The organism is Tenacibaculum sp. AWR4_210, from assembly GCF_056160945.1.
Genome location: NZ_JBSWYF010000003.1, coordinates 115,344 through 230,686 on the forward strand (window position 1 = coordinate 115,344; position 115,343 = coordinate 230,686).

Sequence of the window (115,343 nt, forward strand, 5' to 3'; positions counted from 1 at the left end):
ATCAAAACTTTTCAGGTTGCTATTGGCGATTACCATTCCCATCACTACTACCGATAACAGTCCAGATTCATGTGCAAACAAATCTGACAATACAAACACGAAGAGTACTAGTGATAATGATACCACATTCAGTAAGTAATGTGGTACTAGTTTTTTATTGATGATAAAAATCAAGGCATGAGCAAAGGTAAATCCGAAGGTAGATCCAAAGAGTAAAATTTTACCAAACTCCATCAAAGCTGTTTTGGTAAAACCACTACCTCCACCTACACTGATAAACTCAAACACCAATACTGCGGCTAATGCCCCAATAGGGTCAATGAGTATTCCCTCCCATTTAAGTACGGCAGCGACGTCTTTCTTCAAAGGTATATTTCTCAGAATTGGAGAAATTACTGTAGGTCCTGTTACGATGATCAGCGCAGAGAACAGCATGGATATTTCCCATCCTAAATCAAAGGCATAATGCGCAACTATGGCAGCAATAGCAAAGGTAACTCCTGCTCCTAACGTAATTAATTTTGAGATAGCTGGCCCTACATTGGCTATTTCACTTTTTCTCAGTGTCAATCCACCTTCAAAAAGTATGATACTTATGGCCAGTGACACAAAATAAAACAGTCCCTCTCCCGGAAACAATCCATTCTTTCCATTCCATATGGGTTCTATCCATTTACTCCCATCATTACTAAAAAATTCTGCGGCTATCGGACCAACCAATAAACCGATTAAAATTAAAGGTAAAATAGCGGGAATTTTAAACTTCCACGCCACCCATTGGGCAAGTATCCCTAAAATAATGATTCCTGCAAGTTCAATCATAAAGTTTTTATTACGCTTGTTTAAGTATATTTTTTAAAACTACAATAAAATTTTATATTCGAACTCTAAATTTTTAATATTTTGATTCACAAGATTATTGTTGGAATTGCTTTTTCCCCTAACCTAAAAGCTAACTTTTTTGAAGCCATACGATTAGCCAACACCTTTAATGCTGAACTCATCGGAGTACATGTTGGCGTCAAAACAACAGCGAAAGAAAAAGAGTTAGAAACCCTGTTGAAAAGCGCTCCTCTAATGAAAGCGAAATTCACAGCCATTTGGCAAGATGGTGATCCGGCAAACGTAATCATAGAAACCGCAACTGAACTGCGTGCTGACCTGTTGATAATCGGTGCTTTGCAACGCGAAAACCTATACAAATATTACGTAGGGTCTATAGCTCGTAAAATCACCCGAAAATCTCCTTGCTCCGTATTGCTATTTATAAAACCTTCAGTTGAACGCGTTCCTTGCAATCACATGGTTGTCAATGGACTCGAAAACCACGATACTCAGAAGACTTTACAAACCGCTTTTTACGTCTCTAGACACCTCGGATGTAAACGCGTTACCATCGTTGATGAAATAGACCAAAAAACCCTTAAGGTGAATGTCTGTGACGATAAAACACTTCAAGAAGCCACAGTGGCTAAAGAAAATATGACTCACCAAGAAAACGAACGAATTCAGCGGGAACTCGCAGGAGTAAATATCGGTGATACCATCGTAAAAACACAAAGTATATTCGGAAAGCGGGGATACAGTATTGGGCATTACGCCAAAGTTAAACGGGCAGACTTGCTAGTCATGAATGCCCCCAAAAAAACGAGTTTACTCGATCGTATTTTTCCTCATGACCTCGAATACATCTTATCGGATTTACCTACTGATGTATTAATCGTAAAATAATATTGACTATGAAAAACACACAAAACGCAAAGGCGTTTATGGCTGCTTTGCCACAAAATATATTCGCTGGATTTGTAGTTTCATTAATTGCACTTCCCTTAGGTTTCGGATTAGCTATTGCCTCTGGAGCTCCACCTATGTCAGGTGTTATTGCCGCGATAGTAGGAGGAACACTCGCTGCAATTTTAGGCGGATCCAACGTCACCATTACCGGACCAGGTAATGGATTGGTCGTAGTGGTACTCTCCGCCATCACAGTGCTAGGAGCCGGTGATATGTACACCGGGTACCTCTATACGCTGGCTGCTATAGTCATCTCCGGAATCATCATGATTATCTTAGGTTTTCTCCGCTTGGGCTCTCTGGGAGACTTTTTCCCGTCATCAGCCATTCAGGGAATGCTCGCCGCCATTGGTATTGGAATCTTTGCTAAACAAATTCACGTAATGTTCGGGAATTTAAACGAAAAAGGGAGTATTGTGCAATTACTTGTAAGGGTACCGGAAACGATTGTTAACTTTTTCCAAACCAATGATACGAGTTTTTTCTATGCCGGAATGGTCGGAGTTGTCAGCTTACTCATCATGGTATTTTACAGTAAAATTCGAAATAAATATTTCCAATTGATTCCTGCTCCTATGTGGATTGTAGTATTGAGTGTAGGCATGTATTACTATTACGAATACCTAGCATCAAGCCCCTACCCGATTCATTCGGATATACTGATAAAGCTTCCCGATAATGTCTTTTCGAGCTTTGCCTTTCCAAATTTTGACAAATGGCATGAATTTGAGTTTATCAATGCCGTTGTGGCCATTACCTTAATAGCGAGTATTGAAAGTTTACTAAGTATCAAAGCAGTGGACAAACTCGACCCTCTCAAGCGACGTTCTAACGTAAACAAAGATATTAGGGCACTCGGCTTCGCAACAGTTGTCAGTGGCCTTTTAGGAGGTTTAAATGTCGTTACTGTAATTGCCAGGAGTTCTGTAAATGTTAACAACAAAGGAAGCAACAGGTCTGCTAACTTTTTCCACGCTACCTTTCTAGTGCTCTTTATTCTTTTGTTCGCTTCTGAATTACGCAAAATACCATTGCCTGCCCTAGCGGCAATTCTCGTTTATACAGGCTATAAATTAGCTGCTCCAAGTAATCTAAAAAAAGTATTCAATATCGGAAAAGAGCAATTGGTAATCTTTTTAATAACCTTAATCACGACCATTACAACCAATTTGATTACAGGAATTCTCGTTGGGATTTTTTCGACATTTCTCATTCATATCATTATCAACAAAAATCTGAGTTTATTCTTAAGAAATGTTTTAAAACCCAATGTTTTGATGTTTACTGAAGATGGTAAATACTACGTATCTGTAAAAAACTTTTCGAGTTTCTTAAATTATACTAAGCTCAAATCAAAACTGAATCAAATTCCTGAATCCAAAGAAGCTATTGTCGACTTTTCACTTTGCGACTTCGTCGATCATTCGGTAATGGAAAATATGAATAATTACGCGGAGACTTTTAAAAGAAAAGGTGGACACTTCGAGGTAATCGGACTCGACGGCTATAAAACAGGAAGCTCACATCCGTTTGCACTCCGAAAAAACTCACTTGACAACGAGGTTACGACCAAAAAATCAAGTGCCCTTACCAAACGTCAAAAATCATTGCACACCATCAGTGAGGAATTGGGTTGGACTTACAAAACGCACCCACAAGAGGTCACAGAAATACCGTCATTTGGTTATTTCAAAACACGTCAAATAAATCAGGTTTCCAATATATTATCAAACGACAAATGCACCCTTTTTGACGTACAATTTTCAGAAGGAGAACTCTTTGCTCAACAAATTGTCAAAGCTACGATGTTATACATTAGTTTGGATAATATTCCAGAGTTTACATTAGACAGAGAAGGAATTTTCGAATACATTTATCACTTTGCAGGGTTTAATGATATCGAAATCACTGCCCATCCTGACTTTAGCAAACGTTTTTATCTTTCGGGTAAAGACGAAAATGCCATCAAAGCATTTTTTACGGACGAGCTTATCTTATTCTTTGAAAGTAACAATTACTACCATATTGAAGGTAGTGAAAAAGGCTTGCTCATTATCGGGAAAGAACGCTTGGCAGGTGTTCGAGAAATTAAAGGCTTAGCAGATTTTGGAATTCGATTAAAACACTGCTTACAAAGCACCGCTGTTAGTACAGTTCAATAAATTTTATTTCTTTATTACCTTGTTCATCAACAGTGGTTAGTGTATGTATGCCTAAGGCGGGCTTTACCAAAAATTCATGGACATCCGTAGTAGACCCCAAATACCTATCATCCAAATACCAGTGCACTTTGGTATTTGGGTTTCTGTGGGTAAGTTTCAGGACAATTCCATTCACTTTCCCCTCAATACCTTTCGTCAAACTCAATTTCGTCCATTTCTTTGCCGGGAAAACAAAATCCATCATTTTCTCTTGCCCCTTTACACAATCACTTCTCATTGGAGGTAAAGCACGATAAAAAATATCCTTTTGCTTGTAATAATGCTCCATGATTGGTGGCAATACAAACCACAAGGCCTGCTTGCGCTTATCGACACTTTCACAGGATGCATTTACACGGAATTTCTCCTCCATATCCACAGTGATCTCTTTGTGATACGGACAGGGAGCTCCCATTTCTCCTTTTTGCGGTACCAGTTTCTCAACTTTTGGACACAAGGGTAAGGCCAAATACCCGCTGCGCTCACATAACTCTATAGCTACCAGATCTTCATGAGGTTCAAGAAACCAATCACTTTTGGGCAATAGCTCAAACACATTAAACAACAAAGGCCCTGCACTGCTTACCCCTGTTAAATCAGGGCGTCCTTCTCCATCCGAATTTCCAATCCAAACTCCTACTACGTAGTCTTTGGTTACTCCGATAGCCCAAGCATCTTTATTTCCGAAACTCGTTCCCGTTTTCCAGGCAATTTTTTGCGCTGAATCGTAATACTTCCAAGCCTGACTGCTCGTAGGCCTGTTCACCTCTGTCAGTGTTTCAAGCGTTAAAAAGGCCGCACCTGCACCAATGTGCTGTGGTGCTGTTTGTGTATTCCCAAAATGTACCTGCTCCTTCTCCAGCAAAACAGGCTCTGCAAACTCATTTGAGTAATACTGGTGATCCAGAGCTTCAAAATGCGAGACCATGCCTGAATATCCTGCATAGGTTTTACACAAATCCCACAAACTCGCTTCCGCCCCACCGAGAATCAAGGAAAGTCCGTAATACTCGGCCGACTTATCCAGGTGTTGTAAGCGATAGCTTTTGAGTTCATCTCGAAATTTTTCCAAGCCATAGCGTTGTAACATACGAACCGCAGGTATGTTTAGCGATCGCGTAAGGGCTTCATTCGCTGGTACAGCTCCATCGAATTTTAGACTGAAGTTCTTTGGAGAATACCCAGCAATTTCAACGGGTATGTCTGCTAACAATTGTGTTGGCAGTAACTCTCCGGCATGGAGCATGTGTCCGTATAGTATCGGTTTTAGTGTACTTCCAGTACTTCTCCTAGCGATGATATTATCAACATCTTTGTGGTGTATTTTTGTCGTTGGAGAATTCCCTACATAGCTCAATACTTTTCTGTCTTTTACACGCAGTACTAATACAGCTGCATTGTGCACTTCGTTCTGTTTCATTTGACGATAGTGCAAACGAACCTGCTCTTGTACTTTTCGTTGCAAAACAGCATCCAATGATGTTTGCAATTGCTGACCAGGATGCTTAGTTGCCAATCGCTGAACCACGTGGGTAGCGTAACTCGGCAGTGGATATGGCTTTTGAGGTAACTCCTCTTCCTTGGCAAGTTCACAAGTAATACTATCGATAATCTTTTTTGCCAATAATTTATCTAAAAGAGCATTTCTTTTTGCCTTTAAACGGCTTTGATTTTTTCCAGGATAAATCAGTGAAGGAGCATTGGGCAATACCGCTAAAGTAGCACTTTCTGCCCACGACAACTGATGTGGAGCTAATCCGTAATACCTCCAAGCAGCCATTTCTAATCCCACTACATTGCCTCCGAAGGGAGCGTGTGAGGCGTATAATTTGAGAATTTCTTCCTTGCTATAGCCGAGTTCTACACGTGTTGCCCAAATGAGCTCAATACACTTTTCTAGATAAGAACGCTTTTTGTTTTTACGTGCTAACCTCACCACTTGCTGGGTTAAGGTACTCCCTCCTCTAACAATTCTATTCGCTTTGCGATTTTGTTGAAAGGCCCTAACAATAGATACCGGGTTAAACCCCATATGCTTGTAAAAATAAGCGTCTTCAAACTGTAGAATACAGGCTTTAAACTTATTAGGCACCGAATCTAACTCCGGAAATCGCCACTGTCCATCTTTCGCAATTACCGCTCCCATCAGTTCATTGTTACGAGCTTTTACCACTGTGGCATTAGGAGCAACAAACAAGGTATCAGGAATACAATTTGCGTACCATCCTAGTAGGAGTACTAGCAGTAGTATTCGCCATAGATACTTCTTAAAACGAGCAAGAATCCAGGGAAATCCCAGTTTTTCCCTGCGCATTTTTTGTACCGTACTCATCGCCACTACCAAAAATACAAACAGTGTAATATCTCGTAGCACTACCGCAGTACTTTCAATGGTATAATCGAGCTCTCCCGTAACGATGTAATAAATATTCACCCCCAAAAAGACCATCGTAGCTCCTAAAATAAGATAGCCACCTATATTTCGTAATACCCCCAAATGCTTCGGAGCGTACTTTCGTATAAGTATATATCCAACCACGATAGCTAAAAGTGCCAATATCCAATAGGCACCAGAAGCTCCAGCGTATACTAATTGTAATATTCCCGACAAAAAACAAACGAAAACAATGGGAATACCGATGTTTTTCCAAGTAGTGATAAAAAAATCTCTTCTATTCATAAACGTTTTAATTTCTTAGCTAATTTTCCTCAAATATACGCCAAATAGCAAAAAAAAACCACCAATCTGTCACCTGATTGATGGTTAAAACACGACGTAAATCGTCGGCTATTTTGTATAGGGGTTTGCGTTTTTTTGCCAAGTCAATGTAGTGTGATCACGTACCGTGCTGGGATTGTTGGGAACGGCTTTATAGTAGGGATTTCCTTTATCGTAGCCCATGGAGGTCAATACCACACGCCCGTCTGTCATAAGATCAATTTTCGAATAGCCGAAAAACGTAGCCTCTCCCGGACTACCACTATTTCCAGCGATCACCTGGTAGGTACCTTCCCCCTCTGGTTGCATGCGCTGGTAATCGTGTAAATGTGCCGAAAGCATGGCTATAACACGGTTGTTACGCAGGGCCGGCCACAATACAGGTCCTTCCGGAATTCCTGCATGTCCAGTTTGTGGTTGACCACTCACATAATAAGGCTTATGCCCCAACACAAAAACGTGCTCGATGGCTGGATTTTCACGGTAAGCTTTTACCTTGTCAACAATCCATTGTGTCGGTATTTGGCCTTCCAGACCATAGGGATTTTCTTTGGTAGGTGCATTATAAGTATCTGTATTCATCAACACAAACCCTATATTTTTTCTTGTAAATGCAAAGGTCATCTGATTGTTAATACTATCATTTCCTGTCACTACCTCTCTGTCCGTAGGCATATATTTTGCCATGTGCTTCATCCAAATTTCTGTAGCTCCTTTTAAAGGCCATTCATCGTGATTGGGTACGTTATAATCATGCCAATACAACATTTCGTGATTTCCAGGAACGGCGACCATTTCAATCCCTGCTTTTGATATGGGACTAAAACTCGTATCGTTGTACAAGGCATTCCAAGCAGTTAACTGCTGCTCTAAATTTTCAGTGGTCGATTCTGCCAAAACCATATCTCCTAGAAAGAAGAACAAATCTGGTTTGCGTTCTAGCGCTGCAATCTCTGTCCAAATGCGCTTCATTGCCGACAAGTTTGCGGTGGACGCATTGGTTGCTGTACTGTCGCCTACTTGTTTTCTGTCAACTCTGTTACAACCAAGAAACACAAAACTAAAGGCTATACTGTCTTTAGCAACTTGTTTTTCCGAAGGAAGAACTTCAGATGTTTTGGTTTTTTTCGCGCCTTGACAGCTGACCGCCATCCACGCTAATAGGACTAAAATAAGATAGTTTAAAAACTTCATAGTATTTCGTTTGGGTTAGTTACCCAAATATACACCTTCTCACCTATAGCCCCCTAAAGATCAGACAAAAAAAAGAGGTGACTTCCGCACCTCTTTTTTTACTTTATATACTGTATTTACTTTATCACTTTGACCCACTGACCTTGAGTTCTAGCGAAATAATTATTATCGTACATGGCCTCTGCCTGCGCTCCCGGTAAATAAAACTCACCTAAATAAGACGCATTGAGCAGCACCGTAAACGTTTTTGTCTCGTAGGCTTTTAAATTGAAGTACTGACTAATACTCGCATCTCTGATGTCGGTGTAATCCGCAGCAGCATTTCCTGCATCCCCCCCATAATCTGTATATCGGGTATTAATAATTTCCCATCCAGAAGGAATGTACTGAGTGAGTGCAACGTCATTTAAAGTCCTATTTGCACTGTTTCTGATAGTAACTACTGCCACGAAGTTCGTTCCTTGAGTCAACTCTTGTGGATTCAGTGTTGCTCCCGATTTCGACTTATAGTTAACCTGAACATCAATGTTTCGCTGCACCGCAATTTCTTTTCCTACTGGTAAAATCCCTTTGTTGATTAGGCGAACATAAACAGTTCCTTCTGAATTATTTTTCAAGGTCACTACGTTTTTCTTACTCAATTTCGTAACGTCTTGTGCATAAAAAGATTTAGAAGTACTTACATCCTCAGAAACTGATCCTAAACTGTACTTTACATCAATACCTTTAGCTCCTTTGTTTTTAAGTGCGTACTGACTCATTGCCAGCAAACAATAAGCAGTTGTTTGTGTACTCATCCATTGCTCGCTTGACAGGGCTGTTGCTAACTCTTTAGCGAGTGCAATACTCTTAGCTTCATCATTCATCAATGAATAGGTTTCTAAAGCCATTGCTTTACTTCTGTCTTCCGAACCGTAATTGTAATACCTCGTACGCTTGTAGGCTACTGCTCCGAGAGTGCCCATTACGGTTCTCGCAATTGCCTTTTTACCAATTAAGGCATAGGCCGCTGCCAAACGCATTTTGGCTTGATTAGAAATCCCGTTCGTTTCTCTGAGTCGATTCATAGAAGCGAGATCGGGACTGTTAGCCACACATAAGGTATACAAACGATAGGCTTGATTCATATCATCGCCATTATCGGAATTAAAGCGCCAATTTCTGGCTTGCTGCTTTTGATACGAAATCCACTTTCCTTTAAAACCTATCGGGAGCACGTAGCCTTTTTTTGCAGCTTCAAGCATAAAATGACCGGCATATGAGGTTCCCCATTGATTTGCGTATGAACCGCCTTGCCAATACGAAAGCCCTCCACTTGCCAATTGGAAGTTCGACAGGCGATTGATGGTTGCTTTTATATTCTGATCGATAGTTTCCAATTTTTCCTCTGAAAGATCAAAAATATCTTTTAAAAATAGTTGTGGAAACGCACTAGAGGTCGTTTGTTCTACGCAGCCATGAGGATACTGGATTAAGTATTCCATACGGCTTCCGAAATTTATTGCCGGAATACTCGACAACTCAACCGTAGCTACATTGGTACCTGCCGTTCCAAAGGTTTCAAAACTCAAACTAGTTTTTTCTTTACCCTTCAACACCAAGGCTTCAACTTTACTCGTAACTGGATTTGGATTTAACACGTCAATTTCAACTTCGAAGCTCGCTTTTTCGCTGCCCGATCGCGCTTCAACCGTCACTTTTCCAACTCCTTTAAAATCGTCTATTTTCAACGTAAAATAGGCCATTTTTTCATCCGGTTGTGCGAAATTCAGACGTTGTTCATCTGCTCCAATAACGGTATAGGCATCATCAGGCAGCACGCGTACCTTCACATTTTTTACAGAAGGCTTCATCGCAAACACTGTCACGGGTAAACTCACTGTTTCTGCAGGTGTAATTTTCCTTGGTAAGGATGCCAATACCATTAACGGTTTGCGTACAAATGCTGTTTTCTCGGCACTTCCGTAGGCTTCGTTTTTTGCATCGCTCGCAACTACCATGGCTCTTACCGAACCTAAGTATTTAGGAATCGAAATCTTATGCGTTTTTGTTTTTCCTTTTTCCAAAGTAAACGGACCTATAAATTTAACCATAGGCTTAAATCGATTGGCCTTCTTATTTTTACTTCCTGCTTCGGCTTCATCACCCCCAATACTTAAAATTTGATGTGCTCGCCCACCGTAGGCTCCAATAACATCATCAAACAAATCCCAAGTTCTTACACCCAACGATTGACGTGCATAAAAACTGTACCAAGGATTTGGAGTTCTAAATCTCGTTAAATCAAGCAAACCTTCGTCGACTACAGCCAAGGTATAGGTCATCGGTTTCCCTGCTGCTTCGCTAACACTAATCGTAGTCGTTTCTTCAGGGCGGAATTCATCAGCCATTTCAATTACTGGACTCAACTCAGTTTCAGGGTCAGTAATCTTCAAAGGAATAATTCCGTACATGCGTATCGGCAAATCATTTACTGTCTTGCTGTGTTTTTGCAAGAGCGATATATTCACGTATACATTTGGTGTATAACTCGCCAATACTGGGAAGGTGAAACTGGTCTGTTTAGCAGTTGTATTTACCCAAAAATGATCGAGAACTTCCTCTCCATTTTCAATCGTTACAAAGGCTCTTCCTCCCTCTGTTGATGGAAACTTAACCGTGGCTTCTTCACCTACCTTATAAGCATCTTTATCCGCAGTAAAAACCAACATGGTTGCATTTGACTTATCTTTTGCTCCCTTTTGCTTTCCGCTGTACCAAGGCCAATCAAAATAAACTACCTTTGACGTTATATGACCACTCTTTTTATCGCGTACTTTAATGAGGTAACGCCCCCAGTCATTTTCTCGAATTTTTAAAACAAAGCTTCCTTTTCCAGTACCATTCGTAGTTGTTGGCAATGTTTTATAAGCAGACTGATAGCTACTTCCATCATAACTCGACAAACCTGTATTTGATTGATTCCACCACCATCTCCACGAAAGCTTGTAAACCTTTACCTCTAAATTTGAGGCGGTCGCTTTTCCATTTTCATTTACCGTAGCTACGTTAAAACGGTACTCCTTATCTGTAAACAGATAATTCTTACTCTCTTTTTCTTCTGCAGATTGCAATCCTACATACGAAGTATAAGGCGAAACGTTTTTAGTATACACGTCCGTACTAAAATCACCTCCATTTTCGTATACTTTGGTAATAAAGATGGCCTTAAGCATCCCGGGAGCCTTTGAGGCAACACGAGGTTTTAAACTGAATTTTGCTTTCCCTTCATTGTTTAAACTACCTTTAAAAACTGAAAACTCTTCAGTTCCGAAACTCCTAGTTACATCGTCAAACTGGTAAGCACCCAAGCCTTTAAAACTCGTTTTTGCCGGTCTGAATTTCCCAGTAATATCCATTTTCATGTTTCTCGCAATCGCCCCGTGTAACCACTTAACTTCCGCAGTTCCTTCCACGCGTTGATTTGCTTTTATCAAGTTACCGGGCAGCGCCATTTTTATTTTTAAACGATTGGGTTTTATGGTTTCTACCTTAACCGTTTTACTAAATTTAGCGCCTCCTACAGCTACGTGCAATCTCCAATTTCCTGTTAACGCTTCTGATGCTGTAGTTGCCTTGTACACATACACGTCAGTATCATTGGTATACTGTACCGTGCGATCTACAATTTTACCTTGAGGATTTTCAAGTTCAAAACTTATCGGGTGATTGTTTGGTAATGGGTTCGCTTCATCATTGAGCACAAAGGTTAAATACATCGTATCTCCTGGTCTCCAAACTCCGCGTTCTCCGTAAACAAACCCTTTCAATCCTTTTTGCGATTTCACACCTGCCACATCAAACTTACTCAATGACAAGGTGTTTCCATCGGTTAGTTTTACGTATGATGTACTTTCTCCTTTTTTAGCTACAGCAAAAAAACTTCCTTCCAATTTGTCAAAGCTCACCACCCCGTCTTTGTTAGAAATTCCGGTTTCTATAGGCTGTTGTTGTAAATTGTACAAGGAAACTTCTGCCCCTTGCACTGGGCTCGCCTCTAATAAATCGGTCACAGCAATCAAGGTCTTATCATTTGTTCCTCGCTTCACTATAACTCCCAAGTTAGATGCCAAAATATTTTTTCTTACTTCCTTATCGTAATAATACGAGGGAGTACACGGGTTTTCTCTATCTCTCCAACGGTAATCGCTATACGATTTTCCATAATATCGGGTACTGTTGTACGCTCGCGTATCCACCTCTTTCTCTCCATAAATAATGGTCGTTTCTTCGTTCTCCTCACAACCGTACTTTGCGTAGGCTTGCTCAAAAGAAAGCTCTACGCGATACATAGCTCCACTTTCTACGTCAATCAGTTCTGCTAAGTCAACAGAAAAGGCATTTTCTTTAGAAATTTCTACTCCTTGATCTTCAAGGTTCATCGTGTACTTTACTTCAGGACGACCTACATAGCGGATATTCCCTTGATTACTCAGCTCATTCTGTTGTAAAAACTGAAGTATATTATCTTCGTAAATCTTATAAACAGTAACGTCAACGGCCTTCAAACTCGCCGCTTTAAAATTGATTTTTAAATTATCCGAATCAGGTAAAATACTCCCGCTGTTAATAAAGGAAACAGTTGGTTTTAGCTCTTCAAAATAGAGGTGTTGTTCATAATCCTCTCGAAGTGTATAGCCACTCGTATTTTTAATTCCCTTAAATATTTTTAAAGTTGCAGAGCGGTTAAATGAACGTTTCGGGTATACCGTAATAATGTTCTCCTTCACCTTATAGGTATAGGCATTCTTTGCCGTTTCTGTAAACTGAATAAGCCCTTTGATGTTTTGTGATTTTTGAATGGGGTCAGAAAAACTAATTTCTATCTGTTGTTTATCACCACCAATAACTTCAGTTTGTAGTATTTTAAAATTGTTTTTTCCAGTAATTACCACTTCTTTGTTCCCTCCAGAATTAGAACCCAAAGCTTTACCATCCCATTTCAATTTTACGTAGCTATCATCTTCTCCTCGTTTCAAGCTATCAATTTTAAAATATACCTTGTCTGCGTACGCATCGGTTTTTTCAAAGTTTACTGGATGCTCTTTTGACAAATAATTTGCCTTTAACACTTCCTGTAATTTAGCCGTCTCCATAACATCACTTCCGATCAACACCCCCTCGATATAATACCAATCTTTAGAGTACACCTTTAACGACTGGGTAGTTACGGTAAATCGAAGTTCTTTGATTTTCAACTTTAAGCGTAACTCCTCCGCATTCGAAGGAACCTCCGCATAGAGTTTATTCAAAATGAGTTTTACCGTATATTCTTTTCCATTCTGTAATTTTTCAGTGGGAACAAAACTCAGCGTTCTGTTACTATCATCGTACAACAAATTTCCCTTTACCTTCGGTTTTATGGTCATCGCCTCAGGAGCAATACTCGCTACATCTGGCTTTTTTGCCAAAATAAAGGAAATGTTATCGGTTGAGGACAGCAATTTTTCTGGTAGCGCACTGATGTACTCACCAAACTTGTTGAGATCCTTAGTTTCATCAGCTGATTTTTTACAACTGTGCAATGCCACTACTGCAATGAAAAGCAGGGCAATTTGATAGATTTTTTTCATTTTTGCGTTATTCTTTTTCTTAAAGTGATTGAAGAACACCAAAGTTAGCCATTTTCGGACTGGATTGTATTAAAAAAGACTTATATTTTTTACTTTTACAGCCTAAAATAGAATTATGCTTGGATTAAAATTTGAAACAGAGACTTCTTGGGTAGCTGTAGCCAAAAATGGATTGCAACAATTGCTTACTGATCATGCTTTTGCTGAACAAAAAGCAGCATCAAATGCCGTATCGATTATCATTAACTATTCAGAAGAAACTGAATTGGTAAAAGACATGAGTGATATTGCCATTGAGGAAATGGAGCACTTTAGAATGGTTCACAACATTATGGTGGAGCGCGATATGGTTTTAGGAAAAGCAACCAAAAATGACTACGCTTTAAAGTTACAAAAGTTTTTCCCTCACACTGGCGACCGCACAGAGGCTTTGGTTCACCGACTCTTGGTAGCTGCCTTAATCGAAGCGAGAAGTTGTGAACGTTTTAAGGTCTTTGCCGACAATATGAACGATGAACAGCTATCAAAATTTTATTACGATTTGATGATTTCAGAAGCGAACCACTATACTTTGTTTTTAGGCTATGCCCGTAAATACATGGATCGTGAAATCGTTGATCAAAAATGGAGTGATTTGTTGGCTTTTGAAGCTGCGATGATGCGCGACAGAGGAACTACCGCCAAAGTTCACGGATAAAAAATACGCAATACTCAAATAATTTTTATGTTTAGTAAAGAAGAATCTGCACGACTGCGCAAGGAATTCTGGACCAGTTTTGGTAAGTCGTTTCCGCGTAAGTGGTTGTTGTATCACACAAAAATCAAAGGTTTTGCGTTCAAATTTCAAGCGGATCGTAAAAGAGCCTCTGTTTGTTTAGATTTAGAACACCCAGAAACCATTGCCAATGAGCTGTTGTACGACCAAATGATTTCATTAAAGAAGATATTGGAATCTGAATATTTACCAGAAGTCATTTTTGACGATAATTTTGAATTGGACAACCGAAAAATCATCCATCGTATTTACGTACCTTACCCCAATAAATTTAGTATTCACAATAAGAATACTTGGCGTGAATGCTATGAGTTTTACGTGGAGACCATGACGCAGTTCGAACTCTTTTTTTACGAGTATGAAGATTTTATAAAACAAGCAATTTAAATACTTTTACATATGAAAAATTCCCCTTTAATTCTCCTTATTACATTAGTACTCAGTTTTTGTACTGCCTGCTCTGATGACGACACCAGTCAAGGATCATCAGCGCACAGCGCTTACGAAACTGAAATTATCAAGCTCATCAACGAGCATCGCAAGGGCAAAGGCCTTGCTGCATTACAAGAATTAGAAGCAATTAAATCGCAAACCGATGCCCATACCGATTATATGATCGGTGCCGGAAAAATATCGCATGACCTCTTTGATCAGCGAAAAGCCTATTTGGTAAAAAATGCAAAAATCAAGAGCATTGCTGAAAACGTTGCTCAGGGCTATTCAACAGCCCAAGGCGTTGTCAATGGTTGGCTAGGAAGTTCGGGACATCGAAAAAATATCGAAGGTAATTACAGTCATTCTATGATAACGGCTAAAAAAGACAAAAACGGTCGTTGGTATTACACACATATCTTCGTAAAACTTTAAATCAAACACAAAAAAAGCGCCCTAGAGCGCTTTTTTTATTCAAATAATTATATGTAATACTCCTAAACAAATGTCATGCTTAACGGATATGATGGTTTTTCATTTTTATTTGCTTTGATGGCATTTACTACCGCGTAGATGTAGGTGATTGCCATAACGGCAAAAATCCCTAACAAGCCAAGTCCAAACAATAAGATGAGCGGGATACAAATTAAGGTGTAAATAAACATCGAAATTCTGAAGTTAATTATTGCTCTACCGTGCTCATCCAAATCTTCTATTTCGTCTTTCTTTACCGCCCAAATTATCAGAGGAACGATAAAACCACCTACCCCCGTTACAAGATCCAATAATTGGCTTAAATGGGTTAAAGTAACTAATTGACTATTTCTTTTCATATGTTTTTGATGAATTGGTTATACTATATAGACGCAGGAGTTGCGAAAATGTTACACTTTGCAAATTCAAAATCGGGATTACTACGTATATTTGCAGCATGATACAAAACGACACCATAATAGCCTTAGCCACTCCGGCAGGCGTTGGAGCCATTGCTGTAATCCGATTATCAGGAGCAGCTGCTATACGTACAGTGAACCAATTTTTTGCTCCTGTAAAAAAAGGGAAAGATTTACTGACACAAAAAACGCACACGTTACATTTAGGACATATAGTACAGGGCACCAAAGTATTGGATCAGGTTTTGGTATCTATCTTTAAAAATCCACATTCGTATACAGGAGAAAATGTGGTGGAGATTTCTTGTCACGGATCGAGTTTTATCCAACAAGAAATTATCCAATTATTTTTACAGAATGGCTGTAGAATGGCAGACAATGGTGAGTTTACCATGCGAGCCTTTTTGAACGGTAAAATGGACTTGAGCCAAGCAGAGGCCGTTGCCGATGTGATTGCCTCAAACTCTGCAGCTTCGCATCAAGTAGCCATTCAACAAATGCGTGGTGGAATTACGAATGAACTCAAAGAACTTCGCGGACAGCTTTTAGACTTCGCCGCATTGATTGAATTAGAGCTCGATTTTTCGGGTGAAGATGTCGAGTTTGCCGATCGAACCAAATTCAAAGAACTCGTTGCAACTATTTCGAGTGTTTTAAAACGACTTATCGACTCTTTTGCTTTTGGTAATGCCATGAAGAATGGAATTCCTGTTGCCATCATCGGTGAGCCCAACGTAGGTAAATCTACCTTGCTGAATGCCTTGCTCAACGAGGAAAAAGCGATCGTTTCTGATATCGCCGGAACAACGCGTGACGCTATTGAAGATGAAGTTATCATTGACGGTGTTGCCTTTCGCTTTATCGATACCGCCGGAATCCGTGAAACAGAAGACGTCGTAGAGAATATCGGAATTCAAAAGGCCTATGAAAAAGCAGAAGCTGCCCAGCTAATTATCTTCTTAATCAACGCTGAGAAATACCTCAACAACGCTGCCGAGTTCCACAGTGAAATACGCAGTGTAAAAGAGCGCTTCCCGAATAAACGCTTATTAGTGCTCGTCAATAAAATAGACAGGGTACATACAGAAGTACTCAATGCGCTTACCACAGATCGAGAAGAATTTATTTTGCTTTCTGCCAAGGAAAAAATTGGTATTGACGCTTTACAAGCAGCATTGACCTCATTGGTAAATACCGGTGCCTTGAGTAACAACGAAACCATCGTAACCAATTCACGTCATTTTGAAGCTTTGACCTTAGCTCTTGAAAGTATTGAATCGGTAAAAAATGGAATTGAACTGGATATATCTTCTGATTTGTTTGCTATCGACATCCGCGAGTGTTTACGTCACCTAGGTAATATTACCGGTGAATACGATGTGGATAAAGACATACTCGGACATATTTTCGGTAATTTCTGTATTGGGAAGTAGATTTAGTTAACCAATAAAAATGAATAATCTGATTATCTAGAACACTAACAGAGACACTTATGGAGTACATTGGCGTCCTTGATTGGTATTATTAATCCCAGTAATTCCATATTTATCAATAGCTTCTTGGAGTGTTTCTGCAGAGCAGCTAGCTTCCATAGTGTTGGATACAGAACAGTTTAAAACGTATTTACTATACAGATACTTCCAAATACATAAATTCCATTCTCATTGGAATGTAAATGATATCAAGTTTACCATGCTTGATTAGCGAACCCTACAGATAAAATCTTCAGTAAATACGGATATACTTTATGAGCTTTATTACGTCTGGAGTTATGCTTCCTAGGTATGACTACTCTTAGTCTCATTACTTTATAATACAATCGCTCGATTCGTTTGAGATTCACTGTTTTTCCTTTGTCCAAAGTGAGCCATGTGTACATTCTTTTGGTCCCTTTAAAACAATGATTCATATAATGAGAATCAATCATCTGCATGAGTTTCAGACTCAATGCACTTCCTATTTTTGATTTGTAATAAACTCCTGATCGGAGAAATTTTAAATGCTTACATTGCTTTTCAACACTTAAGCTGGAATGATCTTTGCTTATCATTAATCTATGCTTATGCAGTGGTTTTATGGCAAGGCTTTAGCGCTTTTTTTCTATGATTTCTTTAGCCATTTGATGATCCAATGCCAAAGTAGTATACATTTGTTTTAATCTACAACTTTCTTCCTCTAGTTCTTTTAATCGTTTAAGTTCACTAGAATTCATTCCTGAGTATTTATTGCGCCATTTATAAAATGTCGCCGAGCTAACTCCATGGTCACGGGAGATCTCTGCTACGATTTTGCCATTATCAAATTCTTTTAAAATACTGGCGATTTGCTGTGGGGTAAATTTGCTTTTTCTCATAAGTTCTGTTTAAAAATAATACTATTTTTTCTACTTTTAAACAGTGTATTTTTTTTGGGAAGCTTACAGAATCTATTCTGAGTAAAAAAAGGTTCTTTCCAGAAGATTATTTAAAATCTGATAGCGGTATACATAAAATGAGATATTCACCAAATAAAAGAATAAATTTAAGTACTATTGACGAAATGACTAGAACTATGGCTATGACACCAGTAATAGAAAAACAGATAACATCCATAATTAATAATAAAGAGTAAAAACAGAATCAACTTACTAAATTTTGAACATGGTTGAAAGTAGAAAAAATTATAGAGATTCAAGATTAGAATTTGAAAGGCACTTAAATATTTTAGGTGAAATAATCCGAGATGGAAAAATACATATAGCGGAGGGAATCACAAAAGTAAGGTATTCACCAAATAAAAGAATAAATATGAATACTATAAATGAAATGGCTAGAAGTATGGCGATGACGGTTTCAAACCGAAAAGATTTTGAAGAAGATGAATAATGCAAATTTAGGAGGCATGCCTCCACCAAAAACAAGAAAAGAAATGGAACATAATCTAGCTTTGATCTTTGAAGATACATTAGAAAAACTAAAAAGCAGTGATGAAAGTTTACATGAAAATGTAATGATATTTACAGTTCCTCATTTAAAGAAAGTTAAAAACTCACCTAATTCGAGGTTAAATTTATTAACTATCAATAAATCTATAAGACTACAGGCAAAGATGTTAGACTGGATGAATTATGATTTTTAAGCATTTAAATACATTAAAATAAAAAAAATGACAATTCAATACATTTGGGTAAAAAAATATCAAACTTTAGAAGAAGCAGGTTTCTGTTTTAGTAATGAATTTATATTTCATTATGAAGATGATATACTAACAATTGAAGATTCTCCATATTATATTGAAAACTTTTTTTCTGAAAAAGAGAAGAATATCAATTCTATTACTGGAATAATAGGAGATAATGGTGCTGGGAAAACTACTATAATTAAATACATATTAAGAAATTTTGTAAAAGGTTTTAGCTCTCACGAGATGCCTGAATGTATTATGATTTATAAAGATAAAGGACAATTGTATTTATATCATCACGAATTGATAAATGTTAGATATTCATACCCAAGTATCAAAATTGTAAAAACAATAGATGAATTAAAGCATGGAGTTCATTTTATTTTTCATTCCAACCATTTTGACCCTCTTTCAAATGCAGGAGATTTAACAAAAAAGGAACTCTCTGGTCAAACAAATTTGTCTACTTTCCATTTGTTAAAAAGCGATTATACTCAACATACTGGAAAAGATCCAAATAGAGGAACTAGTTATGATCAAATTATGGTTTCCCATTCTAAAATGGAATTAAATAGGTTTGTTTCACTAATACGTAAATATTCTAGAAAAGAGATACTAACTGAATTCCCAAGTTATTTAGTAATAGAAGTCAACTTACAAGATGTAGAAGCTAAAAGAAAACAATATAGTGATTTGAACATGTTATTTGATAAGCTATATCCTACTAAAAATAAAAAGGATGCTTTTTCTTTAAATTTATTTAAAGCTTGTATTTTTAATTACATTAATAATTACAGTAACCTAAGTACTCAGTTTACCACAGAGATAGTTAGCATTTTACATAAAAAACTTGAACAAATTGATCGTGACAAAAAAGAATTAAAATTATCTGATATTCTAGAACTAATATCTATTCTTAAAAGGACTCAATTTCATGGTTTAGAAGATGAGTTTATTAAAATTTTAGATCTATATGAACTTTTAGTTGATTTAATTACTCTTAAGAATATTAGCCCTGATGGAATATCTTTTTTTATAAATATCAATTCAATAAAAAGGGAGGCAATTAATAAGCTTATAGATATTTATTCTGAATTAAAAGCTATTACTAAATACATAGACCTAAGGTTTAGTCATGATAAATGGACTCCAAGTTCTTTTAGTTCGGGAGAATATACTATGATGTCTATTTTCTCTCGTTTATTATGGTCAAAAAGAAAACCTAATCCATTACCTTCTAAAAAAAATATTATTTTACTATTAGACGAAGCAGAAATTGGTTTACATCCACGATGGCAATTACAATTTTTAAAAGTATTATCAGAGTTTATTTCAATAGAATTTAAAGGGTTTAACATTCAATTGATACTTACTTCTCATTCTCCTTTTATCGTTTCCGATTTACCTCCAAATTGCACCATTTTTATGAAGAAAGAAAATGAAAAAACAATAATATTCAATGGTTTAAAAAATCATAATGAAACATTTGGAGCCAATATACATAAGCTTTTTCAAAATTCATTTTTTGTAGATGACGGCCTAATCGGTCAATTTGCTTTAGCAAAGATTAATGCCTTGATTTTAGAACTAAATAAATTAACAGATAAATCTAATCTTACTGCTGAGCAAATCGAGAATTATGAAAGAAGAATTAAAATAATAGGTGAGCCTTTTATTAAAAATAAACTATTTGAACTATTATCAGAAAAATGTGTTGATTTTAGAGTTAAACTAATATCAGAAAAAGAATTAGAATTAGAACAACGAAAAAGAGAATTGGACGAACTGAAAAAAAATAATAAAAATAATTAAGTATGTTGAGAATTGAAATTTCAGGTAACTTAGATTATTTATTAGAAAAGCATTATAATGGTGTTGAAAAGTATTGCAAAGATCGTATTTCTTTTTTACTGGATTGTTTAAGTGCAAGTGGAGCTAATAATAATGATATTGAGGTTTTGAAAAAGAATAAATTAGCAGCTAAAACTAAATCATCTTTAGTTAATCTTTTACTTACTCAAGAAATAACAAAATATAGTGAATATAACTTATTAATTAATCCAGCAAACTACAAAAACACTATTAGTAATAATTCAAATAACTTAATTATTTTTTTTCAATACTTATTGAATAATAAAAATTTAAAAAGAATTATTATAGGTAAACCAGATATACTACATACCGAAGAGTATAATGCTTTAAATATTATTGGAATTAATAATATTAATGATGATATTAAAAAAATTATTTCTAAAATATTTTATTTTGATGATTTTCATAATTTTGAAGAATATAATTCTTACACTTTAATTGAAAATTTAAAACTTAATACTTGCGTCTATTGTAATAGACAATACACTTCATATATTAAAAATATTACCAAACCGTCAATAGATCATTTTTATGACAAAGGACAACACCCTCTACTAGGGCTTTCTTTCTATAATTTAATTCCATCTTGTGACCTATGTAACTCAAGATTTAAACACAAGAAGCCTTTCAGTGTACAATCTAATATTCATCCTCATAAAGAAGGTTTTGATGAAGATGCCAAATTTGATTATAAATTCGAACAATTAAACCCTAACATTAGTGATCCTTCTAATTTTAAAATATTATTACGAAATTCTGCTTCAACACCAAAATGGGATAGAATAGATAAAAATATAAAAGTATTTAAACTTGAAGAAATTTATCAAGTCCATAGAGATGTTGTAGGTGAAATTTATTTAAAAACTGATGAAAATAGTCAATACTATTTAGGGGATGTTATTAGTAGGCATCAAGAATTAAAAAGCAATTTTGGGGAAATTTATCGTTTTTACTTTGGGAATTACTATGAAAAAAATGATCATCATAAAAGACCTTTAGCAAAATTAACAAGAGATATTTTTGATAGACAAAGTTTTCTTAATAAATTAAAACTTAAAAAATAGTTGTAAATTCATTCACTAAACAATAGCTAAAAGAAAAGTAAAGTGTACAGCTTTAGTACACCAAAATTGCTACAAGCCCAATATTATATAGGAATTTCACATATTGTATTGGGAAGTAGATTTAGTTAACCAATAAAAATGAATAATCTAATTGTAAGCTTCCCCAAGTTAGAACTGCTTAATTGTAGAATTTTTTCAAAATTACAATTGTTTTTAATTCTTTAGGAACTAGTTGCTAAAAAATTGATTTCTGCATATTTTATTGAAGGAAAATTCCTCATACTATCATGAGGTCTGTAATGGTTGTAATCATCCATCCAAGTCTGAGTTATTCCTCTAACTTGATCAATACTTTTAAAAATATATTTATCTAAAACGCCTCTTCGACACGCCCCATTAAATCTCTCGATATAAGCATTTTGCATGGATTTTCCTGGTTAAATGTATTGGAAGACTATATCATGCATTTCACTCCATTGATTGGTTAAACTAGCAATGAATTCTGGACCATTGTCCATTCTAATCTTTTCAGGAATGCTTCTCCTTTTAATTAAATGATTTAACACCCAAACAACACGGTTACTTGTCAATGAATAGTCTATCTCAATATGCAATGCTTCTCGATTATAATCATCTATCACCGTAAAGGCTCGAAAACGTTTCTTATTGTCTAATACATCTGTAACAAAATCAACACTCCAAATATGTTTGAGTTCTAATGGTGTCTCTAAAGGCTGCTTGCCCCTTGTGGGTAGCCGTTTCTTTGTCTTTTGTCTTAGCGATAGTCCAAGTATTTTGTATACTCGGTAAACACGTTTATGGTTTCAGGGTTTTCCTTCGAGACGCAATGGATTGTATATCATCCAAAATCCTTCCTCGGAATGATGCTCAACCTTTTCTTTAACGCATTTTCAATCTAATTATCGTCTTTTGGTAATGACTTATAATAATAAACGCTCTTACTCATATTCAGTACATGACGCGCCCTGCTGATACCATAATGAACAAGCTCTTTACTAATGGCTCGTTTATGGCAGGGCTTTAGCGCTTTTTTCTATGATTTCTTTAGCCATTTGATGATCCAATACCAAAGTAGCATACATATGTTTTAATCTACAACTTTCTACCTCTAGTTCTTTTAAACGTTTAAGTTCACTAGAATTAATTCCTTAATATTTATTGTGCCATTTATAAAATGTCGCCGAGCTAACTCCATGGTCATGAGAGATCACTGCTACGGTTTTACCATTATCAAATTCTTTTAAAACACTGAGGATTTGCTGTGGGGTAAATTTGCTTTTTCTCATAAGTTCTGTTTAAAAAAAACACTATTTTTCTACTTTTAAACAGTGCGTTTTTTTGGGAAGCTTGCATTTAGAAAAAACTCTAACAAACAAGTAACATAATACCTCTATTAACAGATTTTCACCCCAACCAACTGTTGGTTATCATCCTGAAAGGGGTTGATTTTTTACAGTTACTAAGCTCCATACTTAGATTGCCAACTACAGGGGTTGCTCTAGTAGTTCATTGATAGCGGCCAAAACCCCTTGCTTCCACTCTTGTTCTAGTCTGCCGAATCATCGCAACTACTTACTTTTCAGCTAGCGTAGCTTTTCATTGCTCACAAAAACCTCTAAACCAATAATTTATTCAAAGAAAAATCAATAGTGTTAATTCTTCCAAAAAGGAGTAGTAATTGCCGGAAATATTGGAAATTTGACGGCGTTATTTCTGGGAACATACCTTAACAACGCCCCTAAAGGTTATGATACACCGGAAGTAATATTTATACCCTAATAGCACAATCACAAAACCAGATATAAAAATGAAAAGATTACTGGCTGTAGTATTCGTATTTAGTATTCCCCTATTTTGCTTAGCTCAAGATCAAAAAAATGTACTTTTCTTAGGAAATAGCTATACCTATACACACAATGTTCCAAACACGACAAAATTATTAGCACAATCCAATGGAGATGTCCTAAAATTCGACAGTCATACCCCCGGAGGGTACCGGCTAAATCAGCATGCCACCAATACCGCATCATTACAAAAAATACGAAACACCAATTGGGACCACATAGTTTTACAAGACCAAAGCTTAACACCAGCCTATAATTTTAATGGTTTTTACAGAGGTGTCAAAGGGCTTATTGAAGAAATAAACAACGGTTCTTGCACAAACAAAACCATTTTATTTATGACTTGGGGGAGAAAAAACAACGCTACGTATCCCTACAAAGAAATGCAAAAACGCACTACGGATAATTACAATAAAGTTGCTGATGCCTTTGAGACTGAAATTTCACCAGTAGGTGTTGCCTGGAAAAAAGTGCGCGACGATAAGGATCCTGTGAATTTGTACAGTGGCGATGGTAGCCATCAAAGTTTTGCAGGTACCTATTTAGCGGCATGTGTGTTTTATGCAACTATTTTCGACAAATCACCAGTCGGATTAGCCTATCGTGGTTCATTATCAGCAGCCGATGCTTTGTACTTGCAAAAAAAAGCTTTTGAAGCATATAACGAATACGTTGCCTTGAACCGCATTCACACTTCAAGCAATGAGGATGTCATTACCGATGTATATACCGGTAAAATCAACCATACCGAGGCAGAGCTTTCTAAGTTAGTTACCAATTGCTGCTTAAAGACTAATTTCAATCTTAATTTTTCAGGAAAAAAACCTAGTACTCAAGCTACTACGGAAATTAAGTATCGTATATATCAGAATGCTGGATTAGTAACTGAAGAATCAAAACGCTTAACCATAGATATCAATCCAACTATTTGCAATAAGGTGTCAAAAAACTTCCCGTTAAACATAAATCTTACCGCTGTTAATATCGGGACGTTTTATTTAGACCTTTATTTAAATGATATCTGGATAGCGTCATACACTTTACAAAAGTCATCTACCTTAAACGTTCATGAAGTTGCAGACACTAACGTTAAGATAACCCCCAACCCAACAACAGATTTTTTGTATTTCAATAATTTAAACAAAGTAATTCAAGTTTCAGTAATAGACATTAAGGGTAGCACAGTGCTCGACGCGAGTATCAATAATAACAAACTAGATGTAAGAAGCTTAACAAACGGAATCTATATTTTAAAAATTAAGAATAGTACCTTTAATTATAAGTTTATCAAAACTAAAATTGAACATTAATGACAGATTTAAAGGGTGGTTTTATCTTATTGTTTACGCTAAGACACATGATCATCCCTTTAAGTTTAGGACAGTAAGAATACTGAATTAAGATCATCAAATAATTCTCGCTACTCGTTATTTTTTAGGAACCAGCACCCTATTTATTGGTAGTGAATTTTAAACTCGATGATGTTATTTGCGATCCTTGCAAAGGAAAATAGCCTTTGCATTGCTTGTACCTAACTACTCCCCTTACGCATGTACGCCATACCTCATATCGTTGCTATATAGGCTTCGAGGGCTTCTTTAGCACTGAGTTGAAGCTTCTTTTTTAGACGAAAACGTGTCGATTTTATGGCTGCTATGCTCGTTTTTCTGATGAGGGCAATCTCTTTTCTCGAAAATCCATTTCGTATGTACAAACACACTTCCAAATCTGTTTTGGTAAGGTTTGGATGCTTTTTTTGCAATCTTCTTACAAAAGAACTTTGCGCATTTTTTAGCTTGCTCTTTACTGAGCTTATATCTTCTGGACTATGAATCCCTGCTTTTATCTTAGCAATGGCTATTTCCAAACTGGGCTCAACCTCTTTACGGGGCACATTCGAACTCAAAGCTGTATTTAACTCCTGGACTAGCCCGTTTTCTCTGTTTTCTCTGTTTTCTTTTTGTCGAATTAGCCAAGGATTCTTTGTCCTAGCTCGAAAATGAATCACCACACTAAAACCGATAAACACCAGCAGCAACCCCACAAATAAGTAACCGCCTCTAACCTGCGATTTTAATTGTTGATTTTCTTTTTTTCTTGCGTGCTGTTTTCGCTCTGAAACACCTAAAAGACTGTCTTGTAGTCGTTGTTTTTCATACTCATGATAAGCTTCTAGTTCTTGAATTTTTTCCGTTTGTTGTAGTAATTGAATTTCGGTGCTTACCTCATTGTACCTGGCCAAATCACTCATAGCTAACTCGTATTGCTCATTAACTTTAAAAATCTCACTTCGTATCAGATATCCCTGACAAAGTTGCTTTTTTTCTCCTTCGCGAATGGCTCCTTCAATACCTTCATTGGCATACTGCAAAGCCTCATCCAAATATTTCATTGAAAGAGATAGTTTAGCTAAACTGATTTGTGTGGCAATAACAGCTCTTCTTTTTTTTATCTGTTGTGCATAACTCAAATACTGTTGATACATCAATCGAGCTGTATCGAGTTTCTTTTCTATCACAAAAAGCGCTGCTCTATGAGCTTCCACCTGCCGTTTTCCTTCCTCATAGCCCACTCGATTAAAATAATGAGTGGCACTGTCCAAAGCAAAAATGGCAGCATCACGTTGCTTAAGATCTTTATAAACCATTGACAGTAAGGTGAAATTATTCCCTAAACGCTTATATGCTTTGCGAGTTCGATTACTAGCAATAGCTTTTTTAAAAAGTTGAATAGCGGTAGTAGCTTCTTTCTGAAGCCTGTAGATATACCCCATATTGTGATATACCGAAGCAAGTCTCCATGTATCGCCCATACTGAGATAAATTTTTTCGGCTTGGTAATAGTTATTGAGGGCCTTTGCATAGTCGAGTTTCCTACGGTAGTAAATTCCCCTGTGATTGTAGGTCTTAGCTCGTTGTATTCGACTGTCGTAGCTCGCTGTTTTAAGCAGCTTAACAATCTCATCACAGTAGTAAGGTACTTTATTGTAATCCCGACGCTTTTGATATCCACAGAGCGCTAACAAGGCCTCTACCCTTAAGGAATCAGAACTCGCTGTTTTGTACTTCGCTACTAAAAGCTCTAATTCCGTTTGATTTTTTACTTGTGCCAAAGCAATTACACTCACAAAAAACACGATCCCAAATAAATTCCAATTTCGCATAGCTACCTTACTTAAAAAACAACAAGGCCAGCAGCGCAAATACTGACCTTATTAAGTTAAACTCATAACAATTCTCTTTTTCACTGAATTACCACCCTGGTTCCTCAGGACTTTGTGCTTGTGCTTTTTTAGGATTCAAAAGCACATAAGTGCCAAGGGCGGTCAAAGCGGTATATTTCCCGTAATTCCCCAACTTTTTCAATGCTTCTTTTCTACTAATTTCCTCGGCTTTATGTTGATTTCTATCTTTCATTTTAATTAATGCTTTAGTACTATTTTTTGTGTTTTCACCCCATTCTCCGTGCTGATCTTCACTATGTAAACACCAACTGCGATTCCTTTAATCACGATACTTTTGTCTGTATTCAAGAGTGCAGTGCTCTCGATAATTTCAGCACCAGTAATGCTGTACATACTCAGGTGTATTGGTCTGGTTGCTGATCCTTGTACCCTAAGAATTCCATCGGTATAACTGATAGTATAGTCGTCCAATGCCTCTTCTTGCAGCTCTTCCTTTTTTGTATGAAGGTAAAATCGACCTACGCCTTTTGCTCCCTCTGTAAGTACTAGCGAATAGTCTTCTTTTTTCAAATTAACATACTTCCCTAGCAAACGATCTTCTAAATACACTTCCCTGCTAATCGTTTCTGTACCCTTTGCCAATGAAATGCTTACTTGCGCTCCTTGCTCCGCCACTACCCCTAAGGATATTTCATCATCTGCAGAGGTCATGGGTAGGTATTGGTGGGTAAAGTTATTTTCTGAAGAACCGTCTACCAATCGCGAATACAAATCCAAACCATTCGCATCAAAATTCCCTACATCATATCCGACATCCAATCCGTTGGTACTCGCTTGATGGTATGCTATTACTGTGCTTACCACCCTACTTTTTGAAGTAATGTTTAGTTCTAATTTCTCAACAGAGTTCATCTGTTGTCTTTGAAATGCTCCTCCTGTAGCTGGCTGCATAACTCTTTGTGCTTGATTAAAACTAACTGAACTCGCGCTGGTAGCAGTCTTTACAAAAAAGCCTTGCCCTGGAGCCAATGCTCGCTCACCACTGGCCAAGGAGCTTACTACGTATTTGTGCTGAGCATTGTCCCAAACATAAATACCGGCATACATCGGATCAAGATTGGCCAAATTGGTAGTTATAAAATTGGTACCTGAATTTTCATTAACAGGTAAAAATGCCGTAAACGGGTTTCCAATAGCATTCCAGGCTCCACCTGTAACAGCTCGGTTGACATCCGCAGTTTCCACAGTTCCTGTAAAGCTAACACCTCCATCGGTTCCCCTAGAAATTGCATAGCTTCTCCCTTTTTCAAACTGAATGCTATTCGTAGTTAAATCGTCAACGGTATAATACACCCATTTTGTTCCTGCTGCCCGGCTATCATCGTAATATGCAACGGCATACTGATGTGGACTTACTGTTGTGTTTTTACGAATATCATTACTTGCATTCTCAACAAACTCTTTGATACTTTGCCCATGAACAGGCGCTGTAATAATACTCCATTTATCAGCCATTAAGCCTCCTCGTTCATAGGTCACCATTCCGGTAGCACTTCCGGTTACCAGTAACGTTGGGCTTGCATTCACCGAGCTTATCATGGTTAAGGTTCCCTCATTCGTAAAGGTACCAGCAACCTCTAAGGTACCGTTATTGGTAAGTTGTAAAGCTGAACCACTATGAATTTTCAAATCGCGACTCTTAGCAAGTACTCCCGTACCAATTATGGGTGTCGTAGCTACATTTGGTAGCTCCACATTATCCGTCGCCGTTGGGATACTTGAAGTACTCCAGTTAGCCGTATTGGTCCACGAAGTGTCTGAGGTACCTGACCACAGATGACTGCCTTTGATTGTAGCTCCTGATGAGTCAAAAGAATCACCAAAAATTTGCGTTCCCGGCGAATTGGTACAGTCCGGAAATCCAAAAGTGGCAGGACCACAAGCAGTAAAAAATTGATCTAGAAAAGCGGTTCCCGTTTCAAAGGCAACAGTAGGATCTTGAGTTTTGTCTTGGTATTTAATTTTAATACTACATAGGTGTTTGGCTGTAGTCGTTACATTATTAGCGGTTATAGTTCCACTGCTAACTCCTTGCTGAAAGGAGGTGGATACTCTTCCACTAGTATTGTCGTTGACAATAAAATCTTTATACGCAGGAAATCCATATACTTCTGCCAAAATACTCCCTGTTGGCTGTAAAAAAGAAAAACTTCCATTGGTGTGAATATTAGCACCAAAAGCTGCGGTGTTATAAGTAAAATAAATTTGTCCAGAACCTAATTTGAAAGCAGTATCGGAGGTAATATAAATATCTGCCTCGTAAAAATCATTGGTTCCATCGTTTGTATTTCTGGCATTAACTATGGTAAAACTTATCTGCTGTGCCTTAGAAAATGTACTAATTAACAGCAGCAATACGATGAGTAGTTTTTTGTTCATGATGTAGTAATAAATTTGAGGTTGCTTAAAAACCTGCCTTCCTGAAATCCCCAATAGCGCAGAGAAAGCTATTAATTTCCCTTCAGGAGGCAGGCAAGCCCGAATTCTTATTAAATTTTTTGAATGTTTACAATTTGCATGGTCGAACCATTAAAGGATTTCTCTATTTTAACTCGAGATAACCAGAATAGCGTTCCTCGATAAACAATGGGTAGAAATGAAAACTTATTTATTTCTCTTCTCACTCTAAATTTCCTTTTGGGGTTAAATAATTTCATTTGTTGTTTGTTTGTTTTGATTAAAATTGTTCTCCAGCCCCCATGTTGTTATGGAGTACTTTTGTGATATCTATATTTTGAATTTGTCCGTTTAAATCAAGATCTTCTGAGGTATAGCCAGCACTGCCTAATTTTTGCACCAAGCGATTCATATCCGTGTTTTGAATTTGTCCGTTGTTGTCAGTATCTCCGGCGATCAAGGCATATTTCTTTTGTCCGCCAGAACTTGTGTATACATATCGAACAGCGGCTTCACCGCCTTTTAAGTTTGAACTATCAGACAAATCAACTGCCGTTGTAATTGCCGATAAACTCATCGGATTACTGGTTATTACCCCCAAGTGATTGCGGTGAAACACCGCTAGGTAATAGTCTCCGCTTGGAACTGCGAAAAACAAGTTGCTGGTATTGCTTTCCACATCTACAAGGCTACCAGAGCGTGTTATGAGAAAAGATTTCGCAGCTGTAATTTTCGTTTGGTCTGATGCGTCTCGTAATTGAATCTCAACCCAATCAACAACTGCCGTTTCGCCTGTTACCGCTAGCCTACTCGCCGTAGTGTTTATTGCATCAGAAAACGGAGTGCGTTCCGGTACCAATCCCTGCGCCCGCAGATCATCTCTCATTAAATGCTCTTCTCCTACGCTAGGATTTTTCATTGCTCCCTCTAAAAAAAGGCTAACCGTACATTGAATGCCACATGCTGTTTTTACGGAATCAAAACTGGTATACTTCCCTGAATCGGCATAGAACGAAAAGAAACTTGGCCGGGTACCGTAGGTCGCATAATTTACCAATCCACAAACTTCCGATGTGTTGGGTAAATACAAAGACCAATAATTGCCATTTACAGTTCTCAGCGCTGATAAATTCACCGAAACCAACTGTTCTTCTGCCAGATAATGATCTATATTAACATCATTTCCTCCATTGAGGCTCACTAAATTTTGCAGGCCATCGAGATTTTTTAATGCATTTCCTGAGATATTAAGACGTCCAATATCGGTGAGAGACTCAAACCCCGTTACAGAAACAAGGCTGTTGTTATCTAAAATCAACAAGTTAGCGATACTCGTAAGCTTTGGAAATCCCGTCATGCTTACCAGCCCCGTATTTCTCAAACTTAGCTTTTCCAAGCCATTGAGGTTGTGTATTCCTTGTAAGGATCTAAAACCACTACAATTCTCTACAGCGATCTCTTTCAAAGTTGTAAACGCATCCAATCCAGCTAAATCAGGGAGGTTTGCACTGCTTTTAATTTCGATAGTTTCCGTAGAATTTTGAGCTAAACCACTTAAGGAAGTCAGACCATCACAGCCTTCAATAGCTATTTTACCAATTGAACTAACATTGGATACCCCTGTCAAATTGGTTATATTCGGAACATTTTTGATGCCGAGATAAACTATCGAATTCAACTGTGAAACTCCCGACAAAGTTGTCAGTGAATTACAGGTATCTAGATTCAATGAAGACAAGGATTTGATGTTTTCTGCACCTGTAAAATCGGTGAGCGCACAATTTGTGATGGAAAAGGAAGTCGTAATCCGTTCTAAATTAGAAATCCCTGTGAGTTTTACTAAAGAGGTACAATCTATCAACTCAAACGTGGCCAATTCTTGTAAAGATTCCATTCCCTGTAAGTCAAGTACCTTCAACCCTTGCAGCTTTAGACGATCGAGCGAACTAACCTCCGGGAAATTGTTTAAATTCTTCAACCCAGTCATCCCTGAAAGCAACAATTCATTTAGAGAGCTAAGGTTGGAAAGTCCGGCCAACGATTCAATGTTTTCATTGTTTTGAATAGTAATACGCTCCGCACGTATCATTTTTGTAAAATCCAAGAGATCGATTAAGGCACTTTCCGTAATGGTGATATTTTTCCCAGACGTGAGGTTGTGTAATCCGTATAAGCTACTTAGCTTGTTGTTTCCTATAGTGATATTAAAATTGGCTTCCTCCCAATGGCTAAAGGCACTGATATCTTCTAACTTACTATTAGCGTTAATGCTAAGACCATTAAGCGCACTTAAGTTTGCCAAACCATCAAGAGCCAGCAGGGCGTCGTTTCCCGATATCGATAGTCCATTTCCAATAGAACTCAATCCACTCAACCCTTGCAAGCTAGTTAAACTGTCATTGTTATTAATGGACACGGAACTCCCAACACTTTCAATTCCTTTAAGTCCGTTGAGTCCCGCTAGGCTGGTATTGGATATCGACAAAATGCCCGTAACTTTTTTAACTTTATTATCAAGCACTGACACATCTGTAATTCCTGCTCCGGAAATAATGAGATTCCCTGTTATTTCCGTGCAATTAGGATAATTGGCAACAAAAGAAGCTACTGCTGCTTGTGAGTTTAAATACACAGTACCGCTAGGGCATTGCGCAGCTAACCGCAACCCCAAAAAACACAAACTCATTGCGAGTATCGCTTTCTGAAAAACGAAAGGCAGGTATTTTTCTGTATTCATGATCATTTGTATTGACTATTTAAACTGCTCTCCTTTACCCATATTTACCTGTAATACGGTATTGACATCTGAGTTTTGAACTTGACCGTTCATATCCACATCGGCATCCGAATACCCAGCAACTCCAATTGATTGCTTCACTGTCGTCGCATCCGTGTTTTGAATTTGTCCATTTCCATCACAATCACCTGCAATCATGGCATAAATTCCATTACCCATCGATACTAAGGCCGCAGCTCCCTCGTATACTGCTGACGGTGAATTCCCTAAATTAACCGATGTTGCTACTGGTGTTAAAGCCACCGTATTTTGGCTGCGTATCGCCAGGTGATTTCTATGATTAACAGCGATGTAATAATCTCCTGAAGCTATTTTAAATCCTACAGCAGAAACACCGTCTGTGCTCACGATGTCACCATCGGCCTGTAAAAGAGCAGATTGCCCAGTTACTACAGTATCAGAGTCACTTTTATCTCGAAGTGTTATCCAAACCCAATCGACTATAGCATCCTTACCAGTGACAGCCAAAACTCCAGCATCACACTGCTGTTTATCTGAATACGGGCTCGTTGTAGGAAGCATATTATTTTTCCTCAATCCATCATCCATCAGAACGGTTCCTGTGGTAACCAATGGCCCTTGTAAAAAAACCACCGCAGCGAGCTTAAGTCGAAGTTGAATACTTTCTTGCTGAAAACCTTGATGTAATTGCTGTGTTGCTCCTACTTTTGACTGTACTACCAATTCTCCTAAGGTAAAGTCAAGACTACCATTAACAGTACTTAAATCAGTACCTCCAGCCCCAATTACCGTGCGCTCCAAAGATTGAGAAACCGCTAAGACACTACATAAAATGAAACTTATGATTAAAACTTTTCTCATAATTACACCTTTAAATTATCGCCTTCCAATTATATGTAACACGGCCCCTGCATCTGTTTTTGAAGTACCACCACTACTCGCTACTCTAAACTCTACTTTTCCTGAACCTAACAACGTAATCGTTGGTATTCTGATATTTGAGGTTGATGCTGCAATACAGGTAATATTTACCGCTGGCGGTGAAGAGAAATGTCCTGAGTAACTTACTGTATAAGTATTTCCACTCAAGGAAGAAGTGATGCCCGATGAATTTGTTACGTTGGAGTTAATGGTTCCTGAAGGATTGATGATTACAGAAATTATTTCAACAGCTTTTTTTGCTCCTGCGGCCATTAAGTCATCCCCATCTTGATCGATGGTTATTTCTCCATCAGTTTGGATATCATCATCCACCTCCAAGGCCCCTTTTACTTGTAACAAATCATTATCAAACTCACCATATAGAAGGTCTCTAATATAGAGTTTGTTTGAAAATGCAGCACCTGAAGTACCTGCACCCGCTCCGATTATTACATTAGAACTACCATTGAGGTTATACCCAGCAAAATACCCTATAACAACATTGTTTCCTCCAGATTGAGCTGCTTCAGCAGCCTGAGATCCTATAATTACATTTTTATCACTGAGGTTTGACAAGTTTCCTGTATTCGAATAATCTCCAAAAATCACATTCCCAGAAGTAGGATTGAGAATTCCGCCTACATCGATATTCCCTCCTACTGCCAGTCTATCTGTTACATTGACAAGATCTTTAGAAACATCTAATTGAGAGGCTCCATCGGTTACGAAGTGAATTTCGTCTGAACTCCCAAAATTACCGTCATTTCCTAGAGTGATCAACGTTGAGCTACTTCCTCTCTCATCAGTTGCCTCAATAGCTTTAGTATACATCCATGGACTCGTCACAAATCCTAAATCCTTTTGAGAAGAGGCATTTTGTGAAGTACTTTGCGTACCTACCGTGGTATTCCCAATAACAGCGATGTCTACGACGTCCAAACTCGCCTGAGGTGTTGTTTCTCCAATTCCGACATTCCCACTGGTTATTACACTTCCTGTACTGTCGAATTTAATTCCTTTCCCGTTGGTTCCATCAGCATTAATCCAGTTGGTACCGAGGTTTACATTACTTCCAAGCACTAATTTCTCAGAAGTAGTAACGCGTCCTTCTGCATTGATAAACAGTCCTTCATCATCACCGTCGTTCGAAACCCAATACCCTGCTGTTTGCATGTTTTTTGTCGCTGTATGACTCCCCAGGTCATCTCCGTTTTCGACGTACTTTGCTTGCAGTGCATAGGGTACACTCCACAATTGCGAAGTTCCCATATTGGTATAGCTAGTTCCTCCTGACATATCCACCCCTACTTCTAAAAAATATGTATCCGCTGCCCAGTCAATTGATGAAAAATCGGCTGATGAAGTTCCTTGTCCAACTACCAATGCAAAAACTCCATAAGCATTTGTTGTGGGAGTATGGGTTTCCGTATAGGTAACCGCACCTGTAGCCGTAGTTTTACGCAATTTAAATTGTACTCCAATAACCGTATTGGAAACTACTTCACCAGAAGCATCTCGCAATACAGATTGGTAATTGAAACCTTTAGGCGTCTGGGCAAAAACCCCAACTGAAAGGCAGATAAAAAAGAGTAACGTACTTAATTTTTTCATGTTGTTCTGATTAAAATTATCGTAGGAGCATGCCTCTTTAGCGGCTGCTAACGATGTAATATTGCTATGTTTTGTGTTTGTTTTAGTCTATACTATTAATGAGCTGTTCCCCTTTACCAAGGTTAGGATGCATCAAGCTATTGATATCTGAGTTTTGTACCTGCCCATTCATATCAAAATCTGCTTTACTATACCCGGAGACCCCAAGTTGCTGAATGACAGCGGTACTATCGAGGTTTTGAATCTGACCATTTTCATCATAATCGCCTGCAATCATGGCAAATACTCCTGATTCCATGGCAACTACCGCATTGGTTCCTCCGAGAAGCAGGGAACTTTCCGACGTTAAATCGACTGTAGTTGTGTTGGCTGACAATGGCAAGGCAGCCGCGGTCATAATACTCAAGTGATTTCGGTGTTTGACAACTACGTAATAGTTTCCTTCTGGGATATTAAAATGGAGAGGTGTTATTCCGTCATCCGTAATTGCGACGACATTCCCATTTCGTTGCAATACTGCAGAAGTTCCGGCCACTGTAGTACTCGGAACAGTTGCATTCCGCAACTCTATCCAAATCCAGTCGACCATGGCATTCGCACCAGCATTCCCTAATTTTACTGCATCTGATATCGAAGCTCCATCGCCATAAGGGGAAACTGTTCCATAACTTCCGCCATTACTTCTTAAATCATCGCGCATCAATGCTTCTTCTCCACTGTAAGGGTTTGTCAATGCACCTTGCAACCAAACCCTCAAGCTTAACTGCACTCCATTACAAGACGTTTCATTAAAAACCGAAGGACTGTCAATGGTAGTCCAGTTAGTTGCACTATAGGCATAATCATCTACCAAAACACAGCGTAACTTTGGACAATCTTCGGCTTCAAAATCCGAAATCATAGAGTTTGTACCATTTTTGATTGCGATACGCTCTAGTACGGCGCACTCATTAAAATACACCTCTTCTAACTCGGTGAGTTCATTCAAGCTAATCGTCATAAGCTTGTCTGCATATTCCGCTTCAATATAGGTCAGATTGACATTGTTGCTAAGATCGATCGTTTCTATCAGCGTCGAAGAAAATGTAAAGCTCTTTAGTGCCTTATTGGCCGAAACATCAAGTGAAGTAATGTCATTAGCATCGATTTCTAAAATTTCTAGTAACTCGTTTTTCGTAACATCTAAAACGCTGAGATCACTGCCTCTAACTTCTAGTTCCACTAAACCTAGATTCGTTGAAACATCCAGTGTTTTTAAAGCATTCCCATTAAGTTCAAGGGTCTTCAATTTAGTCAATCCATTTACAGAAATACTCGTAAGTTGATTGTTTGAAAGGTCTACTTCTGTCAGGTTTACATTTTTCGTAAAATCTACGCTGCTAAGATCAGCCCCTGAAACTACCAATCGTTCCAAGGCCGTGAAATCTTCAATTCCTGTAAGATTTTTCACGGGATTTGATGCACTCAACGGTATGTACAAATACTCAATTTCAGTAATCAATTGAGTAGGAACTTGTCCATCATTGGCAATGTCATCATACCCTAAAGCGGTTAACCTATTCTCAAAAGTGGCATCAGGAATACTCGTATACTCACAATAGCTACTGCTAAAACTCGTCGTCGAATCTCGATTCGTCCAGCGAGTAGCGCTTGTGGCAGCATCATCCACTCTAATACAAGATAAGGCACTATTATTTTTCGTATTAAACTCATGAATGGCATTGTTATTTCCATTCTGGAGGTTTAACGAAGAGAGTTCATTATTCGTCAAATACAAAATTTGCAGGCTCGTAGCCTCTGTCAAATTGAGGTGTTTTAAGTTATTATAACTGGCAGAAATTTTCAACAAATTTGTCGTCCCTGCTAAGTCCAAACTTTCAAGTTTATTTTCATAAACAGAAAGGTTTGTCAAACTTCCTGCACTTTTTGAAAAATCGAGACTCGCTAAACTATTTTTATAGGCAAATAGATACTTCAACCTTGTTGAATTGATCGCCTCAATTTGAGTGAGACCACAGTTGGAGGCATACAGCTCTTCCAGTACAATATTGGCACTCAAATTCAATGCATTCAACGGATTATTACTCAATACCAATACCTTTAACGCCGTATTGTATGAAACATCGATACTTGAAAGACTATTGCCACTCAACCTCAAATCGTATAAGTTCGTATTTTTACTCAAATCAATACTGGTAAGACCATTATTTCCGAGATGTGCGGTTTCTAATAAGGTATTTTTTGAAATATCGACTCCTGCAATCCCTGCGTTATACGAACACCTCAAGTCTTTCAATAGCAAATTATTACTTAAATCAATTGTTGTCAAAGTCATGGCATCTACTCTTAAAAACTCTAATTTGGTCAAGGTAGTAAGCGCAATTTCCCCCGCTTTGTTATTACCAACATCCAAAGAAACAAGACTCACAAAATCTTGAATTCCTGTAAAATCAGTAATTGACTTGCCATTGATACTCAAGCTTTCTATACTATCGATTAAAGTTGTTGGTACTTGACCATCCTCCTCAATATCATCGTATCCTAATTTGGCCAATTGGGCCTCAAATTTACTATCGGGAATTGCGGTATACCTGCAATAACTAGCACTAAAACTAGCCGTACTATCCACTCCTAACCAATGTGTACTACTGTAATCGGCATCATCAACCTTAATACAGGTCAAGTCCGTATTTCCAGAAGCGACAAAATTGGTAATATTCTCATTATTCCCATTTCTCAAATCGAGAGAAACCAAACTATTGTTCGCTACGAGTACAGTATTCAGTTGCGATTGCGCAGAGAGATCGAGATTGGTTATCATATTACTCCCACAAGAAATTGAAGTCAAGGCTCTATTGTCGGCTACATTTAGTTGATTTAATGCATTGGCTCCGCATCGAAGGTCCAACAAGGACGTATTTTCTGAAAGGTCTAAACTTGTTAGGTTGTTATTGTTGCATTCCAAATACGTCAATTCTGTATTGCTAGCTACCGATAAAGTTGACAGTTGATTAAATGAACATACCAGTGTCGTCAATTTAATGCAAGCCGAAAGGTTTAAGGTTTCAAGAGGTGTGAATTTAGTAACTAAACTCTCCAATAAAACATTCTTAGAAAGGTCAAGTGTTTTGAATGCATTGTTAGCGCAATTCAGGGACTTAAGTGATACAAAATCGCGAATACCCGTTAGGTCCTCAATCCCTAAACTCACCAAAGACAAATCACTCACATCTGCAATCAAAACAGTTGGCACCTGTCCATCTCCTGAAATATCATCGTAGCCAAGTGACTCGAGAGCACTTTCAAATTTGGCATCAGGAATAGCTGTGTATGAACAATAGGTTTCACTAAAAACTAATCCCGCCGGAATCGAGGTCCATTGTGAAGCGCTGTAGGATTTATCATCAACGATAGCACAGGATAAATTCGGGTTATCTTCTACCCTAAAGGTGGTGATATTAAGATTATTTCCATTTTGAATCTTCAAATACTTCAGCTGGGCATTTTGGGCATATAGCGCTTTTAATACCGTATTCTTACTAAGATCTAAGCTTTCGATTTTAGTGTCATTCACTCGTAGACTCTGCAAATTACTATTATTGGTTAGATCAATAGATGCAAGCGGTGAATTGTACGCTTGTAAGACTTTCAAATTTACATGACTACTGAGATCTAAGTTTTCAATATTGGTACTGTAGGTACTTAGTTCTTTTAGCGCTGGATTGTTGCTAATATCAATACTCGTTAAGCCACTATTCACCTGTAAATACAGTTTTTGCAAGGAAGTCAACAAACTTACATCAATGCCGGTGAACTGATTTGCACCAAGATTCAAGTTTTTAATTTTCGTATTGTTCGAAAGGTCAATATTCGTCAACTTGTTGTTATTTACCGCCAAGGTTTCCAATAATACATTTTTACTTAGATCAACCGCGGTCAGTTCATTTCCTCGACAATTCAACGTTTTAAGAGCTACAAAGCTCTCGATACCGGTTAAATCGACAATTCCAATATCATTCAAGTTTAGACTAGTAACTCCAGCAATTGCAGCCGTTGGTACTTGACCATCTCCAGCAATATCATCGTATCCCAAAGAATTGAGACGTTCCTCAAATTTTGCATCAGGAATAGACGTGTATTGGGCCAAGATCTCCGATGTACTAATGAAAAAACAACAAAGTAGTAGGTAGTATTTGCTCTTCATGTTCTTGCTCTATTTTTTGATTCAAACACGGTGCAATACTATTTCATAATGCCAAGAAAAAAAAGAAATCAAGGGGTGCAAAAAGGGGTGCAAAAAACATAAATAACTAAAAAACAACTAGTTATATATGTTTTTTTTGCACCCCTCATACTAGTAGCATGATTAATATGCTACCTAAAAAAACTCTTAAAGTGATTGAATATAGACATCCAAAGAATCTTCTGACGTTAATTTTAACTTCTTTTTTAAGCGGTAACGAGTAGATTTGATAGCATCGATACTCGTCTTTCTTAAATTGGCAATTTCGGTTCTTGAAAATCCAATTTTTATAAAAGAACAAATTTCGATATCTGTTTTTGTCAAGCCTGGATGTTTTAACTTAAGGGTCTGCAGAAATTCGTAATTCAAGGTTTCTATATTCTTTTTTAGAACCACAATTTTAGCGTCCTCTAATTTATCAGCCTTTAGATCGGCAATAATTCCTTTGAGAGTGACTCCCTCTTTTTCATTAGACAGTTTTGCCAAATCCTCTGCCAACTTTTCTTTCGTACGCAAATGAATTAAGGTCTCAGTCAACAATTGATTTACTTCACCTGATAATTTCTCTTTATCGGAGTTCAACACCGAAATCTCTTTATGACTTTGTTTCAGTTCTTTTTCAATTTGTTGCCCCATCGCTTGTTCTCTGCGCCATTTCCTCCAGAGACGTCTAATAACGAAAAAGGCAAGTAAGATTCCCAATACACTCAAAAGCACTAACAGCTCGTTTTGGGCTTGGGTTTTCTCTTTTTCCAAGACTAGAATCTCTTTCTGTTTTACATACAAAATACTATCCTTCATCTTCTTTTTCTCGAACTCTCCAGCCATTTCTATTTCTCGAATTTCTTTCGATTTTTTATCTGTATAAATCTCCTTTTGCATTTTCTCATAAGCCTTGTAATCTACCAAGGCTTTACTCAACTTACCTTGTTTCTCATAAATTTGACTACGTAGTTTATAGGTCATTGACTCCAAATGTTTCTTCTGTATTTGATTTGCTAAGCGGATCGTGGTATCGGCATACTTTTCCGCCAAGGCATAATTTTTAGTATTAAAGTTGATCTTTACCAAATCGTAGTAACTCTCACTCAAATAATGCTTGTGCTGTTTCTTCTTAAAATACGCAGTCGTTTCTTTAGCCATAGCTAACAGGTGATCGTGAGAAGCAGTTTCATCCAACTCCAACAAACAATATCTCACAAACTGAATATTTGAAGCGTAATACTCAATTTTCACATTTATTTCCTTAAAAATAGCACGTGCCTTTTCTAAATAGTACAAAGCAGAATCTTTCATTTCACGAGATTCGAAATTTCCCGCCAATAAACGATAACTAATTCCCAAACTCTCTTTTATGGGCTTGGTATTTATCTGGATGGACTTTTTCAGATATTTAGCTCCTGTTTTATAATCGTACTGATAGTTGTATAAGTTTCCAATGTTCGTATACAAATTGATTAATTTTTCTGTATCATTAATTTCTTCGTATAAAGCGTTTGCCTTATTGTAATTGCGTAGCGCTTTTGGATAATCACCTCGTACACGAGCTATGATTCCTCGTCGACTGTAAATTTGTGCTCGATGTCGCCTGGCATCATAGTCAACTGTATCCAGCATTATCAGTATCTCACTTAGCAAGTTCTCCGCTTTATAAAGATCACGAGCGTGATAATATTTATTCAACCTTAAATAGTGGATTATCTTTAGCGAATCATTCTTGGCTACAGCTATATTTTTTTTTAATCGAACTAAAATTGTATCCGTTTCTTGTCCCAGCATTCCGGTAACAAAAAACAATGCTGAGAAATAAATAATAACTTTTAATGACCTCATTGAGTAGCTAATTTTAAGTTATTCAAAGATACTTAAAGAATTTCACCTTTTTCAGTGAACTTAGACGAAGCTCGCGACAAGTACTACGATCAGTAATTTTCAAAAACGAACTCCATGATTCACTAAATTTCGTGAATATCCCTCAGTAACTTCAGTATTTTTTAAAATAGACCCACAGTTTTCACAACACCGATCTAACACCCTATAAAACAACCCTAAAACCAACTCTGTATACTAAAAGTATACCTAAAACAGGAAGTTCAAGTCGAGTATTAATTCACTAAAAAAATAACTTTGTGCTATCGAAATTCAAACCCCGAACCTTATGAAATTATCCTTTAAACACTATCTTTATTTGTGTTACTTTCTATTCCTTAGCCAATACAGCATTGCGCAAACCCCCATACAAGTAGCCGGTACACCAACAAATACAGCAGTCAATTCAGGGAATTGGAGCAACCCCAACACCTGGGGTGGTACCCTACCTCCTAATGATGCTAGGATTTTAATTCCTCCAAATATTACCGTTACTGTAGACGGTAAAATTCCAGAAGCCTTTAAATCTGTACGAATTGCTGCCCAGGCAAAACTTCAATTTTCAACGAATGTCAATACGGAACTCAAAACAGAATTTCTGGTGAGTCATATGGGAGGACAACTTGAGATCGGAACGCTAACCAACCCCATACAAAACAATGTGAAAGCGTCATTAATTTTTGCCTGGCGCGGCGGAACCACCAAATCTCAGGATCCCAAACGTTTTGTACCAGGAGCTGTACTTATGGGGCCTGTACGCATGCAAGGTGCTCGAAAAACAAGCTGGTCAACACTAGCCGTAGCTCCAACTGCTGGAAGCACCGTACTCCAATTGGGAAGCACACCTACTGGATGGAAAGCTGGAGATCAGCTCGCTGTTGCCGGTACAAATATTAATGATTATCAAAGTGACGAACTGGTAAGCATTCAGGCTATTTCAAACAATTCAGTTCGCCTTAGCACAGCTTTATTGAAAGACCACCTACCACCCACTGAGCTTATGAATAAAGTGACTGTCCACGTTGCTAACAATACCAGAAATGTTATTATCTCCTCTGAAAACGCCAGTGTCGATGCTTTACCAGCCACCAATGGCTATGGTAAACCAAGAGGTCATTTGATGTTTATGCACAACCCTGATGTTCAATTGCGATATATTGCCACTAAAAATTTGGGGAGAACCAATAAAATGATTCCTCTTGACGACTGGTCGGTGCCTTTAGAAGGACCTGCGGGACAACCCGATCCACGTTTTAGCACCACCGTTCCCTACCCTGCCGGATTGGGTACGAATCCTCGTGGTCGCTACTCCATCCATTTTCATCGATCATTAGATGCTAATAACAACAAAGCTACAGTGGAAGGCTGTGTCGTTAACGGCGATCCTGGCTGGGGCTTTGTCAACCATTCTTCCTATGTAGACTTCGTTGAAAATGTTACCTATGACGTAGTTGGATCTGCCTATTGTACGGAGGCCGGTGATGAACTCGGATCTTTTAAAAGAAATATTGCCATTCGTACCTATAATGCTAACGAACCCTTAAACGAAGGACGCCCGATGGGTGGTGCGCTAGGAATTCACGGTGGTAGAACCGAAGGCCTGACCGATGGTAGAGAAGGTATTTCTGATTTTGCCCATCAAGGCGATGGCTTTTGGCTGCACAGCACGGGAGTTACCCTTGAAGGAAATGTCGTTGCTGGATGTAGCGGACATGCCTATATTTATTGGACAGAAGGACTCTTTGAAAGTTTGCGTGGGCGACCACAAATGCAAAACAAAATAGACTTATACGTACCTCCAAGTGAATTCCCAACCCTAAACAACGAACTAAAAAACCATCGTCAACGCTATCCTAACTGGATTTATGACGTGTGGTATATACTTCCGAGACCCTTTAAAAACAATATTGGATACTGCGCTGCTCAAGGATTTAGAGGGGACTATATCATGACAGAGTTTCATGAAAATAATGAACCCAACAGTACTGAATTCAATATGACGCCTACACTGTACCGAAATACTATGAATTTAGTAATTGAAAACACCACACTATGGTCTATTCGCAGAACGGGTATGCAATTTGAGAACTGTGCCCAAATCACCCTTAAAAACAATAAAGTATACGGATACGGTGCTTCGACAGAACTCGCTCCTTGGCGTCCGATTCCGAATCCCTACCCAGGGCGCTTGGAGAATGAGCCACATTCCATCGGTATTGACTTAGACCACTATCACAATACGAGGAACTGGAAACTCGAAAACAATGTCATCGCTGGATGGAATGGGCAATCACAGGGACTCACACTTCCCATAAATGCACAAGTACTCGTTAAAGATGGACTTTTTGACAATACTGGGACGGACATCTACATACGCGAAGTAAACTGGGCTAAAGGCTGGACAGATCGTATTGTTGACAATACGGAAACTACTGGTAACCCGGCCACACTGGTAAACCCCGTCCCGAGAGACCTTACCACTGCTTGGAGGAAAATTAGAATTGAAGGTAATATTACCTTCAACAAGCCTCAGAAAAACATAGTGCTCGACGCTCAATTTCACCTTTTAAATAATGCTGGAGATGCCTTTGCCCTATTGCATCCTGACGGATCAGGTGTAAAAATGACTGCCTATTTTCTATTGCCTGACGATATTCAGTTAAACTTTGGGCCATTTCATAATTCTAAGCTCTATTTTGACGAACAGGCTGCTGACTTTATACCTGTCCCTAGCGCAACGTTACTAAGCCCATACCTTTACCCACAAGAAAGTCTATTTCCTGAACGGGTGACACCTACTATGTTTTTGAACAAGTCCAATGCGCAACTTAAAACCGCATTTGGAAGTTCTTTTGGAGGCGCAATCACTCCTTCCAATGCACAAAGTCACTCAATGATTACCGGAGGAAAGGCTACCAACATCAATACACTCACTATTGCGCAACACCAAGTAGCTTCGAATAAATGCGTTTTATACCCCAACCCGGCATCAGCATACATACAATGGAAGTTCCAGAATGAACTTACTATCAAAATCTACAATTTACAAGGGCAACTATTAAAACAACAACAAACCTCTAATCAACAGTTTGACATCCATGAGTTTCCTTCAGGAGTCTATCTGATTACACTCACGGACAGGCAAACAGGAAAAAGTTGCTCTCAAAAACTCATCAAAAAGTAACAATTACACGAAGACCGGTACTGCTACCGGTCTTACTTTTTAGTATACATCAACAAGGGTTACTCTAGCAATGACGGCCTAATTACTTTAGAAATACTTCGATTCCTCTTGAACATACTTTTTGGCTTATCTATGTACCCTATTGAACACGATACCGCACAGCGCTTCACTTAGATGAATTGTTCTCTACAGTTTAACAACTCTTATTCCTAAAGAAGGCGTTCACAGCCTTTCGTTACAACGACACTATGTTGATCATGTTTTTAACATTTCACTTACGATATTCTCACAATTTTCTAACAACTATTTTCATTTTTCAAAATTACCCATATATTTGCCTCGATTAAAAAACAAAAAAGGAATTGCTAGCCTTCTTGTAAATATCATTGCTAAAATTGAAAAGTTTCACAATACATATTAGTAAAAACACATCGTACCATCGAAACTATTATTGTCATTAATCTCTCGAATTAATTACACATAGACTCAAAATATTTCGAAATCGCATCGATAACCTTTGGAGCTTTTTATTTAATAGTTTCCAAATAAAGTTTGTTGTTTCTTTTGTTATCAAAGAGAAAATTATCAAGCAGTGTTCTTGGAAATTACTAAGGAAAGAAACTTTTGATACTTGTAGATCAAAATTAAAATAAAGAAATAGTCGAAAACTAATTAAATCGCAACCTGTTCAACAGTGAACAGGTTGTTTTACTATATTTAACGCTATTATCATTCATGTTGAAAAAGCTCACTTTTATACTAAGCCTATTGTTTGCACTGAATAGCAGTGCTCAGTCGGAAAACTTCCAACACAAATTCACGTATTTACTTACGTATCAACCAACAAAAGAAGACCCCAACAGTAAGAATTCTGTTGAAATGGTATTGTTGCGAAACCGAAAAGGATCGGCCTTTTTGAGTAAAAATGAATTTATTAGTGATTCGCTCTTTACCGAAATCAAAAACAAGAGGGCTTCTATCGATGTAAAAATGCCTAAAACACGTTTTCCGTATAAGATCATCAAAGATAACTCTGACAATACCATAACGACATATTACCGATTGTTTATGGATACCTACCTATACGAAGAGTCAAAGAAAAATATCCAATGGAAAATCCATACAGCAACGAAAAAAGTAAACGGTTTTTTATGTCAAAAAGCGACGACTACCTTTTCAGGTCGCCATTATACTGCGTGGTTTACAAATGAAATTCCAGTTTCTGATGGCCCGTATAAATTTAGTGGTTTACCCGGTTTGATAGTAAAAATAGCAGACTCCAAAAACCATTATACGTTCGAATTATTACATCAGATTCGTTTTAATTACAACTACCCCAATTTGATTCCTACTAAAAACGTGTACACCACAGATAAAAAGACATTTCTACAAAAGCACGAAGAATACAAAAAAAATATCGTCAGTAAACTATCTCAATCTGGCTTTACTTTAGACGAGGAACATCGAAATAAAATCAGAGAAAAATACAATAGGAGAAATAATCCAATAGAATTGGGTGGTGCATGGTACTTAGGACGCTAATATTCATACTTCTCTTCAGTAGTTTAAGCTATGCTCAAACACGAATCAAAGGGACTGTTGTAGACGAAAACAATGGTCCTTTACAAGGCTGTAGTGTTACGGTTACCCAAGTAAACAACAGCGTTATACTGGCCTATGCTATTAGCGATAGTCAAGGATTATTTGAGCTACAACTCGATAGTAAACACACCGAAATACAGCTTAACACCTCGTATATTGGGTTTCAAAAGCAATCCAAAACGCTGGCAAACACCTCTCAATCTGTTCATTTCATCCTCAAGGAATCTTCTGAGAAGCTCAAGGAGGTTATCGTTAAAAACAAGCCTATTCGTCAGCAAGGAGATACCCTAAACTACGCTGTTTCATTATTCAAAAACAAACAAGATCGGGTTATTGCTGATGTGCTTAAAAAACTTCCAGGCATCTCCGTACTCAGTGACGGAAAAATCTTATACCAAGGTACTCCTATTGAAAAATATTATATTGAAGGGATGGATTTATTGGAGGGGAAATACCATTTAGCCAATGCTAATTTGCCTGCCAATGCTGTTTCTAAAGTTCAGATTTTAGAAAATCATCAACCAATACGTCTTTTAGACAGTGTTTCCTTTTCAAACAACACCTCTCTAAATATCAAATTGAAACGCGCCATTGCCCTAACAGGAACGGCAAAAACAGGAGTTGGGATACATCCGACCTTATGGGAATTCAACGCAACTCCAATGTTATTTTCGAAAAATAAGCAAATGATTTCCTCTTACCAAACTAACAACACGGGAAATGATATTGCTACTCAGATCAAAACACTGACTATCGATGCTTTGTTGGAAGAGTTCGATGATGCTAAAAAACAGTGGGTAAACATCCATCAACTCAGTCCACCAAATTTTGAGAAAACAAAATGGTTAAACAACAAAGCTCACCTAGTTAGTACTAACTATTTACAACGGTTAAAGAAAGATTCAGATTTAAAAATAAACTTATCTTATAGTAAGGATCAGCAAGTTTATCAGGGTACTAGTAACACTACCTACCTTACGAATGCAAACGCAATACGCACCACAGAAAAAACCTATAACTCTTTAAACTTTGAAACCTTCAAAGGGAAGGTAATTTATACCAACAATTCTAAAAACTCTTATTTTAAAAACGTAAGTGCCTTTAAAAAGTACTGGGATACTCAACAAGGGAGCCTTGTTTTTAATGGCACCCCTTCACAACAACAGGCTAAAATACCAGAACTAGCCATAAGCAATAGGCTAAAATGGATACAACCCATAGGTAAACAACTCCTGAACATTAAATCTATTATTCACTATTCCTCTTCTCCACAAGAGCTCGTATTTGATCAGGTTCAATTTGAAGATGTACTCAACAGCGGGAATACGTATGATAAACTTCGACAGACTGTGAATTATCGAAGGTTCTATACTCGTAATACTGTTGGAATGACCAAAAAAATCAATAACTTCAGTTTTACTCCGGAAGTGGGAGTTACACTGCAACAACAAAAACTTCAAAGTGCTATATTTTTAAGTGAACAAGGGAAAACCAAACAACTAACGGGTAATTTTATAAATGAACTCCAACATCAGGAACTTCAATTGTTTGCGAATATTGCTAGTAAATATCAGCAAGACCGCTGGAAGATCCAACTAGAAACGCCTTTCCGATTGTACAAAATAGAACGAGAAGATCCACATTTATTTAAACAGGAGCAGCTTAACAGGTTCACTTTTCAACCGCGAATTTCAGTAAAAAGAACCTTAAATAAGTACTGGAAAACGACCTTAGTTGCTGACATAAAAAACAGTTTTGGTGCGCTAGATCAGCTGCACTACGGCTACCTATTACGCAATTATAGAAACATACAACGCTACGATACCCCCTTGTTGCAGCGATTACATCAAAATTCCTCCTTAGGAATCGCCTATAGAAATCCACTGAATTCCCTTTTTATCAATGGAGTATATACCTATACGCACACTTTACAAAACCTACTATTGGGAAATCAAATTAATAATAATGGTAGCATTGCACTCAACTATAAACAACAGCAAAACACAGCGAATAGCCATTCTTTGAGCATTCATGCAAGTAAATACGTAAGTCGTTTAAAAACATTGGCTTCTCTCACTGTAGATGGGGGATTTTTCAGTAACAAACAATTACTTAATAGTAGTATGATTACTGTTCGTAATCAAAATATCAAATTTGAAACCAACATTAACAGTGAACTTAACGATTGGTTGCACCTCAACTACCACAACAGCTTTAATTTTTTAAAAGCATTTATCGGAAATCAACCTGCTTTAGCTACAATTGTTACACAGAAACACGCCGTGAATATCGATTTTTACCCCTTAAAAAATCAATATATCGGTTTAAAATCGTCGTACTACCACAACAATTATTCAGCGAAAAATAATGCCACGTATTTCCTCAATGCTCATTATCGCTATACATTCTCAAAAAGTGGTATTGACCTTGAAATTCAATGCAATAATATTTTGAACTCAGAAGCGTTTACCACCGCCCAGAACGATACGTATTTTTATTCAGAAAGCAACTTTCAATTAAGACCTCGTCAAATAATCGCCTTGGTAAAATTCAGCTTCTAATTCACCAACAATCCCCCCTTTTATTTTTCACTTTTTTTCATGAATGCATTGAATGACTGCAAAATATCTCTCGCTAAGTTTTCAATTTCCTAACCAAGGCGAGGTAACGTTTTCTTCTTTGTATTTAAAGAGTATATTTACCACCAGCAAAAGGGCTTAACTATACCTTAGAATTACCTGTACTATGAGCTTTACATTTATTGAACTTTTGAGTATTTTTTCCGTCTTCTTATTTGTATCCTTTTCAGGATATCTGCTAAGTATCCCCTCAAAGAAAAAACTCAGCAATCAATTGTTTGCCTGTTATCTCCTGATAATTGCTCTAGACATTTCAGCTTTCTTTTACCACAAATTCATCCAGCTCCCCCTCGCTCTTGAGATGATCCGTATGGAAGGACTTGCAGGTCTAAAGTCACCTATGCTGTATTTGTACATTTTATCGGTACTGTACGATGACTTTAGCTTAAAAAAGAAACACCTTTTATTTTTTATCCCTTTACTAATTAATTTTATCGTTTTAATACCCGCCTTCTTTAATCAGTCTCCAAGTGTACAAAACGAATTTTTCCAACAATATACCTCACAACCCGCGGCAATATTTATTACCTTTTTCGGCTATCTAGTCGGTTTTTCCTTTTTGTTCGTTGAAATTTATCAGGTGCGACGTTATGGTCTTATTGTAAAACAGCACTATGCCAACGCTGCAGCACTCAACAACTACCATTGGCTTAAGCAATTTCTTATTGTAGATGTAATCATTTCCGTGATTACCTTCGTAAAAAGCTATTATCGATTCACTTCAGAAAGTGCCACGACCGTCGATTCATGGCGTATTGTGACTCTTATCTTTATCGTTCTGTTTATTTCATGGCTCTTTAGTAAAGCGCTTTTTGCTCCCAAACTATTTCAAGGCATCAATGCAGCGCTCACTCCCATGGAAGATAATCATAGCACTCCTACAGACGAACGCATTCAAACGTTAAATACCTACCTAAAAACGGAGAAACCCTATTTAAATGCATCCCTAACTATTCAACAATTGTCCGATGCAATGGACATACCCGTACGTGAACTTTCAGGAATTATTAATCAAGAAACGGGCAAACACTTTTTCGACTATATCAATGAATTTCGAATTAACGACGCGAAGGAACTTTTAACCTCTGATCGGGATTTAACAGTGTTAGAAATCCTCTATGATGTCGGATTTAACTCAAAATCTTCTTTTTATACGGCCTTTAAAAAAGAAACCAACCAAACCCCAACAAGCTACCGAAAATCAACCACTTAACACTAGTACAACTAAAAGTCGAACGCTTTTATCACTAAAAAAACAGTTCGACTTCCTGTATTCAAACCCCTATTTCTCAAAGTTGTTTCACTTTTGTCTCGAACAAATAAAACAACCATGAAATCAGTTACTATAGTTATCACATTTTTACTTATTTGCTATTCGAATAGCAAGGTGTACTCACAAAAGAACACGACCAAGTTTCCAGAATACGGTCAAATTGATTCTTTATTTAACAGCCTCTTTAAAGCCAATAAAACAGGAGCCTCATTTGCTATTATCAAAGATGGTAAAACCCAGTACCAAAACAGTATTGGATTGGCAAACTTGGAACACGGCATCCCCGTAACAAAAAAGACCGTCTTTCCAATAGCCTCGGTTTCCAAACAGTTTACAAGTTTCCTTGCCTTGAGCTTGGAAAAAGAAGGAAAGTTATCTATGAAAGACAATATAAAAAAGTACCTACCTGAACTGAAAATGCTCCCCGACAATATATGTTTAGAAAATTTGGCCAATCATACGCACGGACTTCCCAACATCCACGAATTAGCAGGACTCAAAGGTATTTTTCCAAACAAAGCCATGAATCATCGTGAAATTGTAGCCTTTTTACTGAAAATCAGAACGGTGAATTTCGAAGCAGGAACTCAATATCAGTACGGGAATACAGGATTTATTCTCCTTGCTGAAATTATTGAACGCATAGAAAAGAAACCTTTTCCGAAGATTCTCAAAGAGCGAATTTTTGCTCCTTTACAAATGAATAACAGTGCCGCAATAACCGATATGACGACAATCATTCCGAACAAAGCCTATTCGTATCGTAGTACCAATGGTGGTTATGAAGTATTGCCAGCGACCCTAACTGCAGTAGGTTCGGCAGGGATCAACACCACGATAGAAGATTTTAGCAAATGGGCTCAATACTTCCAAAAAAGTCCCGATGCCACTCAGAGCATATTTCAAAAAATGCAAGTTCCAACCGTGCTAAAAAACCGACGTCAGATTGGATATGGACTTGGTTTACAGTTCGAAACTTATAAAGGTATCGATATCGTATTTCACGGTGGAGGAAATGCTGGGTACACCTCATACATACTTCACGCTCCAAAACAAAAACTATCAATGGTCATCATGACAAACACGAACAACTTTTTGGGGTTTGATATGATTTACGGGGCCATAGACCTATTGCTCAAACCATATTTTACTAACGCTCCAAAAAAATCGAAACCTACAAAGGCTACCTTGAAAAAATTTGCTGGTGTTTACGAATTTCAACCGGGAAATTACTTTGAATTACTCGAAAAAAATGGAGTCCTTCATTTTAGGTCTTTTGGCTCAGAAGAATCAGCTCCATTGCCCCATCTTACGGGAACTACCTATACTTTTCCCTTTATTCCCTATTCAAAAATTCATTTGTACGATGGTAAATTTGACTTTAGGATTGCAGACTTTACTTATGAATGCCCCAAAATTGAAACGCCGAATCTCTCAAAAATAACAGTGAACGTCGGAGGAACCTATTTTAACGACGCCTTTAACATCTATTTAAAAATCATCATTGAAGACGGAAAGGTCTACGTCATTAGAGAATCAGGGGCAAAAGTTTTACTACAAGGTAAATCGGAAAACTGCATGTTCGCTCAGCCTATTGGTGAGTTCAATTTTCATAGAGATGAATTAGGAGCAGTTAGAGCGTTTAAGCTATCTGGACAAAACTTCAAAGGTCTGACATTCCTAAAAAAATAATCCATACAGTTTTCGGTGAATTAGAAATAACTACTTTCACCGAAAATGCTTATTGTGTATATTTGAACATCATCAACAGATACATGCTATGATTTCAGAAACTCCCTTAACACGGATACGTAAAATTCTCACTCGACAAGCGGAATCGCCAGCAATTGAATTTCTTGCGAGTGAAGAATCGAGTATACAAAACCTTCGATGGACTGATGGAAAAGATAACTATCATATATACGAATCAGACACTGCGGTAAAAGACAATGGTATTGCTTGGTATCAATGGAGCGACCGAGATCAGTTTCTCCTAGTTGTCTGCGAAGAGAACCAATATTTCGAATGGGAACCAATTACCTACAATCCAATATTTGGCTGTATTTGCATTCTTCTGGAATGGTATAAAGACCACCTACTATTCGCTTATCAAGAAAAACATTCGATTTATGTTTGTAGTTACCAAAATGGCGTTGTGAAAACCTTCGAGATTCAAGGGGCCGAAGTAGCTCGTAAAGACGAGCTCCTTTCTTATTTTAAATTTCAGAATAGAAGTTCCGAAGAAGTCCATATACTACAACTTCCTAACCTTCAAACACTAGACAGTATTTCCAAAGAGGAAGCAGTTGCTAAAAACATTCTTCCAAAAGGAATTAACCAGCCGGAAGGATTCTTAGACCATACTCCATCCTAACTTCAAAATGCTCATGAAAACGCTACATAACTTTTCAAAAACACTAACAAGCATAGTACTAGCAACTATTACATTGCTATTGAGTGGTTGTACTTATCAGGATCATAAAAACGCTTCCAAACCTAAAGATCGTTCAAAAGAACAGGTAATTGTAACCAATGATCCTAAAAAACTCGATTTAACCAAGGCACTGCGTTACCTTGACACCAGTAAAACTTCTGATAATTACCAAAAACTTCTATCAACGAGGCCTTTGCAATTACAAGAACAAATTGCATCACTCCATCGAGATCTACACTTAAAATCGACCATAGTAACTACAGCACGCCACAATACTTTCAAAAAATGGATTTGTCTAGAACGATATCAGGGCGAGTATGTTGTTTACGATCCTTGTGATGGAAATACCGAAAGTTTTATACTTCAAGACTCAGCTTTTATTGCCATCAAAAGGCTATCATATGAGATATATTTGTATTCCGATCCACCAAAATTTCAAGGAGACACTATTCACGCAGATTTGATAGCATATGGAAAAAATGGAGTTGCACTCCCTACCACATTACGCATACACCCCACAGAAACCAATGCTGTTTATTTGCTACAACTTACATCCAAAGAAAATGAGATTTCACAGTACATCGCACCGCAAGAAAAGGTGAATGGGTTCGACCTACTCGTCAACCACTGCCCTATTGAGAAAACGAGTGAATTCAATACTAATAAGAATAAACAAAATCAGCATCGTTAAGTAACTTTGAAAATTTTGTACCTTCGTATGTGAACTAATCATTCAAAGGCTATGAATAAAATTAATAGGAAGGTGCTTGAATTTCTGGCAGAACACAGTGCTATCAGCAACAAAGAACTGACAGCCCTTTTTCAGAAAGAAGTGTATCCGGGTTCCGACTCCTGGTATCGATTTCTTCGAACAACTACCCTAGCATTAGGAATTGGTTTTTGTACATTGGGTATGTTGTTTTTCTTTGCTTATAACTGGGAAAACATCCATAAGTTTGTCAAAATTGGACTTATAGAAGGTTTGCTGATTGGTATATTAGTAGTAATACAATACGCTAAACTAAAAACCGACCTAAAAAACATGCTCTTAACAGCCGCAGCAATTATTATAGGGGTACTGTTTGCGGTATTTGGCCAAATTTATCAGACAGGAGCCAATGCCTATGATTTCTTTCTAGGCTGGACACTGGCCATAACCTGTTGGGTACTCCTATCTGATTACGCTCCACTGTGGTTGCTTTTTATAGTCTTGATAAATACAACGGCCTATTTTTACAGTGAACAAGTAGCGCTCTGGTCAAGTTTAGAAACTAGTTCGGTATTTATTTTGGGAAATGGACTATTTGTGTGTAGCGCTCTTTATTTAAAAAGAAAGGGAAACCACGTACCTAATTGGTTGATCCGCATTCTTAGTGTCGGTGCAGTATTTGTTATGACCTTAGGCATCGTTAATGGAATTCACACCGCTATAGATGATTTGTTATTTTTTGTTTTGCTCAGTATCGTAACAGTTTTGTATAGTTTGGCTTTGCTTTATGGTTATCAGGAGAAAAGTACATTTTATCCGGTGCTGATTACCTTGAGCTTTATGATCATCTCCACCAACTTTTTAATTCGTGCGTTTGAATTTGGGAATACCTTCTTGTTTCTGAGTTTTTACAACCTTATTGTGGCGAGTATTGCCACGCGTCAACTACTTAAATTGCAACAAACATGGAACGCCTAAACCAAATAACGCAGTACCTTCGCAATTACTACCCGCAGTTAAAAATTGATGAAGAAGCACTTTCTAAAGCCGTTCAAAAAAACAGCTTTTCTCCTTCAGATTTAGCCGTAAATATCTTGTCAATAACAGGAGCTATTTTTTCCGTTTTCTCATTCTTAGGCTTTTTATTTTTATTAAATATTTACGACAGTCCGTCGACCTTGTTTTTCTTAGGTGCAATCTTTATCACTTCAAGTATTGCCATAAGTTACCAAGTAGAAAAACTTTTTTTAGATACAGTTAGCATCTCGCTCTTCTGCGCAGGGCTTGTTATGGTTGGCTCAGGTTTAGGATTACAAGATGCCACTTTAAATTCCATCCTACTGATTATCCTTGGAATTTCTAGCATTCCGCTTGCTATTAAACAAACAAAGACATTGACGTTTTTTAGTTTTATGATACTTAATGCCTGCGTTCTCGGACTTATCTTAACTAATAAAGCCTATAGTTTGATACCTATATACATCACCATAATTGCGAGTTTATTGAGTTACTTCTGCTATTATGAAGGTCGTATATTGACATCGAACTCCCTAAGTCGACGATTGTATTCAGTTATTCGAATTGGACTTATCTGTTCACTAGTCTTAAGCTTAGTACTCATAACACATGCCCGTCAGTTCAATATGACTATTCCTTTTATCTGGTGTACGTCATTGGTATTAATCGTGTTGAACCTCATTTTCGCTCATCGTATACTCCTTCGACATGAAATAACCAATCGCAAGAAACAATGGATGTTTTTCGTAGGTTTTAGTATCCTTCTTTTTCCTACTATCTATGCCCCATATATTTCTGGTGCAATACTACTCATACTGTTGAATTACAGCATATACTATAAATCAGGATTGCTTATCGGAGGACTTTGCCTCTGCTATTCCTTAGTACACTACTATTACGATTTAGAACTGAGCTTACTTTACAAATCTGGATTACTCTGTTTATCTGGAAGCTTACTACTTCTGTATTACGCACTACTATCAAGAAAAATAAAACGCAATGAAAAAATATAAATGGCTAATCATCTCCCTAAATTTGCTGCTTGTACTCGTTATCTTCAATCGTAATGTGTTTCTAAAAGAACATACCATTTCCGATGGACAACTCGTGTTGTTTGAGTTGGCTCCTGTTGACCCTAGATCATTGATGCAAGGTGATTATATGCGGTTGAATTATACCATCGCAAATGACGAATGGAATTCTTCTGTTCCTGAGCATAAAAGAGGGTACTGCATCATTACTCTAGATAAGAACCAAGTAGCGAAACGCGTGCGTTTACAGCAAGAAAAAACACCTTTGCATGCAGGAGAAATAGCCATACGCTACAACCTCCATCCCTCACAAAGAATTTCAATTGGTGCTGAATCCTTTTTTTTCCAAGAAGGAGAGGCAAAAAAGTATGAAAAAGCAGCCTATGGGGCACTAAAAATAGACAGTCAAGGCAATAGTGTACTGATCGGGTTATCCGACATTGATAAAAAGCTCATCAAGTAAATTTGCTAAATACTACCTACCCATGAAAAAAGAATATAAAATACCGAAAGGGCTGGCAATATTCACCTATATCGCTTGTGTATTGATGAGTGCATTGAGCATTGCTCTCCTCGTCATACCATTTATCGATGAAGACATGAACATCAATATTGCTTACCTAACTAGCCCCCTTGCTTTAGGCCTACTCACCGTAATGATCATCGCCCTTATCGATACTAAAAACTCGAGGATTATCCTCACAGAAACCAGCCTAAGTATAAAAAGTGTTCTAGCAAATCGCACCTTACACAGTCAAGAAATTGCGGGCTATAAAAAAGATCAAAATTACCTTGTTGTATACCCCAAAACAAGACTGATTAAAAAGATTAAAATTAGCTTATTCTATGGTAATATTCACGAAATAGAAAACTGGATCACAACAAAAGTACCAGATTTAGAACATCAGCAACAGCGAATAGAATTAAAAAATGTTTTAAAAGACTCCCGTTTAGGAACAACTAAAAACGAGCGTAAGAAACGCTTAAAACAGGCAAAATTTGCTAGTAGGGCCTTTAATATCCTTGGCACTTTAAGTTTTTTCGGAGTCGTTTTTTTACCACTTCCAGTTTCTATTCGCCTATGTATTTTCACCTGCTTACCCCTTTTCGGTATAGGACTTATGCTGTATTATCGAGGACTGATAAGAGTTATGGATGAGGAAAAAAGTAGTTTACCGAATATAAATCTAGGAATGACCATGGCCATCTTTGGACCATTATTAGTAGTGATGTTTAGCGTTTCTATATATGATTTTTCCAATATGTGGTTACCTGTAATTGCTCTGGGTGTACTTTGTACCCTATTGGTTGCAAGAGCAACTAAAGAATTGCAATTTACATCGTGGAAAAGAGGGTTTAGCTCGCTTTTTATCAGCCTCTTTTTTATGGCTTATAGCTATACGTTTCTTTGTGTTTTAAATTGCATATTCGATACGAGCCGCCCAAAATCCTACCAGGCAAAAGTTATGGATAAATGGAAAAGCAGCGGTAAGACCACGAGTTATAATATCAAAACTAGTAATTGGGGGCCAGAAGGTTTCGATCGAAGCATCGATATTTCAAAAAAGTATTACGAACAGGTTTCAGTGAACGATAGTATAATACTCACGTTGAAACAAGGATTTCTTCATATTCCGTGGTTTTACGTGGAAAACGATAATCGCTAGTTCATTAAATACAACTCCCCCCAATAACCAACCGTCATATGTATGAAAATTTTATACCTTCCATAAAAAATTGTTTATATCCTAAATTCACATAAGCGTCATCCAATCAATTGTAGAGTTTGTTGATAGCTAGGTGAGTTTCACAAAAATTAAGACTATGAAAACCTATACCGTTCATTTGGTAAAAACGTCAAAGTTCACTGCTTTTAAATCACTTTGGTCCCCTCCGAATCCAATTGATATCAGAGGAATGCTGAATATTGAATGTATGAGAGGAATGACCTTAGGAGCTCCTTTATTTTCCTTTCAACGAATATTGCTTCAACAACTCGTCGTATTTATAGCTTGGGAAAACAGCGAAGCAATCGATGATTTTTTGGAAAATCACTCTTTTGGGAAACTATTATCTGAAGGGTGGTACGTTAGGCTTGCGCTGGTTCGTCAATGGGGATCTTGCTATCCTTATCAAAATCTGGATACCGAACAACAGTCATACAGTTCTCAAGATCCTATTGTTGCTCTTACTCTAGCCCGAATGAGCCTATTTCAATTACCGCGATTTTTGCATTGGGGAAGGCCCGCAGAAAAACTTGTTCGAGACGACCAGACTGCTCCCCTAGCTATTGCAGCAATTAGATTACCAAAAACCATCGCGACCTTTTCAGTTTGGAAATCACTCGATGATATGTTGAATATGGTGCATGGAAAGAACGCTGTTGACGCCCCTAAAAGACATGCCGATGCCATGAAAGAACGTCGCCGTAAGAATTTTTATGACGAGTTTACCACATTGCGGTTTGTCCCAATATCAGAGCATGGAACGTGGAATGGAAAACATTTTTTCTCTATTTAATCTTATAGCGATTCATGATTTTTACTTTTGCGAAACCCTTTCAAAATATCTTAGATTGGTGTACTCAACAATGGGTTGTTTGGAGTGGAACCAAGTTTGTACCTGAGCAAACCCCTTGGCTGAAAACCCCCATGGGGAAACCCAAAGTAACCGGAAGAGATTATATTCAGGCTCTCTGCGACAAAGAGGGACTTTACATAAGTCCTACCTCCAAGCATCAAGGGCTAATTACTGACTTTTCCAATTTGCAATTAGACGAGGAACAACTGACAAAACTCCCAAAAATCATTCGTGATTTTTATGAGAAAACCGCCTCTTTTGAACTTGATTTGAGCGTTCATTGGTCTCCCTTGTTTATTCCTTTTAATTTTTTAGTGAAGACCTTGTTTAGCAATAGAGTCCAACAACTCAACATCCCCTATTCCTACTCCAAAAGCACAGATGTCTTGAACAACGAAATCATACATTTGCATAACAAGGAAACAAATAGCCTTGAACGAGTATTCTGGTTTCGAACTCTTGGCCCAAAGAAAACCATTGTATATGCTGGTATTTACAGTAGTTGCAGACTTAAATCTGGTCGGACTAGTATTCAGGCAGTATTCCCTCTACCCAATGGAAATGCTACGGTTTTGTTAAGTCCAAAAGTTACCGATCAAGGTAAGTTCATTCTTACTGCAAAAGGCAACAAGTTCGGAGATCCTGGATTCTATTTTACATTACAAGATGCCCAACGTAACTATTGGGCAAAATACATTCCAAGTTTCAAGGATGAATTGATTATGGAAGCTCTCCATGATGAGATCATAGCACATCAGAAATTTTCTCTCTGGGGATATGAAGTCCTTACCTTGAGGTATAACATATATCAGAGTATCGGTAAAAATCCCCCTTCAAAGTAGTTCTTGAAATTTTCACCGATCCCCAACAAAAAAGGTGATTGGTACATTTATATTAAAATGAAAATAACTTGTATTACAAATACTCCCCGTCTTTTCATCGAATGCAACCGTTAAAATAATTATGTATGGCAACGGTAAACATCTTTAGTACCTTTATTATGCGCTACAGATATGCTATTAAAGAAGGTCACTATGAGGAGGAACGATTTATTTGAGGAAGGACCATTTATTTGAGAAGGTGTTATTTAAGAGGGGGACAATTGAGGAGGGGGACATTGAGGAAACGCAATTTGAGAAGAGGCAATTTTGAGGAATGACAGTGTGAAGAGCGACAATTTAAGACGAGAACTTTGAGGAGACAACATTTGAGAAGAGACAATTTGAGGAAAGGACTTTGAGGAAAGACAATTTTGAGGAAGAGACGATTTGAGGAGAGGACTTCGAGGAAAGACGATTTGAGGAGAGACGATTTGAGGAGGAAACTTTGAAGAAAGACGATTTGAGGAGAGACAATTTTGAAGAAGGAACTTTTGAGGAAACGACATTTGAGGAAAGACGATTTGAGGAGGTGAACGTGTTAAATAAGTGAATTTTGAATAGCAACATACTGATTGTGTGCATATTTTTAGAAGAAGTTCATATTTAGTTGACAAACATTAAGTAGACTTCTTTTGGATATTGGCATATTCTAGGCAGAAGTACATGTTGGTTTGACAAACTTCAAGTAGATATTTATTGAATGTTAGCATATTTAGGAAAAGGCATTTTCAGAGAAAATTAATTCAAAATATGGAGAGTATTTTAAAGGGCACTAATTGGAAGTGAATCTTTGAAAAGTATAATTTGAATTACTCAAAAATAGAAGAGCTTTTAGAGGAAGCTACAAACTTCCATCATGTCAGCTCCATTAATAAATGGAGAATAAATTTTAATGAAAGGCATTCTAAACAGTATAAGAATGACTTTAACAAAATAACGGTACAGCAAGTAATTTCACTTGAATACCTATAACAATTTCACATACCATAGTGACTAAGGGATTTCTAAAACACCCTAAACCGATTGGTGAAACGGTAAAAGAACCAGTGAAATTGACGTTGAATAAAAAATATCTTGAAAAAACACATTCATAACATTACTTGACTATTACTACCTTCCTAGTTAAAATTGAGTGAAGCAACAAATACAATTCTATTAATTTAAAAAATTACAATTATGAAATTTAAAAGAAAACTATCAAACACCCCTAAAGCAAACTTAACAGCCAAAAATTCATCAACAGAAACTACTATTGATAAATCATACATCGATATGATAACCCCTCTTGTACATAGAGCAAAAGAGGATGATGGGTTCAGAGAAATTGAAGAAATTCTAGAAAAGTATGGCCTTTCTAATTAAAATTTCCCCTGTAGCAGAAAAAGATTTGGTGTTGGCCTTTTATTATTTTGAATCTCTAATCAAGGAAAGAGCATTTTTAGATGAATTAGCGACTTTGTTGAAATACTTAAGAAAGAATCCATATTTATTTCAAGTATACTACAAAGAAGTTCGAATCGTACATTTTACGAAATTCAATTTTTCAATCCACTACCTCGTTTCCAATGAAACAGTGTACATTTTAAGAATACTGACACAAAACAAGAACCATAATCCGAACTCATGGAACCTACAGAAAATCATGATTATGTTTTTCTTAACCCCGTCAATAACGGTGCAACCAATAAAAAGAATTGCAGTTAATTCAATACTACATTCCTCAATAACTGGATCAACATAAGTTCAACGGACTGTATGTGAAGTTTATGATATTCTATGTGTAATCCTTAATTCACTTTCTTTTTCTTTCTTCGGATGAGTTCCTATAATTACCAACCTATAGGGACTCATCTCTCTTTGATTTTGACTGACCAATAACTCATACAACGGGAAAGTAAAACATTTTTTTATATTGCAGCTTCTACAAAACCATATATTTATCTTATATGAGCTTGAATGTATCGCTTAAAAAACTCTATGAAGACGAGAATTACTCAACCGTCATTGAACAAATTATTGATCTTCCGAAAAATTTACAATCTTATCAAGTTGTCCTTGTCCTAGCAAAATCTTATATCCACCTCAAAGACTATCAGAATGGATTAAGCAGCCTAAACACCATAGCAAAAAAAGGGACAGATGATGGTGATTGGAATTTTTATCGTGGTTATCTGGAATTTTTACAATCGAATTATGATGATGCCCTTCACTATTTTAAAAAAGGTAGTCGTCTTGGTAGTAAAAGCGCAAAAGGTTTTGCCGAAATCTTAGGTGATTATTTTGATCGTCAAAAAAACCCACCTCCAAAGGAACAGCCTCCAAAAAAAAGAGAGCTACTGACCATCAAAAGAAAAGATAAGCTCAAAGAAGTTCTTATCCAACTACATAAATACCTTCCAGAAATAGAACCAAATATTCCCGTTGACAAGATTGAAAGCTTTATTGATACACTCCTTGTTCAACTTAACCAATCTAAAATATCATGGCCACTTGGAGTTGAACTCATTAATGACACCCTACATCTAAAAAAACACGATGATACGCAACTTTCAATGCAATGTTGTAAGCGTATCCTCAAATGGATATCAAACAATTATAACACTGCCCCCTACACTAATATGGACAAGCAATGGAGCTCCCAAAAAGAAACATATACAAAAGTGCTTTCGTGGACTGATCAATTGGTGAACCTAATACACTCACTATCAAAACAAACCGATACTACCCCGCTATTAACATATATCCAACAACAGAGCATAAACGAATATGAGAAAAATCGAATAACATCACTTATATCATATCTAAACAATCCGGATTCAAAACGTTTCTCCTGTGATCTATCGCTTTCAGAAAAAACCAAACTACTAGCACGGGTCAATGACTATTTCGCTACACAATACCAAACAAATAGTAGTCCCTATGAACTTGTGGGATTGATAGAAACTATTCAAGAACACAACCTTTGCTATACCATGCATTGGTGTCAAAAGTCAGATATATATCTGTCACCTGTCAAACGCGGTGGTTGGGTAGGTGCTGGCCCTATGATGATTTCAAAGACTACAGAACACATGGAACAAATGGGCTCCTCCCCTGGCGTCGACTGGATACACCTTTTTGAATTAAAAATTCAAAATCAAGAGGAGTACTTTTCCTTAGAAATTCCTTTCACAGAAAACTACAAAGCCCACTTGTTGAAAATTCTTGAACTGACTGAGGAACAAATGAACGAACTGATCAATGGTGACAATATACTATGCCTCAGTGAAACTAAAAGCTGGTGTGATTCATCCCCTAGTTTTTCTTCAAAAATGAAAGAGTTAAAAAAACAACACATTCCTCATGAACTAAAAATCGCTATAAGATTAATTGACAATGAACTATAAACTAAAAATACGCTTATGAAATCTTTACTTTTGAATGCTAAACATTGGCAACTATTTGTACTACTATTTATCGCTCCAGCACTCTTAATGTTAGGAGCTATGGCCATTTTAATTCCAACTATCACCCAGCATACGATTACCAACGTTAACTCTATTTTTGAATATTTTTCCTATTTACCTTTATTGATGTTACCCTTTATTCTAATTCAAATTGCTTGGCATTGGTATTCTCTACATCTAGCAACTGAAGTCTTGAGTCCCGAATTCAAGCCTTCATTCAAGCGATCCAAAATGGCTTTAAGTTACCTTATTATTTATGTTTGTCTCTACATGCTTCTATTCTCATTTCTTACAAGACATATCCAAATAAATCCCATAACAGCTGAAAACATCGCTACTACATTAGGAATCTTTTTCCTAATGATCCCTTTACATTTACTCGCTGTATTTTGTCAATGTTACATTTTCTATACCCTAGCAAAATCTATAAAAACTATTGAGTTAAATCGTAAAGTAACCTTTTCTGACTATCTTGGAGAGTTTCTTTTACTCTGGTTTTTTCCCGTGGGCATCTGGATCCTACAACCAAAAATTAATGCAATTCTAAAAAACAGAAGGACATCAATTGATGCCACTCGTAATTCCCTCCAATAATCCTGTTTTAAATCATTCAAATTTATGAATTCAAAATGTACAACCATGATCAAAACAAGGGTAACCACATCAATACCAGTAACTTTTAAACATTAATAATCAAAAAATTAAATGTTTTTTAATATATTGTTGAAAATAAATTATCAAACATTATGCTTAAAAAATTTGCAATTACCAAAGAAGAACAAAAAAAAATTACTGGAGGAACTGCTAGTTCACAACCTTATGAATGTGAACCAAACGGACAAGTATATTGCCCCAATACTGGGCGATATGTAAGGTGTAATTATCCAGGACCATCATATTGTTAAAAAAATTGTTCTTTGAAGTCAGTCTGCACAGCTTGTAGGCTGACTTTTAAGTATTCGTGCTGCGTTTATCATACCTCTCTTATTAAACAGCTCGTATTCATCCGAGAATACCTTTTTTTAATTACGACTTCAATAAATACCCTACAATACTACATTGCCTACTCTTCATACTTCTTGCATACTATTTTTCACCTTTTCTCGAGCTAATTAAACCTCTAAACTCTTTATTTTCCAATTGTCTTTTCCGAAAGTCAACAAATAAAACCTTCTGAATTCAGAGCTTGACATTTTTTTCATATTCCATACTAATCCTAAAAAAAATGAGTTATTAAAATAAAGACTTATGCTATTCTTCATCACTGAAGAAGCAATTGGAAGAATAGCTCCTAACTATATTACACATGTATACTTCAGTTGTTATCGGTAACGATAATTGCTGAAGTTTTTTTATTTTAAAAGCTTACTTATGAAATATCAAAACAGTTTTTTATTTCTTTTACTCTTAATTCCGTTGTTTTTCTATTGCACTGATTCTCAGATAGATACTCAGCCTACTGCCACCCAGCGTCAGTTTGGAATTTTTAGAGTACAACAAAACAATACCACAGTCATCATGGATGGGACTATTAACAGCTCCTCTTTACAGAATTTCAACGCTTTGGTCAGGGCCTTTCCAAAAATTAAACACATTGATCTAAAAAATTGTGATGGCTCTTCTGACGACATTATAAACCTACAACTGGCTAAGCTCATCTATGACAAAAAACTCTCTATTCATCTGGTATCAAACGGAACCATTGCTTCGGGAGGTGTAGATTTCTTCTTAGCTGGAGCCAAAAGAACAAAAGGGAGTCAAACACGTATTGGTGTACACTCATGGGCAAACGGACATGCAACGGCGACGGACTATGCCGTAGGTCATAGCAATCACCTTCCATATATCAATTATTACGTATACATTGGGTTTACACAAAAAAAAGCCGAAGAATTTTATTATTTCACCATCAACGCGGCACCGGCTATGTCGATGCATTGGATGACCGAGCATGAGATTCAAAAATACGGTATTTTGAAAAACTAAAAAGAACTATTAGCTCATTAAAACATAGGTTATTCATCAGATTTCATGCTGGAAAGTCACTGCATAATCATGACTTGTTATTTACAAGACAACATAACATCAAAAACTTTAAGTAACGTACAAAAAACAATTACAATTTGATGTTAATACGAAACACTTGCTCGTAATTAGATTATTGGTTTGCTACATTTAGCAAATAAACACCTAAAAATGATGAAACTCGATCACGTGCTTATTCGTGTGCCCAACTTAAACCAAGCCATCATGGATTTTAAAACTATGGGATTTAACACCTACCCAGGAAACTCAAAAAAGCATTGTCATCATGCAATGATCTATTTTTCAGATGAGACTTTTATAGAACTTGCAGATCCAACGAAATTTCCATACTTGTATCGATGGCTCGCTAAGCTAGGTATTTTAAGTAAACTCGGCCCTTTGTTCAAGCGTTTTGGAAAATACGCGACGACCAACAACCTTTTTATTGACTACGCTTTGTTGGCAGATCCTTTTGAAGAATTTTATGAGAGCGTAACAAATAAGTCCAAGATTTTAACGATGCGTAGGAAAAACCACCTTGGCCAAAAACTAACTTGGAAATTATTTGCTTTTAAAGAATTAGAACTTCCCTTTGTTATGTCGGAGTATTTACCAGAGCGATTACCAGAACCCTTTGCAGATGAACATCCTAATGGAGTGCAAGGAATTGATATATTGGAAATTTCTGCAACAAAAGACTTCCTACAAACCTTTTCTAAACGATTTGACATTCCTCTAACTTCCGATAACAGTTTTTCATTAAAAAACACCCAAATCAATTCGGTAAAACAAAACCGAAACAGTTTAAACAGTGTTATTCTCAAAATTGATCCCAAAAACACAACTATCGACAAAGAACTATTAAAAAAATACGGATTACAAATAGCTACTACGACTTACGACCATTAGTGCTAGGAGGATACAACGTAGGCCTGTCCAACCATGCGTCGAACCACAAGGTGATGAAAAGGTTTTATCAATGTCATATACGCCCTACCAAACCAATTGTTATAGGCCACTAAGGTAGTTACTTTAATATTGTACTTCTCTGCAGTATTATCCCAAATCCGTACCCTAAAATTTAGGTGTTTATCATCCAAGCCTAACACAATCTCATCAGTATTCAAGCAAAATACCTTGAATAACCCCACATATCCACCCTCCTTCAATTTTGGTGCATCTCCTTCGGGAACAACTGCCTTCAAACCAGCTAATCGAACCATAAAATTCCGTACTTTAAGCAAGGATCTAATCCACAGTGGTGCGGAGGAAAATATCAAATTTGCAACTTCTTCTAAAGAATTTTCCCTATTGGTTGTAGCATAGGTATCCGCATATTCTAAATTTTCTAATAGGTCTTTCATTTCATCAAAAGATGTAACAGGTTCTCTGACAGTTTTCATAAAAAATTGATTTTAGGTCAAATATACTAATTATAGGTCATGATTACTAATTCATATATATTTTTTTTGTACCTTTCAAAAAAAAATCCATGTTTGAAAAGCTAAAACTATCCGCGTTATTCTTGATTGTTCTTGTCTCATGCACCAAAGCTCCTGCTGAAAAAACGGCCCAAAAAGAGCCAAACACAATTAGTAACACTGCAATCGCACAAAAACAATCTAAAAAAGAGATTGTACCCTATAAAAAACGTTTAGAAGCTTTTGCAGACACCCTCAACTCCATGAATTGGGTTTCAGACCACAAAAGATTAAAACGTCTTAACTTATACCCGGCCTTAGTTCAAGGAGAAGTTGCTTACAGTAGTAAAGAAATCCCTTTTTATAAAGTCAATTATAAGCAAAGTGACATCGGACAAGGTCGATTTTTTGAGTTGCTTAAAAAGGAGGAACGAACGATAGATTTAAAAATGTTTCGTGAAGTTCGAAGTATCTGGGCCTATTTTTACAAAGAAAAGGACGCTGAATATTCTATGCCTGACGGTGTTATTGAACAATGGGAATTCGCCACATCAACGCAAGCCCAAAAAGCTCTCCAACAATTATACCCAGCCAGTAAAATAGTTTACTTCAGCACCAACCCCTATCTTTGTCAGATAGATAACTATTTGTATATTTTTCACACAAGTACAATGGCTTATAGTGATCCTCAAAAAAAGGTCTTTACCAAGTTCATCAGCACCTATAAGGGAGCAACCCAATACAAAGATTTGGCAAACAAAATAAAGTAGTTGCTAATGAAAGCTATTGGTATTCGATGGGGATACACCTCTTTAAAATTTCTTTTACTAATTATTATAGCATACGGTTTTGCTCTTGAACCTTTAGTGGGATTTTCTTCCAGTTATAACTGTGAACCTGAAACACCTGTTCATTTCGGGGCTCCATTCGTAAGCAAAAAATTTTCACTTGGTAGTTCTATGACTTTTCATTACAGTATTCTTGGACTCCTTATGAATACTCTTTTTTGGTTACTCATATTTTTAATCCTTAGGCATATATCTAAACTTTTATTAAAAAGAGAGCACTTCCGCCAGCTTAAGCGCATGGCCATGGGCTCAGGATTTTTACTTGCCTCTTTCGCAATTTACGGACAATGTATAACTTGTGAGCCTTCCTTCGGGCCAGAAGCTAACTACTGGTGGTGGAAAACACCTTGCGAACAAGTTAACACTACCCTCTTAATTCTGGGCACCCCATTATAGGAAATAAATTCCTTTCTAAGTATCTTACAACAGTAAACGCAGTTCTCATGAACCAATTAAAAATAATTACCGATCCACGAGTAATCATTACTTTTGAACGCTATCCGACTTTTGTACAACCGCAACTGCAGTCGTTACGTGAACTCATTGTACAAACAGCCATCGAATTAGAGGATGTAGTTGAATTACAAGAAACACTAAAATGGGGAGAGCCGAGTTTTATAACGCCCATAGGGAGCACTCTTCGTATGGATTGGAAGGAGAAATTTCCCGACCAATACCAACTCTATTTCCAATGTACGAGCAAACTTATTCCTACTTTTAAATCGGTATTTGGTAACCGTCTGCACTACGAAGGAACACGTGCCATTATTTTTAAATTAGATGAACCCTTTCCTGAGGAAGTTGCCAAATACTGTATCCGAACTACCCTTCGGTATCACAAAGTAAAACAACTGCCCTTACTAGGAATGTAACCTAATTTACGTGAAATACCTCATAATGTTATTACCTTGCTACCCTTAACCTACTATACTTCACCGTAAAAACTAATGAAGGACTGTAACACTGCCTACTAAAATCCACCTATGTTTATATTTAAACTCCGATTTGCATACAAGACACCACATGCTTATTGAACCGAGAAACCACGACTTCCTCTTGTTTTTAGCCCTTAACGGCCAAAAACTTCAAGCTACCAAGCAATAACAAGAAGTCACGCCTTATGCAATAACACCTACATATCAAAGATTTACAATCAATTACCAACTAAAAAAGCACCATACCTAATGCCTGTAAATAAGTCATCTCATCCGCTACGAGCACATCTCGAAGAAATCATTCCCTTAACTGATACTGAATTCGACTATATCGCTAGCTTCTTTACCCATACTAAGAAAAGGAAACATCAATACTTATTACAAGAAGACGAAATTGCTTCACGTGAATACTGGGTAATCAAGGGCTGTGTAAAAAGTTGCTTTTACGACCTCAACGGGAAAGAGCATATCTTGTCATTTGCCATGGAAAATTGGTGGATTACCGACTATGAATCATTTATAAAGCAGACACCATCCAAACTATACATCGATTGTGTCGAAGATGTTGAATTGTATTATATAACTCGAGAGGATAGAGAACAACTCACTAGAACATCTCATAAAATGGAACGCTTTTGGGCAAAAAAAAGCAAGTTTGGGAGAATTGCATTACAAAATAGAATTCTGTCTTTACTTAAAGACAGCACCGAAGAACGATACTATCAGCTTCTGCAACAATATCCTTCACTTTTTCAGCGCGTATCCAAAAAATTAATAGCGGCCTATCTCGGAGTTTCAAGAGAAACCTTGAGTAGACTTCAACAAAAACATAAATAATTCATACGTGATTTAACTCACATATTTTTAGTGCGATTGGTCAAGGCAGTTTGATTGGAGATTGAGGAATTTTGTTTCTGAATCTAAACCAATTATTTATGAAAGAAACTATCAGAATATCTTCAGGGATATTACTAATTCGCACCATATTCAGTGCACTACTGCTATTTCATGGCTTTGCAAATTTTACCAGTGATTACAACTTTATCAAATCGGCACTCGCTTCCATTTCACTTCCTGGTAGTTTGGCTTACCTCGTATTTATATCGGAAATCATAGCTCCAATTGCTGTTCTTTCTGGTATCAAAGCTCGTTTTGCAGCAATGATTATTGTAATAAACCTAATTCTAGCCATCCTTATTTCTCACAGTCAGGAACTCACTGAGCTAAATGCTTTTGGAGGATGGGCTGTAGAGTTACAGGTACTCTATTTAACTGGCTTCCTAAGTATTGCAATACTGGGACCAGGCAAGTTTAAGCTTAATTTAAAATTCTAAATCGATATGCCATTTGTAACTATCAAAATTACCGACACAAACGTCACTAAGCAACAGAAATCCGTTCTTGTAAAAGGGGTGACAGATTTACTGACCGAAACACTGAAAAAAGATCCCAAAACCACTCACATCGTCATCGAAGAAATACCTCTTGATAATTGGGGATACAACGCTAGCTTAACCTCTGAACTACCTTTATGAAAAATTCTATCAAAGAAATTCAAGAAGTTCTCAACAATTACTTCTTAGCATTACACGAAGGAAATACTAAAAGTCTCCAATCGGTATTTATTTCAAATCCTTTCATTATGGGAGATAAAAAGGGAACCCTATACTATAAGTCATTTAAAGACTACCTAGAAGATGTGCGAAAAAGAACTAGTCCCAAAGCCCAACAACAACAATTTTCGATGCAAACGCACACTATTTCCGTCACAAAAAACATTGCGACCGCAACTGTACAGGTACCACTCTATGAATACAATTATTACGATGTACTTCATCTAGTGCACTTTGGGGGTTCTTGGAAAATAGCATCGAAAGTTTTTACTCATGTGTAATCAGAACACTAAAAAACCAGCCCGTAGTAAGGCTGGTTTCTTTCGTTTAAATCTCCCTTATGATTCTAAATACCATTTGTATAAACTCGCATTTACAATTCACAAATCAAAGTTAGTTAAGCTCGTTTATCTCGACAAATAAACACTGTATACATTACATATACAACCCATACACAATACCTAGAATAACAACACATTAACCTAAAAAAATAGTAACCGTAAATTTCATTTTCTAGGCTGCAAAAAAAGTAGTAACTTACACAAAGGTAGTATCTTTGCATCCGTTTGATTTACTAATTTATGATGCTTTATGTCATATAATTTCCATATAAATATCAAGAATTCCCATTCTTTTTTTGGCTGCTTTCTACTCATATTGCTATGCACTAATGTTTGGGCACAGAAATCGATTACTCCTGAATGGCTCACCATTGAGAATGGCCTGTCGCAAGGATTCATTTCCGCAATGCACCAAGATGCTAATGGCTTTTTGTGGTTTGGAACTAAAGCTGGCCTCAACCGATACGATGGAAGGCATTTTAAGCATTTTCGAGATTCTAATATTGATATTACCAACCTTCAAAACGAACAAATACGAAGTATTACCGGAAGTACCGATTTTTTATTGATTGGAACGGAAGGCGACCTATATCTTTACCTGCCAAAATACGACTCATTTTACCCTTTTAAGTTAAAGTTTGGAATTGGAGATATCTTTAAAGTAGACGACACCACCTTTTGGGTGGCTGACACCGCTTTAGGGCTTCATAAACTTAGCTTAACACAAAAAGGCAATTTAATAGGTGAGAATGCTATTAGCAGTTTTTCTATTGAGAAACTTATAGGAGCTTCTGTTAATCCTTATTTCAAACTTAGGTCTTTTAAAAATACTATGGTGCTCTTCCGACAAGTAGGTGATCATAAAGAATTGCAATTGTTCAATGTATCTAATGAGCAATTTCAAGCGCTACCACCATTGTTCGAATATCCCATTCCGTCAGAAATGAAAATAGGCTATGCGGTTCTTGAAAATTGTATTATTGCTTATACAGATTCCGCTATTTACCTGTGGAAAGCATCTCGATGGCAAAAAATTCCAATTCCCTATAAAATCAACAATGCCCTTGGACTCCCTAAAGCTAAAAAGCTCTTGCTTAGCACCAATGATCGTTACCTATTGTTCGATATTACTTCGGTGCAAACTGGCCAATTTCAACCTCAACAAGCAGAGCATTCCATCCTTACCCCAAAAACAGGATTTTACAATGTACTGGAAGATAACTCAGGAAATATTTGGATTGGAACGACAGGTTATGGCATCATGAAACTAAACCAGCGAAAAATGGCTATTCAGCATCATTTTGAAGGTGTTTCTATCTATGCTAAGCCTTTTGTTTCGCAATCAGGGACCGTTTTTATTTACAATCCAATGAACGAATCCAAACTCATTGTTCCTGGAAATAATAAAAGAGAAGTTCAAAAAATCAAATCCTTTGCTAAAAATCATCGGGAACTCCTCTTTCTTCAAAACACAACAAATAACGAATTATGGTCAGCGACCATCACGCCTACCCTAATTGAATTATACAGAGAATCTGCTACTGGGTTTACCCCGTTTTTAAAGATTCCGATAGATTTTCAGTACCACATACGATTGTTCGCTTTTACACCTGACCACCAAGAACTCGTTCTTGCCCTTGGGACAAAGATCATTGTGATAAATATGCTCCAAAAAAAATGGATTCAATACGACCACGGTTTGGCCTACGACTGGCTTTGTTTAACTCTAAGTTCTCCATCGACAATTTGGCTGGGCGCTGACCAAGGTCTGCTAGCCATTCAAAGAAACCAGCAAACATTCACCCATAAAGTATATACTCGAAAAAATACGGTACTCACCAACAATAAAATTAGTGCCATTCATCGCGATACGAACTCACCTACTCAGCTCTGGATTGGTACTAAGGGAGGAGGATTGTACAATTTTGATACAGAAAAAGAGAGTTTTACCAAAATAAACACTACCCCTGAATTTCCAGATGCTACGATTTACGGCATCCTTGAGGATACAGAAAATTTCTTGTGGCTCAGTAGTAACAACGGACTTATTAGGTATGACAAGGTAACACAACAGTATAAACATTTTACCAAAAACGACGGATTACAAGGCAATGAATTCAATACTTTTGCCTATGCACAAAATAAAAAAGGGCAACTATATTTTGGTGGAACGAACGGGCTGAATAGTTTTCATCCAAAAGACGTAAAAGACAATACTACGCTCCCCAAAGCTATGATAACTGATATAGCCATCAACAATATCAAATTACACGACAGTATCGCTCCTGAATACCTGCAAAACTTGCAGCTCGAATACCGTGAAAACAGTCTGAGTTTTTCCTTTGCTGCCACTGAATATACTGCTCCTTTCAAAAATACTTTTAGTTACTATTTAGAAGGTTCTGAACAGCCTTGGGTCCATACCACCACCGACAATCGAGCCAATTATCTGAATATTGCTCCTGGCGTCTATCATTTAAAATTAAAAACAGCAAATAGCGATGGATTGTGGAATGAACATTTCACGAGTTTAGCTATCAACATTCGACCTCCGTGGTATCAAACCTACTGGGCATACGGCCTATATCTACTGCTCATGGGCACCAGTGTGATTAGCATTGTTAAAATCCGAGAACAACGGATTAACAATAAACGAGAAAAAGAAAAAATCCAACTAGAAAACCAACTTCTAGAATCCAAAATAGCCAACAAGCAAAAGGATCTTGTTGATCTCGCCAATTCTATCACGGAAAACATAAAATGGCGAGACTATTTGATTCAAAATTTAAAGAAAATACAAGGTGCCAAAGGGCAAACCAAAAATAAATATTACAACGAACTCATCAATGAAATAAAAACAAAAACTTCTATAGAAAACAACCGAGTTGCCTACCAACAAAAGATAGATGTACTAAATAATGAGTTTTATGACAATCTATTAGAAAAATATCCGAAACTTTCTAAAAATGAATTAAAGTTGTGTTCGTTGATTAAACTGGATTTTACCTCGAAAGAAATTGCCATGATTCAAGGAATCGAAGTTCGGTCGGTATACATTAGCAGAAGTAGGCTTCGAAAAAAAATGAAACTGTCGCCCGAAGTTGATTTGGTGGCCTTACTAAAAAAAATAAGTTAGTACTCCAACAGAGTCGTCGTACTAACTTTCAACTTCTTACTATAAATAAGTACTGTATTCGGTTTCCTATCAAAACTCTCTCATCGCTCCATCTTCTGGAATCCAAACCTTGTGTGCCATTCCTTTACTGGTAATCATTGCACTTAAATCAGTTCTTTTAGTAGGGCAGTGATTCACGGCCTCCATATGATTTGCGATCACCATGCCAGGAGCAACCCTTATAAAACGGAGTACATCATCAGTCGTCATTAAAAGTGGCTTAAAAATATCAAATTGTGCGGAACCTGCGGCTACTACGCTAATATCAGGACGGTAGGAAGTAAGAACTTTATCTACATCCTCGGTATAAATGGTATCCGAACTCAAATATACTGTTGGCTGGCCTGGAAAACGAAGAAAGAACCCCATTACATTTCCTGCAGGTTTGGCTACAAAGCCATATCCATGACGAGCAGGAATACCTTCAACAGTCCCCGATAACAATGATGTCTTTTCCCAGTAACGGACTGTAGTAAACACCTGCAATCCTCTTTTTTTCAGTTCTTTTTCATCCTTAACACTACAAATCACAGGAATCTGCTTATCACGTATAAAGGTTTCTCCTTGAGCATCTAAATGATCTGGATGCAAATGTGTAATAAGACAATGTGTAACTCTGTTTAAAGTATCATTACAAATCTCAGGGAGCGCTACTATAGGATTTCGTTTTGCCCGAAAACGAAAAAAAGAGAAGGGCGGCAAACTGCCCTTAGCCCCCAACATAGGATCAATTAATAATACGATATCTTCAAATTCCACTACCATGGTTGCGTTTCTAAAATGTTGTATTTTCATGTGTTTAACTATTAAAACACAAAATTCAAAACTCTGCGCAACACCTGCATTGATTCAAATCAAGAAATCCGTTTTCGTATTCTGCTCAATGTTTCTGGTGTAATATTTAAATACGAAGCTATGTGATACTGTGGTATGGTTTCTAACCAATGAGTTTTATACATCATTAGTTCTTTGTACAGATCTTCAGGTGATTTTGTAACGCGATTGTACTCCAAGAGCTCTTTCTGCTTCAGGAGTTTTTGAAATGACAGCTCAATAAATGAATTACCACACTGGTATTCTGCGAGCAATTTTCGGAAATCTGCTTTACCGACCACTAAATATTGGATATCAGAAAGGGCTTCCTGTTGTTTAATTGTAGGTGTATCTAAAGTAAAAGAAGTCAGATCTGAAATGAACTGGGGCCGGGTATAGAAATTAATATTGGTTTCTTTTTCGGAGGTACTGTAGTATTCACGAACCTGCCCTTGGTACAAAAAGCGAAGATGTTGTTCTTCCTTCCCTACCGTTAGCAAAGATGTCCCTTTTTTTACAGTTTTGGATTCAAAAAGTGCGAATAACGCTTCTAACCCATGCTTATTCAAAGGATATTCAGTTTCAAAAAAGGTGGCCAGCGTTTGGATGGGAGTATTCATTCCATAAAAGTAGTGCATTCTATTTTATTTCTCTTCTCTGTTCATGAAATTAAAACGATATTCCACTATAAAAATATGGATATAATTTAACGAAATTGTTCTTTTTCAGTTTTTAGAGGTTTTAAAAACTTACTATTTTAATTCATTCATTTTAATTATTTTTACATCTATGAAAAAGATTTTTTTAGCTCCTACGCTTTTATTTTTTAACCACACTTTATTTATAAAATCATGGAATGGTTACTAGAGTTGGTTATAGATTTTCTTTCAACCACTAAAAATGGTTGGAAGATTTTTTTACTGTTGTTCATCATTATTATCATTTGTTCTGTTATATTTTAATAACAATTATCTAATATAGAGAATGAAAAAACACCTTAAACAAGGTGCTTTGTAGTAAATACTATGTAACGGTTTACATACCTTTTTGTGCTTAGTACGTATTCTTTGTCTTAGTATTAAGTTCAACGGTCGTTTCAAAATTAAAATATTCATTTTGAGCTACTCCTTCGTATTCAAAGTCAATCATCAGTTCAGCGTATACTCGATATTCATTCCCTGACGTTTTAGCCCAATGCATACTAAGGATGTCACAAGGATTGTGCACATCTCCAATATAAACTGAGACTTCAGTTTCATCTTCCGGTGCATTTTTCAAATGAAGATTATGCAAGTCGTCAGGATTTTTCAATTTCAAATTGAGCCATTCTATAACTATTGTTGTCTCTACAGGTTGTTCTTCATATTCCAATCCTGAATTGAAAGGTGTTAACGGAATATATACTCTATGAAAAAGAGTCCGTTTTAAACCAATATGCTCATTTTCGAACCAATACTTTTCTGCAGTTCCCTTCTCTGCTTTAGTTATTGATTGAAGATTAATCTTATTCATTTTATAGTAAATTGCAGTGTGTTTTGTTTATTTTAATTTCCTTCCTTTTTTATCGATTATAAACCATTCATCACTTTCAACTTTTCGATGCTTATCTAAATCCAAATACTCTTTTGCATCATAAGTCACTTCGGTTTTTCCATTTTCAAACCATTTCGCAAAATCATATTCACAAGGAATAACTATTTGCCCATATTTGTTTGCATAACCCATTTTACCATTTCGAAGAACTCTAGTTAATCCCTCATTGAAAGGTTCTGGTCCATTATCAACCATTACAATATCAAACAAAATATTCTGATTTCTATCAATAGCAACCTGTCTTCCATAAGTACTATCATTAGGATGCTCAATAACATTTGCATAGAATTCTAAGGTATCGGTTCCGTAGTAAGCATATTTTCCAAATGGAATTACGGTATCATTATTATCATTTACAAATGCAACTCTCACTCCGTATTGCAGATTTTCTTCATTTGTTACCGCTTTCAATTTTTCAGTCGAAATGGTATCAGCTATTTGCCTGTCAAAATATTGATAGTTAGTTATCTCTTTATCGATATATTTTTTGCACGAAAAGATTACTATAACAGCAAAAATCAATAGTGTTATTTGTCTTATTTTCATTATTTAAAAGTACCACAACAGTAGGTATGTAATTCCTTAAGGAAATGTGGGCTACAGTCGTAGGCTCCATTACTGAATTTGGAGCGAGAGCCAATACTCTCCTATCCCACTTGAGCCCTCATAAATTATATACATCTTAAGTTAGCATTTCATCGTTTATTCGCTTTCTTTATAAAACTTATCTCTCAATCTATAGGTTAATTCATTTATTAACTCCAAATCGGGTTTATGAGGCAAAGAAGAACTTTCAAATGCTGATTCCATCTCAGTTCGCTTCAGGTCAGCCATATTTAAGAGTTCCGCATACTCAAATTTTCCCGCTTTAATATCGAGTAGAAAATCACGATTTGGTCTTACTACATTAACCCTTTGCTCATTTCCGATTTCAATAGCCATTTCTAAAAGTCGGAATACATGCATCATGTTTTTTGAATCATAATTCTTTCCATGACTTTTCGTGTTTTTATATCGGTCATCGTTTCTCTTATCTACCCAATCCCAATATTCTCGATATTCTTTACAGTAGGTTGAATATCCATTTCTATTGAAATACATTAGAGCTTCTTGTTCTGTTCCTTTTGGAATTGAACTTAAACAAATATCATTTGAATCTTTTCCTCTTAATACTCCACTAAATCCAAGTTGGTCTGAATAGTACAATCCATAAACATCTTTCATATGTGGAATATTCACTAATCCGCAATGTTCTTGTTGCCAACCTTTAATCTCAAGATATTTTAAAAGGGGAATCGCTCCTTTGTCATAGTTTACAAAACAGAATGACAGTACACTTTTTCTCTCTTTTGCAACTGGATTTACTATTTTCTTTTTTAGACCTTTTGCTTTTTTAACCTGTGATAAAGCAAACTTTCCAAAGGTGTTGTTACACAACTTAGATAAAATCAGTTCCGAATTTATTTCGTTTAAAAATGGGTGCTTGTAAATTATGGAAGATTCGGGTGTATTGAGTAATTCAAGAATATTTGGATTGTTCAATGATAGTAATTCCATAAACCGTCCAAATTCATAAAAAACGATATCGTTTGTTTCATTGCTTACTTGAGGAGTGTAGGTTAATCCGTAATATTCTTCTTTCGGTAAAATAAAAACTCCCTTAATGTCTGTGTCTGAGCTAGGCGTATCCAACCCATAAGCTCTACTTCCACTAATACATTCCAGTATTATTAATCCTCTCTCTCTTAAATCTTCTATCGTCATTGCTTAGCCTAATGTGTTGCGGAAAAACTCATTTAATTCACTTATTTGCCCCTTTGAAGCAGGTAAGATTTTTGATTCGTTAGTTGCTCTTTCCAAACAGCTCTCCATAAACTTAATTAAATCTTGCTCTCCATGATGTAAGTACGATTCACCAATTGTTGACTTTAATTCAATAAGTTCATTAATCCTATTTATTACAGTATCGGGTAAGTCTAATCCGTTAATCATTTTTCCAAATTCAATCGGTGGAATTCCCTCTTTTTCAAGGATCCATAAGCAAGCCACTGATGCGCGAAGAGCGTAAAAGAACCTTTTCAGTTTGTAGTCCTTTGAGCTTGTAACATCGTTCAATGCCTTTTTGGCCATGCTCAAATAATGATGAATTGTAGCAATTCTTGAATAGGTCTTTTGGGCAATTGAATTAATTCCAGCTAGAAATTCTTTGTCTACGTGATAAATAATCGGAGATTGAATTCTTTCGAGCAAAGACGGGTTTGACTTCCAAATCAATCGCAAACTTTTTCTTAAATCCCAACCACTAATATCGATATCATTGTTCTCATAAAAGCGTTCAATTGTATCTTTTTCTTCAGTCAGACTTAAATACCAGTCCTTATCGTGTTTGTAAATTATCCGTACATCAAAGTCACTATCAGGTGATGGAAATCCCCATGCTCTCGAACCCGTCTCACAGGCAAGTAAAATCTTTATTCCTTTTTCTTTCTCTAAATCAGCTAAATATTTTTTAATCTTTTCTTCCATTAATCGCGTTTAAATAATTACTGCTATTTCTTACTATGAATACACAGCTTATGTATAAACAAATAAATACGCCCTACTACCAATTTAGATAAAAATCGACGTACTACCATAGCATTTTCTTTCCAGCTAAAATAGAATAAATAGTAGTTACAACAATAAGTTCAATGAACTTTTACCAGATTATAATTCTGGAAATTCTGCAGTTTTACCGTTTATAAATTCCCTTTTGATCATAACACAGCACTTCTAACATCCCTTAACCATTTTTTTAAGCAGCACAATATTATGCCACGACCAATTCTCAGACGCAAAACCGCAATCACCCCGATATACCTATTTAATTTTCATAACTTTAAAAAAACCTTACTCATTATTTCTATAGATTGACTTCAATTCGTTTACTTGCTCTTGAACATAATAAACACCTTAAACAAGGTGCTTTGTAAAACGATAGTATTTTTCGATATGGTGTTGTACATCCGCTGTAACGAGTACTGATTTTACCATTCTTAGTATATAATACATAATACAAGAAACAGATCGAATGAGTAGTCAAAAAACTATTTGCTATCAATCTTTTTATGTACTCCCCTTCTTTAATGGTATTTCGGTTCAGGAAGGTTAAAATATTTACTTTTCGTATAGTCTAAGGTTTTAGAAATGCGTTTGTAATTTTCTTCAATTGGTTCTAGGTCGACAAATTTATCAACCATTGTTCTATGCCTGTAAATGATAAATGTATTTTTTACTTCTTGATTGATCCTGTTTAATCTTATTTCACTCTCTATGTCATGAAATGATGGAACAAATGTCAATGCAGTATGTTCTAATTGTAGTTCATTCCCGAGTTCTTCCAGCACTTTTTTTCTATTCCTTTTGCTATAATCAACGCTATTGCCATATACAAAATAGACTTTCAAATGATGACTTCTACGTACACTTTCCGATTCTAAGAAAAACAACCATTTTTTAATTTTATCCCAATTAGGCTTATTGCCTACAAAATACAATATTCCGTGAAATCTACCGTATTTACATACCGGGCAAGTTGTAGTTCCTTTGTCTGGTCCAAATGCATGGTATGGAGAAAAAGAAGGGATTTCTTCACCGATTTCAAGTCCTGATTTCAGTTTATTCGGATTATCCTTTGGGTAATTAGGAATACTAAGTCCTAAGACAATATTGTGTTCTGCGATTTGCATAGCTCCATCTATTAAAACCCTCAAAATTCCACTTCCGCCTCGATTTTTAAATTGTTCTCTTTTTTTCCTTGTTAACAATCTGTCATCCGAAAAAACAAAGCTATCGATGTAATATTCGTCATCAATATTCGGTTCTTTGATCGCTATATGAATATGAGCAGGTGCATCTCGATTGGGATAAGGACTTGGACGAATTGTATAAATTGAATAGTTTCCGTTTTCATCAGTTTTTACCCAACCCCTAATATGTCCATGTCTTTTTGCTCTTTCATCCATTCCTGCCTTTGGAGAATAATACCCGTTGTTGTCGGTTTGCCAATAATAGATAATTACGTTTGGTGCAGGAATTTTACCCCCGAGTTTATAAACTGTACCCGTTTTGAGGAGTTTCTGACCTTTTTCAGTCCAACCCGCACTTGTGTCTCTTGCGGTAATGTTTTTCGGCATCCCCACATACATTAATTCGCAACCATCACAGCCACCTCCAACAAGTTTTTTCTTTTTAGCAAATACTTTTGTCTGTGAAATAGTATTGGTTTGTCCTTTGCAGCTTGTGAAATTCCCTACCAGAGTAACCAAAAAGATGAGATAGCATAGTTTCTTTAAAAATTGAAATTGCATTTTTTGAAAATCCATAATTAATTGTTTTGAATCAAAACTAATGTTGGATATACTCAAAAAGAAATTACATGTTTCAAGACGTGGAGTTTATGTGCTAACCTGATGAGTGTTTTTAAACATACTCTTAAAATTGGCAGCATAAGTTCTGCTCAATCTTAATTCAATACCATTTTTTAACAAGATATCGTAATCACCATTAAGTCGGGATTTTAACGAAACCACTTTGTCCATATTCACGATGGTAGATCTATGTACTCTAACAAACATGCTGTTATCCAACTGGGTTGAAATTGATTTCAGTGTTTCTGTATGAAGATATTTCTTATCCTCAAGTTGGATTGAAATATAAGGTGTTTCCGCAGTAATTCTATAAATGTCGTTAACTTCTAAAATTGTTCTTTTTTTTCCATTGGCAATGACTATTTTTTGGGTACCTATCTTATTGTTTAACGTTACTTTTTCAGGAATTTTATTTGACAGGTACTTGTGAATAAAAACAAAAGCAGCGTAAACTATTACAAGTTTGTAAAAATCGTTTGCCAGTGTGTAGCTTACTATCTTGTAAATGCTATAGCTACCATTAAAGAAAATAATTGAACACAATGAAAACACCAACGTAAGAACTATCAAGTGTATTGCAATGGATAGTACTATTAAAGATACCTTTTTACTAAAGGAGTCAATTTTTTGATTACTCAAGATTTTTTTTATGAGCGCTAACTGTGGAATAAAAAGAAACCAAACTGTTTTAAATAAAATAGATTCACTAAGATAAAATGAATAACCATTTCTTTGGGACTCTAAAAAGTCTTGAAATACCGCTAAGGAAACAATTGAAAGAACGATTACTATTAGTTGTGGAAGATTCTTATAAGTACCACCTGAAAATCGATATATAGTTTTTTTATGTAGTGTTGTTTGTGTCATAATTCTATTTTTCAGGGTTCCACCGAGTTTATGATACCTATTTGTCAGTATTGACTACTTTAGTAGTTCCTTTTCGATGTTCAATTCAAGTTTTTCCATTTCCTTTAAAATCAACCGATACCTGCCAAGTTTAAATTTCCGATTATTTCGAATCCGCCATAAGAAGCTCAGAATTTCTTGTTTTTCAGCTACAGACAATGTGCTAATTCCATGTATTCCTTTTAAATCATCGTTAGCATCAAATTCCATAAACGGATAAATCAATTGATTAATTCTAGCAAAATAATTTGAGTAGGAGTTCATTTCTGGTACTTCAAACTCCAAACTTTCAATTATCGTGTAATAGTAATCATAGAGTGAGATAATTTGTATGCGCAGCGAATCATTTTCAATTGTTTTTAGGTTGTTTGCTTTTAATGATTCATAGGCCGACCGGTTTACAATCGGAATATAATCTCTAAAAAGTGCTGTGTAATAAAAAGCTACTGAATCTTGGTTAATTTCTTTTCCCTTTAGCAAGTCTCTAAACATAGCATCTGCTTTTAAACTCAACGTATTTCCCTGAATATTTTGTTTAAAATCGTGTTCATCAATTTTTAAACTGTTTTTTATCTCAGAGAGGATTTTGAGTTCAGAGTGTGTGCTTATCCTATTTTCATTCCAGCTATTTAAGCTAAAAGCCGAAATTACAGCAATAAAGATTGACAAAAACTCAAGTCCAAATTTTTGCCAATTTTTAGAGTTTACTATTCTAAATTTCTTTTTCAAAATATAATTATCAATTAATTGTAAAACCAACATCAGTTGTATCCGTTGGTACTAATATATCACCCATAAGACGAATACAACCAACTTTTCTTGAATGTCCACCTCAATTTTTCACTGAAATACACTCGGAGTACCAATGCTTTTTAGAAAGCAAAAAACAGTTCCAATTTGTTTTCTTTCCTATTCTTATTTTTCTGTTCCTACATACCAACTTAACAGTTTTGTGTCCTGTTAGTTGTATATTCACGAAACTAATTTACTAAAAGTGAACTAGCCTGAATAATTTTCGTCGGAAATTCTGAGTAGCCCCACAACGGGCAATTAATCAAACATCTTGCTAACCAACCTTATTTCGGTTCATATTCTTTTCGAAAAACAAATTCAATGGGTTTGTTACTCACTTTCGCTCCATTATATTCAAACAACATTTCGTTTGTTGGGTACGCTCCTTTTTCTCCAAATAAGAATGAAATTGTATTTCGCTTTGTTAAGTCTCTATTTTTTAATTCCGCTATAAGTTCATCGAAAAAGTACTCAGCGTCGAGTAGGTCTTCTTTATATTCAATCAGTTTATTTAATTCCAAGTTATCAAACCACCAACTCTCCATAAAATCCTCATCGAAATCCCCTATCCCCGCATCTTTTGCGAATTTAGATTCAGAATTGTCGTCGTTCTCATAGTCAATATTTAGATAGTCTTCATACAGTTTATCTTCTGATTCAAAAGTTCCAATCCAAACGCAAATTACTTTTTTAGTCATCAATTTTTTTTTAAGGTATAACTACGGTTATACATTCACAAATATAGAACTTATCCCTATAAAATTTCTTGGGTAGCCACGAAAACAGTTTTATGAGTCAGAAAACCCTTCTTCCCAACGAATACGTATAAGATCGTTTAACAATTTTTGGGTACCATAAACACAGTACGGGACTTCTTTCTGGAGTTCCCTCATAAATTCAATAAAAGACCTCCATAACTAAGCACTTAGCCCCATCCGTTTGGCTATTTACATTTTAGGCGAAATGATCGGTATAAGCAATCGTACTAATTTTCAATTTTTTCAAATTCATTATAATTTTCAGAAAATTGATATTGAATGTACTTCGCAAAGTCTCCAGTTTTTAATTGTTTAACATCAGATCTTAAAAAAGGCTTAATATTTCTTTCTAACTCTTATTTCTAAGCTCCTAAACACCAACTTAACAAACTCATAACATGTTAGTTGCTAGTTCAAACACAATCTTTTAAGCTGAACTAGCACATAAAAAAACTCTTCTTAATCTTTAAATAAATTTAGTTCTTATTAGGATTTAAAATTCAACTGTTAATCATAAATTTGTGGGTTATTACCTTAACAATTAAATGTGTAATATAAGTTGCTTTCCACATCAATCATATTCTCTTGGACAATTATTCATCTCTAATGTTTTCTTCATTGATTAAAGAATTTCTCCTCTTTTTTTCAATATTCATTTTTAAGTTATCAGATAACCAGTTTACTTTTAAATTCAATAGTATTTAAGCGTCAAAATTAGCAAATTCAAACGCATTCAGGATACTTGAGAATGTTCGTTCGCAAACAAATTTCGACGGCGAATTTAAACGGTGTTACCTATTTTCATTTTCAATTCATCAATACTTAAAGTATCAATTGTTCTGTGTAACATTCTATGACAATTTGAACACACAAGTGCCAAATCTTTTAATTTAGTTTTTGTTTCACCATTTATTTCAGATAAGGGTATTCTGTGATGTGACTCAATAAATCCCTTTCCTAATTCCCCATAAGTTTCATAAAAGTCAAATCCACAAACCTCGCAATCCAATTTACCATACTTTTCAAAATATTGATCTTTCTTTCTTTGATTTAGTCCAAAATTTCTTTCTCTTAGTTTATGTAGTTTATAAATTACTTTTCCTTCTTTAGCAGTATAATCTTGATCATCTGATAATTCATAAAGTTTTTCGTTTATACTTTCATTAGAAACAGTGCTTTTTATTTGATTCGCGATAGATTTAAGTTCATCATTTTTCCCTTTAAACTCAAAGAATATTTCTCTATCTCTTTTACTATAACTTGACATTCCTTTTCCATTAAAATCAGGATCAATAGCCTTAAAATTACTGAGCTTTAATCCAACACCATTTGGATTCCTAAACTTAATATCTTCTTTTCTTTCTTTATGAATTGGAAGTTTATTTAGGATCTCAGATAATTCAATAACTTTGGGACTCTTACTTTCCATTTCCTTTGGTTCAATACTGCGATACAAATCAAGCGCAAGTATAATTTCATCTCTTTGCCATCTTGGTGGTCTCATACTTTTTATAATAGTGGTTAACTTATTTATAAATAACACATATCTTTTTAACCCAATTAAACATACCAGGTATACAAAAAATGTTATTTCCCAATTATTGATTGGTGCCAAATATACAGATATCGATCATCTTATAATTGCGGAAAACCTTACCAAAAGTATCGAAAAACTATAGTTTTGAACAGGCGTTAAACTGCTAAAACATCCCCTCTTAAATAAGCATTTCCCTCCTCCCTTTAAAAATGATGATGACCGATCTTTTCAGCAAATCCCAAACCGAACCTAACCCACTACGCATCACCCCACTAATCACGTCATTTTTCTCCACAAAACATTCCACACCTCGTTAATTTTATGTATTTTTATCCTACTAATTAAACGCATATGAAAACAGCTATGACACTTCCGAATACTCTGAAAAACCTGAGTATTCCCTTTGGCCTAATAGCCCTCGTTATTGGACTTACACAAACCTCTTTTTTTTCGCAGTACCCGAGTCAATTAGCACTAGGAATTAGTGTCGATTTACTCCTACTCATTCCAATACTCTATTTTTTTGCCATTCGAAAAACCGAAATTCCCAATATTACCGTTATACCTTTTACCGTCGCTAGCCTCCTACTAGGAAGCTATGCCTTGCCGGAACAACATCAGAGCTATCTGGAACTTTTTAAATCGTGGGGATTGCCCGTCATAGAGTTAATTGTCGTAGTTGTCATTTTAGGTAAGGTCCGACAAACCCTCCGTTCCTTTAAACAACATCAAGGAACTTCTATTGATTTCTACGACACCTTACAAAAGAGTTGTCAAGAAGTACTACCAAAACCAGTGGCCAACGTACTTGCGATGGAAATAGGTATCCTTTATTACGCTTTTGCTACTGGATTTACTAAAAAACTCAACGACAACGAGTTTAGTTCCTATAAAGAAACTGGAAGTATCGCCTTGTATTTGGTAGTACTCCTGATTATCGGTATTGAAACTTTTGTTTTACACGGTTATATGATCGAATGGAACTCGACCATTGCATGGATTATTACCATCGCCAGTTGTTATACTGGGATTCAATTTTTAGGCTATCTAAAATCACTTGTATTTAGTCCTACCACGTTAAGCGACACTGGACTTCATCTAAAATACGGTATGATGAGATCAACCTTTATACCCTACGATGCAATTGAAAATATTACACTGTTCAGTAAAGATTTAGAAGAAGACTCTCCTGTAAAGAAATTATCTATTCTGGGAAGTCTAGAGTCCCATACACTTCGCATTAGCTTGCGTACTGCAACTTCCTTGACCAGTCTTTACGGAATGCATTCAGAGTACAAAGAACTCGTTTTCCACATCGATAAACCGGGTGATTTTATCGAAGCGCTACAGAAAAAAATACATCAATTTACTTTAGAAAAATAATTAAAAAACCTTGAAAATTCTTAAAAAAGCACTTATCGTATTGGTGGTAACAGGTACCATTATGATACTTGGTATCCTCTATTTTTTTATTTCCAATAGCTATGTAATGCCATGGGAACACGACGAAGTACAAGCAATTACGCTGAAATGGGGAGGTTTAGCTCCTCTTCCGAATACTGTAAAACACAAAAGCTTTGAGAAAAAAGGGAGTATGTTTAGCCGACAATTTGTACTCTGCTTTGAATTTACCTCAGAAGACAAGTTGCAGCAATGGATACAACGCTCTAAAAGATTAAAAAACAACGTTCCTTCTGTGAATCAACAGATTAAAACCTACCGTATTTACCCCGGTGAGGAAAAATCATCAGGAGGTACAGTAACCATTGAGCAGAGACGAGTAAGGATTTCTATGAGTTGGAGCTAGCGCCATTGCAGTACACCGACATTAGGTAACCATTACCTTTCCTTACAGTTTTTTTTTAGTATTTGTGAATTACCAAGACTAAAAATTACAACTATGAAAACAACAATATTTTATGTACTTAGCTTCGTGAGTTTTATTGCTTTGAATGCTTGCAAACCAGAAATACAATTCAAAGAGAGTTCTTATACAAGCCCTTATGATTTCAATCAACAAATTGAAGATCAATTAGCACAGGATAGTTTAGCTTGGAAACATCAAATTGCCGCTGCCAAATACGCTTCTAAGGGTGCCTATCAGAAAGCTCTTTTGGCATGGGACAAAGCTTTTCCTAGGCGTCCTTTTGACTATACCCAAGAAGTTGTTGATTCATTGCAACAACACTTTAAAATTGCCAATGCTACGGAGCAACTGCTCAAAGAAGCAGCACAACACGATATACTCATCATCAATGAAGCTCATCACAATGCCTTGCATCGTAACTATACAAAACGACTCCTTAGCAAACTTAAGAAACTAGGCTATAAACATTTATTTTTAGAGGCTTTGACCAACGGTTCCAAAAAAGATAGTTTATTAGTGTCGCGAGGTTACCCAATACTAACCTCGGGCTGGTACTTAAAAGATCCTCAGTTCGGAAACCTGGTACGAGAAGCCCTCTCCTTAGGATTTAAGGTTTGGCCCTACGAACAAACGACGAATAAAAACGGCAAAGAACGAGAAATTGAACAGGCGAAGAACATACAGCGTATCCTCAAAAAATTCCCCAATGAAAAAGTAGTGATTCACTGTGGTTTTGACCACGTATTCGAAGGAGCCCACCGCAAATGGGAAATGGCTATGGCTGCCCGTTTAAAAGCATACACTGGTAGCGATCCGTTAACCGTACACCAAGTAGTTTACAGTGAACATGGAAATCCTAAGTTTAATCACCCCTTAGTAAAAAAATTCGCAAAAAACTCAGCGGCACTCCTAGTGGATAAGAGTACGCAAAAAGCCATACCGTACCGACGAAGAAATGCCTTTACTGACCTGGCAATCATCCACCCAAAAACAACCTATGTACACCAGCGTCCTTCTTGGTTGTTTTCTGACAAGTATCAAGCTATTCGCATTGAACACTCCAAAAGCCAACTCAGCTATCCCATACTGGTCCATGCGTTTTACAAAAATGAAATGGGCGCTCAGGCCATACCGGTTGATTTGATGGAAATTTCTAATGTCGACACCCCTTGCTTTTTAGCATTACCTAAAGGGACGTATACACTTGTATTATCCTCGGCCACATCGGTGAAAGAAACCACTATTACTGTTCCGTAGTTAATTGTTTGCGTTGTTCTAAAAGTTTTCTCGTTTCCTTTGCTTTCTGTTCTGAAACGGAATAATTCCTCATCAAGAACATGGCGATAAGGGTTCCTGCTATGGGGATGGCTGTAAAAAAGAAACGAAGGCCAGTTATCGCTTGTTCTGTCTGTTCAACAGCTCCAGAATTAAATCCTACAGAGCTCAGCAAAACACCGCTGAGACCTCCTGCAATTGCCAATCCAAACTTCACCATCCACCAATAAATAGCCCCAAAAATTCCTTCCCTTCGTTTGCCTGTTTTTAACTCATCCAAGTCAATGACATCGGCAGTCATGCTCATCATTAAGGTAAACAAACTACCTATTCCGAAGGAAAAAAGAGGAAGTGCGATGATAAATAAATAAGGCTTTCCAGGAACGAAGAGAAACCAAAATAGCAAATAACCAATCAAAGAAATCCCTTGAGAAATAAGAAACGCTTGTTTTTTACCATAAACTCGCGACATTTTGGTCACTATAGGGATCACCAAAAATGTAGTAGCCAAAGCCCCTAGTGAACCAAAAAGCGTTGGCCATATTCCGGCATCACCTGTACTTCCGGCAAATAGGTAATAAACGATAATGAAAAAAGAAAAACTTGCAACGGTATTAAAGGCATTAAAAATAAAAAAGGTAGCGAGGCATAATTTTCTAAAAGGAGCCGAGCCAAAGGCCTCTTTAAATCCATTAACTATTTCTGCAATGCTCGCTTTCAAATTGTGGTAAGTCAACGGAATATACTCTTCATCTACCGTACTATTGGAACGTATAAAAAATGCGGGAATCATTGCAAACACCATACAGGTTAGCCCTACCCAAACGGCCAACTCTCTAACGGCAATATCCGCAGATACAAACCATGTCTGATCGTACATTACCACCCAAAACCAAGGAGCTACTACCCATGCCCATTGGCCAATCCATTGCGCAATGGCCATGATCTGCGTACGTTCGTGAAAATCAGTGCTCATTTCATACCCCATGGCTACATAAGGAACGCTAAAAACCGTAATTCCAAAATAAAATACCAAAGACCACAGTAAGAAATATCCAAAATTGTACGATACTCCATTTACGCGATACAATTGCCACATTACTATAAATGACACTCCCATAATAATAGCTCCCAGTAAAACATATTGTCGTCTGCGTCCCCATCGAGATCGGGTATTGTCAGAGATAAACCCCATAATGGGATCGGTTATTGCGTCAAAAATTCTAGGAACGAGAAATAAAATTCCCCACATCCAACCGGGGAAACCCAAATCTTGGATAAGTACTACCACAAAAATGCCCAATACAGCAGGAAACATTTGATTTGCGAGCATTCCTATTCCGAAGGCTACTTTTTCAGTATATGTAACTTTATGACTCATAGCGCTGGTTCGTTTTAATGACAATAGTTTGCAAAGCGTTTTTTGATATCCTGATAACTTGTTCCACTCCGGCTACTTTCAATTGAAATACCTTACTGGTTTGGCTTGGATTAAACACGACCACAGCGAGAGAAGTATCTGGATTCCTAACTGCTGTAACTAACAAATCCGAATCTTGATGTTCCCAATGAATTCGCTTGGCTCCAGGTCGAATAAACTTGCTAAAATGCACCATGATATTGTACAGCGGTGTATAGTACACTTCTCCAGCTTCTGTATCGACGATTACCGGAGCCACACACCAATTCTTAAACCAATTAGGGCCTCCTTGTTTGTTGAGTACCATATTCCAATCAACCCAACCATCAACCCAATTATTTAAACATCCGATGATATCTCTGGCATAACGGTGCACAGGGCTGTATTTTGGATGCCATTCTTTTTGATCTTCTGGAGCCCAATCCCATCCCCAATCAGTTGCTTCTTTCTTCCAGTACCAAGCATCATCTCTCCAATGAGGAACTTCAGAATCGACGCAAGCTTCTGTTTGGATCAAGTATTTATCTGGTGCCTTAACATGCGCTCTTTGCAAGGACTTTTCAAATACTTTAAAAGTACTTTCATACCAATGAATTGCTGTACCGGAAAAGTATTTCGCATTTTCTTGATTCGCATACATGCTTTGAGTCCATTCATCCAATCCCGCTCTGTTTTGATCATATCCCAAAATTTTAATGTGATTCCAACCAGATTTTTCCAGCGTCGGACCTAAGACATCACGAACAAAAGAGGTCATTTCATCAGGACTAAAGTGCATACTCTCCCAATTATTCCCATTGCCATGTGGTTCGTTGACCACCGTTAGCCCCCAAATATCTATTCCTTTCTTTTTGTAGGCATCCAAGTACTTTACAAAGAGTTGTGCATAGGATTCTTGGTACTCATCGCGTAACTTACCCCCTACATAGCTGTTATTATCTTTCATCCAAGGTGGTGCTGTCCAAGGAGATGCTATAATTTTAAAACCAGTTTCTGAACTATTTTGTGCATCCAAAATCAGCGGAATCAAATCGTTTAAATCTTCTTTGATACTGAAATGGTCCAGATGCTTATCACCAGCAATGGCAGCATAGCTATAATTGGTTAACGAAAAGTCACAAGACCCCATATGCGTTCTCGTCAAAGAATATTGGGCTCCCTCACTTCCGAAATACGCATTTAGTACCTCTTGCCTTTTATCATCTGAAAGTGCGCCTAAAACTTGTGCCGTAGCTTCTGTAAAAGAACCTCCAATTCCCGTTATCGTTTGATACTCTACTGTTGTATCTAATGTTAACTGAATCTCATACTCCTTGGAGGCAACGGTTTGCACCTGTGTTAATGAATGTCCTCCTGCAGAGGTTTCATACACTGTAACAACGCGTTGCTTCGGTTTGTTGCAAGCAACAAATCCAATCACTGCAAAGCAAAACACCAGCTGGATATATTTTTTCACTGCCATCATTTCGTATACCATTTTTTAAGCGTAAAAAAAACTTCTTTTTTTCTTCTATCGATATCCACAATGCCCCAGAACTCCTCATTAGGAGCACCGTCATAGGGAACTCCGCTACTATTCGGAGCCCAGCCTCCTCGGTCTTGTTTATCCACATTTCCAGCCTTCCACCAGCCATCGGTAAACGAAAAAAGGGTAAGCCCAATACACGGTTGTTTTGCTTCTAATATCGCTCGTAAAATTTTATCAGTGGCGTCGGCTTGAGCTCGCTCGTTAACACCGGCTTCGTACTGGGCATTTGCTACCGTCATAAAACTATCAGCGCCTGCTTCAGAGATATACATGGGTTTATTACTAATCCCTTGCCATTCTTCTAAAATACTGCTTGGATTATCCCAGCGATATACGTTCATTCCCCAAATATCCACCGCTTCGCACAAATCAACCACTTGCTTGCTAGGTAAATCTCCATGTGCAGTGGCTACGGGACGATTAGGATCTATGTTGTGAATTTCGAGAGCGGCAGTATTCAATGCTCGATACCAATTCTCTAGCGCATTATCAAACCACTCAGGATGGTAGTTATACTCATTTCCCAGCTCCCAAAATAGAATTGCTTTGTGCGATTTAAATTTGGCTATGTACTCTTTATAAGTACCAGAAGCTATGTCATACTTACCATTTTGTCGATAACCAAACCCCATAATAACCTTAATACCACGGGCATGTAAGGTATCGAGCACCGCCATATCCCCTATGGGCTCATATACTCGAATGGTATTGATCCCTGCCTCTTTCATTAAGGCGATGTCTTGTTCGAGGGTTTCAAAACTTCGAATATTCGTACTTCCTTTGGGTACAGGATGATAGCAAACTCCTCTCACTTGATATGCAGTAGTTCCAATATACAATTGCCCTCCACTCACAGTGACTTTCAGTCCGTCTGAAACCGACGGTTTGCAAGCCATACAAAGCATTAATACTATCCATATCCACAGAGCATTTCTATTCATGATTCGACATTATTTTTAATTCCGTTCTCACTACCGGAGGGACCACCTGACTCAATAAGGTGGCTCTATTTCCTCCATATGTTTTCTCTAATAATTTTCCATTTCGCGACTGCAATGCTGGCCCTACGTTATCCGCCCAGTCCCACAATGCGAATTTCACTTTTCCTTCTTTTGTAAAAAGTCCAAAATAATTCTCAGATCCCAGGGTATTTTCAGCATCCTTCCAGGGTTCATCAAATGCTTCAAAATAAAAGCAACTAATACCCTCCTGTTGCGTCCATGCCCTCATATTTCTGTAATACAATCCGGCCTTATATTCATCCGTCGCTTGTGAACCTCTTGGGCCGTACAGACCATTTGATTGGCTAGACCAGCCCGTTTCACCGATGTGCACTAATTTCTTTATCCCTAAACTCTTCACGTATTTTACGACATTGGCATATTGATATTTAGCATAATTTGTAGCTCTATCCATAACTACTTCGAGTTGTTCTTCTTTGTTCAAACTTTGTTCACTAGGCATTACCCCCCAAAAATCAGGTTTGTAATGCGTGTCATGCATGGGATAGGTATGAAGGGAAATAAAATCGACAGTAGCTATTAATTTTTCCAATGCTTCTGTGTGGTATTCACTACTTCCTCCACCCCATGAAGCATAGTTATCACTACTCGTAATCCAAAGGTCCGATGACAAAACGCCTTGACGTTTTTTTTCCTGTAAAAACTGCACCCATTTCAGCACTATCTCAGGACTCACATAATACGAAGTTGCCCACTTCACCATAGACTCATTCCCCACAGAAACCACCTTAACTATATCCGAATAGTCTTTAGCTAGCCTCATGGCTTCCAATATTTCTTGAGCGTTTCGGTCACTTTCCATATGGTGTATTGGCGTTTTCGATGTCCAAGCATTTTTACAATCTATCCAAGCACCGAGCATAACGTACATTTCAAACTCTTGCTCTTCTTCTTTTAATTCTCGAATCGCTTTCAATACATTAGCAGCATGTGGCAGGTGCACATTATAGGTTCTGAGTAAACGAATACCAACAGCCTGTAACAATTTTAAATCTTCTTTTATCTCTGCAATTGTGGGTTGGACTGTCCTTGAATTCATCCGATACCCTCCATAACAAATAGCCGGATACTTTGGATTCCCTAGAATTTCAGCTGCAACTGCGCCTCGCGAAGCAGTGTCAACAGTCGCATTTTTACAACTCCCTACACAACAAAACAGCAAACAGAACAACAACCACCTCATATACTTAGAATTACAGGTTGATCGGTAATTTTACAACGATCATTTTCAACACGTTTGTTCTGCCAAAAACCTCCTTGCTCAACTCCTTATTCAAATGCAGCGCACCTATGGTTACGTTACGACCATCCGTGTAATACAGTTCTATTGCTTCTTCACTGTCTAGCTGATAAATAATGGGTAACTGACACAAGGTAAAAGCAAAACTCTTCGGTTCTAACAAAACGGTAATCGCTTCACCCAATACATTATAACATTGAAACTTTTTAGGCGCCGTCAAAAACGCACTTTTAGTAACTCGCTTAGAATCAAAATGCAGTACTCCTTCATGAATACGAATTCCAAATTCACCGAATCTCGTTAAAATATCTTCTTTTACTTGTCCCGTCATACCAGGTTGTTGTGCTCCTTTATTCGCCGGTGTATGAGAATAAGGATCTGTAGGGAATGCCCCATATAATTTTGGTGATTTATGCACCCCTATCCCTTCAATAACGTCATCGTAAGCAGTCAACAAATCTTCAGAAGTTTCGCTCCTTCCATCCTGTAATACACTGTATTCCGCAACTTCTTGTACTGCCAATGCCAACTTTGATACCATATGCCAATAAATGGACCCTAATCCTTCATAGCCAAAAAAAGTCCCAGAGCGTCCTGTAAAAAACTTGTGTTGAAAAACTAGCTCATATACTGATAGTACCTCAGCCATCGCTTTGCTAGCAACTTTTTCCTGTTTAGCTTTGAGCATATGCTGCAGGTCATCGGCATTTTTAATACTTCCGTTAAAATGATACTGTCCGTATAAATCTTTCTGAATAATCCCTGTGCTATTGTCCTGTACCAAAGCTGCGAGTACTTTAGACCCTTCAACCTTAGAGGTCGGTATGCAATTGCGTTGCATAAACCCTTTTAAATACTTGTTTGGATATAGTAGGTAACTATTTTGGTCTTTTCGATACAAACGACTGACTTTTAATATTTTTACTAGTGCCAAAGATTCTTTAGCCGACAATATGCCAGCACTGAGCGCCGCAACTTGTCCTTCTAACATTTCATCGAGACGTTCAATTTTTACCGCATCATTCTGAGTGAGTGTCATGAGGTTGTAAGAATGAAATAATCCATCGTTACGACGATTATTACGCAGAGAATGTTTCGTATAATCTGCTATCAAGTCAAAGAATTCTACAACTATAACCTTTGTTATTTTTGACTTTCTACCTGAAAAAGAACGGTCGTAAATCACAGTTCTAAAAGCTGTTACCGCATTTCCCATAGCGTCGAGAAATTGCTTTCGTTTTATATCATCAAATCCTGAAGTTAATACGGGATGAAAATGAAGCAAGCCTCGATTTACCGTTTCAAAATAGGTCACGAATTCTTCTGATATCGGAATTTCAGTTCCATTCCATTGCTTGATAATTTTAGACACAAACACGACAAAACGATGTAAATACGCGAGGGTTACCACTGATACGCCATTCCCAACCAACGCATTGTTTGCATCATTCCACTCAGGGCGCTGAGTATTCATCCAAATACCCGCATCCGGAATGAAATTGCTAATTTTAGCTAAGGTTGTCGCAAGTATTTTCTCGATAAAATTAGCTTTGACTATAAAGTTAATCTCACTGCGCAACAAGGCACCATCAGCTCCGTGTTCAGTTCTACTAGCTCTAATCTGTTTATCAGCAAGGACATCGAATTCTATGCTGTCTTTTGGATTGTTCAAAACGGTTTGATATTCCTTTATTTTATAAGGAACATTTGCGTATACAAATACCTCTTCTTCAAACAACTTTTCTAGCTCTCCAGGAAAATACTTTTCTTGGGCCTCTAAGAGTTTTAACAAGTATACAATTTGATGATCTCCCCAATACCCGATATAACTCCATGGATCCTCAGGTTCAATCGTTTCCCAATCAAAGCCATCTTTGGTTACTCGATAAGGATTGTATCCGTCAAAAGTACTGGCATTTAAAAACTTGTGGATCATTCCTTCCAAAAAATCAGGAAAGGAAAACGCAAGAGCCTCCCAATTCTGAAATATATCTCTCCAATTTCCTTCGTAATCAAGTTTTTTACTCCCATCCTCTCGTTTAGTATTAATCGAAAATTTATTCCAAGGCCTGCTGGGATCACCATGACGTCGGCTAAACCTAATCGGTAAATACTCCAAACAAAGTCGTCTGAAATTTTTATCTGTGCTAGCCCAGGCCAGTGTTCTCAACTCTTTTAACGTAATCGTAGTCGCTAAGGAATTCAATAAGGATTCTTGAGTAAAAGCCACCTTCTTATTTGCCTTAGCGATGTAGGTTTTAAAATCATCAGTTTCTATGCTGTAATTGAAATCAAAAATTCCTCCTCGCATGCAATTGAACAGCGTATTGGCGAAGTGCCTCGTATCTCTGAGTTCGTCTTGTGTACATTGCAAGCCATCAGCCGAAGCATTTAGGACTGTCAACGCGTCGCGAGTTTTGGCAATATCGTCATGCAATGTTTCCTGCAGATTATCGGAGGTTAAAACCAAATGATTCAGTCCTACAATTTGTGCATGGTCAAGATTTACGTCGGCTACAATACACCATTCCTTAGCGGTACCCGCCGTTAAAACTAGGCGTTCGTACACAAAATACGCTCCTTTTTCTGCCTTAACATCCATTTCCTGTACTAGAGGGTAGCCTGTCCTAAAACTCTCTAGCTGCAAACTTGATAATAAATGCAAGCCTTGCTTCATTCCTACCGACCATACTACATTTGCCTTTAAAGCTTCACTAGGTTCGGCTCTATCTACAATAATTGCACTTAAGGCAAATACCCCAATTCCCGTTGCGGCCATTAACTCTGATCTTTTATAAGCATCAACTAAATTACTGCTCGCACGTTGCAAGTCGTTACCTACGCCAAAAGGGAGTACATTCTGAACACCATCTAGGATTTCTACATGCTTATCGTATTCACTTAAATTAATTAACTCACACGACCTTACAAATCCAAATCGTTCAGAACAGGTCCACTCGTAACGAAAGGCCAAGCCAACATCATTATTAATTTCCTCAAAAAGAACTTTTGTTCCTGTTTCATTTTTATACAAATTCCTCACGGTCGCATAAGCCCCTACCATCCTGTCCGAAAAAGGTTCCCACAGCCGTATCTTTCCATCCACTTCAACACGAACGAGTGTTTTACTTCCAGTATTTTCGAAATTGGCTGCTATTTTATCGTCAGTATCGTACGGAAACAGTGCAAATTCAGCATTCTGTCGTCCGGCTGTGAGTCCTCCAGTACTCGAAATAAACAACCAGTGATTTGAAGGACTTACAATACTCATAAAAAAGGGACGCATCAAATTTACATTGGCTATTTTATAATACCCTTCATTTTTTAGCAAAACACGAATTCCTTTTACTTCCTTTTGTATAGCTTTTTGCATGTTATCTATACTGTATATGTATTGATTATTATTCATAAGCGTAGCATTACTCGCAGGTAATTTTTTGAGAGCATATCGTAAAGAGGGGACCTAATTCAAACCAAATAATTCATAATTAATCCCCCCTTTCATTCTGCTCTATTGGTAAACTTTTACATAATCTATTTCCATGGTTGCTTGGCTAAAAGTAGCATCGATAGTACCACCAAGCGTTCCGCCCATTGCCACATTGAGGATCAAAAAGAAATCTGAGTTAAACGGTAAATTGGCATTGTTCGCTAGTTCGTAAAACTGAACATCATCCAAATAAATTTTTATCGTTTGGGCGGTCCATTCTAAGGTGTATTTATGAAAATCACTTGTTGCATTGGCTATGGCCGTAGTTCTACTAAAATCTGCTTTAACATTATTTGCCGTATCAAACCAATGGCAAGTTCCTAAAACACTATTTTTTGCTGCTCCCGTTTGTTCCATAATATCAATTTCGCCACAGCGCGGCCAACCAACGGTTGGGAAATTTGCTCCTAGCATCCAAATTGCAGGCCAGGTTCCTGCCCCTGCAGGCAATTTTGCACGTACCTCGACGCGACCATAGGTAAAATTGTACAATCCTTGAGTTTTTAACCTTGCAGAAGTATATTGACTACCTGAGAAATTTTCTTTTTTCGCAGTAATCACCAAATTTCCATTTTCCACTTTTACATTATCAGCTCTATCCGTATAGTATTGTACCTCGTTATTTCCCCAGCCGTTAGTCCCAGTTCCAGTATCGTAGGTCCATTTAGTTGCGTCAGGAGCTCCTGGGGTATTAAATTGGTCTTCCCAAACTAGCGTATTGTAGGTATACGAAGGACCTTTCACTGGCTTGGTTGATGTAAACTTATGATACCAAGCAAAACCATTCCCTTTTTGAATGATACGTACAATCAACTCTGTTGCGCTCACTGAAATAATATCGTACTTACTGGCTCCTACAAACCAACCCATAAATCCACCATCCGAGAGTTCAAAAGATGTCTTTCGATATGGATTCCCGTTATAAGTTCCCTGCAAGGCTGCCTTTGAATTCGAAGGGGTAAAGGTTACGTTTTTTACGCCAAACATCGTAGTTGCTACAGTTTGATCATGACAGGTATCACTGGTAACCCCGAGCACCGAAGCATAGGCTCCTGGTACAAATGCAGGTCCTACCGTCTGTTCAAAAGTAATCCCAGTAGCCGTTCTGGTGAACACGAATTCATTGTCATACATACACGATTTTTCTGTATCCCAAGGCTGTATTGCATTCCACCAAGCCTCATAGGCAAACTCTCCATTTCCATAATCATCCGTTACGGGGCCTAGGCCTACGTGAAGTTTCTTATCTGCTTGCCAGTACCACTTTTTTTGATCTCCCACATTGGGGCCACTTAAAAAATTCTCTGCCTCTACGTCTGAGAAAGAACTGAATACTTCCAAGGTAACTGTTTTGATAGACTTCGTTCCACCAGCACCTATGGCATTAATCACCGCGGTGTATTTATGTACCCCCGTTTTGGAATAAACATGGGTTACCTGACCGTTTGGGATACTCTTTGAGGTCCCATCTCCAAAATTTATACTGTAACTCAATGCGTTGGATGCAACGATGCTAAATTTCACTTTACCAGAACCATCTCCATTGGGGTTTGCCCCATCTTTACCTATGATTTCAGTAGTAATTTGAATGGCACTTGGTGCTATAATCTCACCAAATTCATATTCGTTGTCTTGACATTGATTAAACAGTAGAAGCACCAACAACTGTATGCTTATCAATTTTATGTATGTGCTAATTTTCTTCATGTTGCTGCTGTTAAAATTGTGTAATATCATCTATGTAAATGGTGTAGTTCCCAGAACCATCACCTTGTGTTCCATTATCCATAATCATAACGAGGTTATAGAACGACACCGAAGTACTAATTCCAGAAAAATCAAAGGTTAGTTCTTCCCATGCATTCGCTGTTGTAGTCGTAGCGGTCACTTCTGCTGATGCTGTTACATTGGGCCAAGGGACGTCGTCTTCAAACTTCATTAATAAGTTCAATCCAGCTCTTGGCGACCAAACTTTCAGTTTTACCTTCGTTTGTCCTACAAATGAGAATTTTTCAGGTACCGTGATTTTTGATCCGGCCCACGGTTGTCCTGCATTTTTAATCATTTTAGCAACCATGGCAGAAGTATTTCCTGTAGTATTCGGATTGGCAACCACCGAAATCTCTCCTCCATCGAAACCACTTAAACTAAATTTAGGTTCAAAATTTAAACTAGGTGTGGTAGCTATATCATCGACGTAGATGGTGTAATTTGCCGAACCATCACCTTGGGTTCCGTTATCCATAATCATCACCAAGTTGTAGAAATCAATACTCGATGAAATCCCTGTAAAATCAAACGTCAATTCTTCCCAAGCATTCGCGACGGTCGTAGTAGCGGTGACTTCCGCTGATGCCGTCACATTGGGCCAAGGGACATTATCTTCAAACTTCATCAAAAGCTTTAGTCCTGCTCTAGGCGACCAGACTTTTGCTTTGACCACAGGGTTTGTAAAATTAAACGGTGTATCCAGTGTAATTTTAGATCCTGCCCATGGCTGTCCTGCATTTTTAATCAGTCTCGCTACCATAGATGAGGAGTTTCCAGTCGTATTCGGATTAGCAACCACTGCAATATCTCCACCGTCAAAACTGCTCAAGCTATAACCAGTTTCAAAATTGATAGGAGTTACATTGTTAGGCACGGCTGGTGTTTTCCAAAAATAGATATTATCGATAAAAACGGTTCCAGACGCCCATGGAGTTCCCACAAATTTCAATTGCAAAATTTCATTGACACTAAGCCCCTGCGCGGTATACTCAGAGATTGGTATGTCTAAACTTACCCAAGCGTCTTTAGTTAAATCTTTAGTCACAGGCTTCTCTGTTGTTGCCGAAGGTGTTGCCGAGGTCACATTGATCAAAGAGGTTTCTAATTTATCTACGTCAGCAGTCCAAACATCAAGGTGTAAAAACTCCATTCCTGAAACATCTTGACGACTACCGAACTGAATTCCTTGATAGCTCAGATTTATGTACTGCAACATTTTATCACCATTCAGATCAAACTCCTTCCACGAACTACCTTGGCCACCTTGTCCCCAATCGGGAAAAGTATTGGTCCCTGATACATCGGTGTAAACACTTGAATAAATACTAATGACATCCGCTGCATTTCTCGACGGAGGTGTCGGAGCTGAAGCTATAGGCTGAACGATTGCCGTTACGTCGAATTCCTGAGTAAATTCCGTAGTGGCAATCGCCGCCCCTTTAGCTACTACCCTAACATTATATTTTCCTGCATTTTGATATTGATACTTTACTGTTTCGCCTATGTTTGCAGTGGCTACAGGCTGATTAACACCTGTTTCACCCGAGTAAAATTCAAACATCGTAGCAAAGTCGGCAGTTGCCGTAATATTTAACTGTTTCGAAACTGCCTGATCATTTTCTAAGGTTACCTTTAGATTTTGTGGCGCCTTAAATGAAACGATTAAATCTTGCTCTTTTTCGGCTTTATCTCCTTTGACATTGAAGGCCTCTATTTTCACTTTATAGTTACCTTCAGCATAGGTATGTTGTACGTTTTTACCTGCTTCCACTGTTGCTGGTTGTGCAGTAGCATCACCAAAATACACTTTAAAACTATCGGCTCCTTCCGCTGTGGGCGTAATGGTTACCAGTCCAGTATTATCTTGAGTAATATCATACACTGCAGCCACATTTGTCGGAACGGGAATGCTATTGAGTAAATCTAGTTCATCTATATCAGTACACGCACTAATTACAATTAACACGGTAAAAATTCTGTATAATAATTTTATTTTTCTCATACGATCCGTTTTTAATAGCCTTGATTTTGTTGCCAATTTCCTTTTGAAAATTGAATTTCCTCTATAGGGATAGGGAATAGTTCGTTCTTGTTAGGTGTAAAACCGGAGATTACAGTTCCATTTCCGGTACGCACTAAATCAAAAAATCGATGTCCTTCCCCTACTAATTCCAAGCGTCGTTCCTCTAAAATCGACCTCGTTAAATTCGTTCCTGTAGTTGTGATATCGTGATTTGTATTTCCAAAAGCTCTTCTTCTCACTCTATTGAGGTACTGCTGTGCTCTGACATCACTAATATTCCCTCGGTTTAGAGCTTCAGCGGCCATTAAAAGAACATCAGCAAATCGGATAGCTCTGTAATTGTTAGGATTGGTCAGATTTGCATCACCTGTATTTAAATCACCTTTACGCGCAATGTACTTTCTGTTAAAGTATCCGGTATGTTCGTAACCCGTTCCGTAAGTTGCTCCTGTTTGAGCCGCCCACGCTACTATGTCCAAAATGGCTACATCCCTTCGATTATCTCCTGCTTCGAAGGCATCGTACACTGCTTTTACAGGCACGTTAAAACTAAATCCTGCATCAAAAGTAGGTCCGCTGTAATTGCGAATACCGTTAAAGCCAACGGCTACATTTCCTTCACTACATTGCAAACAATCAAATCCGGCACCTTCTGCATCTGAGTACTGCACTTCAAAAACAGACTCAATTCCATTTTCTCCGTTGTGCTCAAAAATGGTTGAATAATCCGTAACGAGATTGTACGGTCCGTTGACTATAAGATTCTCCAAAACGTTGGCTGCTTCCGAAAACTTGTTTTGATACAAATACGCTTTCCCCAGTAAGGCTTGAGCCGCACCTTTCGTGGCTCTTCCTACCTGTGGAGCGGTATAGGCTAAGTTGGCTATTGCAAATTGTAAGTCCGACTCTATACTCGCATATACTTCTGCCACCGTTGCACGTGGTATGGTTTGTTCGTCCCCTACCTGAAAACGACGGTCTCCTTTTAGCGGTATGCCTCCAAACCATTTCACCAATTCAAAATGGTAATAGGCCCTCAGGAATCTGGTCTCCGCTATGATTACATTTTTACCTGGAAAATCTGTTTTATCTTTAAATTCCAATATGTAATTCGCCCTGTTGACCCCTGCAAACATCCAACTCCAAATATCTTTGAGATTACTATTTACCGAATTGTGAATCATATCGTCAATTTGTTGAAAACCGATGACGTCTGTAGCGCTTTCGCCGCCACACAAGGTATTATCCGAAGCTATTTCTCCCAACATGGCATTCACATAAGTCGCTTGCAGCAAATCATAGGCACCGATTAGGGCTTTGTAATAATCGTCCTCAGAATTAAAGTAATTTTCTGAGTCAATTTCATAAGTTTTTGCCTCATCTAAGAAATCTTCTTGACAGGCTAAAAATGTGAGCCCAACAAAGGACAATAAAATGCACATTTTATAGGTATTTTGTAGTACTTTCATTTTCTTAGTTTTTAAAATGCAACGTTTAATCCTAGTAAATACTGACGTGATATGGGATAAAATCCATAATCTATTCCTCCTCCGATCGCCTGACCTGAAGTTGCCGCTGGATCGTATCCTTTATAATTTGTTAAGGTAAATGCGTTGTTAACAGTCGTATATATTCTGAGCTTTGAAAAGCCTATTTTTTCCAGTACTTTTTTAGGTAAAGTATAGCCTATTTGAATGTTTTGAACTCGCAGAAAAGAAGCATCTTCAACATAAAAGCTTGAAAACAATCGGTTATTGGTTGCTCCGGTTGTTACCCGAGGAACTTCATTGCTCGTTCCTGGCCCTCTCCATCGATTCAAATAATACGATAATCTATTGACATTTGGCTGGTCTCGCTCATAGTTGCGTACCATGTCTTTGTTGAGCTCTGCATACATATAGGTTGAAAAATCCCAATTTTTGTAGTTGAAGCTCAAATTAAGCCCCATTATAAACTCTGCTTGAGGATTTCCGATATTGGTTCTGTCTTTAAAATCAATTACGCCATCTCCATTGACGTCCACGTATTTTAAATCGCCTGGCACGGCATCAATTCCTAACAAACCGCGTTGAGATGGCGAATTATTAACTTCAGCCACTGTTTGAAAAACTCCAGCCGTTTGCAATCCGTAAAAATATCCTATGGGCTGTCCTACTTCCATTCGTGCTGGTGCTAACTGACCTACGCCAAAAGCTCCTCCTTCAATAAAAACATCTCCGTTTATCTGAGTTACCTCTCCGTTTACACGAGTTATGTTATAGGCTACATTATAACTAAAATCTTCTCCCACAGTATCGTTAAACTTCAATCCTAGTTCAAATCCATGAACGCGAGTTGATCCTGCATTGACTGTTGGACTTCCCGATCCTGGGGCTTGTGCCCCTACGATTCCTGAAACCGGAACATTGGGTATTAGTAAATCATTTCGATCTTCTCTAAAATAATCAAACACCAATTCCAAGCGATTTCCCAGTAAATTAGCATCCAATCCGATATCCAATTTCTTTCCTCGCTCCCATCGCGCATTCGGATTGGGCAAGGTTCCTACTGCAATTCCATTCACTATAGCATTGTCTAATACATAGGCTGCTTCCCCGTTGAGTTGTGCTCTAAATAAATTTCCACCGGCATTGGTTCCCAAAATTCCGTAACTACCTCTCAACTTCAGAAAATTTATCCACTTCCATCTTTTCATGAACTCTTCATCTGACAGTTTCCATCCAGCCGTAACTGAAGGAAAGTAATCAACTCTATTTTGTGGCGAAAAATCGGATGCTGCATCCCTCCTGATCATCGCAGACACTAAATACTTCCCTGCAAAATCGTATTGAATTCTTCCAAATTGAGATAACAATCGATTGTCATAAACGTACGATCCGTTGGTTTTTATGGTATTTGTCCCTGTAGTCAAACTAATATCTGCAAAATCCCATGAGTTGTTAGGTACGTCATAACCTGTAGCAAACAACCCATCTCCCCAGCTCTTCTGCATGCTGGCTCCTACCGTTGCCTCTATAGTATGATCCTCTGCGAAGGTTAACTTGTAATTCACAAATGTTTCCCAGTTGTAGTTGTTTGCATTTGTTCTGGACTGGTTTACCTCACTCCTAGCTCTGTTAAATACTTTTCCAGAACCGTAATTAACAATGGGTAAAAACGTCTTGCCTTTGTCATTGTACGTTTTATATCCCAAACGGGTAGTTATTTTAAGATTATCAATGGGCTCGTAACTCAGAGCAACGCTCCCCTCTATACTTGAACCAAAATACGTATTGTAGGTATCTCTCACCTGAGAGAGCGGATTGATTACTTCATTTCCCAAAAACCCAGCCGTATCTTCTTGACCAGTTGCAAATGTAGGAGCGTAATTGAGCGCGTTAAACAATACCGAACCGAGTACATTCTCCGCAACGGTTCTTCTTGTATTGGTAAAATAATTTGTGGTTGATTTAAACTTGATTCGTTCGCTCAGGTCAATTCCTAAAGCTAGTTTTACGTTATTTCTTTCAAAATTTGATTTGTCTGGAGCAATAATACCATCTTGTTCTAGTCGAGACAGACCGACGTAATACGTAATCTTATCTGTACCTCCCGAAATACCAATATTGTGATTCATCATAAATGCTGTGGTAAACAACTGATCTTGCCAGTCCGTATTCTGTTGAATGGCATTGAGGTCAGGGAATGGCAAACTCTGCCCATTAGCAGCATAACTTTCATTGAGTAATAGTGCGTACTCATTAGCATTTAAATAATCTAACTTTCGCGACGTTTCCTGAAGACCTGTGTAGGCATCGTAGGTGATGCGTGTTTTTGCATTCTTTTTCCCTGATTTTGTAGTCACTAATACAACTCCGTTGGCACCTTGAATTCCATAAATAGCAGCTTGAGCATCTTTTAGTACCGAAATTGAAACGATATCGTTTGGATTCACGGTATTTAAATTGGCTCCAGCTAAACCATCGATAACAATGAGAGGTCCATTGGCTCTGTTCGAACTAATTCCTCGAATAAGTATGTTAAAACCACTTCCTGGCGCCCCAGAAGCCGTGTTTACCGATACTCCTGCTGTGGTTCCTTGCAGCGCTTGTGCAGCATCCACTGGTTTTAGGTCAGTTATCGTCTTTTCACCTACTAAAGACACGGCTCCCGTGAGGTCTTTCTTCCCTTTAGAACCATAACCAATAATCACAACTTCTTCTAACTGCTCAGCACGTTCCTCAAGTTGAATTACCAATGGACTTGCTACCGCCGCTACTTCTTGTGTTTTATATCCAATGAAACTGATTTGTATGGTTGCTCCCTTAGGTATATTAGGAAGTATAAACTTTCCGTTGAAATCCGTTTGCACTCCCTTATTTGTACCTTTTACCAAGACACTAACTCCCGGAAGTGGGCTGTTGTTTCGGAGGTCAAGAACAGTACCTTTGCTCGTAATTACTTGCCCCCAACCTAGAGAAGTAACTAAAAGGAAAACAATGAGTTGTACGTGTTTTTTCATGTGTTGAAATTTTGATTATCATAAAAATACAACACATATTTTGCGATATCAATAAAATTTTAGCAACAAAAAACATACAAATTCACTTTTCCTTCAAAAACACCATAAACACTACAAAAAACGACATACTAAACAGAACTAAAGAACACACAATACTCGTAATGTTGTGGTCATGTATAGGTAAAATGACAAGGTGTTGAGGTCCTATAATTCCAAAATATAGCTGGTTAAGTTCACATCGTGCTTCAATTCCATTTTTTTTCGCAATCGATAACGCTTAACTTCGACACTTCTCGGTGAGATATTCAACAGCGGAGCAATTTCTTTAGAAGACAAATTTAAACGGAGATAAGCACAAAGGCGTAAATCGTTCGGAGTCAAATTAGGGTGTATCGATTTTAGCTTTTTAATAAAATCTTTATCCGCATTATTAAAAGCTTCCTTAAACATATCCCAGTCGTCCTGATTATTAATATTGTTATCTATGATCGAAATCACCTTTTTGATGCTTTCGGGAGCGCCTTTTTTCAATTCCTTTTTAATGGAACTCAACAGTTCATTCTTTTTAACTATACTCATCGTTGAACTCGCTAGCTCTCTCCCTTTGCTTTCCACAGCAATTTTCAATTGATTATTTTTCATAGTCATTAACTCTTTTTCTCTCGACATATTCAGCAACTCAAAATCTCTCTGCTGTTGTTCAAGCTCAGCATTTCTTTGACGTCTGTAATAATTTTTATACACCCGATCCATAAACAATGAGAACAACAGCACTAACAAGCCGTAGGTAGCAAGCATGACATTGGTCAAATACCAAGGTTTGCGAATTTTAAAAGCAAAGGAGGCTTCTTCATCACTCATAGTTCCTCCTAAGGAAGCGCGAACCCTGAATTTATACTCGCCATAGGATAAATTTTCAAAGCGAGCTCTTGGCTTGCTAGACCACGGTGACCAACTACTATCATGTCCTTCTAAAAAATACTGAAACCTCAATTCACTGGTTCCTGCATCGAATGGTACATTAAAGAAAAACTCAAAGTTATTAGACCTATTCGCAAACTCCTCTCCACCGAGGAGTTTAACTTTTCTTTTTTCACGGTTGAGCCCGTAGTTGTCGATGGAATTAATACTTACCTTCGAAAAACCATTCTTATTTGAAGAACGGAGCAAATTGAATTTCACATAACCATTATCAATTCCCATTATGTAATTGCCCCCTCCCAGTGCACTGATATTCTCATATCCAACCGCACTTTTTCTTATGGTCTTTCGGTAAGGAATTTCTCGTAGACTTAATGAATTCTTAAAAATATCTGTGGGCTTCACATTGACTATGGTATTTTTAGTAAAAGCCCAGATGCTTTGGTCAAAAGAATTTGTAAGCAACTTACCACTCTCATAAGTATCCTTTGAATACAACGTACTCAAAACGGTATCTCTTTGAAAATTCACTCCTCCGATATCCATAGTATAAATTCCCTGTGGATAAGCGTACAACAGCTTATCACGGTATGTAATCAAACTGGAATGTACGCCTTTTTGTAAATTCAAAAATGGCGTCACTGCTGTAATTTCAGTGAAATCCTTTGTTGTTTGCAAGCTAAAAACTCCCTTGTATTCATGATTTACAATAATTTCGTAGGGGCCATTAAATTCAAAAAACCTACATGATTTGTCAAAGCCTTTGAGCTTATTGCGCACACGCCAACGACCATTTTGGTTTTCTAAGACATACAAGCCCGAATAATTACCTTGTATGTATATATTCGGATGTACTTTTTTGATATCCCAGGTTCCTTGTACTGAAATTTTATAGGCGAGTTGTTCACCTTTAATAACCATGGTTCCGCGATCGTGTGCACAAAATAATTCATCCTCTAAAACAATTAAATTCCACACTTGACCTTGAGTTCCCTCAATTAAATGAAATGCATGCTCATTTTTATAATTTTTCACAAACAATCCTTGATTCGTTCCGAGATAAATATGCTCCTTGAAATACGCAGTGGCATATACCGTACCCAATTGGCCTTCGACATCTCTGTAGACTAGCATTTGATCATCACCGTGAATACAATTAATACCTTTATCCAATCCCAACCAAATATTATCACGCTTATCTTGAAAAAGGCTTAAAACAGTATTATTACTTAAACCATTTGTCGTATTTAGTTTATACGACACGTTTCCTTGAGCATCGAAAACGATTACTCCGTCGGCAATGGTTCCTACTGCAATACCGCCATCAGTCAACTGCATGCTGTTATACACTTTTCTGTTATTCAAAAAAGCATTACGTGCGTTGTCAGGTACTAAGAGTCCTTCTTTCCAATAATAGAAACCGTGTGAATTGGTCAGTATTTGCAGTCCGTTTTCAGAAGCTATCACATCAATTATATCGTCTGTTTGCAATACGGCATCCTCAGCTATCAAAACTCCCACTCCATTCTCTATCTTAAAAAGACCTTGACCGAATACGTGATAATACACGTCAGCGTCTACTTTAAACATTTTGGTCAATTTTCCCGTGGCACTAATCACCACGGATTTTTCTGACCTTCTATCGTAAATATAAATGCGTTGGAGCGATTGAAACAACAACCAATCTTGTACCTCAATGATATTCCAAAACTGCTCATCTTCTACAATTGGAATCAGATGTTTGGCCACTAAAGAAGTATATTGCAAAGTTCCGTAGGCATCTTTCTCCCAAAAACCGAAATCCATATAACTTCCACTATACACCTTATCCCCTATACAGTTAACAGAACGCATGATGGTATGATTAGGCGTTGGATACAATTGCCAGCGAGACCCGTCAAACTCCAACAACCCTAAATTATTAGCACAGTAAATAGTGCCATCATCGGCCTGGGAAATAGCCCAATTTTGGGATTCTGCCTGGTAGTTATCTGGTAGGTATACATCAATTAAAGGCAACTCTTGACTACAGAGTCCCCATGAGTAACACCAAATAATAACGAAAGTTACAACTGACTTCAAAAGCTTGATTTTTATTCGATTACTAACAATATTACGAATTTTACTGCCCTAATCCTATAAAATCAACCAATTAAACTCTGGTCTTATTCGCCTACAAAAAAACAGCCCGAAGGCTGTTTTTATAGATTGGCCAAGTCTAATACCTCTCCAAACTGTACATTTTTTTGTTGAATAATCGGATAATGCGTATTCATTAATTGAAACATATAATCCAGGGGGACTGTATCAAAACCTCCGTAATCATCCAAGTATTCCATAAAAGCCTTTGCACCACTTTTATCGAATTCGTGAAAAATAGAATCCTCATTCCCATTAAACTCTAGTACTTTCACTTGTAACAGTTCGCAAAGAGCGCTATTAAATGCGGGTGTTGCTTTTACCCAATGGCCCTCTATATACAATTCTACGTACCCGTGGGGTACTAAAATATCTGTACCTAATTTTTCTATAATTTTTTCGACTGCCAAATGATTTTTCACCTTCGCCAATCCCAACCGACTGGGAATTCCTTGTGATCTCAATAAGCTGATGTAAATAATAGCCTTTTCTATACAATGTCCAGAGGGTCGTTGCATGAGGACCGAAGCTTTCCAATCACCTTCAATTAAGCTAAAATGATAGGGATAATACTCCCATGAATCACGCACGTAATCATGTGCCTTTACGGCAAACTCTTTCGCTGACAATTCTTGAGAATCTCCTTTAATTTTTATCAATACTTTCTGTGCTATCTCACTCGAAAAATCAAAGAAATAATTTTCTTCCAAATAGCTGTTCATTTCCTGCTGCATGTTCTAACTCAGTTTATATACACCTCTCGATTCTTTTACAAAATCACAAATCTCACGTCTGGTGTTTTTGATATTCAAATGAGGAATTCTTCCAAATTTTTTCCAGGCTTTTGCAATGACCTTGGTCTCTTCTTTCGAATCAAAACAAGCCATTAAGTCTTTAATCGCAATTGCGATCTTTTCAAAACGTTCAAAAGTTGCTGCTTTTAAAACAGCCTCGTGTATTTGTACTTCATATTTTCCGAGTTCTCTTAACTTCGCAACGCGCATGACAGTACTCTCTAAAGCGTATAACTCTATTAGTAAGTCGGCAATATTGAGCACAACTTCTTGCTCTTGCTCCAATTCTGCCATAAATTTCTGCGCACAAATTCCTGCCGTTACCACCGTTAATGCCTTCATATTTTTCACAAACTGTTGATGTGCCTCCAAGGTATCATCAGAAAATTCTGGTGCTTTATCATCTATACTATCCAAAACACTGGCAAAGGCTCCGAACATATCAATTTCGCCTTTCATTCCTTTTTTAAAGAATTCTTTTACAATCACCAAGCGGTTGATTTCATTTGTTCCTTCAAAAATTCTACTAATTCGCGCTCCTCGGTATAAACGCTCTACAGGTGACTCTGCTGAAAAGCCCATCCCTCCATATATCTGAACGGCTTCATCGACGATCGTATCTTGAGCTTCCGAACCAAACACTTTTGCGATTGCGCACTCTATGCTAAATTCCTTTAACGCTTCCATTTTAGCAACAGGTCCGTTTTGTAGATCCGAGTTGATTGCTGTAGTATACGAATCTATAGCCGCTGCAGCGCGGTAGACCACGGCTTCATTTGTAAAAATATTCGTCGTCATCTTGGCAATTTTTTCCCTAATCGCACCATAGCTGATAATTGGTTTCCCAAATTGTGCTCGCTCCATCGCGTACTCCACCGCGTGTTCCATACTCAATTTACTGACTCCTATACACGACGCTCCAAGTTTAATTCTTCCGGTATTCAAGGTATTTAAAGCAATTTTCAGTCCCTTATTGCGCTCACCTAAAAGATGGCTTTGAGGCACCTTGGTCTGATCAAAGAATACTTGACGTGTGCTCCATCCCATCAGTCCCATCTTTTGTTCTTCTGGTCCCAATGTAATTCCGCCAAAATCCTTGTGAACCAAAAATGCAGACAGGTTTCTGTCGTCCTCTATTTTGGCAAATACTATAAAAATATCAGCCAATCCCGCATTAGAAATCCAAGCTTTTTGACCGCTAATACTATAATTCCCCGCATCGTCAATCAATGCTTTTGTTGTCCCGGCGTTGGCATCACTCCCCGCATTCGGTTCTGTTAATGCAAAAGCAGAAATTACCTCACCCGCTAACATTGATGACAGGTATTTATCCTTTAAAAAAGGGCTTCCATATAAAAGTAAAGGAGCTATTCCAATACTGGTTTGTACCCCTAACGCCCCAGCAAAAGAATGCCCCTTACTAAAAGCTTCTACAAAATGTAGTACTTCCTTTAAACTCAAATTTAATCCTCCGTATTCTTCCGAAACCTCAAGCCCCAAAAAACCGAGATCTCCACATTTTTTTAGCAATTCTGGAGTTGCATCTATGCCCTCTTTCGTTTCTAAATGAGGGTTACCTTCCAGCTCTGTCGCCAAAAACTGACCAGCACTTTCCAACATCATTGAAGTTTCTGCCGATTTCATTTCCGGAATATACACGGTGTCCGAAGAAGTTTCTTCTACCAAGAACTTACCTCCTAACTTTTTCTGATCTGTTGTTACCATACGTTTTTTTTAGATTATTAGGCATTAGTGCCTAGACAAATATATAAATATATTTTAAAGTATAGGCATTAATGCCTAAATTTGACCTATGAACACCAAGCAACGCATATTACACAGCGCATTGGAACTTTTTAATAAAGAGGGATATCCGAATGTTTCGAGTAAGAGAATCAGTGAAGAAATGGGCATCAGTTACGGGAACTTATGCTATCATTTTCCTAAAAAAGACGATATCGTACTTCGTTTACAGCAAAATTTGTGGGATGAAGTTGATGAGTCCATGCAAAACTTAGAAGGAGAAATATTTGAATTCGATTTTATGCTACGCAGCCTTACCCAGCTCATGGAACTCACTCTAAAATATCGTTTCTTTCTTATTAACAGTTATGATTTGACCATACGCTACCCAAAAATTAAGGAGAAAACCATAGAACGCGCTAAGGCCTACCATCACGTTCTTTATCGAATTGCTCATTTTTTAATGGACAATGGATACATGCATCCTACGAAGAACGAACAGGTACTTCAAAAGAAAATTCATGGACTTCTCATCATTTTTAATTCATGGATTCTCGACTATGCAGTATTTTACGACAAGCCGGAAAAAAACATTGCGGAGAGCACCCCTTACTATATCCAACTCTTGTTTTCGATGATTCATTCATCACTAACACCTAAAGGGCGAAAAATATTCTCTTCAGTGTATCGAGAAGTACACGGAAACAGCTAAAACCATACAAGCGCCTGAAAATCAGTAAAATAGTACAAATACCTGATATTTAAATACGTATCAAAAACATGATTATGATTTAGTTTTAATACAGAAACTATAATCATTATTAATCATGAAAACTTCAACCCTTCTAAAATTTTCAACAAAACAGCTAAAGCTTTTTGCTATTCTGTGCGTTACTTGTGCGAGCATGTCCTTGCAGGCACAAAGTAATTCGACAGCACCCCACACGCCACATCAGCATTCTGACAAATGCTCGAGAATGCTGCATCGCGACCAACAACACAAACGACAAGACCGGGCGCCAACTCCTCCTAGCAGTACGTTTACCGACCATCAGTATGCAACGGCTTCTCGAGTCCTCGGTAAAACCAGCCCAACCTGTGATGCGGGAAATGACGGTTGGTCTCGTTTGTCGCCTAGTGGATTGGTCCGAGAGCTCAAATCGGTATATGACTATCAGAAGTGTTTTAGCGCTTGGTACCAATACAACTCGACGTATACTCCACGCATATTTTCAAATGTGAACGTCGCTGCCGTGGCGCGAGAAATGTACAATATTTCCATAGCTTCAAACGGTACTTATAATTCGGGAATGTACGGCTTAGTAGCCTATTTACACGCCGCTATTTACCACGAATTTTACCAGAGTACGGTTAGCTTAGATACCAATTCAAAATATTGGATTCGTACCGCTTCAGAATCGTTTAGCCAAAATGCTCATTTGCTTGACCATTCAAAGGCAGCCCTCGATATTTTAGACGAATACCTCATCATTTTAGACTACGATGGACTTCGACATCGACCGAGAATCATCTCCTTAATGAAAAATATTATGAGGCGACTAGTGGTTAGTAAATCGTGGAAAACCATTAATGACAGCTCTTTATTACGAAGCTATGCACGCGCGTATAACCGTGTGTTCTTTGCCTATTTCAGAGGTAATCAGGATTCCGATTTTAAAAACGCTATCAATGGAGATCGCGATTTTTTTAATCTCCTTTATCAAATAGGTACAGATCAGGAGTTAAAAAACAATGCTGCATTAGGTTTTATGTCTGGCAATGCTGTACTAGAGCTTACTCGTATGGCAAACGACAGCAATTTGCTTGACGATGTAGAACCTCTAGCAGCTCAGATAGCAAAACAGCACCCGCGCTTAAGTGTTGCCTGGTTGCGCTGTGTCGAGGCCATTAATAAATACGGGGACTGTAACCGCTACAACCTTTGCGAAAACGTCGCTCAGCTAAAAACGGAATTAGAAAATTTCTTGTTCCCCAACAGCTATACTTTTGACGATGATAAAATGCGTATCAAAACTCCACTTGCGGAAAACGAAGTACAGGAATTATACCATGCTGCTAAACAGGTTCAAAATCAATTTTTCAGATTAATACAGACAGACCAACCCGTTACAGGAGACCCCAATGAGACCTTAACCATGGTAGTCTTCGGATCCAAACAAGCCTATGAAAATTACGCTACCTATTTGTATGGTATTCCCACTAATAATGGAGGAATGTATATAGAACGGAGAGCTACTTTTTATACTTGGGACAGAACAGTAGGTGTAGAAAGTTCACTTTCGTTAGAAGCCTTGTTTAGACATGAATACGTACACTATTTACAAGGGCGTTATCTCATTCCTGGATTTTGGGCAGAGACAGACATGTACAAAAATGATCGAATGGTTTGGTACGAAGAAGGTATGGCCGAATTCTTTTCAGGAGCGACCGATACTGACGGAATCAAACTACTTGCCAGCAATGTCCGCGTAGTCCAAAACAATACAGGAAAATGGCCTTCATTAAGTACTGTTTTTAACTCGAGCTACACCAGCGGAAATTTCCATCATTATCACTATGGTAATATGGCGTGGTACCATTGGTATTTAAATGATTTTGGCAAATTAAAAACCTTTTTCGATTTGACGAGAAGTGACGATGTTCAGGGATTTGACAATTTGGTAAATAATCTTCGATCAACAGATCACTCTCGCTTTAACAACTTTCTGCAAAACGTGAGTAATGGAACTGTCACCGGTAAAGAACCCAGTACAAACTGGTTAGACGATCGAAAAATTGCCATTGGAAATCCCGCAGACATCAAGACGGAGTTTATCACGCTCACAGGGAATTCATCCATAACAACAGGCATAGATACCCAGGCAAAAAATAGACGCTTTAGAATAGATGGAGTGCTTGAGGGTAGCACGCCTACAAACAACAATGCAACAGCTGCTAAACAATTGCATACCTCACTCGACAATTTACTCAAGCAATTACGCCAAAACCCGTTGCTGAATAACTTCCAATATACTGTGGGGTACTTTACAAACATTGACATCAGTTCAGGAATTCCTAAAGCTAGTTTCCGAATTTCAGGTCCTTTGAGAAACTCGGGGACTCCTGACCTACCGGCTGCAGATTTTACTGTCGCAAATCCCTTGACTATTACTGGTGGGAAAATTGCATTCACCAGTGAAACCTCTGGTTATTTAGCTTCTATTTCATGGGATTTCCCTGGAGGTAGTCCTACTCAAATAACCAATCAGACTACTCCGTCCATTCAATACAACCAAGCAGGAACTTATGATGTAAGCCTCACTGCCACCGGTAAAAACGGACAACAAGCCGTGAAAACAAAACAGAACATCGTTCGCGTGTATGACAAAAATAAAATGACCTATTGTGCTGGCTCAGGCGCTCAAAATAACTTATACATACGTGAGGTACGCTTGGGTAGTATACGCAACGTATCGGAACACGAAAGCTATGGCGATTTCAGCAATCAAGTAACGGCACTAGAAATTGGAAAATCTGATACTCTGACTATCGATCTCAATCAATCGCACTGGACCTATAATGCTGTAGGTGCCTGGATAGACTGGAACAACGATGGTGATTTTGACGATCCTAATGAGCAAGTACTCAAAGCCTATAAGGCAGGTCCCTACACCGGTGTAATCACACCTCCGAATTCGGCTGTAAACGGTACGACCACACTTCGCATTCGAGCCGCTTATGGAAGCGAAAGCAAAATTACCCCCTGTGGTTCTGATTCGTATATGGGAGAGGTTGAAGACTATTCTATCGTCATCACGGGAAGTACAGGAGTCATACGCCCTCCTATTGCTAATTTTTCAAGTAATACGCAACGTATTTTGGCAGGAGAGTCCGTTAATTTCACCAATACTTCTTTACATACGCCAACCGAACTCTTATGGACGTTTGAAGGTGGAACTCCAAATACAAGTACTGCTAGTACTCCCACTATTAACTATACAAATCCAGGAGTTTATAAGGTGAGTTTAAAAGCGACAAACAGCGCGGGTACTCACACCAAACTAATAGACCAATACATAACTGTAGAAGAAAATGTTAATTATTGTACACCAAGTACTGCGCTCAATTACAACTCCATTACGAGAGTACAGCTAGGAAGCATCAACCAGCAATCTACATGGTCGGCTAACGGTTATCACGATTATACGCAGCAACAAGGAACTAGCTTAGAAAAAAACAACAGGTATACCCTGAGTGTACAAACCCAGCACGAGCATTGGTCGGGAATTGATGTACAGGTATGGATCGATTGGAACAAAGACGGTACCTTTGATGCCAGCGAACGAAGCTATCACCGACGTGGCAACGGACCTTTTACAGGCCAACTTGCAATACCTAACTCGGCACAATTAGGAAAAACACGTATGCGTGTGCGCCTCGCTTACGGAAAAACACCTGATGCTTGTATGCAAGACGGTTATCAAGGAGAAACAGAAGATTATACTATTACCCTTGTGGACACAACAGGAAGTACATTGGCTCCTCGACCAAACCCTACAACAGCAACGGCAGAATTGCTCCTGTATCCGAACCCAAGTACTACTGGGACTGTCACGCTGCACCTATCGAGTGGATTTACTCCCGGAACTCGTTTCGAACTCGTCGATTTAAAAGGACAGCGTCATTTAGCAGAGCACATTGAAGCTGCTGGAGTTCAAGAGCTCCAACTTCAACTGCATCAGTTAACTCCCGGTGTCTATTTTATCAAAGTGCATACCGAAACACAAGTGTTTACAAAGCGAATTCTAATTCATAAATAACAAATAAAAAAAAAAGACTGTACATGTACAGTCTTTTTTCTATTTACAATACAACTCAACAACTGTATTGATGGGGGAAAAAGAACTATTAGAAGTTCTCGCCGGGGGAATCTGGGCTCTGTGCCTGTGCTCTTTTAGGTTGTAAGATTAAAAAGGTTCCTGCAGCCGTCATACCGACATACTTAGCAATAGTACTCAACTTAGCCAGTGCCTGTTTTCTAGAAATTGTATCCGTTTTATTTTCTGAGGGTATCATATTTACTTAATATGTATTTTAAGGGTTTTGGTTTGGTGTTTTGTGGTGATATTGAACAGGTATACTCCCGAAGCCAATTTTGGTAATACTACCGTATTTTCTGCTGCAACAGTCTGAGTATTTCTTGCTATTTGAGCTCCAGACAAGGCGTAAAGTCGCCATTCCAATTCACCGCTGTCAGCACCGGTAATCACAATTGAATTCAATTTGTGTACCAACTGTAATTCACTTACCTCCGGTTCACTCAATGCAACATCTCTACCTCCTATATGTAATTCCAATTCACAAGGATTACAAGTAAGATCTTTCAAATCTATGTGTTTAACTCCGGCAGCAGGCAATGACAAATAACTACCAGATGTTGGATTGAAGAGCTGTATCGCCGTATTTGGAGGAATATTTTTCGCGGTGAATTCTATACTTCCCGAATGATGTGTCTTATTTATTACCGTAATTGGTAATACCTTCTTTACCTTCCAATCATCTGATAACGATTGCACAGCGAAACCGATATCAGCTCCAGAAATTTCTCTTGGCAAATGACTAAACACATCAAAGTCAGCTCCATTAAAGTTTCCTAAATCATACCCTGGATCGAGATCTAACGTTCCTCTCTCATGAAACAAAAACTCCGTGAATACCTCTCTTTTATTTGATACTAACTTCAATTGAATGGTAGGAAGGCTCGATCGCTGAAACGAACTCCCCACCAACGGAATCGACTTTCTCAATGCTTCTTGAAACTGTAGGTTATTAGCACCCGCTGCAGTTTTTACAAAGAAGGCTTGTCCGGGAGCCAAGTATTTTTCTGCTGTTACACCAGAATTTGGAATGTATTTTTGCTGAGTGCCATCCCAGGTATATACTGCTTGATACACAGGGTCTAGCTCTCCAACATTTGTACTCAAAAAAGTTTCTCCAACTGGGCTATTTACAGGATAATATGCTGTATACGGATTACCCAAAGCTCGCCACGATGAACCGTTCACTGCTACGTTATGGTTTCCAGTTGTAAGACTCCCGGTGAAGTGCAGTTTCCCATCGGTCTCTCGAGAAGCTGTATATCCTTTACCTACTTCAAATTGTAATGAACTAGATACTAAATCCGCCGCTGTATAATACTGCCATTTTTCACCGGTAGAACGCTGATCATCATAGGTTGCAACAGCATAACGAATTGGATTTACAGTACTGTTAGTACGGATAGCATTGTCTAGGTTTACAACAAATGATGCTATTCGCTGCCCTTGCACAGGTGAAGATACGAGGTGCCAGTTATCCGCCAGTAAACCACCTCTTTCATAGGTTACCTGCCCTGAGGCTGCTCTACGTACTAGGAGTGTTCCACTCGATAATTTTGAAGATGCGACACGTATCTCTCCCTCATTGTTCATCGTTTCGAGTACAGTCAAACTACCAGTTGTCGTAACTTCCAACGAGGCCCCTGCATAAAGATGCATACTTTTTATACTGCCAGCATTTTCTGAAAGTACCGATTTATTAAGAGTATTGGTTATGATAACCTCGTCTGTAGCTACAGGAACGGCTGTTCCTGTCCAGTTATTCGGATTCGACCATTCGGTACTGCTTGCACCCGTCCAAATTGCTTGGTTCGGTCCTGCAACCACATGTACTTTCCTTATCAGTTCCTCAGCAGCATTACCATGAGCATCTCTGGCATTGTATCGTACATCATACACCCCAAGTACCTGTGTATTAACAGCAGTATCATCAATACTGACAGCACTTCCGTCATCAGTGGTAGCCCCTAATTCACGATAAACAGCTCCGAAATTTTGATATTGAGGATTGTCACCTATCAAAGTAATCACAGGAGCAACACAGTCCACACTAAAACTTGCGGTATCATCTTTTGTCCAACTGCTTAAATACCCTGTTGTATCATCGTCCACTTGGATACAAGTTAGACTAGCATTTCCCGATAA

82 protein-coding genes and 2 pseudogenes (2 of these 84 cut by a window edge) are annotated in these 115,343 nt (G+C 37.6%); 43 read left to right on the forward strand and 41 right to left on the reverse strand.

Going from position 1 to position 115,343, the window contains the following annotated elements; genetic code table 11:
• On the reverse strand, positions 1-822 hold the start of the coding sequence (locus tag ACXAG7_RS06495; RefSeq protein ID WP_476666364.1) for a cation:proton antiporter. Its footprint begins 999 nt before the window's first position; the window shows 822 of its 1,821 coding nt (coding positions 1-822); the start codon lies at positions 820-822; the stop codon falls past the left edge of the window.
• 81 nt (positions 823-903) lie between these two features.
• On the opposite strand from ACXAG7_RS06495, the gene ACXAG7_RS06500 reads away from it, so the two are divergent.
• A complete protein-coding gene (locus tag ACXAG7_RS06500) occupies positions 904-1,731 on the forward strand; it encodes a universal stress protein (RefSeq protein WP_476666365.1) in 828 nt (275 codons plus the stop codon).
• Positions 1,732-1,739: 8 nt separating this feature from the next.
• On the forward strand, positions 1,740-3,956 hold the full coding sequence (locus ACXAG7_RS06505; protein WP_476666366.1) for a SulP family inorganic anion transporter: 2,217 nt from the start codon (positions 1,740-1,742) through the stop codon (positions 3,954-3,956).
• On the opposite strand, the gene pbpC is transcribed toward ACXAG7_RS06505, so the two are convergent.
• The 3 genes from pbpC to ACXAG7_RS06520 form a co-directional block, all read right to left on the reverse strand.
• Complete coding sequence (gene pbpC / locus ACXAG7_RS06510; protein WP_476666367.1) at positions 3,940-6,675, reverse strand: penicillin-binding protein 1C; 2,736 nt, start codon at positions 6,673-6,675, stop codon at positions 3,940-3,942. The two genes, ACXAG7_RS06505 and pbpC, sit on opposite strands and share 17 nt — an antisense overlap.
• Before the next feature lie 108 nt (positions 6,676-6,783).
• Positions 6,784-7,908, reverse strand: coding sequence for a metallophosphoesterase family protein (locus ACXAG7_RS06515; protein WP_476666368.1), 1,125 nt, complete (start codon positions 7,906-7,908; stop codon positions 6,784-6,786).
• Positions 7,909-8,024: 116 nt separating this feature from the next.
• Positions 8,025-13,520, reverse strand: coding sequence for an alpha-2-macroglobulin family protein (locus ACXAG7_RS06520; protein WP_476666369.1), 5,496 nt, complete (start codon positions 13,518-13,520; stop codon positions 8,025-8,027).
• A gap of 115 nt (positions 13,521-13,635) precedes the next feature.
• Here ACXAG7_RS06520 and ACXAG7_RS06525 point away from each other — a divergent pair, with 115 nt between their 5' ends.
• From ACXAG7_RS06525 to ACXAG7_RS06535, 3 genes are read left to right on the forward strand one after another with little or no spacing between them, the layout of a single operon-like run.
• Positions 13,636-14,217 carry a MiaE family protein gene (locus ACXAG7_RS06525; protein WP_408043416.1) on the forward strand — a complete coding sequence of 194 codons (582 nt, stop codon included), beginning with the start codon at positions 13,636-13,638 and terminating at the stop codon, positions 14,215-14,217.
• A 27-nt stretch (positions 14,218-14,244) separates the two neighbouring features.
• Complete coding sequence (locus tag ACXAG7_RS06530; protein WP_408043415.1) at positions 14,245-14,682, forward strand: DUF4268 domain-containing protein; 438 nt, start codon at positions 14,245-14,247, stop codon at positions 14,680-14,682.
• Positions 14,683-14,694: 12 nt separating this feature from the next.
• Positions 14,695-15,162 (forward strand): CAP domain-containing protein, encoded by a 468-nt coding sequence (locus tag ACXAG7_RS06535; RefSeq protein ID WP_408043414.1) that lies wholly within the window; start codon positions 14,695-14,697, stop codon positions 15,160-15,162.
• A 62-nt stretch (positions 15,163-15,224) separates the two neighbouring features.
• On the opposite strand, the gene ACXAG7_RS06540 is transcribed toward ACXAG7_RS06535, so the two are convergent.
• Entirely contained in the window at positions 15,225-15,560 is a 336-nt protein-coding gene (locus ACXAG7_RS06540; protein ID WP_408043413.1) for a DUF4870 domain-containing protein, read from the reverse strand.
• Between the two features lie 98 nt (positions 15,561-15,658).
• On the opposite strand from ACXAG7_RS06540, the gene mnmE reads away from it, so the two are divergent.
• Entirely contained in the window at positions 15,659-17,053 is a 1,395-nt protein-coding gene (gene mnmE / locus ACXAG7_RS06545) for a tRNA uridine-5-carboxymethylaminomethyl(34) synthesis GTPase MnmE (protein WP_408043412.1), read from the forward strand.
• Positions 17,054-17,712: 659 nt separating this feature from the next.
• Here the strand turns inward: mnmE and ACXAG7_RS06550 are convergent.
• A pseudogene (locus tag ACXAG7_RS06550) lies at positions 17,713-17,973 on the reverse strand (transposase); the annotation flags it as partial.
• Positions 17,974-18,259: 286 nt separating this feature from the next.
• Here ACXAG7_RS06550 and ACXAG7_RS06555 point away from each other — a divergent pair.
• The 4 genes from ACXAG7_RS06555 to ACXAG7_RS06570 are packed head-to-tail and all read left to right on the forward strand — an operon-like array spanning position 18,260 to position 21,718.
• A complete protein-coding gene (locus ACXAG7_RS06555; RefSeq protein ID WP_476666370.1) occupies positions 18,260-18,484 on the forward strand; it encodes a hypothetical protein in 225 nt (74 codons plus the stop codon).
• Entirely contained in the window at positions 18,468-18,737 is a 270-nt protein-coding gene (locus ACXAG7_RS06560; protein ID WP_476666371.1) for a hypothetical protein, read from the forward strand. Before ACXAG7_RS06555 ends, ACXAG7_RS06560 begins: the two co-directional genes overlap by 17 nt.
• A 27-nt stretch (positions 18,738-18,764) precedes the next feature.
• The gene (locus ACXAG7_RS06565) at positions 18,765-20,594 is read left to right on the forward strand and encodes an AAA family ATPase (RefSeq protein WP_476666372.1); all 1,830 of its coding nucleotides are present in this window, start codon (positions 18,765-18,767) and stop codon (positions 20,592-20,594) included.
• Positions 20,595-20,596: 2 nt separating this feature from the next.
• A complete protein-coding gene (locus ACXAG7_RS06570; protein ID WP_476666373.1) occupies positions 20,597-21,718 on the forward strand; it encodes a hypothetical protein in 1,122 nt (373 codons plus the stop codon).
• Positions 21,719-21,939: 221 nt separating this feature from the next.
• Here the strand turns inward: ACXAG7_RS06570 and ACXAG7_RS06575 are convergent.
• Positions 21,940-23,025: pseudogene (locus ACXAG7_RS06575) on the reverse strand (IS3 family transposase).
• Positions 23,026-23,546: 521 nt separating this feature from the next.
• On the opposite strand from ACXAG7_RS06575, the gene ACXAG7_RS06580 reads away from it, so the two are divergent.
• Entirely contained in the window at positions 23,547-24,893 is a 1,347-nt protein-coding gene (locus ACXAG7_RS06580; RefSeq protein ID WP_476666374.1) for a T9SS type A sorting domain-containing protein, read from the forward strand.
• A gap of 254 nt (positions 24,894-25,147) precedes the next feature.
• Here ACXAG7_RS06580 and ACXAG7_RS06585 read toward each other — a convergent pair whose 3' ends face one another.
• From ACXAG7_RS06585 to ACXAG7_RS06620, 8 genes are all read right to left on the reverse strand, one after another.
• The gene (locus tag ACXAG7_RS06585) at positions 25,148-26,746 is read right to left on the reverse strand and encodes a tetratricopeptide repeat protein (RefSeq protein ID WP_476666375.1); all 1,599 of its coding nucleotides are present in this window, start codon (positions 26,744-26,746) and stop codon (positions 25,148-25,150) included.
• A gap of 88 nt (positions 26,747-26,834) precedes the next feature.
• Positions 26,835-26,999 (reverse strand): hypothetical protein, encoded by a 165-nt coding sequence (locus tag ACXAG7_RS06590; RefSeq protein WP_408043397.1) that lies wholly within the window; start codon positions 26,997-26,999, stop codon positions 26,835-26,837.
• A gap of 5 nt (positions 27,000-27,004) precedes the next feature.
• A complete protein-coding gene (locus ACXAG7_RS06595) occupies positions 27,005-29,206 on the reverse strand; it encodes a T9SS type A sorting domain-containing protein (RefSeq protein WP_476666376.1) in 2,202 nt (733 codons plus the stop codon).
• A gap of 298 nt (positions 29,207-29,504) precedes the next feature.
• Positions 29,505-31,961 (reverse strand): leucine-rich repeat protein, encoded by a 2,457-nt coding sequence (locus tag ACXAG7_RS06600; protein WP_476666377.1) that lies wholly within the window; start codon positions 31,959-31,961, stop codon positions 29,505-29,507.
• Positions 31,962-31,976: 15 nt separating this feature from the next.
• Positions 31,977-32,843 carry a hypothetical protein gene (locus tag ACXAG7_RS06605; protein WP_476666378.1) on the reverse strand — a complete coding sequence of 289 codons (867 nt, stop codon included), beginning with the start codon at positions 32,841-32,843 and terminating at the stop codon, positions 31,977-31,979.
• 15 nt (positions 32,844-32,858) lie between these two features.
• Positions 32,859-34,514 carry a hypothetical protein gene (locus tag ACXAG7_RS06610; RefSeq protein ID WP_408043393.1) on the reverse strand — a complete coding sequence of 552 codons (1,656 nt, stop codon included), beginning with the start codon at positions 34,512-34,514 and terminating at the stop codon, positions 32,859-32,861.
• 82 nt (positions 34,515-34,596) lie between these two features.
• Positions 34,597-38,718: a leucine-rich repeat domain-containing protein gene (locus ACXAG7_RS06615; RefSeq protein WP_476666379.1), complete on the reverse strand. Its 4,122-nt coding sequence runs from the start codon at positions 38,716-38,718 to the stop codon at positions 34,597-34,599.
• A gap of 186 nt (positions 38,719-38,904) precedes the next feature.
• Positions 38,905-40,590, reverse strand: coding sequence for a tetratricopeptide repeat protein (locus ACXAG7_RS06620; protein ID WP_476666380.1), 1,686 nt, complete (start codon positions 40,588-40,590; stop codon positions 38,905-38,907).
• Positions 40,591-40,915: 325 nt separating this feature from the next.
• Between ACXAG7_RS06620 and ACXAG7_RS06625 the strand changes: the two genes are divergently transcribed.
• The 19 genes from ACXAG7_RS06625 (at position 40,916) to ACXAG7_RS06715 (ending at position 64,356) form a co-directional block, all read left to right on the forward strand.
• Positions 40,916-43,810: a G8 domain-containing protein gene (locus ACXAG7_RS06625; RefSeq protein WP_476666381.1), complete on the forward strand. Its 2,895-nt coding sequence runs from the start codon at positions 40,916-40,918 to the stop codon at positions 43,808-43,810.
• Between the two features lie 735 nt (positions 43,811-44,545).
• Positions 44,546-45,352, forward strand: coding sequence for a GLPGLI family protein (locus ACXAG7_RS06630; protein ID WP_476666382.1), 807 nt, complete (start codon positions 44,546-44,548; stop codon positions 45,350-45,352).
• Positions 45,334-47,973: a carboxypeptidase-like regulatory domain-containing protein gene (locus ACXAG7_RS06635; RefSeq protein ID WP_476666383.1), complete on the forward strand. Its 2,640-nt coding sequence runs from the start codon at positions 45,334-45,336 to the stop codon at positions 47,971-47,973. The genes ACXAG7_RS06630 and ACXAG7_RS06635 overlap by 19 nt, the downstream gene beginning before the upstream one ends.
• A 184-nt stretch (positions 47,974-48,157) precedes the next feature.
• The gene (locus tag ACXAG7_RS06640; protein ID WP_476666384.1) at positions 48,158-49,264 is read left to right on the forward strand and encodes a helix-turn-helix domain-containing protein; all 1,107 of its coding nucleotides are present in this window, start codon (positions 48,158-48,160) and stop codon (positions 49,262-49,264) included.
• A gap of 117 nt (positions 49,265-49,381) precedes the next feature.
• Positions 49,382-51,016 (forward strand): serine hydrolase domain-containing protein, encoded by a 1,635-nt coding sequence (locus ACXAG7_RS06645; protein WP_476666385.1) that lies wholly within the window; start codon positions 49,382-49,384, stop codon positions 51,014-51,016.
• Between the two features lie 88 nt (positions 51,017-51,104).
• The gene (locus tag ACXAG7_RS06650; RefSeq protein ID WP_476666386.1) at positions 51,105-51,698 is read left to right on the forward strand and encodes a hypothetical protein; all 594 of its coding nucleotides are present in this window, start codon (positions 51,105-51,107) and stop codon (positions 51,696-51,698) included.
• Between the two features lie 13 nt (positions 51,699-51,711).
• A complete protein-coding gene (locus tag ACXAG7_RS06655; protein WP_476666387.1) occupies positions 51,712-52,449 on the forward strand; it encodes a hypothetical protein in 738 nt (245 codons plus the stop codon).
• 51 nt (positions 52,450-52,500) lie between these two features.
• A complete protein-coding gene (locus tag ACXAG7_RS06660) occupies positions 52,501-53,445 on the forward strand; it encodes a DUF2157 domain-containing protein (protein WP_476666388.1) in 945 nt (314 codons plus the stop codon).
• Positions 53,433-54,497, forward strand: a complete 1,065-nt coding sequence (locus ACXAG7_RS06665) for a DUF4401 domain-containing protein (protein ID WP_476666389.1) — start codon at positions 53,433-53,435, stop codon at positions 54,495-54,497. The genes ACXAG7_RS06660 and ACXAG7_RS06665 overlap by 13 nt, the downstream gene beginning before the upstream one ends.
• A complete protein-coding gene (locus tag ACXAG7_RS06670; RefSeq protein WP_476666390.1) occupies positions 54,484-54,978 on the forward strand; it encodes a GDYXXLXY domain-containing protein in 495 nt (164 codons plus the stop codon). Before ACXAG7_RS06665 ends, ACXAG7_RS06670 begins: the two co-directional genes overlap by 14 nt.
• Before the next feature lie 22 nt (positions 54,979-55,000).
• Entirely contained in the window at positions 55,001-56,182 is a 1,182-nt protein-coding gene (locus tag ACXAG7_RS06675; protein ID WP_476666391.1) for a hypothetical protein, read from the forward strand.
• A gap of 157 nt (positions 56,183-56,339) precedes the next feature.
• Positions 56,340-57,035: a hypothetical protein gene (locus ACXAG7_RS06680; protein WP_408043378.1), complete on the forward strand. Its 696-nt coding sequence runs from the start codon at positions 56,340-56,342 to the stop codon at positions 57,033-57,035.
• A 14-nt stretch (positions 57,036-57,049) separates the two neighbouring features.
• Positions 57,050-57,937 carry a hypothetical protein gene (locus tag ACXAG7_RS06685; RefSeq protein ID WP_476666392.1) on the forward strand — a complete coding sequence of 296 codons (888 nt, stop codon included), beginning with the start codon at positions 57,050-57,052 and terminating at the stop codon, positions 57,935-57,937.
• Positions 57,938-59,152: 1,215 nt separating this feature from the next.
• Positions 59,153-59,338, forward strand: coding sequence for a hypothetical protein (locus ACXAG7_RS06690; RefSeq protein ID WP_408043376.1), 186 nt, complete (start codon positions 59,153-59,155; stop codon positions 59,336-59,338).
• Positions 59,322-59,717, forward strand: a complete 396-nt coding sequence (locus ACXAG7_RS06695; protein WP_476666393.1) for a type II toxin-antitoxin system RelE/ParE family toxin — start codon at positions 59,322-59,324, stop codon at positions 59,715-59,717. Before ACXAG7_RS06690 ends, ACXAG7_RS06695 begins: the two co-directional genes overlap by 17 nt.
• A gap of 205 nt (positions 59,718-59,922) precedes the next feature.
• Positions 59,923-61,362, forward strand: a complete 1,440-nt coding sequence (locus ACXAG7_RS06700) for a tetratricopeptide repeat protein (RefSeq protein ID WP_476666394.1) — start codon at positions 59,923-59,925, stop codon at positions 61,360-61,362.
• 15 nt (positions 61,363-61,377) lie between these two features.
• Positions 61,378-62,016, forward strand: a complete 639-nt coding sequence (locus ACXAG7_RS06705; RefSeq protein ID WP_476666395.1) for a hypothetical protein — start codon at positions 61,378-61,380, stop codon at positions 62,014-62,016.
• Between the two features lie 777 nt (positions 62,017-62,793).
• Complete coding sequence (locus ACXAG7_RS06710; protein WP_476666396.1) at positions 62,794-63,408, forward strand: hypothetical protein; 615 nt, start codon at positions 62,794-62,796, stop codon at positions 63,406-63,408.
• A gap of 210 nt (positions 63,409-63,618) precedes the next feature.
• On the forward strand, positions 63,619-64,356 hold the full coding sequence (locus ACXAG7_RS06715; RefSeq protein ID WP_476666397.1) for a VOC family protein: 738 nt from the start codon (positions 63,619-63,621) through the stop codon (positions 64,354-64,356).
• 2 nt (positions 64,357-64,358) lie between these two features.
• Here the strand turns inward: ACXAG7_RS06715 and ACXAG7_RS06720 are convergent, their stop codons facing one another.
• Positions 64,359-64,850, reverse strand: a complete 492-nt coding sequence (locus tag ACXAG7_RS06720) for a DUF2867 domain-containing protein (RefSeq protein ID WP_476666398.1) — start codon at positions 64,848-64,850, stop codon at positions 64,359-64,361.
• 89 nt (positions 64,851-64,939) lie between these two features.
• Between ACXAG7_RS06720 and ACXAG7_RS06725 the strand changes: the two genes are divergently transcribed.
• The 8 genes from ACXAG7_RS06725 (at position 64,940) to ACXAG7_RS06760 (ending at position 71,741) form a co-directional block, all read left to right on the forward strand.
• A complete protein-coding gene (locus ACXAG7_RS06725; RefSeq protein WP_476666399.1) occupies positions 64,940-65,638 on the forward strand; it encodes a hypothetical protein in 699 nt (232 codons plus the stop codon).
• A gap of 6 nt (positions 65,639-65,644) precedes the next feature.
• Entirely contained in the window at positions 65,645-66,112 is a 468-nt protein-coding gene (locus ACXAG7_RS06730) for a hypothetical protein (protein WP_476666400.1), read from the forward strand.
• Positions 66,113-66,159: 47 nt separating this feature from the next.
• Positions 66,160-66,588 (forward strand): DUF1801 domain-containing protein, encoded by a 429-nt coding sequence (locus ACXAG7_RS06735; RefSeq protein ID WP_476666401.1) that lies wholly within the window; start codon positions 66,160-66,162, stop codon positions 66,586-66,588.
• A gap of 312 nt (positions 66,589-66,900) precedes the next feature.
• On the forward strand, positions 66,901-67,488 hold the full coding sequence (locus tag ACXAG7_RS06740; protein WP_476666402.1) for a Crp/Fnr family transcriptional regulator: 588 nt from the start codon (positions 66,901-66,903) through the stop codon (positions 67,486-67,488).
• A 98-nt stretch (positions 67,489-67,586) separates the two neighbouring features.
• Positions 67,587-67,985 (forward strand): DoxX family protein, encoded by a 399-nt coding sequence (locus ACXAG7_RS06745; protein ID WP_408043365.1) that lies wholly within the window; start codon positions 67,587-67,589, stop codon positions 67,983-67,985.
• Between the two features lie 6 nt (positions 67,986-67,991).
• Complete coding sequence (locus tag ACXAG7_RS06750) at positions 67,992-68,186, forward strand: tautomerase family protein (protein ID WP_408043364.1); 195 nt, start codon at positions 67,992-67,994, stop codon at positions 68,184-68,186.
• A complete protein-coding gene (locus ACXAG7_RS06755) occupies positions 68,183-68,545 on the forward strand; it encodes a nuclear transport factor 2 family protein (RefSeq protein ID WP_476666403.1) in 363 nt (120 codons plus the stop codon). The genes ACXAG7_RS06750 and ACXAG7_RS06755 overlap by 4 nt, the downstream gene beginning before the upstream one ends.
• 310 nt (positions 68,546-68,855) lie before the next feature.
• Complete coding sequence (locus ACXAG7_RS06760; RefSeq protein WP_476666404.1) at positions 68,856-71,741, forward strand: ligand-binding sensor domain-containing protein; 2,886 nt, start codon at positions 68,856-68,858, stop codon at positions 71,739-71,741.
• 69 nt (positions 71,742-71,810) lie between these two features.
• Here ACXAG7_RS06760 and ACXAG7_RS06765 read toward each other — a convergent pair whose 3' ends face one another.
• The 11 genes from ACXAG7_RS06765 to ACXAG7_RS06815 all read right to left on the reverse strand — a co-directional run bounded on the left by ACXAG7_RS06765 (position 71,811) and on the right by ACXAG7_RS06815 (position 82,555).
• The gene (locus ACXAG7_RS06765; RefSeq protein WP_476666405.1) at positions 71,811-72,575 is read right to left on the reverse strand and encodes an MBL fold metallo-hydrolase; all 765 of its coding nucleotides are present in this window, start codon (positions 72,573-72,575) and stop codon (positions 71,811-71,813) included.
• Between the two features lie 59 nt (positions 72,576-72,634).
• Positions 72,635-73,231: a Crp/Fnr family transcriptional regulator gene (locus ACXAG7_RS06770; protein WP_476666406.1), complete on the reverse strand. Its 597-nt coding sequence runs from the start codon at positions 73,229-73,231 to the stop codon at positions 72,635-72,637.
• Between the two features lie 415 nt (positions 73,232-73,646).
• The gene (locus ACXAG7_RS06775; RefSeq protein WP_476666407.1) at positions 73,647-74,105 is read right to left on the reverse strand and encodes a hypothetical protein; all 459 of its coding nucleotides are present in this window, start codon (positions 74,103-74,105) and stop codon (positions 73,647-73,649) included.
• Between the two features lie 27 nt (positions 74,106-74,132).
• On the reverse strand, positions 74,133-74,732 hold the full coding sequence (locus tag ACXAG7_RS06780; RefSeq protein WP_476666408.1) for a WG repeat-containing protein: 600 nt from the start codon (positions 74,730-74,732) through the stop codon (positions 74,133-74,135).
• Between the two features lie 156 nt (positions 74,733-74,888).
• On the reverse strand, positions 74,889-75,950 hold the full coding sequence (locus ACXAG7_RS06785; protein WP_476666409.1) for a DNA polymerase beta superfamily protein: 1,062 nt from the start codon (positions 75,948-75,950) through the stop codon (positions 74,889-74,891).
• 3 nt (positions 75,951-75,953) lie between these two features.
• Complete coding sequence (locus ACXAG7_RS06790) at positions 75,954-76,712, reverse strand: nucleotidyltransferase domain-containing protein (RefSeq protein WP_476666410.1); 759 nt, start codon at positions 76,710-76,712, stop codon at positions 75,954-75,956.
• 596 nt (positions 76,713-77,308) lie between these two features.
• A complete protein-coding gene (locus ACXAG7_RS06795; RefSeq protein WP_476666411.1) occupies positions 77,309-78,550 on the reverse strand; it encodes a dioxygenase family protein in 1,242 nt (413 codons plus the stop codon).
• Positions 78,551-78,622: 72 nt separating this feature from the next.
• Positions 78,623-79,462: a LytR/AlgR family response regulator transcription factor gene (locus tag ACXAG7_RS06800; RefSeq protein WP_476666412.1), complete on the reverse strand. Its 840-nt coding sequence runs from the start codon at positions 79,460-79,462 to the stop codon at positions 78,623-78,625.
• A gap of 54 nt (positions 79,463-79,516) precedes the next feature.
• On the reverse strand, positions 79,517-80,230 hold the full coding sequence (locus ACXAG7_RS06805; protein ID WP_476666413.1) for a DUF6090 family protein: 714 nt from the start codon (positions 80,228-80,230) through the stop codon (positions 79,517-79,519).
• Between the two features lie 347 nt (positions 80,231-80,577).
• Positions 80,578-80,991 (reverse strand): immunity 22 family protein, encoded by a 414-nt coding sequence (locus tag ACXAG7_RS06810; RefSeq protein WP_476666414.1) that lies wholly within the window; start codon positions 80,989-80,991, stop codon positions 80,578-80,580.
• 841 nt (positions 80,992-81,832) lie between these two features.
• The gene (locus ACXAG7_RS06815; protein WP_408043355.1) at positions 81,833-82,555 is read right to left on the reverse strand and encodes an HNH endonuclease; all 723 of its coding nucleotides are present in this window, start codon (positions 82,553-82,555) and stop codon (positions 81,833-81,835) included.
• A gap of 384 nt (positions 82,556-82,939) precedes the next feature.
• On the opposite strand from ACXAG7_RS06815, the gene ACXAG7_RS06820 reads away from it, so the two are divergent.
• The 3 genes from ACXAG7_RS06820 (at position 82,940) to ACXAG7_RS06830 (ending at position 85,712) form a co-directional block, all read left to right on the forward strand.
• Positions 82,940-83,971 carry a hypothetical protein gene (locus ACXAG7_RS06820; protein ID WP_476666415.1) on the forward strand — a complete coding sequence of 344 codons (1,032 nt, stop codon included), beginning with the start codon at positions 82,940-82,942 and terminating at the stop codon, positions 83,969-83,971.
• A gap of 10 nt (positions 83,972-83,981) precedes the next feature.
• Positions 83,982-84,395: a hypothetical protein gene (locus ACXAG7_RS06825; RefSeq protein WP_476666416.1), complete on the forward strand. Its 414-nt coding sequence runs from the start codon at positions 83,982-83,984 to the stop codon at positions 84,393-84,395.
• A gap of 93 nt (positions 84,396-84,488) precedes the next feature.
• The gene (locus ACXAG7_RS06830) at positions 84,489-85,712 is read left to right on the forward strand and encodes a hypothetical protein (RefSeq protein ID WP_476666417.1); all 1,224 of its coding nucleotides are present in this window, start codon (positions 84,489-84,491) and stop codon (positions 85,710-85,712) included.
• Here ACXAG7_RS06830 and ACXAG7_RS06835 read toward each other — a convergent pair.
• The 12 genes from ACXAG7_RS06835 to ACXAG7_RS06890 form a co-directional block, all read right to left on the reverse strand.
• Positions 85,699-87,111, reverse strand: coding sequence for an MFS transporter (locus tag ACXAG7_RS06835; RefSeq protein WP_408043351.1), 1,413 nt, complete (start codon positions 87,109-87,111; stop codon positions 85,699-85,701). The genes ACXAG7_RS06830 and ACXAG7_RS06835 overlap by 14 nt on opposite strands.
• Positions 87,101-88,615, reverse strand: a complete 1,515-nt coding sequence (locus ACXAG7_RS06840) for a glycoside hydrolase family 30 protein (RefSeq protein ID WP_476666418.1) — start codon at positions 88,613-88,615, stop codon at positions 87,101-87,103. The genes ACXAG7_RS06835 and ACXAG7_RS06840 overlap by 11 nt, the downstream gene beginning before the upstream one ends.
• Positions 88,612-89,619 (reverse strand): glycoside hydrolase family 2 TIM barrel-domain containing protein, encoded by a 1,008-nt coding sequence (locus ACXAG7_RS06845; protein ID WP_476666419.1) that lies wholly within the window; start codon positions 89,617-89,619, stop codon positions 88,612-88,614. Before ACXAG7_RS06845 ends, ACXAG7_RS06840 begins: the two co-directional genes overlap by 4 nt.
• A complete protein-coding gene (locus ACXAG7_RS06850) occupies positions 89,612-90,883 on the reverse strand; it encodes a glycoside hydrolase family 17 protein (protein WP_476666420.1) in 1,272 nt (423 codons plus the stop codon). Before ACXAG7_RS06850 ends, ACXAG7_RS06845 begins: the two co-directional genes overlap by 8 nt.
• 10 nt (positions 90,884-90,893) lie before the next feature.
• On the reverse strand, positions 90,894-94,349 hold the full coding sequence (locus tag ACXAG7_RS06855; RefSeq protein ID WP_476666421.1) for a hypothetical protein: 3,456 nt from the start codon (positions 94,347-94,349) through the stop codon (positions 90,894-90,896).
• Between the two features lie 102 nt (positions 94,350-94,451).
• Positions 94,452-96,137, reverse strand: a complete 1,686-nt coding sequence (locus ACXAG7_RS06860) for a family 16 glycosylhydrolase (protein WP_476666422.1) — start codon at positions 96,135-96,137, stop codon at positions 94,452-94,454.
• A gap of 10 nt (positions 96,138-96,147) precedes the next feature.
• Positions 96,148-98,202, reverse strand: a complete 2,055-nt coding sequence (locus ACXAG7_RS06865) for a PKD domain-containing protein (RefSeq protein ID WP_476666423.1) — start codon at positions 98,200-98,202, stop codon at positions 96,148-96,150.
• 11 nt (positions 98,203-98,213) lie between these two features.
• Positions 98,214-99,665, reverse strand: coding sequence for a RagB/SusD family nutrient uptake outer membrane protein (locus ACXAG7_RS06870; protein WP_408043463.1), 1,452 nt, complete (start codon positions 99,663-99,665; stop codon positions 98,214-98,216).
• Positions 99,666-99,703: 38 nt separating this feature from the next.
• Positions 99,704-102,724: a SusC/RagA family TonB-linked outer membrane protein gene (locus ACXAG7_RS06875; protein WP_476666424.1), complete on the reverse strand. Its 3,021-nt coding sequence runs from the start codon at positions 102,722-102,724 to the stop codon at positions 99,704-99,706.
• A gap of 204 nt (positions 102,725-102,928) precedes the next feature.
• Complete coding sequence (locus tag ACXAG7_RS06880; protein ID WP_476666425.1) at positions 102,929-105,727, reverse strand: helix-turn-helix and ligand-binding sensor domain-containing protein; 2,799 nt, start codon at positions 105,725-105,727, stop codon at positions 102,929-102,931.
• Positions 105,728-105,846: 119 nt separating this feature from the next.
• Positions 105,847-106,518, reverse strand: coding sequence for a transglutaminase-like domain-containing protein (locus ACXAG7_RS06885; protein ID WP_476666426.1), 672 nt, complete (start codon positions 106,516-106,518; stop codon positions 105,847-105,849).
• A gap of 3 nt (positions 106,519-106,521) precedes the next feature.
• Entirely contained in the window at positions 106,522-108,303 is a 1,782-nt protein-coding gene (locus ACXAG7_RS06890) for an acyl-CoA dehydrogenase family protein (protein ID WP_476666427.1), read from the reverse strand.
• A gap of 88 nt (positions 108,304-108,391) precedes the next feature.
• Between ACXAG7_RS06890 and ACXAG7_RS06895 the strand changes: the two genes are divergently transcribed.
• Together ACXAG7_RS06895 and ACXAG7_RS06900 are read left to right on the forward strand one after the other, a co-directional pair.
• Entirely contained in the window at positions 108,392-109,033 is a 642-nt protein-coding gene (locus ACXAG7_RS06895; protein WP_408043340.1) for a TetR/AcrR family transcriptional regulator, read from the forward strand.
• Positions 109,034-109,148: 115 nt separating this feature from the next.
• Entirely contained in the window at positions 109,149-113,141 is a 3,993-nt protein-coding gene (locus tag ACXAG7_RS06900; RefSeq protein WP_476666428.1) for a collagenase, read from the forward strand.
• A gap of 88 nt (positions 113,142-113,229) precedes the next feature.
• Here the strand turns inward: ACXAG7_RS06900 and ACXAG7_RS06905 are convergent, their stop codons facing one another.
• Both ACXAG7_RS06905 and ACXAG7_RS06910 read right to left on the reverse strand, forming a co-directional pair.
• Positions 113,230-113,397, reverse strand: coding sequence for a hypothetical protein (locus ACXAG7_RS06905; RefSeq protein WP_408043338.1), 168 nt, complete (start codon positions 113,395-113,397; stop codon positions 113,230-113,232).
• Between the two features lie 2 nt (positions 113,398-113,399).
• A protein-coding gene (locus tag ACXAG7_RS06910) for an immunoglobulin-like domain-containing protein (protein WP_476666429.1) crosses the window boundary here: on the reverse strand, positions 113,400-115,343 show its 3' end. Its footprint extends 3,504 nt past the window's final position; only the last 1,944 of its 5,448 coding nucleotides appear in the window; the start codon falls outside the window, past its right edge; its stop codon occupies positions 113,400-113,402.

What these genes read in the sequence shown, in the direction of transcription:
- ACXAG7_RS06520 (WP_476666369.1), bottom strand. Translation starts at nt 13,520, where the DNA reads ATGAAAAAAATCTATCAAATTGCCCTGCTTTTCATTGCAGTAGTGGCA.
- ACXAG7_RS06720 (WP_476666398.1), bottom strand. Translation starts at nt 64,850, where the DNA reads ATGAAAACTGTCAGAGAACCTGTTACATCTTTTGATGAAATGAAAGAC.
- ACXAG7_RS06710 (WP_476666396.1), top strand. Translation starts at nt 62,794, where the DNA reads ATGAAATATCAAAACAGTTTTTTATTTCTTTTACTCTTAATTCCGTTG.
- ACXAG7_RS06630 (WP_476666382.1), top strand. Translation starts at nt 44,546, where the DNA reads ATGTTGAAAAAGCTCACTTTTATACTAAGCCTATTGTTTGCACTGAAT.
- ACXAG7_RS06580 (WP_476666374.1), top strand. Translation starts at nt 23,547, where the DNA reads ATGAAAAGATTACTGGCTGTAGTATTCGTATTTAGTATTCCCCTATTT.
- ACXAG7_RS06815 (WP_408043355.1), bottom strand. Translation starts at nt 82,555, where the DNA reads ATGAGACCACCAAGATGGCAAAGAGATGAAATTATACTTGCGCTTGAT.
- ACXAG7_RS06605 (WP_476666378.1), bottom strand. Translation starts at nt 32,843, where the DNA reads ATGAGAAAAGTTTTAATCATAAGTTTCATTTTATGTAGTGTCTTAGCG.
- ACXAG7_RS06850 (WP_476666420.1), bottom strand. Translation starts at nt 90,883, where the DNA reads ATGAGGTGGTTGTTGTTCTGTTTGCTGTTTTGTTGTGTAGGGAGTTGT.
- ACXAG7_RS06610 (WP_408043393.1), bottom strand. Translation starts at nt 34,514, where the DNA reads ATGAAAAAATTAAGTACGTTACTCTTTTTTATCTGCCTTTCAGTTGGG.
- ACXAG7_RS06590 (WP_408043397.1), bottom strand. Translation starts at nt 26,999, where the DNA reads ATGAAAGATAGAAATCAACATAAAGCCGAGGAAATTAGTAGAAAAGAA.
- ACXAG7_RS06670 (WP_476666390.1), top strand. Translation starts at nt 54,484, where the DNA reads ATGAAAAAATATAAATGGCTAATCATCTCCCTAAATTTGCTGCTTGTA.
- ACXAG7_RS06620 (WP_476666380.1), bottom strand. Translation starts at nt 40,590, where the DNA reads ATGAGGTCATTAAAAGTTATTATTTATTTCTCAGCATTGTTTTTTGTT.
- ACXAG7_RS06895 (WP_408043340.1), top strand. Translation starts at nt 108,392, where the DNA reads ATGAACACCAAGCAACGCATATTACACAGCGCATTGGAACTTTTTAAT.
- ACXAG7_RS06875 (WP_476666424.1), bottom strand. Translation starts at nt 102,724, where the DNA reads ATGAAAAAACACGTACAACTCATTGTTTTCCTTTTAGTTACTTCTCTA.
- ACXAG7_RS06795 (WP_476666411.1), bottom strand. Translation starts at nt 78,550, where the DNA reads ATGGATTTTCAAAAAATGCAATTTCAATTTTTAAAGAAACTATGCTAT.
- ACXAG7_RS06750 (WP_408043364.1), top strand. Translation starts at nt 67,992, where the DNA reads ATGCCATTTGTAACTATCAAAATTACCGACACAAACGTCACTAAGCAA.
- ACXAG7_RS06625 (WP_476666381.1), top strand. Translation starts at nt 40,916, where the DNA reads ATGAAATTATCCTTTAAACACTATCTTTATTTGTGTTACTTTCTATTC.
- ACXAG7_RS06785 (WP_476666409.1), bottom strand. Translation starts at nt 75,950, where the DNA reads ATGACGATAGAAGATTTAAGAGAGAGAGGATTAATAATACTGGAATGT.
- ACXAG7_RS06715 (WP_476666397.1), top strand. Translation starts at nt 63,619, where the DNA reads ATGATGAAACTCGATCACGTGCTTATTCGTGTGCCCAACTTAAACCAA.
- ACXAG7_RS06525 (WP_408043416.1), top strand. Translation starts at nt 13,636, where the DNA reads ATGCTTGGATTAAAATTTGAAACAGAGACTTCTTGGGTAGCTGTAGCC.
- ACXAG7_RS06820 (WP_476666415.1), top strand. Translation starts at nt 82,940, where the DNA reads ATGAAAACAGCTATGACACTTCCGAATACTCTGAAAAACCTGAGTATT.
- ACXAG7_RS06690 (WP_408043376.1), top strand. Translation starts at nt 59,153, where the DNA reads ATGAAATTTAAAAGAAAACTATCAAACACCCCTAAAGCAAACTTAACA.
- ACXAG7_RS06505 (WP_476666366.1), top strand. Translation starts at nt 1,740, where the DNA reads ATGAAAAACACACAAAACGCAAAGGCGTTTATGGCTGCTTTGCCACAA.
- ACXAG7_RS06760 (WP_476666404.1), top strand. Translation starts at nt 68,856, where the DNA reads ATGTCATATAATTTCCATATAAATATCAAGAATTCCCATTCTTTTTTT.
- ACXAG7_RS06905 (WP_408043338.1), bottom strand. Translation starts at nt 113,397, where the DNA reads ATGATACCCTCAGAAAATAAAACGGATACAATTTCTAGAAAACAGGCA.
- ACXAG7_RS06840 (WP_476666418.1), bottom strand. Translation starts at nt 88,615, where the DNA reads ATGATGGCAGTGAAAAAATATATCCAGCTGGTGTTTTGCTTTGCAGTG.
- ACXAG7_RS06680 (WP_408043378.1), top strand. Translation starts at nt 56,340, where the DNA reads ATGAAAACCTATACCGTTCATTTGGTAAAAACGTCAAAGTTCACTGCT.
- ACXAG7_RS06660 (WP_476666388.1), top strand. Translation starts at nt 52,501, where the DNA reads ATGAATAAAATTAATAGGAAGGTGCTTGAATTTCTGGCAGAACACAGT.
- ACXAG7_RS06900 (WP_476666428.1), top strand. Translation starts at nt 109,149, where the DNA reads ATGAAAACTTCAACCCTTCTAAAATTTTCAACAAAACAGCTAAAGCTT.
- ACXAG7_RS06705 (WP_476666395.1), top strand. Translation starts at nt 61,378, where the DNA reads ATGAAATCTTTACTTTTGAATGCTAAACATTGGCAACTATTTGTACTA.
- ACXAG7_RS06870 (WP_408043463.1), bottom strand. Translation starts at nt 99,665, where the DNA reads ATGTGCATTTTATTGTCCTTTGTTGGGCTCACATTTTTAGCCTGTCAA.
- ACXAG7_RS06765 (WP_476666405.1), bottom strand. Translation starts at nt 72,575, where the DNA reads ATGAAAATACAACATTTTAGAAACGCAACCATGGTAGTGGAATTTGAA.
- ACXAG7_RS06570 (WP_476666373.1), top strand. Translation starts at nt 20,597, where the DNA reads ATGTTGAGAATTGAAATTTCAGGTAACTTAGATTATTTATTAGAAAAG.
- ACXAG7_RS06755 (WP_476666403.1), top strand. Translation starts at nt 68,183, where the DNA reads ATGAAAAATTCTATCAAAGAAATTCAAGAAGTTCTCAACAATTACTTC.
- ACXAG7_RS06555 (WP_476666370.1), top strand. Translation starts at nt 18,260, where the DNA reads ATGGTTGAAAGTAGAAAAAATTATAGAGATTCAAGATTAGAATTTGAA.
- ACXAG7_RS06740 (WP_476666402.1), top strand. Translation starts at nt 66,901, where the DNA reads ATGCCTGTAAATAAGTCATCTCATCCGCTACGAGCACATCTCGAAGAA.
- ACXAG7_RS06535 (WP_408043414.1), top strand. Translation starts at nt 14,695, where the DNA reads ATGAAAAATTCCCCTTTAATTCTCCTTATTACATTAGTACTCAGTTTT.
- ACXAG7_RS06585 (WP_476666375.1), bottom strand. Translation starts at nt 26,746, where the DNA reads ATGCGAAATTGGAATTTATTTGGGATCGTGTTTTTTGTGAGTGTAATT.
- pbpC (WP_476666367.1), bottom strand. Translation starts at nt 6,675, where the DNA reads ATGAATAGAAGAGATTTTTTTATCACTACTTGGAAAAACATCGGTATT.
- ACXAG7_RS06685 (WP_476666392.1), top strand. Translation starts at nt 57,050, where the DNA reads ATGATTTTTACTTTTGCGAAACCCTTTCAAAATATCTTAGATTGGTGT.
- ACXAG7_RS06600 (WP_476666377.1), bottom strand. Translation starts at nt 31,961, where the DNA reads ATGAATACAGAAAAATACCTGCCTTTCGTTTTTCAGAAAGCGATACTC.
- ACXAG7_RS06775 (WP_476666407.1), bottom strand. Translation starts at nt 74,105, where the DNA reads ATGAATAAGATTAATCTTCAATCAATAACTAAAGCAGAGAAGGGAACT.
- ACXAG7_RS06835 (WP_408043351.1), bottom strand. Translation starts at nt 87,111, where the DNA reads ATGAGTCATAAAGTTACATATACTGAAAAAGTAGCCTTCGGAATAGGA.
- ACXAG7_RS06540 (WP_408043413.1), bottom strand. Translation starts at nt 15,560, where the DNA reads ATGAAAAGAAATAGTCAATTAGTTACTTTAACCCATTTAAGCCAATTA.
- ACXAG7_RS06790 (WP_476666410.1), bottom strand. Translation starts at nt 76,712, where the DNA reads ATGGAAGAAAAGATTAAAAAATATTTAGCTGATTTAGAGAAAGAAAAA.
- ACXAG7_RS06665 (WP_476666389.1), top strand. Translation starts at nt 53,433, where the DNA reads ATGGAACGCCTAAACCAAATAACGCAGTACCTTCGCAATTACTACCCG.
- ACXAG7_RS06745 (WP_408043365.1), top strand. Translation starts at nt 67,587, where the DNA reads ATGAAAGAAACTATCAGAATATCTTCAGGGATATTACTAATTCGCACC.
- ACXAG7_RS06640 (WP_476666384.1), top strand. Translation starts at nt 48,158, where the DNA reads ATGAGCTTTACATTTATTGAACTTTTGAGTATTTTTTCCGTCTTCTTA.
- ACXAG7_RS06695 (WP_476666393.1), top strand. Translation starts at nt 59,322, where the DNA reads ATGGCCTTTCTAATTAAAATTTCCCCTGTAGCAGAAAAAGATTTGGTG.
- ACXAG7_RS06800 (WP_476666412.1), bottom strand. Translation starts at nt 79,462, where the DNA reads ATGACACAAACAACACTACATAAAAAAACTATATATCGATTTTCAGGT.
- ACXAG7_RS06725 (WP_476666399.1), top strand. Translation starts at nt 64,940, where the DNA reads ATGTTTGAAAAGCTAAAACTATCCGCGTTATTCTTGATTGTTCTTGTC.
- ACXAG7_RS06530 (WP_408043415.1), top strand. Translation starts at nt 14,245, where the DNA reads ATGTTTAGTAAAGAAGAATCTGCACGACTGCGCAAGGAATTCTGGACC.
- ACXAG7_RS06730 (WP_476666400.1), top strand. Translation starts at nt 65,645, where the DNA reads ATGAAAGCTATTGGTATTCGATGGGGATACACCTCTTTAAAATTTCTT.
- ACXAG7_RS06645 (WP_476666385.1), top strand. Translation starts at nt 49,382, where the DNA reads ATGAAATCAGTTACTATAGTTATCACATTTTTACTTATTTGCTATTCG.
- ACXAG7_RS06565 (WP_476666372.1), top strand. Translation starts at nt 18,765, where the DNA reads ATGACAATTCAATACATTTGGGTAAAAAAATATCAAACTTTAGAAGAA.
- ACXAG7_RS06615 (WP_476666379.1), bottom strand. Translation starts at nt 38,718, where the DNA reads ATGAAGAGCAAATACTACCTACTACTTTGTTGTTTTTTCATTAGTACA.
- ACXAG7_RS06780 (WP_476666408.1), bottom strand. Translation starts at nt 74,732, where the DNA reads ATGAAAATAAGACAAATAACACTATTGATTTTTGCTGTTATAGTAATC.
- ACXAG7_RS06855 (WP_476666421.1), bottom strand. Translation starts at nt 94,349, where the DNA reads ATGAATAATAATCAATACATATACAGTATAGATAACATGCAAAAAGCT.
- ACXAG7_RS06515 (WP_476666368.1), bottom strand. Translation starts at nt 7,908, where the DNA reads ATGAAGTTTTTAAACTATCTTATTTTAGTCCTATTAGCGTGGATGGCG.
- ACXAG7_RS06890 (WP_476666427.1), bottom strand. Translation starts at nt 108,303, where the DNA reads ATGGTAACAACAGATCAGAAAAAGTTAGGAGGTAAGTTCTTGGTAGAA.
- ACXAG7_RS06595 (WP_476666376.1), bottom strand. Translation starts at nt 29,206, where the DNA reads ATGAACAAAAAACTACTCATCGTATTGCTGCTGTTAATTAGTACATTT.
- ACXAG7_RS06885 (WP_476666426.1), bottom strand. Translation starts at nt 106,518, where the DNA reads ATGCAGCAGGAAATGAACAGCTATTTGGAAGAAAATTATTTCTTTGAT.
- ACXAG7_RS06865 (WP_476666423.1), bottom strand. Translation starts at nt 98,202, where the DNA reads ATGAGAAAAATAAAATTATTATACAGAATTTTTACCGTGTTAATTGTA.
- ACXAG7_RS06860 (WP_476666422.1), bottom strand. Translation starts at nt 96,137, where the DNA reads ATGAAGAAAATTAGCACATACATAAAATTGATAAGCATACAGTTGTTG.
- ACXAG7_RS06845 (WP_476666419.1), bottom strand. Translation starts at nt 89,619, where the DNA reads ATGAATAGAAATGCTCTGTGGATATGGATAGTATTAATGCTTTGTATG.
- mnmE (WP_408043412.1), top strand. Translation starts at nt 15,659, where the DNA reads ATGATACAAAACGACACCATAATAGCCTTAGCCACTCCGGCAGGCGTT.
- ACXAG7_RS06635 (WP_476666383.1), top strand. Translation starts at nt 45,334, where the DNA reads ATGGTACTTAGGACGCTAATATTCATACTTCTCTTCAGTAGTTTAAGC.
- ACXAG7_RS06770 (WP_476666406.1), bottom strand. Translation starts at nt 73,231, where the DNA reads ATGCACTACTTTTATGGAATGAATACTCCCATCCAAACGCTGGCCACC.
- ACXAG7_RS06830 (WP_476666417.1), top strand. Translation starts at nt 84,489, where the DNA reads ATGAAAACAACAATATTTTATGTACTTAGCTTCGTGAGTTTTATTGCT.
- ACXAG7_RS06700 (WP_476666394.1), top strand. Translation starts at nt 59,923, where the DNA reads ATGAGCTTGAATGTATCGCTTAAAAAACTCTATGAAGACGAGAATTAC.
- ACXAG7_RS06810 (WP_476666414.1), bottom strand. Translation starts at nt 80,991, where the DNA reads ATGACTAAAAAAGTAATTTGCGTTTGGATTGGAACTTTTGAATCAGAA.
- ACXAG7_RS06655 (WP_476666387.1), top strand. Translation starts at nt 51,712, where the DNA reads ATGAAAACGCTACATAACTTTTCAAAAACACTAACAAGCATAGTACTA.
- ACXAG7_RS06650 (WP_476666386.1), top strand. Translation starts at nt 51,105, where the DNA reads ATGATTTCAGAAACTCCCTTAACACGGATACGTAAAATTCTCACTCGA.
- ACXAG7_RS06735 (WP_476666401.1), top strand. Translation starts at nt 66,160, where the DNA reads ATGAACCAATTAAAAATAATTACCGATCCACGAGTAATCATTACTTTT.
- ACXAG7_RS06675 (WP_476666391.1), top strand. Translation starts at nt 55,001, where the DNA reads ATGAAAAAAGAATATAAAATACCGAAAGGGCTGGCAATATTCACCTAT.